The organism is Streptomyces sp. NPDC004435, from assembly GCF_042873895.1.
Lineage (GTDB): Bacteria > Actinomycetota > Actinomycetes > Streptomycetales > Streptomycetaceae > Streptomyces.
Genome location: NZ_JBIAMB010000014.1, coordinates 1 through 115,343, shown reverse-complemented (window position 1 = coordinate 115,343; position 115,343 = coordinate 1). Strand labels below are relative to the sequence as shown.

At 72.9% G+C, this 115,343-nt stretch carries 80 protein-coding genes and 2 pseudogenes (1 of these 82 running past the window's edge); 42 read left to right on the top strand and 40 right to left on the bottom strand.

Features of this window, described 5'->3' with window-relative positions; translation table 11 throughout:
- Nucleotides 1-550: the 3' portion of an NAD(P)-dependent oxidoreductase gene (locus tag ACFYT9_RS24945; RefSeq protein WP_389167362.1), read on the top strand. Its footprint begins 395 nt before the window's first position; only the last 550 of its 945 coding nucleotides appear in the window; its start codon lies off the left edge, out of view; its stop codon occupies nt 548-550.
- Here the strand turns inward: ACFYT9_RS24945 and ACFYT9_RS24940 are convergent.
- The 3 genes from ACFYT9_RS24940 to ACFYT9_RS24930 all read right to left on the bottom strand — a co-directional run bounded on the left by ACFYT9_RS24940 (nt 541) and on the right by ACFYT9_RS24930 (nt 3,904).
- Nucleotides 541-2,037, bottom strand: coding sequence for a fatty acyl-CoA synthetase (locus tag ACFYT9_RS24940; protein ID WP_389167359.1), 1,497 nt, complete (start codon nt 2,035-2,037; stop codon nt 541-543). The two genes, ACFYT9_RS24945 and ACFYT9_RS24940, sit on opposite strands and share 10 nt — an antisense overlap.
- A 300-nt stretch (nt 2,038-2,337) precedes the next feature.
- Nucleotides 2,338-3,438: a calcium:proton antiporter gene (locus ACFYT9_RS24935; RefSeq protein ID WP_387271288.1), complete on the bottom strand. Its 1,101-nt coding sequence runs from the start codon at nt 3,436-3,438 to the stop codon at nt 2,338-2,340.
- 61 nt (nt 3,439-3,499) lie between these two features.
- On the bottom strand, nt 3,500-3,904 hold the full coding sequence (locus ACFYT9_RS24930; protein ID WP_389167573.1) for a MarR family winged helix-turn-helix transcriptional regulator: 405 nt from the start codon (nt 3,902-3,904) through the stop codon (nt 3,500-3,502).
- A 150-nt stretch (nt 3,905-4,054) separates the two neighbouring features.
- Here ACFYT9_RS24930 and ACFYT9_RS24925 point away from each other — a divergent pair, with 150 nt between their 5' ends.
- Nucleotides 4,055-4,912 carry a nitroreductase/quinone reductase family protein gene (locus ACFYT9_RS24925; RefSeq protein ID WP_389167356.1) on the top strand — a complete coding sequence of 286 codons (858 nt, stop codon included), beginning with the start codon at nt 4,055-4,057 and terminating at the stop codon, nt 4,910-4,912.
- A 216-nt stretch (nt 4,913-5,128) separates the two neighbouring features.
- Here ACFYT9_RS24925 and ACFYT9_RS24920 read toward each other — a convergent pair whose 3' ends face one another.
- Both ACFYT9_RS24920 and ACFYT9_RS24915 read right to left on the bottom strand, forming a co-directional pair.
- Nucleotides 5,129-6,682, bottom strand: a complete 1,554-nt coding sequence (locus tag ACFYT9_RS24920; RefSeq protein ID WP_389167355.1) for an acyl-CoA synthetase — start codon at nt 6,680-6,682, stop codon at nt 5,129-5,131.
- Nucleotides 6,679-7,788: an NAD(P)H-dependent flavin oxidoreductase gene (locus ACFYT9_RS24915; RefSeq protein WP_389167352.1), complete on the bottom strand. Its 1,110-nt coding sequence runs from the start codon at nt 7,786-7,788 to the stop codon at nt 6,679-6,681. The genes ACFYT9_RS24920 and ACFYT9_RS24915 overlap by 4 nt, the downstream gene beginning before the upstream one ends.
- Before the next feature lie 238 nt (nt 7,789-8,026).
- On the opposite strand from ACFYT9_RS24915, the gene ACFYT9_RS24910 reads away from it, so the two are divergent.
- A complete protein-coding gene (locus tag ACFYT9_RS24910) occupies nt 8,027-9,817 on the top strand; it encodes a serine hydrolase (RefSeq protein WP_389167350.1) in 1,791 nt (596 codons plus the stop codon).
- Between the two features lie 28 nt (nt 9,818-9,845).
- On the opposite strand, the gene ACFYT9_RS24905 is transcribed toward ACFYT9_RS24910, so the two are convergent.
- From ACFYT9_RS24905 to ACFYT9_RS24865, 9 genes are all read right to left on the bottom strand, one after another.
- Nucleotides 9,846-10,775: a LysR substrate-binding domain-containing protein gene (locus ACFYT9_RS24905; protein WP_389167348.1), complete on the bottom strand. Its 930-nt coding sequence runs from the start codon at nt 10,773-10,775 to the stop codon at nt 9,846-9,848.
- Between the two features lie 183 nt (nt 10,776-10,958).
- Entirely contained in the window at nt 10,959-12,158 is a 1,200-nt protein-coding gene (locus tag ACFYT9_RS24900) for a glycine C-acetyltransferase (RefSeq protein WP_389167345.1), read from the bottom strand.
- A 3-nt stretch (nt 12,159-12,161) separates the two neighbouring features.
- Complete coding sequence (gene tdh, locus ACFYT9_RS24895; protein ID WP_387271274.1) at nt 12,162-13,196, bottom strand: L-threonine 3-dehydrogenase; 1,035 nt, start codon at nt 13,194-13,196, stop codon at nt 12,162-12,164.
- Between the two features lie 162 nt (nt 13,197-13,358).
- Nucleotides 13,359-14,141: a 4'-phosphopantetheinyl transferase family protein gene (locus ACFYT9_RS24890; protein ID WP_389167343.1), complete on the bottom strand. Its 783-nt coding sequence runs from the start codon at nt 14,139-14,141 to the stop codon at nt 13,359-13,361.
- A gap of 23 nt (nt 14,142-14,164) precedes the next feature.
- Nucleotides 14,165-16,447 (bottom strand): tetratricopeptide repeat protein, encoded by a 2,283-nt coding sequence (locus tag ACFYT9_RS24885; protein WP_387271270.1) that lies wholly within the window; start codon nt 16,445-16,447, stop codon nt 14,165-14,167.
- The gene (locus ACFYT9_RS24880; protein ID WP_389167340.1) at nt 16,429-17,325 is read right to left on the bottom strand and encodes an oxygenase MpaB family protein; all 897 of its coding nucleotides are present in this window, start codon (nt 17,323-17,325) and stop codon (nt 16,429-16,431) included. The genes ACFYT9_RS24885 and ACFYT9_RS24880 overlap by 19 nt, the downstream gene beginning before the upstream one ends.
- A gap of 221 nt (nt 17,326-17,546) precedes the next feature.
- The gene (locus ACFYT9_RS24875) at nt 17,547-18,803 is read right to left on the bottom strand and encodes a VWA-like domain-containing protein (protein WP_389167337.1); all 1,257 of its coding nucleotides are present in this window, start codon (nt 18,801-18,803) and stop codon (nt 17,547-17,549) included.
- Entirely contained in the window at nt 18,800-20,077 is a 1,278-nt protein-coding gene (locus tag ACFYT9_RS24870) for an AAA family ATPase (RefSeq protein WP_389167335.1), read from the bottom strand. The genes ACFYT9_RS24875 and ACFYT9_RS24870 overlap by 4 nt, the downstream gene beginning before the upstream one ends.
- Before the next feature lie 157 nt (nt 20,078-20,234).
- Complete coding sequence (locus ACFYT9_RS24865; RefSeq protein ID WP_389167332.1) at nt 20,235-21,737, bottom strand: hypothetical protein; 1,503 nt, start codon at nt 21,735-21,737, stop codon at nt 20,235-20,237.
- Nucleotides 21,738-21,950: 213 nt separating this feature from the next.
- On the opposite strand from ACFYT9_RS24865, the gene ACFYT9_RS24860 reads away from it, so the two are divergent.
- Together ACFYT9_RS24860 and ACFYT9_RS24855 are read left to right on the top strand one after the other, a co-directional pair.
- On the top strand, nt 21,951-22,427 hold the full coding sequence (locus ACFYT9_RS24860) for a GreA/GreB family elongation factor (protein ID WP_389167330.1): 477 nt from the start codon (nt 21,951-21,953) through the stop codon (nt 22,425-22,427).
- Nucleotides 22,424-23,257, top strand: coding sequence for a hypothetical protein (locus tag ACFYT9_RS24855; protein ID WP_389167570.1), 834 nt, complete (start codon nt 22,424-22,426; stop codon nt 23,255-23,257). The genes ACFYT9_RS24860 and ACFYT9_RS24855 overlap by 4 nt, the downstream gene beginning before the upstream one ends.
- Nucleotides 23,258-23,331: 74 nt before the next feature.
- Here the strand turns inward: ACFYT9_RS24855 and ACFYT9_RS24850 are convergent, their stop codons facing one another.
- Nucleotides 23,332-23,697 carry a YybH family protein gene (locus ACFYT9_RS24850; protein ID WP_389167327.1) on the bottom strand — a complete coding sequence of 122 codons (366 nt, stop codon included), beginning with the start codon at nt 23,695-23,697 and terminating at the stop codon, nt 23,332-23,334.
- Between the two features lie 95 nt (nt 23,698-23,792).
- Between ACFYT9_RS24850 and ACFYT9_RS24845 the strand changes: the two genes are divergently transcribed.
- On the top strand, nt 23,793-24,683 hold the full coding sequence (locus tag ACFYT9_RS24845; RefSeq protein ID WP_389167324.1) for a LysR family transcriptional regulator: 891 nt from the start codon (nt 23,793-23,795) through the stop codon (nt 24,681-24,683).
- 80 nt (nt 24,684-24,763) lie between these two features.
- Here the strand turns inward: ACFYT9_RS24845 and ACFYT9_RS24840 are convergent, their stop codons facing one another.
- From ACFYT9_RS24840 to ACFYT9_RS24825, 4 genes are all read right to left on the bottom strand, one after another.
- Nucleotides 24,764-26,236, bottom strand: coding sequence for a phytoene desaturase family protein (locus ACFYT9_RS24840; RefSeq protein WP_389167321.1), 1,473 nt, complete (start codon nt 26,234-26,236; stop codon nt 24,764-24,766).
- Nucleotides 26,237-26,378: 142 nt separating this feature from the next.
- A complete protein-coding gene (locus tag ACFYT9_RS24835; protein ID WP_387271252.1) occupies nt 26,379-27,011 on the bottom strand; it encodes a DUF1345 domain-containing protein in 633 nt (210 codons plus the stop codon).
- Between the two features lie 4 nt (nt 27,012-27,015).
- Complete coding sequence (locus ACFYT9_RS24830) at nt 27,016-27,843, bottom strand: family 1 encapsulin nanocompartment shell protein (RefSeq protein ID WP_376595527.1); 828 nt, start codon at nt 27,841-27,843, stop codon at nt 27,016-27,018.
- Nucleotides 27,840-28,931, bottom strand: coding sequence for a Dyp-type peroxidase (locus ACFYT9_RS24825; protein WP_389167317.1), 1,092 nt, complete (start codon nt 28,929-28,931; stop codon nt 27,840-27,842). Before ACFYT9_RS24825 ends, ACFYT9_RS24830 begins: the two co-directional genes overlap by 4 nt.
- 257 nt (nt 28,932-29,188) lie before the next feature.
- Between ACFYT9_RS24825 and ACFYT9_RS24820 the strand changes: the two genes are divergently transcribed.
- The gene (locus ACFYT9_RS24820; RefSeq protein WP_389167315.1) at nt 29,189-31,507 is read left to right on the top strand and encodes an FdhF/YdeP family oxidoreductase; all 2,319 of its coding nucleotides are present in this window, start codon (nt 29,189-29,191) and stop codon (nt 31,505-31,507) included.
- Here the strand turns inward: ACFYT9_RS24820 and ACFYT9_RS24815 are convergent.
- The 4 genes from ACFYT9_RS24815 to ACFYT9_RS24800 form a co-directional block, all read right to left on the bottom strand.
- Nucleotides 31,479-33,275, bottom strand: a complete 1,797-nt coding sequence (locus tag ACFYT9_RS24815) for an FUSC family protein (protein ID WP_389167312.1) — start codon at nt 33,273-33,275, stop codon at nt 31,479-31,481. The two genes, ACFYT9_RS24820 and ACFYT9_RS24815, sit on opposite strands and share 29 nt — an antisense overlap.
- A 225-nt stretch (nt 33,276-33,500) precedes the next feature.
- Nucleotides 33,501-36,026 carry an ATP-dependent Clp protease ATP-binding subunit gene (locus ACFYT9_RS24810; RefSeq protein WP_389167309.1) on the bottom strand — a complete coding sequence of 842 codons (2,526 nt, stop codon included), beginning with the start codon at nt 36,024-36,026 and terminating at the stop codon, nt 33,501-33,503.
- A gap of 92 nt (nt 36,027-36,118) precedes the next feature.
- Entirely contained in the window at nt 36,119-36,256 is a 138-nt protein-coding gene (locus tag ACFYT9_RS24805; protein ID WP_389167306.1) for a hypothetical protein, read from the bottom strand.
- A gap of 21 nt (nt 36,257-36,277) precedes the next feature.
- Nucleotides 36,278-36,865 (bottom strand): thioredoxin domain-containing protein, encoded by a 588-nt coding sequence (locus ACFYT9_RS24800; RefSeq protein WP_389167303.1) that lies wholly within the window; start codon nt 36,863-36,865, stop codon nt 36,278-36,280.
- A gap of 160 nt (nt 36,866-37,025) precedes the next feature.
- On the opposite strand from ACFYT9_RS24800, the gene ACFYT9_RS24795 reads away from it, so the two are divergent.
- Nucleotides 37,026-37,568, top strand: a complete 543-nt coding sequence (locus ACFYT9_RS24795; RefSeq protein WP_389167300.1) for a GNAT family N-acetyltransferase — start codon at nt 37,026-37,028, stop codon at nt 37,566-37,568.
- A 104-nt stretch (nt 37,569-37,672) separates the two neighbouring features.
- The gene (locus ACFYT9_RS24790) at nt 37,673-37,954 is read left to right on the top strand and encodes a pyrimidine/purine nucleoside phosphorylase (RefSeq protein ID WP_376595520.1); all 282 of its coding nucleotides are present in this window, start codon (nt 37,673-37,675) and stop codon (nt 37,952-37,954) included.
- 26 nt (nt 37,955-37,980) lie between these two features.
- Here ACFYT9_RS24790 and ACFYT9_RS24785 read toward each other — a convergent pair whose 3' ends face one another.
- Together ACFYT9_RS24785 and ACFYT9_RS24780 are read right to left on the bottom strand one after the other, a co-directional pair.
- Nucleotides 37,981-39,159, bottom strand: coding sequence for an acyl-CoA dehydrogenase family protein (locus ACFYT9_RS24785; protein WP_389167297.1), 1,179 nt, complete (start codon nt 39,157-39,159; stop codon nt 37,981-37,983).
- Between the two features lie 165 nt (nt 39,160-39,324).
- Nucleotides 39,325-39,525: a hypothetical protein gene (locus tag ACFYT9_RS24780; protein ID WP_376595518.1), complete on the bottom strand. Its 201-nt coding sequence runs from the start codon at nt 39,523-39,525 to the stop codon at nt 39,325-39,327.
- A gap of 170 nt (nt 39,526-39,695) precedes the next feature.
- On the opposite strand from ACFYT9_RS24780, the gene ACFYT9_RS24775 reads away from it, so the two are divergent.
- Both ACFYT9_RS24775 and ACFYT9_RS24770 read left to right on the top strand, forming a co-directional pair.
- Nucleotides 39,696-41,789, top strand: coding sequence for a SpoIIE family protein phosphatase (locus ACFYT9_RS24775; protein ID WP_389167294.1), 2,094 nt, complete (start codon nt 39,696-39,698; stop codon nt 41,787-41,789).
- A gap of 106 nt (nt 41,790-41,895) precedes the next feature.
- The gene (locus ACFYT9_RS24770) at nt 41,896-42,924 is read left to right on the top strand and encodes a PHP domain-containing protein (protein ID WP_389167291.1); all 1,029 of its coding nucleotides are present in this window, start codon (nt 41,896-41,898) and stop codon (nt 42,922-42,924) included.
- Between the two features lie 105 nt (nt 42,925-43,029).
- Here ACFYT9_RS24770 and ACFYT9_RS24765 read toward each other — a convergent pair whose 3' ends face one another.
- The gene (locus ACFYT9_RS24765; RefSeq protein ID WP_387271230.1) at nt 43,030-44,427 is read right to left on the bottom strand and encodes an NADP-dependent succinic semialdehyde dehydrogenase; all 1,398 of its coding nucleotides are present in this window, start codon (nt 44,425-44,427) and stop codon (nt 43,030-43,032) included.
- 100 nt (nt 44,428-44,527) lie between these two features.
- Nucleotides 44,528-45,187 carry a ThuA domain-containing protein gene (locus tag ACFYT9_RS24760; protein ID WP_389167288.1) on the bottom strand — a complete coding sequence of 220 codons (660 nt, stop codon included), beginning with the start codon at nt 45,185-45,187 and terminating at the stop codon, nt 44,528-44,530.
- A gap of 303 nt (nt 45,188-45,490) precedes the next feature.
- On the opposite strand from ACFYT9_RS24760, the gene ACFYT9_RS24755 reads away from it, so the two are divergent.
- The gene (locus ACFYT9_RS24755) at nt 45,491-46,297 is read left to right on the top strand and encodes a class II aldolase/adducin family protein (RefSeq protein ID WP_387271226.1); all 807 of its coding nucleotides are present in this window, start codon (nt 45,491-45,493) and stop codon (nt 46,295-46,297) included.
- On the opposite strand, the gene ACFYT9_RS24750 is transcribed toward ACFYT9_RS24755, so the two are convergent.
- Complete coding sequence (locus ACFYT9_RS24750) at nt 46,261-46,911, bottom strand: TetR/AcrR family transcriptional regulator (RefSeq protein WP_376595512.1); 651 nt, start codon at nt 46,909-46,911, stop codon at nt 46,261-46,263. The genes ACFYT9_RS24755 and ACFYT9_RS24750 overlap by 37 nt on opposite strands.
- Before the next feature lie 127 nt (nt 46,912-47,038).
- On the opposite strand from ACFYT9_RS24750, the gene ACFYT9_RS24745 reads away from it, so the two are divergent.
- The 3 genes from ACFYT9_RS24745 to ACFYT9_RS24735 all read left to right on the top strand — a co-directional run bounded on the left by ACFYT9_RS24745 (nt 47,039) and on the right by ACFYT9_RS24735 (nt 51,735).
- The gene (locus ACFYT9_RS24745) at nt 47,039-49,723 is read left to right on the top strand and encodes an FHA domain-containing protein (protein ID WP_389167284.1); all 2,685 of its coding nucleotides are present in this window, start codon (nt 47,039-47,041) and stop codon (nt 49,721-49,723) included.
- A gap of 213 nt (nt 49,724-49,936) precedes the next feature.
- Nucleotides 49,937-50,731 (top strand): hypothetical protein, encoded by a 795-nt coding sequence (locus ACFYT9_RS24740; RefSeq protein WP_389167281.1) that lies wholly within the window; start codon nt 49,937-49,939, stop codon nt 50,729-50,731.
- Nucleotides 50,731-51,735 carry a serine/threonine-protein kinase gene (locus ACFYT9_RS24735; protein ID WP_376602321.1) on the top strand — a complete coding sequence of 335 codons (1,005 nt, stop codon included), beginning with the start codon at nt 50,731-50,733 and terminating at the stop codon, nt 51,733-51,735. The genes ACFYT9_RS24740 and ACFYT9_RS24735 overlap by 1 nt, the downstream gene beginning before the upstream one ends.
- Before the next feature lie 150 nt (nt 51,736-51,885).
- Here the strand turns inward: ACFYT9_RS24735 and ACFYT9_RS24730 are convergent, their stop codons facing one another.
- Nucleotides 51,886-53,253 (bottom strand): streptophobe family protein, encoded by a 1,368-nt coding sequence (locus ACFYT9_RS24730; RefSeq protein ID WP_389167280.1) that lies wholly within the window; start codon nt 53,251-53,253, stop codon nt 51,886-51,888.
- A 384-nt stretch (nt 53,254-53,637) separates the two neighbouring features.
- Here ACFYT9_RS24730 and ectA point away from each other — a divergent pair, with 384 nt between their 5' ends.
- The 8 genes from ectA (at nt 53,638) to ehuA (ending at nt 60,024) form a co-directional block, all read left to right on the top strand.
- Nucleotides 53,638-54,186, top strand: a complete 549-nt coding sequence (gene ectA, locus ACFYT9_RS24725; protein WP_387271214.1) for a diaminobutyrate acetyltransferase — start codon at nt 53,638-53,640, stop codon at nt 54,184-54,186.
- Nucleotides 54,187-54,260: 74 nt separating this feature from the next.
- Nucleotides 54,261-55,517, top strand: coding sequence for a diaminobutyrate--2-oxoglutarate transaminase (ectB, locus tag ACFYT9_RS24720; protein WP_387271212.1), 1,257 nt, complete (start codon nt 54,261-54,263; stop codon nt 55,515-55,517).
- A 50-nt stretch (nt 55,518-55,567) separates the two neighbouring features.
- Nucleotides 55,568-55,972, top strand: a complete 405-nt coding sequence (locus tag ACFYT9_RS24715) for an ectoine synthase (protein ID WP_376602325.1) — start codon at nt 55,568-55,570, stop codon at nt 55,970-55,972.
- A 49-nt stretch (nt 55,973-56,021) separates the two neighbouring features.
- Entirely contained in the window at nt 56,022-56,921 is a 900-nt protein-coding gene (gene thpD / locus ACFYT9_RS24710) for an ectoine hydroxylase (RefSeq protein WP_387271210.1), read from the top strand.
- A 62-nt stretch (nt 56,922-56,983) separates the two neighbouring features.
- Nucleotides 56,984-57,901: an ectoine/hydroxyectoine ABC transporter substrate-binding protein EhuB gene (gene ehuB, locus ACFYT9_RS24705; protein ID WP_387271208.1), complete on the top strand. Its 918-nt coding sequence runs from the start codon at nt 56,984-56,986 to the stop codon at nt 57,899-57,901.
- Nucleotides 57,898-58,590 carry an ectoine/hydroxyectoine ABC transporter permease subunit EhuC gene (ehuC, locus tag ACFYT9_RS24700; RefSeq protein WP_376602328.1) on the top strand — a complete coding sequence of 231 codons (693 nt, stop codon included), beginning with the start codon at nt 57,898-57,900 and terminating at the stop codon, nt 58,588-58,590. Before ehuB ends, ehuC begins: the two co-directional genes overlap by 4 nt.
- Nucleotides 58,590-59,225, top strand: a complete 636-nt coding sequence (gene ehuD / locus ACFYT9_RS24695; RefSeq protein ID WP_376602329.1) for an ectoine/hydroxyectoine ABC transporter permease subunit EhuD — start codon at nt 58,590-58,592, stop codon at nt 59,223-59,225. Before ehuC ends, ehuD begins: the two co-directional genes overlap by 1 nt.
- On the top strand, nt 59,215-60,024 hold the full coding sequence (gene ehuA, locus ACFYT9_RS24690; RefSeq protein ID WP_376602330.1) for an ectoine/hydroxyectoine ABC transporter ATP-binding protein EhuA: 810 nt from the start codon (nt 59,215-59,217) through the stop codon (nt 60,022-60,024). The genes ehuD and ehuA overlap by 11 nt, the downstream gene beginning before the upstream one ends.
- Here ehuA and ACFYT9_RS24685 read toward each other — a convergent pair.
- The 6 genes from ACFYT9_RS24685 to ACFYT9_RS24660 form a co-directional block, all read right to left on the bottom strand.
- Entirely contained in the window at nt 60,017-61,069 is a 1,053-nt protein-coding gene (locus ACFYT9_RS24685; RefSeq protein ID WP_389167274.1) for a LacI family DNA-binding transcriptional regulator, read from the bottom strand. The genes ehuA and ACFYT9_RS24685 overlap by 8 nt on opposite strands.
- Before the next feature lie 65 nt (nt 61,070-61,134).
- Nucleotides 61,135-63,036 carry a glycoside hydrolase family 36 protein gene (locus ACFYT9_RS24680; RefSeq protein ID WP_389167271.1) on the bottom strand — a complete coding sequence of 634 codons (1,902 nt, stop codon included), beginning with the start codon at nt 63,034-63,036 and terminating at the stop codon, nt 61,135-61,137.
- A 5-nt stretch (nt 63,037-63,041) separates the two neighbouring features.
- Nucleotides 63,042-63,776 (bottom strand): carbohydrate ABC transporter permease, encoded by a 735-nt coding sequence (locus tag ACFYT9_RS24675; RefSeq protein ID WP_389167269.1) that lies wholly within the window; start codon nt 63,774-63,776, stop codon nt 63,042-63,044.
- A gap of 269 nt (nt 63,777-64,045) precedes the next feature.
- Complete coding sequence (locus ACFYT9_RS24670) at nt 64,046-64,936, bottom strand: carbohydrate ABC transporter permease (RefSeq protein WP_389167266.1); 891 nt, start codon at nt 64,934-64,936, stop codon at nt 64,046-64,048.
- A 2-nt stretch (nt 64,937-64,938) separates the two neighbouring features.
- A complete protein-coding gene (locus ACFYT9_RS24665; RefSeq protein ID WP_389167264.1) occupies nt 64,939-66,276 on the bottom strand; it encodes an ABC transporter substrate-binding protein in 1,338 nt (445 codons plus the stop codon).
- Entirely contained in the window at nt 66,261-67,682 is a 1,422-nt protein-coding gene (locus ACFYT9_RS24660; protein WP_389167261.1) for an aminotransferase class V-fold PLP-dependent enzyme, read from the bottom strand. The genes ACFYT9_RS24665 and ACFYT9_RS24660 overlap by 16 nt, the downstream gene beginning before the upstream one ends.
- 163 nt (nt 67,683-67,845) lie before the next feature.
- Here ACFYT9_RS24660 and ACFYT9_RS24655 point away from each other — a divergent pair, with 163 nt between their 5' ends.
- Entirely contained in the window at nt 67,846-69,279 is a 1,434-nt protein-coding gene (locus ACFYT9_RS24655) for a DUF6777 domain-containing protein (protein ID WP_389167259.1), read from the top strand.
- Here ACFYT9_RS24655 and ACFYT9_RS24650 read toward each other — a convergent pair.
- On the bottom strand, nt 69,264-69,467 hold the full coding sequence (locus tag ACFYT9_RS24650; protein ID WP_376602248.1) for a hypothetical protein: 204 nt from the start codon (nt 69,465-69,467) through the stop codon (nt 69,264-69,266). The genes ACFYT9_RS24655 and ACFYT9_RS24650 overlap by 16 nt on opposite strands.
- Before the next feature lie 131 nt (nt 69,468-69,598).
- On the opposite strand from ACFYT9_RS24650, the gene ACFYT9_RS24645 reads away from it, so the two are divergent.
- Together ACFYT9_RS24645 and ACFYT9_RS24640 are read left to right on the top strand one after the other, a co-directional pair.
- Entirely contained in the window at nt 69,599-71,065 is a 1,467-nt protein-coding gene (locus tag ACFYT9_RS24645) for a PLP-dependent aminotransferase family protein (protein WP_387271189.1), read from the top strand.
- 70 nt (nt 71,066-71,135) lie between these two features.
- Nucleotides 71,136-71,639 carry an FBP domain-containing protein gene (locus tag ACFYT9_RS24640; RefSeq protein ID WP_389167256.1) on the top strand — a complete coding sequence of 168 codons (504 nt, stop codon included), beginning with the start codon at nt 71,136-71,138 and terminating at the stop codon, nt 71,637-71,639.
- 47 nt (nt 71,640-71,686) lie between these two features.
- On the opposite strand, the gene ACFYT9_RS24635 is transcribed toward ACFYT9_RS24640, so the two are convergent.
- Nucleotides 71,687-72,838, bottom strand: coding sequence for an acyl-CoA dehydrogenase family protein (locus ACFYT9_RS24635; RefSeq protein WP_387271290.1), 1,152 nt, complete (start codon nt 72,836-72,838; stop codon nt 71,687-71,689).
- 424 nt (nt 72,839-73,262) lie between these two features.
- Between ACFYT9_RS24635 and ACFYT9_RS24630 the strand changes: the two genes are divergently transcribed.
- From ACFYT9_RS24630 to ACFYT9_RS24615, 4 genes are all read left to right on the top strand, one after another.
- On the top strand, nt 73,263-74,453 hold the full coding sequence (locus ACFYT9_RS24630) for a CaiB/BaiF CoA transferase family protein (protein WP_389167253.1): 1,191 nt from the start codon (nt 73,263-73,265) through the stop codon (nt 74,451-74,453).
- A 68-nt stretch (nt 74,454-74,521) separates the two neighbouring features.
- Entirely contained in the window at nt 74,522-75,205 is a 684-nt protein-coding gene (locus tag ACFYT9_RS24625; RefSeq protein ID WP_389167250.1) for a GntR family transcriptional regulator, read from the top strand.
- A 57-nt stretch (nt 75,206-75,262) separates the two neighbouring features.
- Nucleotides 75,263-75,826, top strand: coding sequence for an exonuclease domain-containing protein (locus ACFYT9_RS24620; RefSeq protein ID WP_389167247.1), 564 nt, complete (start codon nt 75,263-75,265; stop codon nt 75,824-75,826).
- Nucleotides 75,827-75,940: 114 nt separating this feature from the next.
- Complete coding sequence (locus ACFYT9_RS24615; RefSeq protein ID WP_389167244.1) at nt 75,941-78,112, top strand: UvrD-helicase domain-containing protein; 2,172 nt, start codon at nt 75,941-75,943, stop codon at nt 78,110-78,112.
- A gap of 47 nt (nt 78,113-78,159) precedes the next feature.
- Here the strand turns inward: ACFYT9_RS24615 and ACFYT9_RS24610 are convergent, their stop codons facing one another.
- A complete protein-coding gene (locus tag ACFYT9_RS24610; protein WP_389167241.1) occupies nt 78,160-83,364 on the bottom strand; it encodes an AAA domain-containing protein in 5,205 nt (1,734 codons plus the stop codon).
- Nucleotides 83,365-83,637: 273 nt separating this feature from the next.
- Here ACFYT9_RS24610 and ACFYT9_RS24605 point away from each other — a divergent pair, with 273 nt between their 5' ends.
- From ACFYT9_RS24605 to ACFYT9_RS24565, 9 genes are all read left to right on the top strand, one after another.
- Complete coding sequence (locus ACFYT9_RS24605; RefSeq protein ID WP_389167238.1) at nt 83,638-86,187, top strand: DUF262 domain-containing protein; 2,550 nt, start codon at nt 83,638-83,640, stop codon at nt 86,185-86,187.
- A 10-nt stretch (nt 86,188-86,197) separates the two neighbouring features.
- Nucleotides 86,198-88,237 (top strand): N-6 DNA methylase, encoded by a 2,040-nt coding sequence (locus ACFYT9_RS24600; protein WP_389167235.1) that lies wholly within the window; start codon nt 86,198-86,200, stop codon nt 88,235-88,237.
- Nucleotides 88,238-88,297: 60 nt separating this feature from the next.
- Nucleotides 88,298-88,891, top strand: coding sequence for a TetR/AcrR family transcriptional regulator (locus ACFYT9_RS24595; RefSeq protein ID WP_387271175.1), 594 nt, complete (start codon nt 88,298-88,300; stop codon nt 88,889-88,891).
- A 133-nt stretch (nt 88,892-89,024) separates the two neighbouring features.
- Nucleotides 89,025-91,100: a discoidin domain-containing protein gene (locus ACFYT9_RS24590; RefSeq protein WP_389167232.1), complete on the top strand. Its 2,076-nt coding sequence runs from the start codon at nt 89,025-89,027 to the stop codon at nt 91,098-91,100.
- 270 nt (nt 91,101-91,370) lie between these two features.
- Nucleotides 91,371-91,967, top strand: coding sequence for a CBS domain-containing protein (locus ACFYT9_RS24585; protein WP_387271171.1), 597 nt, complete (start codon nt 91,371-91,373; stop codon nt 91,965-91,967).
- 505 nt (nt 91,968-92,472) lie between these two features.
- Nucleotides 92,473-93,237: a DJ-1/PfpI family protein gene (locus ACFYT9_RS24580; protein WP_389167228.1), complete on the top strand. Its 765-nt coding sequence runs from the start codon at nt 92,473-92,475 to the stop codon at nt 93,235-93,237.
- A gap of 689 nt (nt 93,238-93,926) precedes the next feature.
- The gene (locus ACFYT9_RS24575; RefSeq protein ID WP_389167225.1) at nt 93,927-101,318 is read left to right on the top strand and encodes an amino acid adenylation domain-containing protein; all 7,392 of its coding nucleotides are present in this window, start codon (nt 93,927-93,929) and stop codon (nt 101,316-101,318) included.
- Between the two features lies 1 nt (nt 101,319).
- Nucleotides 101,320-102,522 carry an FAD-dependent monooxygenase gene (locus ACFYT9_RS24570; RefSeq protein ID WP_389167223.1) on the top strand — a complete coding sequence of 401 codons (1,203 nt, stop codon included), beginning with the start codon at nt 101,320-101,322 and terminating at the stop codon, nt 102,520-102,522.
- Nucleotides 102,512-103,426, top strand: a complete 915-nt coding sequence (locus ACFYT9_RS24565; protein ID WP_389167220.1) for an SDR family oxidoreductase — start codon at nt 102,512-102,514, stop codon at nt 103,424-103,426. The genes ACFYT9_RS24570 and ACFYT9_RS24565 overlap by 11 nt, the downstream gene beginning before the upstream one ends.
- A gap of 202 nt (nt 103,427-103,628) precedes the next feature.
- Here the strand turns inward: ACFYT9_RS24565 and ACFYT9_RS24560 are convergent, their stop codons facing one another.
- Nucleotides 103,629-106,697, bottom strand: a complete 3,069-nt coding sequence (locus tag ACFYT9_RS24560; RefSeq protein ID WP_389167218.1) for an FG-GAP repeat domain-containing protein — start codon at nt 106,695-106,697, stop codon at nt 103,629-103,631.
- Between the two features lie 761 nt (nt 106,698-107,458).
- On the opposite strand from ACFYT9_RS24560, the gene ACFYT9_RS24555 reads away from it, so the two are divergent.
- The gene (locus tag ACFYT9_RS24555; protein ID WP_389167215.1) at nt 107,459-113,173 is read left to right on the top strand and encodes an RHS repeat domain-containing protein; all 5,715 of its coding nucleotides are present in this window, start codon (nt 107,459-107,461) and stop codon (nt 113,171-113,173) included.
- Between the two features lie 649 nt (nt 113,174-113,822).
- Here the strand turns inward: ACFYT9_RS24555 and ACFYT9_RS24550 are convergent.
- Nucleotides 113,823-113,969, bottom strand: a pseudogene (locus ACFYT9_RS24550) (IS5/IS1182 family transposase); the annotation flags it as partial.
- Between the two features lie 158 nt (nt 113,970-114,127).
- On the opposite strand from ACFYT9_RS24550, the pseudogene ACFYT9_RS24545 reads away from it, so the two are divergent.
- Together ACFYT9_RS24545 and ACFYT9_RS24540 are read left to right on the top strand one after the other, a co-directional pair.
- Nucleotides 114,128-114,330, top strand: a pseudogene (locus ACFYT9_RS24545) (penicillin-binding protein); the annotation flags it as partial.
- Nucleotides 114,331-114,969: 639 nt separating this feature from the next.
- The coding region (locus tag ACFYT9_RS24540; RefSeq protein ID WP_389167212.1) for a transposase family protein at nt 114,970-115,343 on the top strand (374 nt) is incomplete at its 3' end.

The window sequence follows — 115,343 nt, the reverse complement described above, 5'->3', positions numbered from 1 at the left end:
CGTCGACGGCGCCATCATGACGCCGGCCGACACGATCGGGTCACCGCACGGCGTCTTCCTCTTCAGCGGCCCCGCCGCGCCGTACGAGGAGCACCGGGCGGTGCTCGACACGCTCGGCGGCACGCACACCCATCTCGGTGAGGAGATCTCCCGGGCCGCCGCCTACGACATCGCGCTGCTCGACCTCTTCTGGACGTCGTCGGCGGGGTACTGGCACGCGCTGGCGCTGGCGCGGGCGGAGGGCATCGAGCCGCTCGAACTGGCGCCGTTCGCGGCGGGGATCGCGCAGATCCTGCCGTCGCTCTTCGAGGAGCTCGCCCACGACGTGCAGAACGGCGGCGACCGCTCCGGCGACATCAACCCGCTGAGCTCGGCGGTGTCGACGATGGCGCACGTCGTGCACGCCGCCGAGGCGCACGGCATCGACTCCGGCGTGATGCGTGCGGTCGAGGGGCTGGCCCGCCGCACCGTGGCGCTCGGCGACGGCGCGGCGGGGCCCGCCCAGATCCTGGACGTCCTGCGCGGACGCCGGCCCGGGGCTCAGGCGTAGCGGTCGCGCAGGTCCCGCTTGAGGATCTTCCCGCTGGCGTTGCGGGGCAGGGCCTCGGTGAAGACGATCCGCTTGGGGGCCTTGAAGGAGGAGAGGCGGTCGCGGGCGTGGGCGAGGAGTTCCGCCTCGGTGACCTCGCCGCGCGGGACGACCACGGCCGTGACCGCCTCGATCCAGCGCTCGTCGGGCAGGCCGATGACGGCCGTCTCGGCGACCGCCGGGTGGGTGTAGAGGGCGTCCTCGACCTGGCGGGAGGCGACGAGCACACCGCCGGAGTTGATGACGTCCTTCACCCGGTCGACGATCGTCAGATAGCCGTCGGCGTCGCGGACGGCGAGGTCCCCGGAGCGGAACCAGCCGTCGCGGAAGGCGGCGGAGGTCTCCTCGGGCTTGGCCCAGTACCCCTCGCAGAGCTGCGGGGACCGGTACACGATCTCGCCGGGGGTGCCGTCGGGGACGTCCTTGCCGTCCTCGTCGACGACCCTCGCCTCGACGTGCCGGACGGTCCGGCCGCAGGAATCCATGCGGCCGTCGTGCTCGTGGGGGCCGAGGACGGTCGCGAGCGGGCCGATCTCGGACTGGCCGAAGCAGTTGTAGAACGCGAGGCCGGGCAGGTGACCGCGCAGCCGCTCCAGGACGGGCACGGGCATGATCGAGGCGCCGTAGTACGCCTTGCGCAGCGCGGACAGGTCCCTCCCGTCGAAGCCGGGGTGGTTGGCCAGCGCGATCCACACGGTCGGCGGGGCGAAGAGGCTGTCCGCGCGTCCCGCCTCCACGAGCCCGAACAGGGTCTCGGGGTCGGGTCCTTCGAGGAGCGTGCTCTCCGCGCCCACAGCCAGGTACGGCAGCAGGAAGACGTGCGTCTGGGCGGAGTGGTAGAGCGGCAGCGCGTGCACCGGCCGGTCGTCCTCGGCCAGGTCGAGCGCCTCGATGGCACTGGCGTACTCGTGCACGAGCGCGTGGTGGGTCATCATGGCACCCTTGGGCAGCGCGGTGGTGCCCGAGGTGTAGAGCAGCTGCACGAGATCGCGGGGATCGCTGTCGGAGTCGTACGGCTCCGGCTCCGCGAGCGCGTCGAGGAGCGAGCCCGGCGCGTCCCGCAGGGCCCGGACACGTACGCCCGCGGGGATCCGGTCGGCGAGCCCGGGATCGGCGAGGACCAGCGAACTCCCCGACTGGTCCAGGAGATAGCCGAGGTCGTCACCGGTGAGGTGGTGGTTGACCGGCACGTGGACGAGACCGGCGCGGGCGCAGGCCAGGAAGGCGATCAGGTAGGCGTCGGAGTTGTGGCCGTAGGTGGCGACCCGGGCGCCCGGTACGAGTCCCGGCTCGCGGCGCAGCACGGCCGCGGCGGTGGAGACGGCGGTGTCGAGGTCGGCGTAGGTCCAGGCGCGGTCCGCGTACCGCAGGGCGGTCCGGCCGGGGACGCGCTCGGCGCTCGCGCGCAGCACGCCGTCGACGGTCCGGTGGAGGAGTCCTCGTTCCATGGCTGGATCCTCGGCGTGCCGGTGCGGCGGGTCAAGTACCCGGCCGCGTCCGCGCACTTCGCCGCCTGGGATACCGAACGGGATGTCGACACGTCGGGCACGGGCCGACCGCGTCGACCGGGCAGGCTCGGTCTGCGCGTCGCCGCACCACAGCGGCCGGACGAAGCGGTGCGCGGGCGGGCGCCGGGTCGCCTCCCGTATCCGCGGGAGGGAGATCCGGCGCCCGCCCGCGCCGCGGGTCGTGCTCGTCAGGGAGTGAGGGGGTTTGGGGGTGAGGGGGTGAGGGGGTGAGGGACCGGGTCAGGGGCTGAAGGAGAGGAAGACGAAGGCGGCGAAGATCGCGAGATGGACGCCGCCCTGGAGGAGGGTGGCCCGTCCGGGCACGACGGTCAGGGCGCTCACCACGCCGGTGAGGGCGAGCAGGACCATGTGGAGCGGGCCCAGGCCGAGGACCAGCGGGCCCGACAGCCAGATGGAGGCGAGCGCGATCGCCGGGATGGTGAGTCCGATGCTGGCGATGGCGGAGCCGTAGGCGAGGTTGAGGCTGGTCTGGACGCGGTTGCGGCGCGCGGCGCGCACGGCGGCGAGGGTCTCGGGCAGCAGGACCATCAGGGCGATGACGACACCGACGACGGCCTTGGGCAGGCCGGCGGACTGGACGCCGTCCTCGATGGTCGGGGAGATCAGCTTGGCGTTGCCGACCACGGCGATGAGGGCGACGAGGAGCAGACCGAGGCTGAACCAGGTGGCGGCCTTGGTCGGCGGGTCGGCGTGGTCGTCCTCGGCGCAGTCCTTGCCCTCGGGGGTGACGGGAAGGAAGTAGTCGCGGTGGCGGACGGTCTGGACGGCGACGAAGACGGCGTAGAGGGCGAGGGAGGCGATGGCCGCGAAGATGAGCTGGGCGCCGGAGAACTCGGGGCCGGGGTGGCTCGTGGTGAAGGTCGGCAGGACGAGGGTCATCGTCGCGAGGGTGCAGACGGTGGCGAGCGCGCCGCCGGAGCCCTCGGCGTTGAAGACGGCGACCCGGTTCCTCAGGGCGCCGACCAGGAGGGCGAGGCCGACGATGCCGTTGCAGGTGATCATGACGGCGGCGAAAACGGTGTCGCGGGCGTAGGTCGCGGTCTTCTCGCCGCCGCCGGCCATGAGGCTGACGATGAGTCCGACCTCGATGACGGTGACGGCGACGGCGAGGACGAGCGAGCCGAAGGGTTCGCCGACCCGGTGGGCGATGACCTCGGCGTGGTGGACGGCGGCGAGGACCGCGGCGAAGAGGCAGAGCGCGATGAGCCCCACGGCGAGACCCGGTAGCTCCCGCCCCCAGGCGAAGACCAGCGCAAGCAGGGCCACCACCGGCCCCCACGTGGTCCACTCCCGGGTCAACGCCTTGGTGCTCGAACTCATCATCTTCTTCCTGCCCTAGGAGGCCGCGGCTCCCGCGTGAGGTCCCCGCGGCCTGTTTCCGTCATTCTTCTGCGTCGGCCAGATGGTGCTCGTACGCCGCGAGGGTGTCGATGAACATCCGCCGTTCGGCCGGACCCAGCGGGGCGAGGGCCGCCCGCCAGGCACCGGCGCTGCGGCCGAGCCAGCCGTCGATGGCCGCTCTTCGCTCCTCCGCGATCGAGACGATCTTGCGTCTGCGGTCGGCGGGGTCCTCGTGGCGCTCCAGGACCCCCTTCTTCGCGAGGTCCCCCACCATCAGGCTGACGGTGGTGGGCGCGACGCCGAGCCGTGCGGCCAGTTCGTTCACGCTCTGGGGACCGTCGAAGAGGAGGTAGGCGAGCAGGGAGAGGTGACGGGGGGCCAGCGTCAGCGACGCCAGCTCCTCCGGCACCCTGATGCGCTTGACGCGCCCCACCATCCGGGGCATGAGCAGCAGCAGCGTACGGACGGCGTCGTCGACGTCCGGTCCGGCGGCCCCGCTCCCCTCGCGCTCGGTTGACACCCTGCATCCTCCGATTTAGCTTTGCTTTCAAAGCAAATAGATCTGTCGTGATCGATGCTACCGGAGGGCACAGCCATGTCCGCTTTCAATGAGCAGGTCATCGAGGAGTTCCGGGGCAACGGCGGCCGCGTGGGCGGCATGTTCGCGGGGGCGGACCTCCTCCTGCTCACCACCCGGGGCGCCCGCAGCGGCCGCGAGCACACCACACCGGTCGTGTACGTACGCCAGGGGACACGGCTGCTGGTCTTCGCGTCGAACGGCGGCGCACCCCGCCATCCCGCCTGGTACCACAACGTGCGCGCCGAGCCGCGCGTGACCGTCGAGATCTGCACCCCGGAGGGGACGGTCGACCGCTTCGCGGCGGAGGCGGTGGCGGCCGAGGGCGCCGAGCGCGACCGGCTCTACGCCGAGCAGGCCGGCCGCGACCCGGCGTTCGGCGCGTACCAGGCGGGCACCGAGCGGGTGATCCCGGTCGTCGTTCTGCGCCGGGACGCGGGGCTCTCGGACCCGTCGCGGCGCGCCGCGATCGCCGCGCACCTGATGGAGGTGCACGACGGCCTGCGCGCCGAGCTTGCGGCGCTCCGCGAGGGCCTGGCTGCGCCCGGGCTCCGGCTCGGACCCGGACTGGCTCGCCACTGCCTGGCGTTCTGCACGGCGCTGCACACCCATCACACGGCCGAGGACGGCGTCTTCGACCAGCTGCGGGAGCGGTTCCCGCACCTGGCCGAGGATCTGGACCGGATGCGGGAGGAGCACCGTGTGGTGGCCCGCGCGGTCACCGAACTGGAGGCGCTGCTCGCCTCGGGCGCGGCCCCGGAGCTGTTGCGGCCCGACGTCGAGCCCCTGGCGGCGGAGCTGGAGGCGCACTTCGCCCACGAGGAGGCACGACTGCTGCCCGTCCTGACGGACGGGGAGGCGACGGGGGCTTCGTGACCTTCCCGGTACGGGTCACACCGGGAAGGTCGTACCCCTCACACCGGACGCTCGCGCCCCGCTCCGGCTGCGGCTCACACCGGACGCTCGCCCCTCCCCCGGTACGACTCGCACCGGACCATCGCCCCCTTCCCCGGTACGACTCGCACCGGACCATCGCCCCCTCCCCCGGTACCAGTCGCTCCGGACCATCGCCCCCTCCTCCCCCGCTGCGGCTCACACCGGACGCTCGTGGCCCTCCCAGTACGGGTCGCGCAGGCGGCGCTTGTAGAGCTTGCCGTTGGGGTCGCGGGGCATGGCGGGGATGAAGTCGAGGGACTTCGGGCGCTTGAAGCCGGCCAGGTGGTCGGCGCAGTGCGCCAGGATCTCCTCGGCGAGCGCCGGCCCCTCCTCGTACCCCTCGGCGGTCTCCACGACCGCCTTCACCTCCTCACCCCAGTCGGCGTGCGGGACGCCGAAGGCGGCGGCGTCGGCGACGGCCGGGTGGGCGAGGAGCGCGGCCTCGATCTCGGCGGGGTAGATGTTGACCCCGCCGGAGATGATCATGTCGATCTTGCGGTCGCGGAGGTAGAGGTAGCCGTCCTCGTCGAGGTAGCCGAGGTCGCCGACGGTGAAGAAGTCGCCGACGCGGGCGGCGGCCGTCTTGGCCTCGTCCTTGTGGTAGCGGAAACCGCCGGTGTTCATCTTCAGGTAGACCGTGCCGAGTTCCCCCGGCGGCAGCCGGTTCCCGTCGTCGTCCAGGACCGCGAGCTCGCTGATCGGCCACGCGCGGCCGACGGTTCCGGGCTTCTTCAGCCACTCCTCCGCCGTCGCGAACGCCCCGCCGCCCTCGCTGGCCGCGTAGTACTCCTCCACGCACCCGCCCCACCAGGCGATCATCGCCCGCTTGACGTGCTCGGGGCAGGGCGCGGCGCCGTGGATGGCGTGCCGCATCGAGCTGACGTCGTACCGCTCGCGGACCTCCTCGGGGAGGGCGAGCAGCCGGTGGAACTGGGTAGGGACCATGTGGGTGTGGGTGCAGGCGTACGCGTCGACGAGCCGCAGCATCTCCTCCGGCGCCCACCTGTCCATGAGGACCAGCGGGTGCCCGATGTGCAGCGCCGCGGCCGCGAACTGGAGGACCGCCGTGTGGTAGAGCGGCGAGCAGACCAGATGCACGTTGGCGTCGAAGGGGCGGATGCCGAAGATCCCGAGGAAGCCGCCGAGGTGGGACTCCTCCGGGAGTCGGCCGGACAGCGGCCGGCGGATGCCCCGGGGGCGGCCGGTGGTGCCCGAGGTGTAGTTCATGACCCAGCCGAGGGTCCGCTCGTCCGGAGCCGACTCCGGCTGCCCGTCGAGGAGTTCGGTGTACGGGCGGAAGCCGGGCACCGTCCCGACCGCGTACCGGTGACTGCCCGCGAGCCCCGCCCCGTCGGCGGCGGCCTCCGCCGCCTCGGCGAAGCGCTCGTGCGCGATCAGCACCTTGGCGCCGGAGTCGGCGACGATCCAGGCGATCTCCGCGCCCACGAAGTGGTGGTTGACCGGGACCAGGTAGAAACCGGCCTGGGTGGCGGCGAGATGGGCGGTGAAGAACTCGACGCCGTTCGGCAGGACGACGGCGAAGGCGTCACCGCGCTCCATGCCGGCCGCGCGCAGCCCGTGCACCATCCGGTTCGCGGCGGCGAGCAGCCGGCCGGCCGACCACTCCTCGCCGTCCGGCGCCACGAGCACCGTACGCTCCGGCTCCACGGCCGCCTGGGCCCAGAATCCGTTGGGTGCGCCCTCGCTCATGACTGGCTCCTTCCCGCGATCCGGTTGATCCGGTCGACGGCCTTCTCGAAGCCCCGGGTCAGCTCGTCGACCACCTGCTGGACGCTGCGCTCGGAGTTCATCCGGCCGACGATCTGCCCGACCGGGGTGCCGAGCAGCGGGTCGATCTCGTACTTCTGGATGCGCGACACGGCCTCGGCGACCAGCAGCCCCTGGAGCGGCATGGGCAGCGGGCCGGGGCCTGCCGGGTCCTCCCACGCGTCCGTCCACTCGGTCCGGAGCTGGCGGGCCGGTTTACCGGTCAGCGCGCGGGACCGGACGGTGTCGCCGGAGCCGGCCGCGAGCAGCTTCTCGGTGAGGGCGCGCGAGTGGAGCTCCGCCTCGGTGGTGGTGAGCCAGAGCGAGCCGAGCCACACGCCCTGGGCGCCGAGGGCGAGCCCGGCGGCGATCTGCTCTCCGCTGCCGATGCCGCCGGCGGCGAGCACGGGGAGCGGCGAGACGGCGTCGACAACCTCGGGGGTGAGCACCATGGAGGCGATCTCACCGGTGTGGCCGCCGGCCTCGTACCCCTGAGCCACGACGATGTCGATGCCCGCCTCGGCGTGGCGGCGGGCGTGCCGGGCGCTGCCGGCGAGCGCGGCCACGAGCACGCCGTGCTCGTGCGCCCGGGCGACGACGTCCGGCGGCGGCGACCCGAGGGCGTTGGCGAGGAGTTTGATGGGGTAGTCGAAGGCCACGTCGAGCTGGCCCCGGGCGACCTCCTCCATCCAGCCGGTGATCCGCCAGCCCGACGCCTCGCCCTCGGCGAGCTCGGGCACGCCGTGCTTGGCGAGGACCGACCGGACGTACTCCCGGTGCCCGGCGGGGATCATGGCCTCGACATCGGCCTCGGTGACGCCCTCGACCTTCTTGGCGGGCATCACGACGTCGAGCCCGTACGGGCGCCCGTCGGTGTGCTCCTGCATCCAGTCGAGGTCGCGGGCGAGGTCGTCCGGGGCGGTGTAGCGGACCGCGCCCAGGACGCCGAAGCAGCCGGCCCGGCTGAGGGCGGCGGCGACCGCGGGGAAGGGCGTGAAGCCGAAGATGGCGTGCTCGATCCCCAGTGTGCGACTCAGCTCCGTCTCCATGGGCGGCAGGATGCCGCAGCGGGGCGGTGGAGGGAAGAGGTTTTCTGATGCATCGTCAGATTCCTTGGGGCGGGCGGAGGGGGGTTGGCGGGGAGGGTGGGGGTGGGGTTCTGGGTGCCGGTGGGGTTCTGGGTGCGGGTGGGGTTCTGGGTGCGGGTGGGTGTGGGTGTGGGCCTGCGGCGGGGGCGAGCCGCCGGGATCCTGGAGGGGCAGGCGCGCGAGGTAAGGAGACGGACGGATGGGCGAGGCGGGGTTCGGGGAGCGCGAAGGGTTCGGGGAGCGCGGGGGGATCGGCGGGCTTGGTGGGCTCGGGGGGCGGGGGGCGGAGCGGGAGCGGGGTGGAGGGGTGCCGCGCGGCGGGGCGCTGCCGCGGGGTACGACGCTGCGGTGGGGCACGGCGGCGGAGGCCGGGCTGCTCGGGCGGGAGCTGGAGGGGATGGTCGAGGACCTGCGGGGCTTCCTCGGGCCTTCCCCGGTGCGGCCGTGGTGCGCGGGGGCCGTGCTGCTCGCCGGACGGGGCGGGACGGTGGCGCTGCACCGGGCGGTCGGCTGGGCGGCACGCTGGGCCGCGTACGACGAGGTGAACGACACGGCGGTCGAGCTCGCGCCGGAGCTGCGGGTCCCGATGACCCCGGACACGGTCTTCGACCTCGCCTCGCTCACCAAGCTCTTCACCTCCCTCCTGGCCGTGCGACAGGTCGAGCGGGGCACGCTGGAGCTCGGGGAGCGGGTCGCTTCGTACCTGCCCGAGTTCGGGCGGGCGGGGAAGGCCGGCATCACCGTCCGGCAGCTGCTCGGCCACACCTCGGGGCTGCGGGCGGAGCTGCCGCTGTACGAGGCGCCGGACCGGGAGGGGCGGCTGCGGATGCTGTGGGAGGAGGCGCCGCAGGACCCGCCGGGCACGGCCTACCGCTACTCGGACCTCAACCTGATCGCACTGCACCTGCTCCTGGAGCGGATCACCGGTCTCGCACTGGAGAGACTGCTCCACGACGAGATCACCGCTCCGCTCGCGATGCACCGCACTCGATTCGTCCCCCCGCTCTCGTGGCGGCCCGGGATCGCCGCCACCGAGGATGCCCGGCGCCCGTGGGCGCGGCTCGACCGGGGCATGGTGCGGGGTGAGGTGCACGACGAGAACGGGTACGCGATGGGCGGCGTCGCCGGCCACGCCGGCGTCTTCTCCGACGCCCGCGACCTCGCGGTCCTCGCCCGTACGCTGCTCAACGGCGGCGCCTACGGCTCCGCCCGTGTCCTGTCCCCCGCCTCCGTGGACCTCCTCCTCACCGACGTCAACCAGGACTTCCCCGGCAATGCCCACGGTCTCGGCTTCGAACTGGACCAGCGCTGGTACATGGGCGCCCTCACGGGCCCCCGTACCGCCGGGCACACCGGCTTCACCGGGACCAGCCTGGTCCTCGACCCGGACTCCGACGCGTTCCTGATCCTCCTCGCCAACGCGGTCCACCCCGTCCGCACCTGGCGCGCCGGCTCCGCCCCGCGCGTGGCGGTCGCGAACCGGCTCGCCCGCGCGGTCCCGGTCCGGCCGCCGGCGGGCAGCGGCGACACGACCTGGTTCTCGGGGATGACCGCACCCGACGGCGTCACCCTGACCCTCCCGGCGACGGACCCGGGCACGGTCCGGCTCACCGCCCTCCTCTGGTGGGACACCGCACCGGACGCGGACCGGCTCACCCTGGAGGCGACGACCGGCACCACCACGCGCTGGCACCCCGTCCCGTTCGAGACCACCCCCACGGACAGGTCCGCGGAAGCCCACGCGCACCCGGACGGCACGGCCGACGGCTGGTCCGGCCGCCGCTGGCACCGTCTCACCGCGGCCCTCACGGCAGCTCCCGGGACCCGTCTCCGCTTCCGTTACGTCACCTCCTCCCCCGCCGTCGGGCGCGGGGTGTACGTGACCGGGCTCCGCCTCCTGGACCGCTCGGGCACGCCGCTCTTCGACGATTCCCGCCCGGCGGACGAGGCCCGCGTCGAGGCGGCCGGCTGGCACCGCTCGGCGGACTGAGGGGATGTCGCCCGCCCCCGGAGGACTCTCAGAGTTCTCCGGGGCCGGGGCCGGGGCCGGGGACGGCGGCCGCTCGGAGGGCGGTGAGCACGCGGGCGATGAGGGGGTGGTCCTCGGCGCCCCGTCGGACCGCCGCGAAGACGCGGCGGGTGGGCGCGACGCCGTCGACGGGACGGACCACGACGTCCGTGAGGTCCATGCCGCGCAGGGCCGAACGGGGCACGAGCGCCGCACCGGCACCGGCGCCGGCCAGCGCGACGACGGCCCGGAAGTCGTCCGAGACGTGGTCGAAACGGGGTGCGAACCCGGCGTACTCGCAGGCCAGCACGGTCACGTCATGGCACGGGTTGCCCGCGGACTGGCCGATCCAGGCGTCCTTGGCCAGGGCGCCGAGCGCGACGCGGTCGACGGAACCGAGGGAGTGGCCGGGCGGGAGCACCACGTCGAACGGCTCGGCGTAGAGCGGAACCCTGGTGAGCCGGTCGTCGTCCTCACCGGGTGCGCCCCGGTACTCGACGGCCACCGCCACGTCCACCTGCCGGTCCAGCACCATCAGGAGGCTCTCGTCGCCCTCGGCGTCGCGCACCCTGACCCGGATGCCCGGTGCCACGGCGGCGAGATCCGCGATCGCGGGGGCCACCACCAGGCCGATGCCCGTCGCGAACGCGGCAACCGTCACGGTCCCCGCCTCGCCGGAACCGTACGCGGCAAGCTCCGCCTCCGCCCGTTCCAGTTGGGCGAGGACAGCGTTGGCGTGGCTCAGCAGAATCTCCCCCGCGGGCGTCAGCCTCGCCCCGCGAGCGCTGCGGTCGACCAGCCGGTGACCCGTCTCCTGCTCCAGCGCCGCGAGCTGCTGGGACACGGCGGAGGGGGTGAGGTAGAGCGCGGCGGCCGCCGCCGTGACCGTGCGGTGGTCGGCCACCGCACGGAGGATGTGCAACCGCCGTGCTTCGATCATGCGCCTAGTCTCCCAGGCCGTGGGGCGGGCTCGCGCCCACGGCCTGGGAGATTGGATCCAACATCCGGGATCATGGATCCAAGATGTTGGATCCATGATCCGGGAGGGTGGCTCTCAGATATTGGATCCGGGATCCAGGATGGTGGCTCTCGGATACTGGATCCGGGATCCAATATCCCGGATTCAGCCGCGCAGCTCGGCGCGGGCCGCCACGAAGGCGTCCACCGCGCGGTTCACGTCCTCCGTGGAGTGGGCGGCCGAGAGCTGGACGCGGATGCGGGCCTGGCCCTGCGGGACGACCGGGTACGAGAAGCCGATCACGTACACGCCGCGCTCCAGGAGCAGTTCGGCCATCTTCCCCGCCTCGGCGGCGTCGCCGATCATGACGGGGGCGATGGCGTGGTCGCCGGGGAGGATGTCGAAGCCCTCGTCGGTCATGCGGCTGCGGAAGAGCGCGGTGTTGGCGTTGAGCTTGTCGCGCAGGTCGCCGGCGGACTCCAGCAGGTCGAGGACCTTCAGGGAGGCGGCGGCGATGACCGGGGCGAGGGTGTTGGAGAAGAGGTACGGGCGGGAGCGCTGGCGCAGCAGGGCGACGATCTCGGCGCGGGCGGCGACGTAGCCGCCGGAGGCACCGCCGAGGGCCTTGCCGAGGGTGCCGGTGATGATGTCGACGCGGTCCATGACGCCGTGCAGCTCCGGGGTGCCCCGGCCGCCGGCGCCGACGAAGCCGACGGCGTGCGAGTCGTCGACCATGACCATGGCGTCGTAGCGCTCGGCCAGGTCGCAGATGTCGGCGAGCGGGGCGACGTACCCGTCCATGGAGAAGACGCCGTCGGTGACGATCAGCTTGCGCCGGGCGCCGCCCTCGGTGGCCTCCTTGAGCTGCTGCTCCAGGTCGGCCATGTCGCGGTTGGCGTACCGGAAGCGGCGGGCCTTGGAGAGGCGGATGCCGTCGATGATGGAGGCGTGGTTGAGGGCGTCCGAGATGACCGCGTCCTCGGCGCCGAGGAGGGTCTCGAAGACGCCGCCGTTGGCGTCGAAGCAGGAGGAGTAGAGGATCGTGTCCTCCTGGCCGAGGAAGGCCGAGAGGCGGGCCTCCAGCTCCTTGTGCACCTCCTGCGTACCGCAGATGAAGCGGACCGAGGCCATGCCGTAGCCCCAGCGGTCGAGGGCCGCGTGGGCGGCGGTGACGACCTCCGGGTGGTCGGCGAGGCCGAGGTAGTTGTTGGCGCAGAAGTTCAGCACCTCGCCGGGGCGGCCGCCGGCCGTGACCTCGACGATGGCGGACTGGGGGGTGCCGATGACGCGCTCGGGCTTGTGGAGGCCGGCCGCCCGGATCTCGTCGAGGGTGGCACGGACGTCGTCGCGTACGGAATCGAACATGGGTCAGGCTCCCGCAGTCCAGTCGAGGATGATCTTGCCGCTCTTGCCGGAGGCCGCGTCGTCGAAGGCGGCCTCGTAGTCGGTGAAGTCGTACCGGCCGGTGATGACCGGGGAGAGGTCGAGTCCGCCCTCCAGGAGGACGGACATCGCGTACCAGGTCTCGAACATCTCACGGCCGTAGATGCCCTTGACGGTGATCATCGAGGTGACGATCTTCGCCCAGTCGACGGCGAAGTCCTCGCTCGGCAGGCCCAGCATGGCGATCTTTCCGCCGTGGGTCATGTTGGCGATCATGTCGCGCATGGCGTGGGGGTTGCCGGACATCTCCAGGCCGACGTCGAAGCCCTCCTTCAGCCCGAGGGTGCGCTGGCCGTCGGCGATGGTCTTCTCGGCGACGTTGAGCGCGAGCGAGACGCCGGTCTTGCGGGCCAGGTCGAGGCGCTCCTCGCTGACGTCGGTGATGACGACGTTGCGGGCGCCCGCGTGCTTGGCGACGGCGGCGGCCATGATGCCGATCGGGCCGGCGCCGGTGACGAGGACGTCCTCGCCGACGAGCGGGAAGGAGAGGGCGGTGTGGACCGCGTTGCCGAAGGGGTCGAAGATCGCGGCGACGTCGAGGTCGACGGGGTGGCGGTGCACCCACACGTTGGAGGCGGGCAGCGCCACGAACTCGGCGAAGGCGCCGTCGCGGCCGACGCCGAGGCCGACGGTGGCCCGGCAGAGGTGGCGTCGGCCGGCGAGGCAGTTGCGGCACTTGCCGCAGACGAGGTGGCCCTCGCCGCTGACCAGGTCTCCGACGGCGATGTCGGAGACGTCACGCCCGACCGAGACGACCTCGCCGACGAACTCGTGACCGATGGTCATCGGCGTCGAGATGGTCTTCTGGGCCCAGCCGTCCCAGGAGCGGATGTGCAGGTCGGTGCCGCAGATCCCGGTCCGCTTGACCTTGATCAGTACGTCCCCCGGACCGGTCTCCGGCTCGGGCACGTCCGTGAGCCAGAGTCCCGGCTCCGCCTTCAGCTTGACCAACGCCTTCAATGCCACGGCTCCCGACGTGCGTGTCCTGTGATGTACGGGTCAGGGCACGCGCGCGTGCCCAAGATCCTCGGGGTCGAATCTTCCGTACCGACGGCTCGCGGTCCATCGAGGATTTCTTAAGCGCGCCCGCAGTTCAGCTTCACGCCAAGGCGTCGTCGCTGTTCAGGCGGGTCCGCCGGCGTTCGCGGCGGTGACGAAGGAGGACGGAAGCCAACTCGTACGGACGCGTCCCATGGTGCCCTCGACGGCGACGGCCGCCGCGTGTCCGTCGGCGGTGGGCACACCCTGGACCCCCCAGCCGGCCGGGAGGGCGGAGGGGTCGCGCTCGCCGAGGTAGTCCTTGTCGAGCGAGCGGGCCACGCCGATGCCGATGCCCTTGAGGTAGGCCTCCTTGCGGCACCAGATGCGGGCGAACGCCTCGGGCGCGTCCGCGGCGTCGGCGATCTCGGCCCGTTCCAGCGGGTGGAGGGCGGAGCTCACGTCACGGACGGTGGCGGCCTTGGGGAGGCTCTCGACGTCCACGCCGACCGGGCGGGCGGCGATGCCGATGAGGACGACGTCCCCGCTGTGCGAGAGGGAGAAGTGCGGGACGCCGGGCGGCCCGTCGACGGCCGGGCGGCCGTGGAGGGCGCCGCAGCCGGGGCAGGGCTCCCTGCGGAACGTGACCTCGGCGGGCGCGATGCCCAGGCGGGGGGCCAGGAGCCGGCGCAGGGCGACGTGCCCGACGCCATACCGGAGCCGGTCCTCCACCCGGAGGGGCGCGGCGAGCTTGACCCGCTCCTCGGCGTCGAGCTCGGAGGGGTCGAGCTCCTCCTCGGCGAGGTGGTCCACCCGGAGCTGCCACAGGTCGACGTCGGTCCGGGCGGGGCCGGCGTCCACGTCGTCGGAGGGCGTGCGGGGCTCGGGGGCGGGGTCGCCGTGGCGGTCGATGATCACACTGGTCATTAAATCAGCGCGGTCGGGTCGGCTCAGGGTGCGCCGGGGGCGGTCGGTCCCGGCGGCCTGTGGCCGTCGGGCTCCGCAGCGGTGCCGCGGCGGACCGCGTCCGCCTCGGTGTGGCGGCCGAGCCGGTCGAGGCAGTGGGTGAGGTCGGCGAGGGCGGAGAGGGTGTCCGGGTGCAGCGGGCCGAGCGTCCGGCCCCGGGCCTCGGCGAGGGACCGGAGCGGGGGCAGCGCCTCGTCCCAGCGCCCGAGGCGGCCGAGGAACACGGCGGCCTCCCGGCGGCTGCGCAGGGTGTCGGGGTGGTCCGCGCCGAGGACCCGGCGACGGGCGGCGTGCACCGCCTGGGCGGTGTCGAGCGCTTCCTGCCAGCGGCCGAGTCGGGCGAGGTGGACGGAGAGGGCGTGCCGGACGCGCAGGGTCTCCGGGGCGTCCGCGCCCTGCGTCCGGGTCCGGACGGCGACGAGGTCCCGGCAGACGGCGAGGGCGTCGGCGTCCCGGCCGAGCCGGCCCAGACAGGCGCTGGTCTCGTAGCGGGCGGTGAGCGTGTCCGGGTGGTCGGGGCCGAGCGACGCGGCGCGGCCCTCGGCGACCGCCCGGTACTGGTCGAGGGCCTCCTCGGCGCGGCCCAGGCGGCCCAGGGTGTGGGCGAGTTCGTGGCGGGTGACCAGGGTGTCGGGGTGGTCCGCGCCGAGGAGCCGGGTGCGGGTGTCGGCGACCGCCAGGCCCGTGCGGTACGACTCCTCCAGGCGCCCGAGCCGGGCGAGGGTGTACGCGAGGTTGTGGCGGCAGCGGAGGGTGTCGGGGTGGTCGGCGCCCGCGGTGCGCTCCCGGACGGCGAGGACGTCCGCGTACAGCGCGTGCGCCTCCGCGTGCCGGCCGAGCCGGCCGAGGGTGTAGGCGCGCTCCTGGCGGGCGGCCAGCGTGTCGGGGTGGTCGGGGCCCAGGACGCGGGCGCGTGCGTCGCCGACGCGCTCGAAGGTCTCCAGGGCGTCGGCCGTGCGGCCGAGCCGGCCCAGCGCGAAGGCGAGCTCGTAGGCACTGGTCAGGGTGTCGGGGTGCTCGGGGCCGAGCACCCGCGTCCGGTCCCCGGCGACGGAGCGGTGCAGCTGCTCCGCCTCCGACCAGCGGCCGAGCCGGCCGAGGCCGAGGCCCGCGCGGTGGCGGGCGGCCAGCACGGCGAGCAGTTCGGGCGTGGCGTCGGTGGTGGGGCGGACGGGCTCGCCGGCACCGTCCGTGCCCGGCCGGGCGGTGGTCCACTCGGTGGTGAGGACGGCGGCGGCCGGGTCGTGGCCGGTGAGCCGGGGCGCGCCGGGCGCGGCCGGGCGCGGCCCGCCGGTGACGGACCGGGCCCACGCGGGCGTGGCACCGGGTTCCACCACCTGGACGGCGTCGCCTGTCCCGTCGGTGGCGTGGGGCGGGTCGTCGGGGAACCGCGGCAGACGGTGGCCCTCCCCGCCGATCGTGCGGCCGGTCACGATCCGGCGGCGCAGGTCGGAGGCGTCACGCGGGCGCTGGTCGGGCACCTTGGCGAGCAGGTCGACGACGAGCCGGTCGAAGTAGTCGGGCAGTTCCGAACGGTGCGTGCGCGGCGGGCGCGGCACGGTGTCCCGGTGGCCGACGAGCACGGCCCAGGAGTCGTCCAGGTCGAACGGCGGCGCCCCGGTGGCGAGTTCGTACAGCACGCAGCCGAGCGAGTAGAGGTCGCTGCGGTGGTCGATGTCGCCGCCGCCGATCTGCTCCGGCGACATGTAGTGAGGGGTGCCCATGGCGATCCCGGTGCCGGTGAGCCGCGAGGTGAACCCCATGTCGGCGCCGAGGCGCGCTATCCCGAAGTCGCAGATCTTCACCGTGCCGTCGTGCAGCCGCATGATGTTGGCGGGCTTGAGGTCGCGGTGCACGATCCCCATGCGGTGGGTGTAGTCCAGGGCGTCGGCGACCTGGTCGGCGATGTCGACGACCTCGTCGACCGGGAGGGGGTCGCGGGCGTTGGCGGTGAGGAGTTGGCTGAGGTTCTGGCCCTCCAGCAGCTCCATGACGAGGAAGAGCACGCCCTCGTACTCTCCGAAGTCGTGCACGACGGTGATGCCCCGGTGCTGGAGCGCCGCGGCGACGCGTGCCTCACGGCGGAACCGCTCGCGGACCACGGTCTGCACGCCCGCGTCCTGGTGCGGTCCCAGCGGTTTGAGGCACTTGACCGCGACCCCGCGCCCCAGTGCCTCGTCCGTGGAGCGCCACACTTCGCCCATGCCGCCGCGGCCGATGACCTCGTGCAGGCGGTAGCGCCCCTGGATCAGTCGGATGTCCCCCATCGTGTGCCGCCGCCCCCGTCGTTTCCGTGCACGCTGTCCGGCCCGTCCAGTATGGCCGCAGCCTCGGACAGTGTGTACGGGTCGGGTCGGGTGTCGGGCCCGAGCCGGTCCATGGCGCGCAGGATGTGGCGGGGCGGGAGACGCCACCGCAGCTTCGCCGGGACGCTGCGCAGGAGGCGGGCGGTGGACGTGAGGCGGCGTGTGACGGTGGCGGCGGGCGGTACGGGGCGGCCGTAGAGCTCATGGGCCCAGTCCGGGAGGGTGTCGTACGCCAGCGAGCTGATCCGCCCCCACACCAGGGCCCGCCCCGGGACCAGCGCGGGCGGTACGGGCGGCTTGCGCAGGAAGTCGAGCACGGCGAGCGCGTCCTCGCCGGCGGTGAGTTCGCTCCGTACGGCGGCGAAGTAGTCGGCCAGCCCCGCTTGCGTGGCCGGTACGGTCGCCGGGTCGAGCCCGATGAGCCGCGCGGAGGTGCGCTGCTCGTCCACGTAGCGGTCGGCCGGCTCTCCGCTCAGCGGCAGCCCGGAGCGGCGGGCCACCGAGACGTACGAGTCGATCTCCGCACAGTGCACCCAGAGGAGCAGGTCAGGGTCGTCCACCCCGAGCAGCCGGTGGATCCGCCTCACGCGCGCGCCCGCCGCCTCCGCGGCCTCCCGGGTCCCGTAGCTGAGCGTCCCGACGAAGCTCGCCGTCCGCATGAGCCGCCCCCAGGGATCCTCCCGGAAGCTGCTGTTGATCATGACTCCCCGGACGGCCACGGGGTGCAGGGCCTGGAGGTACAGGGCCCGCACCCCGGCGATCCACATCACCGGGTCGCCGTGCAGCTGCCAGGTCACGGAGCGGGGCCCGAAGAGTCCGGGGTCGGCGTCGTGCCTCATGGGTTCAGGCTACGCGGGGTGGGGCTGAACAGACCCTGTGCGTCGTGGAGATCGGATCCAGAAGGCTGGATCCCGGATCGAGAGAACTGCGTCTTGGATACGGAAGGCTGGAGGTTGGATTCTGGATCTTGGATGTTGGATGTTGGATCCAGAAGATCGGATCTTGGGTCCAGGAGATCGGATCTTGGGTCCAGGAGATCGGATCTTGGGTCCAGGATCATTCACCCGATCTCCACCACCCTCGCCCACTCCGGCGGCCTGCGCAGGTGCTCGTCCTCCTCCTCTCCCGACCGCGCGGCGATCGGCCGGGGGAACAGGCCCACGATGGTGCGGCACGGCGGGGCAGAGGAGGGCCAGGGGGTCTGGCCGTCGGTGAAGACGACGAGGACGTCGGGTCGGGGGGTGAGGCGGAGGGCTCGGGTGAAGCCGGCGCGGAGGTCGGTGCCGCCGCCTCCGACGAGCGGGATCTCGGCATCGGCGCAGAGGCGGCGGGCGGTGTGGGCGGCGGCGTCGCAGGCGACGACGGTGACGAGGTCGCGGCGGCCGCCGACGGCGCGGGTGAGGGCGGCGACTTCCAGAAGGGCGCTGCCGAGTTCGGTGTCGGAGACGGAGCCGGAGGTGTCGATGACGACCGCGACGCGGGGCGGGACGCGACGGAGGCTCGGGAGCACGATGCCGGGGAGCGAGGCGGCGCGGCGGGCCGGGCGGCGGTAGGTGTAGTCGTCGCCGGCGCCGGCCGAGGAGACGGCGGCGCGGAGGGCGGCGCCGAGGAGCTCGCGCCAGGGCTGGGGCGGGTGGCAGACCTGTTCGGCCCAGCGTCGCCAGCCCTCGGGGGTGCTGCCGGGGCGGCCGTTGATGCCCTGGGCGACGCGGTACACGACGGCTTCGCGTTCTTGCGGGGTGAGGCCGTCGGCGCCGTCGGGGCCGAGTTCCCAGGCGCGGTCGTGGCCGTCGGCGCCGCTGCCGCAGTCGAGCCAGGCCATCCCGGGGGTCCGTGGCGTGAGCCGTACGGCGCGGAGGTAGTCCTCCATCAGCAGGCCCGGAGGCAGGTCGAGCAGCTCGGGGCGGAGGGCGCCGGCGGGTCTGGGGAGGCCGTCGCCGTAGATGTCGTCGTTGATCTCGAAGTCGCCGGCGATGTTCGTCCGGAGCCGTTCGGCCTCGCCGTCGAGGCCGAGGTCGCGCGCGAGGCGGTCGCCCCGGCCGTGGTGGTCGCGGAGCAGGTGGGCGACCTCGTGGACCCAGACACCCGCGAGTTCACGCATCGGGGTGCGGTCGACGAAGGCCGGAGAGACGTACATGCGCCAGTACCGGTCGACACCCATGGTGGGGACCCGGCGGGTGGGCACGACGCGGAGCGCGAAGAGAGCGGTGGCGAGGTAGGGGCGGACGCGTACGGCGTACAGGCGGGCGGTGTAGAGCTTCTCGTGATCGAGGGCCTCTTCGGCCGGGACCGGGGCGGTGGCGGGGGTGCTGTTCATCGGCGGCCCTGCGCCGGCGCCGGCCGGACCGCGCGCCGGGAGAGGCCGACCGCTCCGGCGAGGCGGTCGATGGTGGCGGGGACGTCCCACTCGTCGCGGCGGAGGGCGGCGAGTGTGGTGGCGGGCACGACGACGAGGTCCGGCGGTCCGCTCTCGGCGGCGCGGGCGAGCAGGACCCAGGCGGCGTCCCAGCGGTCGCGGGCGGGGCGTTCCCGGACGGCGGTGACGACGGCTTCGAGGGCGGCCTGGCGGCGGTCGCCGCGTTCGGGGAGTTCGGCGCCGGTCGGGTCGGCGAGCAGGACCTCGGGGTCGGGGAGGTCCATCCGGTCGAGCCAGGCGAGGAGTTCGAAGCCCGGGCCGTCCCCGACGGCGCCCCGGATCAGGAAGGAGAGGACGTCGCGGGAGGAGTCGGCGACGGTCGCGAACGCGAGCAGACGGAGCGTCATGTCCCAGCTGCGGGGTGAGGGCCAGGCCCCGCCCCTGCGGGTCTCCTCCGTCGGCAGCCGGTGGACGAGGGTCGGCCGCGCGCCGAGCAGTCCGCAGACCGCCCGCCGGGCGCGGTCGACCGCCTCGGGGAGCCGCAGCGGGTCGAGGCGGGGCAGGGTGGCGCGGGGCCAGGTGCCGCCGAGGCCCCGGACGACGACGTCGTGCTCGTGGGTCCAGCGCAGGTGGACGAAGCGGTTGGCGAGCGGGGCGCTCAGCTCCCAGCCGTCGGCGGCGGAGGCGCGGGGGTTGGCCGCGGCCACAATCCGCACGCCGGGCGGGAGCGTGAGGGTGCCGACCCGGCGCTCCAGGACGAGCCGGAGGAGGGCCGCCTGGACGGCGGGCGGCGCGGTGGACAGCTCGTCGAGGAAGAGCAGGCCGCGCCCTTCCCGGACGAGGCGCACGGCCCAGTCGGGCGGTGCCATCGTCACTCCGCGGGCGGCCGGGTCGTCGCCGAGGACGGGGAGCCCGGAGAAGTCGGTCGGCTCGTGGACGCTGGCGATGACGGTGGTGAGGGGGAGGCCGAGTTCCTCGGCGAGGCGGCTGAGGGCCGCGGTCTTGCCGATGCCGGGCTCGCCCCAGAGGAGGACGGGCAGGTCGGCGGCGACCGCGAGGGTCAGTGCCTCCAGTTGGTCGTCGGCGCGGGGCTCGGTGCGGGTGTCGCCGAGGAGGGCGAGGAGGTCGGCGGCGACGGTGAGCGGGGAGGAGTCGGCCGTCGTAACGGTCGCTGTGGTCGTCGCGGTCGCGGCGGGCGAGGCGGTAGCGGTGGTCGCGCGTGTGTGGGTACGCATGGGTGGCATCACCTGGGGTGGGTGCGGCGTGCCGGAGCACGGAAACGGGTGGGAAGGGCGGGCGTCGGGTGCCGGCGCGGACGCGCCGGAGGGACGCACGCGCGTGGGGTGCGGCGCGGCGGAGGGGTGTCGGCCCGCACGCGCGCGTGCGGTGGTGTCAGCGGGCTGTGGCGTGTCGGGGACGGTCGCGGTGGACGGGGCGGCTCGCCGCGCGGGCGGCGGGGCGGGGGCTGCGCGAGCGGCGGAGACGGCCGCGGTCCGGTTCGGGTACGGGTGCGGGCGGGGGTTCGGCGACGTCCGCGGGGCCTGTGGCGCGCAGGCCGGCCCGGTAGAGCCCGTGCAGGACCTTCCGTTCGGCGGCGCGCGTGAGGGCCTCGCTCAGGGGGCCGTCCCGCAGGACGGCCTCGGGGCCGAGCAGGGACTCGACGACCGCGAGCGCACCCGCCGTGTCGCCATGGGCGAGGCGTTCGCGGACGCCGGTGAGGCACTCGGGCGCTCGGTGGGCCTCGTCGATCGCCCGCAGACAGGGCAGCGGCGTTCCGGAGAGGGCGACGAGCAGTTCCTCACGGAGCAGTTCGGCCGGGTCGTGGTCGAGCGGGACGAGGACGCCGTCGACGAGCCCGATGCGGTGCCACCTCCCCCGGCACTCCACGAACCGCGGCCCGTCCTCGGCCTCGGTCGGACCGCTGCCGGGGGTGGGCCGGTGGCCGGGGACCAGCGCCGCGGCCACGAGCGGGTGCAGGTCGTCGGGGGTGACGAGGCCGGCGCGGAGCAGCGCCAGGTCGGGCGGGGTCCAGGTCGACGCGTCGGGGAGCACGGCCGGCCGGCCCGCCCGTGCGCCGTCGGCGGGTCTGAACCGTCCCCCGCCCGGCGGTACGGGCTCGGTCCGCACTCGCCCGTCGGGTTCGGGCGTGAGGAGCAGCCGGTGCCGTGCTCCGAGGCGTACGAGGACGGCGCCGGCGGACGGTCCGTCGGCGGCGAGCAGCAGGCGGGCCTCGGCGGCCCAGCGGTCCACGGCCCAGCCGGGCCCCGGCGGGTCGTGGGGCGCGGACGGCAGGGCCGGCCGCCGGTCGGCGCCGGACCGGGCGCGGAGTTCTCCGGCGCGGGTGGCATCCCACAGGTGCCGGTGGAGGTCGAGCCGGAAGCGGGGGCTGGGGTGCGGGTGGGGGTGGGGGTGGGCGGCAACGGGGTCGTACGCGCTCCGCCGGCGGAGGTCCGGTCCGCCGGGCGGGCCGTCCCAGAGGGCGAGGGAGATCCGCTGTCCGGCGTCGGCCCAGGCGGGCGCGGTGCGGGCCACCAGGTGGATCGGGCGCGCGGGCGGTCCTCCGGGGCCGTCATGACCCTCGTAGACGGCCAGGGTGACGGTGGTTCCGGGGCGGAGCAGGCCGTCGGGGGCGGTCCTCGGCAGGTGCCAGCGGAGGAGGTCGGGGGCGAGGCGGCGGAGGTCGGCACGCACGTGTGCGGCCAGTTCGGTGCCGTGGGTCCGGGCGAGTGCCCGGGGGGTCAGGTCGAGGTCCACTCCCGCGGCGGCGCAGGCGCCGGCCCAGTCGCCGGCGAGGCGACGGGCGGTGGCGGTCTCGATCATGGTGGGCGGGACGGCGTAGGCACGCACGCGCCGCCAGAGGGAAAGGCGGGTGTCCTCCCGCACGGGCGTCCCCATCAGGACGCGCCGTGTGCGGTGAGGACCCCCCATCGGCGTGAGGAGTCGTTGATCATCACCGTCACGCTAACGTCCCCGCTCCCGGAGGCGCCAGGGGTTTTCCGTGAGCCTCGCCGACCTGGTGGAGCGATTCGTGCGATTTGACGGACATTCACGGAGATGCCGGAATGGAGGCGTCGTCTTCGTCCCCGCCACCGCACGACGGGAGCAGTCATGACCTCTGGACCCGAGCCCCTCAGCGAGGCCGCCCGCGCGGCGCTGAACCGCGAGCTGTCCGAGCTGCGCACCGAGCGGGCGAACGTCGCCTCCACGCTCGGCGACGCCGACGAGCCGGGCGACCGGGCCGATCAGGCCGACGAGTTGCAGCGGGCCACGGAGGCGGACCGGCTGGACGCGCGGATCGAGGAGATCGAGGGCCGGCTGCGCGAGGGGTCGGTCGCCGGGCCGCCGTCGAGCGGCGAGGTCGGCGTGGGCAGCACGGTGAGCGTGCGGTTCGGCGACGGCACGGAATCGACCGTGCACATCGGCGAGCTGGCGGACGCCGACGACCCGGCCCTGGTCACGGCGGCGAGCCCGCTCGGCCGGGCGCTGCTCGGGCACGCGGCCGGGGACAGCGTGACCTACGCGACGCCGTTGGGCCGGACGACCGCCGTCGTCCTCTCGGTGGGCGCGCGCGGCGGCGGCTCCTGACCGGCTCCGCCGACACGGGCGTCGAACGGGATCCGGAGCAGGAGCGCCGGGCCGACCGGAAGGGCGGCCCGGGTCACGGTGTACTGCTGGCGCTGGCGCTGGCCGTGCCCGTGGCCAAGGTCGCGTACACGGTGGGCGGCGGGGACGCCGTGCGGGACGTGTTCACCGGAATGGAGCCCGCGAACTGGCCGGACGTGCTGCTCGGCATGGTGATCACCGATCCGCTGCTCGGTTCGGTGCTCGCCGTGGTGATCTCCCGGGTCGTCTTCGCCGTCCTCGCGGCACGCGGAGCCGTGCCCGCGGACCGGGGACGGGCGGCCCGGCTGCGCAGGCTCGGGATCACCCTCCTGAACCCGCTCGCGTTCGGCGTCATCGTCACCTGCCTCTTCGGCCCTTGGTGGGGCCTCGGCACCGCGCTCTGCGCGTTCGCGCTCCGCGAGGGGGTGGTCGTGGAGTACCGGACCGGGCGACGGCGTCCGCACCGCTCGCACGGCGACCGTGCGCACGGCGCCTCGCACGATCCGCGCTACGACCCTCCGGCGTGGCTGCGCCGGGCGGCGGCCGGGGAACAGCTCGTGGCCCTGCTCCTCACCGTCGCCGTGCTGCCGGTGCTGTTCTTCGCCTCGGCGCTCGACGGGCAGGCCTGGACCTCGGTCGTGGCGTGCCGGGTGACCGACGGGACGCGTACCGCCGACGCGCGGCTGATCGAACTGAGCCGCAAGGGGAACGGGGTGGTCGGCTGGAACCTGGACGCGGAGGAGATCTCCGACGGCTCGGGGTGCACCAGCACGAAGAGCCGTTACGTACGGGAGCCCTGGTGGCGTTCGTAGCCACGCGCGCGTGCGTCCCGCGTACCGTCCGGTGGACTCGTGTCAGTAGGTCAGTAGGTCAGTGGGGCAGCGGGTCAGCGGGTCGGCGGGACGAACTCGGGCTGGTCCAGCACCCGGAGCCAGCTGCCGTCGGCCTGGCGCATGACGACCTGCGCGCGGGCACCGGCACCGTCCTTGGGCGGGGTCGAGGTGAGGGCGATGTCGCCGTTCACCAGCGTGGGCAGCGGCTGCTCCTGCTCGAAGCGGGGGCGGTGGGCCAGCACCTTCGCCCAGAGGGCGCGGATCGCCTCCCGGCCCACGGTCAGCTCGCCCGGCGGGTAGGCGAGCACGGCGTCCTCGGCGTAGAGCGCGGCGACGCCGGCCGCGTCGCCCGCGTTGGACCGCTCGACGAAGAGTCGGGTGATGTCCTCGGGACGCATGGCCTTCTCGTACTCCGGCATCGGGTTCCTCCCTCGTGGTTTCCGTGTCTCCAGCCTCGCGGCGCACCTACCAGAAGTCCAACAGATGGTTCTGCTGGCTACTAGAATCACCAGTCATGGACTTGAGGCAGCTGGAGTACTTCGTCGCGGTCGCCGAGGAGCGGAACTTCACCCGGGCCGCCGAGCGGGTGCACATCAGCCAGTCGGGCGTCAGCGCGCAGATCCGACGGCTCGAACACGAGCTGGGGGCCGAGCTGTTCGACCGGCCGGCCCGGACGGTCACGCTCACCGCCGCCGGCGAGGCCGCGCTCCCCCACGCCCGCGCGGCGCTCGCCTCGGCCGAGGCGGTCGGTCGTGCGGCGGACGAGGTGACGGGGCTGGTACGCGGCCGGCTGACCGTCGGCATGGTCGTCGGCTGCACCGTCACACCGCTCTTCGACGCGCTGGCCGCCTTCCACGCGGCCCACCCCGGGGTGGAGATCCTGCTCCGGGAGGACAACTCCGACCGGCTCGTCGACGGCGTGCGCGGCGGCGCCCTCGATCTGGCCCTCATCGGCACCGCCGCCGCGACTCCGGACGGGCTCGACGCCCTGACGGTCATCAGCGAGGGGCTCGTCGCTGCCGTCCCGCCCGGCCACCCCCTGGCGGGCCGGAAGGAGCTCGCCCTCGACGAGCTGACGGCCCACCCGCTCGTCTGCATGCCGCCCGGCACGGGGCTGCGCGCGGTCCTCGACCAGGCGTGCGCCGCACGGGACCTGCGCCCCGCGATCGCCCTGGAGGCCGGCGCCTCCGACGCCCTCGCGGACCTCGCCGCGCGGGGCCTCGGCATCGCCGTCCTCAGCGCGTCGATGGCCGAGGCGTACGCCGGGCGCCTCACCGCCCTCCCCCTCACCGACGCCGACGTCCCGGCCCTGCTCGCCCTGGTCTGGAAGCCCGCCCACCAACCGTCCGTCCGCGCCTTCCTGACCCACGCGCGCGATGCCTTCGGGGCGACGGCGGGTCCGTGACGGGAGACCCCGGTCCCTTGGCCCCGGCGTCCGGGGCGGGACCGGCCGACCGCCTCCTCGGCACCCGGCGGAACGCCTCCTCACCGCCAGGAGGGGCGGATCCCCAGGTGGCGGAGGGCCGCCGCGGCCGCGCCCGCGCCGGACATGCCGTGGGCGCCGGGGCCGGGCGGGGTGGCGGCGGAGCAGAGGTAGACGCCGGGGAGGCCGGTGGCGTAGGGGTCGAGGGCGGGGCGGGCGCCGAGGACGAGCTGGGGGACGGTCTTGGCGCCGGTGAGGATGTCGCCGCCGGCGAAGTTCGGGTTGGCGGCGGCGAAGTCGGCGGGGCGGGTCACGCGCATGCCGACGATCCGCTCGCGGACGCCGGGGGCGTACTGGTCGAGCCGGGCCAGGATCGCTTCGGTCGCGTCGCCCCCGTAACCGTGGGGCACGTGCGCGTACGTCCAGACGGGGTGGACGTCGCCGACGGAGCGGGAGGGATCGGCGAGGTACTGCTGGCCGACCAGGACGAACGGCCGCTCCGGCATCCGTCCGTCCGTCACCTCCCGTTCGGCGCGGACGACCTCGGCGAGCGGGCCGCCCAGGTGGACGGTACCGGCGCGGCGGGCAGGCTCCGCGCGCCAGGGCACGCCGCCCTCGACGGCGAGGTCGACCTTGAAGGCGCCGGGGCCGCGCCGGAAGCGGCGGTACGCGGCGGCCGTCCTCGCGGGCAGCGCGTCGCCGTACACCCCGGCGACCTGCGCGGGGTCGAGGTCGAGGAGCGTGAGGTCGGCGGGCGGCAGCTGCTTGCGGTCGGTGATCCGCACGCCCGTCTCGATCCGGCCGCCGTGGGCGCGGAGCGCGGCGGCCAAGGCGTCGGTGATGGCCCGCGAGCCGCCTTCCGCGACGGCCCAGCCGGCGGCGTGCCCCGCGGTCAGGATGCCGAGCCCGATGGCCGAGCTGAACGGTTCGGTCAGCGGGCGGTAGGCGTGGGCCGCGACGCCCGCCCACAGCGCACGGGCGCCCGGGGTGCGGAAGAGGCGGGCGAGGGCGGCGGCGGGCAGGACCGTGGGCAGGCCGAAGCGGGCGAGCAGCAGCGGGTGGTCGGGCAGGCGCAGCAGCGGGCCCATCACGTCCCCGGAGAGCGTCTCCCAGCGGCGTACCGACGGGCCGAGGAGCGCCCGGTAGCGGGCGGCGTCGGCGCCGAGCCCGGCGGCGGTCTCGGTGACCGAGCGGTGGAGGACGGCGGCCGTGCCGTCGTCGAGGGGGTGGGCGCAGTCGATCTCGGGGAGCCGCCAGCGCAGCCCGTACCGGTCGAGCCGGAGGTGGCGGAGAGCGGGCGAGGCGACGGCGAGGGGGTGGACGGCCGAGCAGTGGTCGTGGAGCAGCCCGGGGAGGATCGCCTCCTCGGTGCGGGTGCCGCCGCCGATCTCGTCGGCGGCCTCCAGGACGGTGACCTCGACGCCCGCCTCGGCGAGCAGGGCGCCGGCGGCGAGGCCGTTGGGGCCCGCGCCGACGACGACGGCGGTCGGGGTGGTCCCGGCGGGGCGGGTGGGGCGCGGGCGCGTGCTGCTCATGGGGGCGAGTCTGCCGGGAGCGGGGCCACGCACGCACACCGGGTCTCTGCGGGGGTCGGCCCGGCGCCACGCACACCGGGGAGCCCCGCGCCGGTCGGCCAAGGCGCCACGCGCGCGTGCACCGGTCTCCCCCGCGCCGCCGTCAGCCGGTGACGATTCCGGCCACCAGGTTGATCGCGGTGGCGAGGATGCTGGCGCCGAAGACGTACGACAGCAGGCAGTGGCGGAGGACGACCGCGCGGAACTCCGTGTCGGAGACGTTGGTGTCCGAGACCTGGTAGGTCATGCCGAGGTTGTAGGAGAAGTAGAGGAAGTCGACGTAGCGGGGGCGGGTGTCTGAGTTGAAGTCGATGCCGCCCTCGGGCGGCCGGTAGTACAGGTAGGCGTACCGGGTGGCGTACATGAGGTGGAGCGCCGCCCAGGCCATGAAGACGCCCCACAGGGCGGTCCCGGCGGCGGCGCGGCTGTAGCCGGAGTCGACGAGGAGCAGGGCGACGATGGCGACGAGTCCGCACAGGGCGGCGCCGACCACCGCCAGTTCCTCCACGACCGGCCGGAACTCCTCGCGCCGCAGGTTGCGGTGGGTGGTGGTGGCGTCCATCGGCCAGAGCACGATCCAGCCGGTGACGACGAAGACGGTCTCGGCGACGGCGATGCCGGAGAGGATGCCGAGGGCCGTGTCGGCGAGCGCGCCGATGACGGCGCCCGCGGCGGCGCCGAGCACGGCGGCGCCGCCGAGGCGGGGGGTCGCGTAGCGCCAGGACCAGGCCGTCATCGCGTCATGGCTCCAGGACGACCACGGCTTCGTCCGTGTACGTGAAGCAGGTCAGGGTCTCGTGCAGGTAGAGCTCGACGGTGTCGGCGTCGTGCCGGGTGTAGCCGATGGACACGTCCTGGCCGAGGCGCAGTTCGAAGTCGCCGCCGCGGGTGGAGAGCACGAGGCCGCCCTTGAGCGCGGGCGCCCAGATCGGGGGGCCGTCGAGCATGCGGCCGAGGTGGGCGGCGATCGGGTAGCCGTGGTCGGAGGTCTCGCTGACGGCCCGGTACTCGTCGGCGCCGAGGAGGAGCGCGTACGGGCCGTCCACGCCGGCCAGGCGCAGGGCGGTGAGGGCGCGGCTGACGGCGTCGGGGTACTCGCCGGCCTCGACGGGGAGCGCGACGGCCGGGTTGGAGGAGGCGGGGCGCATGCCGCGGACGCCGGCGGCCGCGTAGCCGTCGAAGACGGTGCGGTCCTCGGCGAGGGCGAGGGTGCGTGCGGCGTCCTTGACGGGTTGCCAGTCGGAGTCCTTCGCGCCGCGCTCGACGTCGTCGACGGCGGAGCGGGCGACGGTGAAGGGGACCCGCAGCTCGACCAGCGGGCGGGCCTCGCGCAGCCGGGCGAGGACGCCGGGGGCGGGCGGGGCGAGGTCGGTGAGGTGGCCGGTGCCGACGGCCGCGAGTCCGGCTCCGGCGGGGTCGGGCATGTCGACGACGCGGCGGCCGGCGACGTTGCGGCGGAAGGTGCGGCGGGCCTCCTCCTCGATCTCGGCCCAGGCGGCGGGGGTGATGGGGGCCAGTTCGCGGTGGAGGTTGCCGGTGGCGGGGGGCGTGCCGGGGGCGGTGGTCATGATGCCGGTGCTCCTTTCAGGCTGCCGATGCCTAGGGAGGCCCCGGGGCGTACGGCGTCGGCGGGCACGGTCTCCGGGACGAGGTCGCCCGAGGGGCCGGCCGTCGCGTGGTCCGCGTCGGCGGGGCCGGCTTCGGTGAGCTCCGGGGCTCCCGGGGCGGGCAGGTCGTCGAGGAGGGTGGCGCTCGGGACGAAGAAGAGACCGCCGGTGACGGCCGTGGAGAAGTCGAGGATGCGGTCGGTATTGCCCGGCGGGTCGCCCAGGAACATGTTGCGGAGCATCCGTTCGGTGACGGAGGGGGTGCGGGCGTACCCGATGAAGTAGGTGCCGAACTCGCCGGCGCCGAGCCGCCCGAAGGGCATGTTCTGGCGGACGATCCGGCGCTCCTCGCCGTCCTCGTCCTCGACCGTGTTGAGGGCGACGTGCGAGTCCGCCGGTTTGACGTCGTCGGGCAGTTCGACGTTGTCGGCCTTGGCGCGGCCGATGACGCGCTCCTGCTCCTCGGTGCTCAGCGCGTTCCACGCGGTGAGGTCGTGGAGGTACTTCTGCACGACGACGTAGCTGCCGCCGCGGAAGGCGGGATCGTCGTCGGCGACGAGGACGACGTCGGCGGCGGCCGGTCCGGTGGGGTTCTCGCTGCCGTCGACGAAGCCGAGGAGGTCACGTTCGTCGAAGTAGGTGAAGCCGTGGACCTCGTCGACGACGGTGACGGCGTCCCCGAACCGGTCCAGGACGATCCGGGCCAGCTCGAAGCAGAGGTCGGCGCGTCGGGCCCGCAGGTGGAGCAGCAGGTCGCCGGGGGTGGCGGGGGCCAGGTGCCGGGGTCCCTGGAGGGGCGTGAAGGGGTGCAGTTCGCGGGGGCGGGGGCCGCCGACGAGCCGGTCCCAGGCGTCGGAGGCGAGCCCGGCGACGCAGGCGAGGGCGTCGTCGCGGGCGCGGAAGGCGACGGAGCGGCTCAGTCCGGACAGTTCCCGGAGCCCTTCGCGTACGTCGGTCTCCTTGCCGGGCACGACGGTGAGGGTGAGGAAGACGGCGGCCTTGGTGGGTGGTCCGAGGACGAGCTGGGGAACGGGCTGGGGGACGGCCATGCGACTCCCGTCGACGGAGCGGTACCGGTATGGATAGGGCCACTATCTGTATGAAAGCGCCATGCTTCTGCATGAAAGTGCCATCTTTACGGGCAAATCGGCGCCAGCGTATCCGCGGGAAGGCCGCCCCGCAGCCTCCCGCCGGCCCCCTCCGCACCGAATGGCGACGGCCCCGGGCCGGGCATAGCCTGCCGGGAGGGGGCCGATGCACGTTGCGCCGCGCATCGCGCGCGGTGCGCCGGAAGGGTGGCGGGCTCATGACCCTCGACCGAGCCAGGCAGCAGGACGACGTGGAGCCGCGGGTCGGTCCCGTCCCCGACGGCGAGCCCGAGGTCCGCCCGTACCACCACCCCGCCGCCGGCTGGGGCGCCGCGAAGAGCGTGACGCGGTTCATGGCCCGGGAGGGCGCGCTGCCCGTGGACGGCCCCCGGGCGATCATGAAGATGAACCACGAGCGGACCGGCTTCGACTGTCCCGGCTGCGCGTGGCCCGACGACACCAAGGGCCTCCATCTCGACATCTGCGAGAACGGCATCAAGCACGTCACCTGGGAGATGACCCGCAAGCGGGTGGGCCGGGACTTTTTCGCCTCGCACTCGGTGACCGAGCTGGCCGGATGGACGGACTACGCGCTGGAGGACGAGGGCCGCCTGACCGAGCCCATGGTGTACGACCCCGGCACCGACCACTACGTGCCGATCAGCTGGAAGGACGCCTTCGCGCTCGTCGGCCGCGTCCTGAGCGAGCTGGACGACCCGAACCAGGCGTCCTTCTACACCTCGGGCCGGCTCGGCAACGAAGCCACGTTCCTCTATCAGCTGCTCGCCCGCGAACTCGGCACCAACAACCTCCCCGACTGCTCCAACATGTGCCACAAGGCGAGCGGCCGGGCCCTCCAGGCGTCGCTCGGCACCGGCAAGGGGACGGTCGACCTCGCCGACTGGGAGACCGCCGACGCCCTCTTCATCCTCGGGGTGAACGCGGCGTCCAACGCGCCGCGCATGCTCACCGCGCTCGCCGAGGCGTACCACCGGGGAGCCCGGATCGTGCACGTCAACCCGCTGATCGAGGCCGCCGCGACCCGGGCGATCATCCCCCACGACTTCAAGGACATGGCGACCTTCCACGCCACCAAAACGTCGACGCTCAACCTCCAGCCGCGGATCGGCGGCGACATGGCGTTCCTGCGCGGGATGGCCAAGGCCGTCCTCGAACAGGCCGCGTCCGACCCGAAGGCGCTCGACCGGGAGTTCATCGAACGGCACACGGACGGCTTCGACGCCTACCGGGAGGTCTGCGAGAACACGCCGTGGGAGGAGATCGAGCTCCAGTCCGGGCTCGCCCGCGACGACATCCTGAAGGCCGCCCGGGTGTACCGGGAGGCGGACCGCTCGATCGTCAGCTGGTGCCTCGGCGTCACCCAGCACGAGCACGGCGTCGACACGGTACGGGAGATCGTCAACGTCCTGCTGCTGCGCGGGAATCTCGGCCGGGAGGGCGCCGGTCCGTCCCCCGTGCGCGGCCACAGCAACGTCCAGGGCAACCGTACCTGCGGCATCGACCACCGACCCGCCGAGGCGTTCCTCGACCGGCTGGCCGAGGTCTGCGAGATCGACCCGCCGCGCGCCCACGGCCTCGACACCGTGCGCACCATCGAGGCGATGGGCCGCGGGGACGTGAAGGTGTTCGTCGGCATGGGCGGCAACTTCGCGCTGGCGGCGCCCGACACCCCGGTCACCTACGAGGCACTGCGGAACTGCGAGCTGACCGTCCAGGTGAGCACCAAGCTCAACCGCAGCCATGTGGTGCACGGCCGGGCGGCGCTGATCCTGCCGTGCCTGGGCCGCACCGAGAAGGACAACCAGCGCAAGGGCGACCAGGCGACATCGGTCGAGGACTCGATGAGCATGGTCCACCTGTCGCGCGGCATGAAGCGGCCGGCGTCGCCGCACCTGCTCTCCGAGCCGGCGATCGTCGCGGGCATCGCCCAGGCGGCGCTGCCGGAGAGCACGACGCCGTGGGCGTGGTACGTGGAGGACTACGACCGGATCCGGGACACCATGGCCCGCGTGCTCGACGGCTTCGAGGACTTCAACCGGCGGGTACGCCTTCCGCTCGGCTTCCGCATCAAGCAGCCCGCCCGCGAACTGGTCTTCCTCACCCCCTCCGGAAAGGCCGAGTTCTCCGCCGCGCCGCTGCCCGACGTGGTCCCGGAGCCGGGCACGCTCGCCCTCGGCACGATGCGTTCGCACGACCAGTGGAACACCACGATCTACTCGGACGACGACCGGTACCGGGGCGTCAAGAAGCTGCGCACGCTGGTCTTCATGAACCGCGCGGACATGCGCGAGCGGGGCATCACGGAGCTCGCCCCGGTCGACATCACGGCGACCGCCCGGGACGGCAGCCGGCGCTCCGTGCACGGCTATCTGGCGGTGCCGTACGACATCCCGCGCGGCTGCGCGGCGGGGTACATGCCGGAGCTGAACGTGCTGTGCGCCCTCGGCGACCACAGCACCCAGAGTGACCAACCGATCATGAAGCACCTCAAGGTCGTGATCGAGCCCTCGGGGTGACGGGCGGGCGTCCGGGAACGGACGGGAGGACCGGAGCGGGCGGGGGTACGGGAACGGGCGCGGCCGGCCTCCGGTCCTCGGGGGCCATGGCCGCGAGGAGGCCCAGGAGGCGGTGGGCGCGGCGTTCGGCGCGGGCGAGTTCGGCCGGGTCGGTGCCGGCGGGCCACAGTTCGCCCGAGGCGGCCTCCTCGGCCTCGCGGAGCTCGACCACGGCCGCCGCGAGGCGGGCGTGGACGACGGGGAGTGCGGCGGCCCGGCCCGTCGCGAGCGCGTCCGCGGCCCGCGCCGAGGCGGTCAGGCAGCCGGCGAGGGCACTGCGGGCGCGGACCGCCGCCCGGTCGTGCACCACGGCGAGGGCGCACAGAAGCGCGAGGAGAATACCCAGGGCGCTGCCCAGGGCCCGGTCGGCGACGAGCGTGCCGGCCTCCTCGGCGGGCGCGGCGAGTTCGGTGAGGAGCAGCGCCAGCGGAGTGAGGAAGGCGACGCCGAGGCCGTAGTTGCGGGCCACGGTGTACTCCAGCAGGAACTCCAGGGCGACCACGGTCCCGACGAGGAGGAGCGGTGCCGGGCGGAGCCCGAGGACGGCCAGGGCGAGGACGAGGCCGGCGGCGGTGCCCAGCGTGCGCTGCACGGCCCGGCGCGCGGCGGTGCGGACGTCGACGGAGTGGAGCACGGCCGCCGCGGAGACCGCGGCCCAGTAGCCGTGGCCGAGCCCGAGGGCGAGCGCGGCGCCTCCGGCGAGACCCGTCCCGAGGACCGTCCGCAGCGCGGGGACGAGGACACCGGTGTTCGGCGGGTGCGGTGCGTGCGGGCGGCGGGCGGCGGCCGGGGAGGGCGGGTACGTGTGCGGGCGGCGGACGGGGGAGGGGACGGGCAGACCGGGCGCGTCCGCCGGGCGGCGGCGGGTGAGGGCGTCGGCGTGGGCGCGCAGGCCCCGGGCGAGGCGGGCCGGGTCCTCGCGCGGGGGACGGCGGGCGGTGCCGACGAGGAGCGCCCAGCAGAGGTCGGTGAGGTGCGCCGCGTCCTCCCGGCGCTCGGGCCGCGCCGGGCTGCCGAGGGTCCGGTACGCCTCCAGGACGGCGGCCGTGGCCCGGTGGCGTACGAGGGGGCGCCCTCCGCCCGCCGCGCTCGCGTCCAGCAGGTCGGCGACCTCGCGCAGGGCGGTGGCGACGGCGTACCGCTCGGGGCGGTCGGGGTGGGTGAGCCGCCCGGCGAGGGCCGCGAGCCAGGCGACGGCCGCGCCGCCGGCGGCGAGCAGGGTGCGGGGCAGCACTTCGGCGGGCGTGGGCGCCCCGTGGGCGGCGACGGCGAAGGCGAGGAGCAGCAGCACCGCGCCGAGACCGTCCAGGCGGGCCCTGTCGCAGGCGAGCTTGGCGGTCCCGGCGACGAGGGCGGTGGCCACGACCACGAGGAGGGCGCCCCCTCCCCCGTCCTGCGGGCGCGCCGCGGCGCCCAGCGCGGAGCCGGCGGCGACGCAGAGGGTCATGGCGAGGGCGACGGAGGCGAGGACCCGGGTGCGCCGGGCGTACGGCATCCGGCGGCCGAAGGTCGTGGTGAAGGAGCCGAGCATCGCGAAGACGGCGTCGGCGGGCCGTCCGGTGAGGACGGGCGGCAGGGTGGCCAGCGCCGTGACGAGGGCGGCGCGCACCGCGAACGGCAGGGCGCCGTCCACCCGCTGGAGGGCGAGTGCGCCGCGCGGGTGCAGAGCGGCACGCAGGGCGAGCGGGCCACGCGGGGAGTCCGCGCGTGCCGCGCGGCGGAGGGGCACGCGCCGCACGGCACTCGACCTCCGCATCCGTCTCCCGGCGGGCCGCTCCTGGGACGGCCCTGCCCACCCGACTCTCCGGGAACGTGCGGAATCGGTCAAACAGGTGTTTCCGATGGCCCGATCGGACACGCCTATCGGGCCGTCGGTACGGGAGGCTGGCCGGCCACGGGTACGGGACCTGGTCGGCTGCCAGTACGGGGGCCTAGGCGGCCGCCGGTACGGGGCCTACGCGGCCGCCTCGGTGTCCGTCCCCGCGGCGGCGGGTTCGCCCTTGCGGACGGTGCAGTGGAGGGAGTCGTCGATGACGTCGGCGACGATCGTGTCGCCGGGGCCCGCCTCGCCGCCGAGGAGGAGGGAGGCCACGCGGTTGTCGAGTTCGGTCTGGATGGTGCGGCGCAGCGGACGGGCGCCGAACTCCGGCTGGTAGCCGTGGGCGACGAGGAGCTTGGTCGCCGCCTCGGTGACCTCCAGGGTCATGCCCTGGGCGTGGACGCGGTGCTTGCTGCGGTCGAGGAGGTGCTCGACGATCTCGGTGAGGTCCCGCTCGGTGAGGCTGTGGAAGACGATGATGTCGTCGATGCGGTTGAGGAACTCGGGCAGGAACCGGCCCCGAAGGTCCTCCATCAGCTCGTCCTTCAGCTCGGCCGCGTCGCCCTCGTGGGCGATGATCCGGTGGGCGCCGATGTTGGACGTCATGATGACGACGCAGTGGCGGAAGTCGACCGTGCGCCCCTGCCCGTCGGTGAGGCGCCCGTCGTCGAGGACCTGGAGCAGGGTGCTGAACACGTCCTGGTGCGCCTTCTCGACCTCGTCGAAGAGGACCACGCTGTACGGCTGGCGGCGGACCTTCTCGGTGAGCTGGCCCGCCTCCTCGTAGCCGACGTACCCGGGAGGGGCGCCGACGAGCCGGGCGACGGTGTGCTTCTCCTGGAACTCGCTCATGTCGAAGCGGATCATCCGGTCCTCGTCGCCGAAGAGGAGCTCGGCGAGGGTCTTGGCGAGTTCCGTCTTGCCGACGCCGGTCGGGCCGAGGAAGAGGAAGGAGCCGACGGGCCGGTCGGGGTCGCCCATGCCGGCGCGGTTGCGGCGGACGGCCTCGGAGACGGCGGTGACGGCCTCGTCCTGGCCGACGATCCTGGCGTGCATCTCCTCCTCCAGTTTGAGCAGGCGCTCCTTCTCGCTGGTGGTGAGCTGGGCGACGGGGATGCCGGTGCGGCGGGAGACGATGTCGGCGATGTCGGACGCGGTGACGGAGACGACGCCCTCGCGGCGCTCCTCGATGCCGGCGAGCTCGCCCTCGACCTCGGCGATCTCCTCCTTGAGCTCCTTCGCCTTCTCGAACTCCTCGGCGGCGACGGCCTGGTCCTTCTCCCGGCGCAGCTTCGCGAGGCGGTCCTCGCGGCCGACCACCTCGGTGGAGCGGCCCGCGCTGCGGAGCCGTACCCGGGCGCCCGCCTGGTCCATGAGGTCGATGGCCTTGTCCGGGAGGAAGCGGTCGCTGATGTACCGGTCGGAGAGTTCGGCGGCGGCGGCGAGCGCGCCGTCGGCGAACCGGACCTGGTGGTGGGCCTCGTACGCGTCCCGGAGCCCTTCGAGGATCTGGACGGTCTCCTCGACGGTGGGCTCGGGGATGAGGACGGGCTGGAAGCGGCGTTCGAGGGCGGCGTCCTTCTCGATGTACTTGCGGTACTCGTCGATGGTGGTCGCGCCGACCACGTGCAGCTCGCCGCGGGCGAGCGCGGGCTTCAGCATGTTGCCCGCGTCCATGGCGCTCTCGCCCCCCGCGCCGGCGCCGACGACGGTGTGCAGTTCGTCGATGAAGAGGATGATCGCGCCCTCGGACTTCTGGACGTCCTCGATGACCTTCTTGAGGCGTTCCTCGAACTGCCCGCGGTACTGGGCCCCGGCGACCATGCCGGAGAGGTCGAGGGAGACGACCCGCTTGTCCTTGAGGGTGTCGGGGACCTCTCCGGCGACGATCCGCTGGGCCAGTCCCTCGACGATGGCGGTCTTGCCGACGCCGGGTTCGCCGATGAGGACGGGGTTGTTCTTCGAGCGGCGGGAGAGGATCTCGATGGTCTGCTCGATCTCCTCGGCCCGGCCGACGACCGGGTCGAGCTTGCCGGCCTTCGCCTCCTCGGTGAGGTCCCGGCCGAACTCGTCGAGGGTGGTGGCGGGCTGCTTGGGGGCGGCCGGGGCCGTGGTGTCGCCGCCGCGCGCGGCCTGGTCGGTCACGCCGCGCAGCTTGGACACGTCGAGGTCCTCGGCGCGCAGGAAGCGGGACGCGCCGGAGTCGGCGTCGCCGAGGAGCGCGCCGAGGATGTGCTCCGGGCCGATGTACGAGACGCCGGCGGCCTGCGAGGTGGCGTGGGCGAGCGCGAGGGTCCGCTTGGCGGCGGGGGTGAGGCCGGGCTCCGCGGAGGGCTCCTCGGCCTCGTGGGGCAGCACCTTGGCGATCTGGCCGGCGAGCGCGTCGGGGTCGACGCCAGCCCGGGCGAGCAGTCTGCGGGTCGGTTCGACCTGGGTGGCGGCCCACAGCAGGTGCTCGGTGTCGAGGTCGGTGGTGCCGTCCTCGACGGCCTTGCGGGTGGCCGTGTTGAGGAGTTCGTGGGAGGACTCGGTGAGGAGACGGCCGATGGGGACCCGCTGGACGGCCGGCGGCGACGAGGCCGGCGACATGCCGAAGAAGCGGTTCAGCAGGTCGCCGAACGGGTCGGAAGGGCCGAAGGAGGAACCAAACGCCATCGACATGTCAGTGCTCCTGGAGGGCGTGGGGGGTCACCCACACTCAAACCCGGTCACCGCGCCTCCGCAAACGGAGCCGGTGCCGGTGCCGGTGCCGGTCACGGTGGGTGAGGAGCGGCGTCGGCGAAGGTGCCGGTGGCGGCGCCCGTACGGGAGTCCGGATCGGTGCCCGTACGAGAGTCCGGTACGGTGACCGTACGGGAGTCCGGATCGACGCCTGCCCCGGTCTCCGGCACGGCGCGTGGATCGGCGCCCGCTCAGGCGGCGATGCGGCGCAGGAAGTCGCTCGGGGCGATGACCGGGGTGTCGTCGGGACCGCCGACGGCGAGGTCCTCCTCGTCGTAGCGGACGACGGGCGTGCCGAGGATGCCGAACTCGGTGAAGTTGGCGACGACCTGGCCGGCCCACGACAGGTACGTCCCCCCGGTGACCTTCCGGTCGAAGTCCGGGGAGCGAAGCCCTGGCACACCCCCCGCGATGTCGAGCAGCGCGGCCGGGTCGGCGAACCGGTCGTCCGCGCCGGGCGGGAACGGCTGGGCGGCGAAGAGCGCGGCGAGGTACGCGGCGAAGGGGCCCTGTCCGGCGTCGCTGGCGGCGCCCAGGGCGGCCACCGCACGCCGGGAGCCGCTGCCGCCGGCGGTGTCGTCGAGGGAGGCCGCGAAGTGGAAGCGGACGACGAAGCGCCCTTCGTCCGCGCCTGCGCGGAAGGTGGTGAGGAGGCTTTCGGCCATCCGGCGGCTGCCCCGGTCGCGCATCTCCAGGAAGACCCGGAGGACGTGCGGGGCGTCGGGGTCTCCGTAGTACACGGCGGCGCCGTGGGCCCCGGTCGTATGCGCGGGATTCATGCGTCGAGCTTCGCACGGGAGGCCGAACGGCACGACCGCTGACGAGTCCCGCGGGCCGAGGGGCCCCTGGAGCCACGGACACCCGATCCCGCCCGTGCCCTCCCACCACAGAGCTGACGCGCCCGCCGGACCGTGCCGGCGCGCGCCTACCATCTGCCGGATGACCTCTCAGGACACCGCCGCCCCGCTGATCCGCCCCGCGACCGAGAACGACCTCGCCGCGGTCGCCGCGATCTACGCCCACTACGTCGACCACACCGTGGTCACCTTCGACGAGACGGCGCCGCCGCTCTCCTTCTGGAGGTCCAGGCTGGCGGGCCTGACGGAGCGCGGCCTGCCCTTCCTGGTGGCGGAGCGGGCGGGCCGGGTCGCCGGGTACGCCTACGCCTCCCCCTGGCGTACGAAACCGGCCTACCGCCACTCCGTGGAGAACTCCGTCTACCTCGCCCCGGAGCACACGGGCCGGGGCGTGGGCGCGGCGCTCATGGAGGCGCTCGTGGCCGGATGTTCCCGGGCGGGTGTCCAGCAGATGATCGCCGTCGTCGCGGACTCCGGCACGGCCGGCGCGTCCGTCGCCCTCCACCGGCGCCTCGGCTTCACCGAGGCCGGGCGTCTGAGGTCCGTGGGGCACAAGCACGGGCGCCGGCTGGACACCGTCCTCCTCCAGCTGACCCTCGCGGCGGGCGGGGAGTCCGCCCACTGAGAGGGCCGTCCGCCGGCCGGTCGGCGCGGCTAGGGTGACCCCCGCCCGCCGCCGGTACCCGAGCGGCCGGCCCGCCATTCGTTCCGATCCCCGCGAGGATGCGCATGTTCACGGTCAACGAGTACTTCGACGGCACCGTCAAGTCGATCGCCTTCACCCAGGAGGAGGGCCGGGCGACCATCGGCGTCATGGCTCCGGGCTCGTACGAGTTCGGCACCGCCGCCCCCGAGACGATGCACGTGGTCAGCGGCGCCCTGACGGTCCTGCTGCCCGGCTCCGACGACTGGCGCACCTTCGCCGCCGGGGAGCGCTTCGAGGTCCCCGGCGACAGCGCGTTCCAGCTGAAGGTCGCGGTGGAGACGGCGTACCTCTGCGAGTACCGCTGACCCCTCCCGTACCGACGCCGTCGCCCTCAGCGGCGGACGCGGGGCATGCCCAGGCCGATCCAGGAGATGATCTCGCGCTGGATCTCGTTGTTGCCGCCGCCGAAGGTGAAGATGACGGCGGAGCGGTAGCCGCGTTCGAGTTCGCCGTGGAGGACGGCGCCGGGAGAGCCCTCCTTGAGGGCGCCGGCGGCGCCGACGACCTCCATGAGGGCGGCGTAGGCGTCGCGGCGGGCCTCGGAGCCGTAGACCTTGACGGCGGAGGCGTCCTGGGGGGTGAGGGTCCCGTGGTGGACGGCGTTCACCATCTGCCAGTTGAGGAGCTTCATCGCGTCGAGCCGGGTGTGGGTGCGTGCCAGGCTGCGGCGTACCCAGGGCAGGTCGATGACCCGGCGGCCGTCCGAGAGCCGGGTGTCGGCGGCCCAGCGGCGGACGTCGTGGAGGGCGCGGATCGCCATGGTGCCGTGGGCGGCGAGGGTGACGCGCTCGTGGTTGAGCTGGTTGGTGATGAGCCGCCAGCCCTTGTTCTCCTCGCCGACGCGGTGCGAGACGGGGACGCGGACGTCGTCGTAGTAGCTGGCCGTGGTGTCGTGCGAGGCGAGGGTGTTGATCACCGTGCACGAGTAGCCGGGGTCGGTGGTCGGCACCAGGAGCATGGTGATGCCCTTGTGCGGGGCCGCGTCGGGGTCGGTCCGGACGGCCAGCCAGACCCAGTCGGCGGTGTCGCCGTTGGTCGTCCAGATCTTCTGCCCGTTGACGACGTACGTGTCCCCGTCGCGCACGGCGCGGGTCTTCAGCGCGGCGAGGTCGGTGCCGGCGTCGGGTTCGCTGTAGCCGATGGCGAAGTCGATCTCGCCGGAGAGGATGCGGGGCAGGAAGTACGCCTTCTGCTCGTCGGTGCCGAACCGCATGATCGTCGGGCCGACGGTGTTCAGCGCCATGAGCGGCAGCGGTACGCCCGCCTGGGCGGCCTCGTCGAAGAAGATGAACTGCTCCATCGGCGTGAGCCCGCCCCCGCCGTACTCGGCGGGCCAGCCGACGCCGAGCCGGCCGTCCGCGCCGAGGCGGCGGATCGTCTCGCGGTAGAAGCGCTTCTGGGCGGCCGGGTCCCCGTACCGGCTGTGCACGTCCTCGGGGACGAGTTCGGCGAAGTAGGCCCGCAGTTCGTGGCGCAGGCGGTTCTGTTCCGGCGTGTACTGCAGGTGCATCCCGGCCTCCCGTGGCGGCGTCGTCGTCCCTCGGCACGACGGCCGTCACGGTAGAACGTGTTCCACAAATGTGGAAGGCCCGGGACGGCGCCGCCTACCGCGCCGCTCCCCGGGCTTCCGCTCCCTGCGGGGTGCCGGAGGTGTCGGACCGGGTGGCCCGTCCGGCTACGGAAGGAGTTCGTCGAGGGAGGCGCGGCCCTTCTCCGCCATGCGGCGCTCGGCCCAGGCCAGGGTCTCCGGCGTCACGTCGCGGCCGGAGGCGAGCACCACGTCCTCCGCCGTGAACTCGCCCTCCGAACCGGAGTGCAGCAGCCGGTCGGGCGTCGGTACGTCCCCCCGGGACATCTCGTCGGACTCAGCGTTCATGCCGTCTCCTCCATGCTCTGCGTGTGGGTCCCGGCACTCGCCATTCTCGTGTCCGCTCCCCCGCCCCGCATCCGGGCGCCCGCCCCCGCTCGCGCCGGACGGCGGGAAGGCCGCGCCACGCCGTGTCGCAGCCATGGCGTCGGCGGGGTGCGGGTTCGACAATGAGGAGGATGACCGATGACGATGCGCGCGCGCACCGTGGCGGGATCGGGCCCGCCGAGTGGCTCGCCATGAACCGGACCGGCAGCTTCGACTGGGATCTCGACACGGGCACCATCGATGTCGACACGTCCGGGCTGCTGGTCTTCGGCGTGTCCCCGGACGGCTTCGACGGCCGCCCGACGACGCTGGTGGGGCGGCTCGAACCGGCGGAGCGGATGCGCCTGGACCAGGTGGTACGGGCCGCGGTGACCGGCGGCGACTCCTCGTACAGCACCCACTTCCCGATCCCGCAGGACGACGGCACACCCCATTGGACGCACGTGCTGGCACGGATCCTGCGGGACGGGGACGGGCGGGCGCACCGGATCGTGGGGGCGGTGCGGGACACGACCGCGGAGGTCTCGCACGCGGCCTTCGTGCAGCAGCTGGAGAAGCGCCGCGAGATGCAGACGAGCATCGTCGAGCGCACCACGCACGCGCTGTCGCGGGCGGTGACCGTGGATGACGTGACGGCCGCGCTGACCGGACCGGGCGGGCTCGCCCGGCTCGGCGCCGACGGACTCGCGCTCGGGCTCGTCGAGAACGGCTCGCTCAACGTGATCGCGCTCAGCGGGGACTCCCTCGACGTGCTCGACGGGCTGCGGATGCGGCGGCTCGACCGGGGGCTGCCGCTGGCGGAGGCGGTGCTGAGCGGCCGGCCGCGGTTCGTCTCCTCGTTCGCCTCGCTGGGGCGGGACTTCCCGGAGCTGGCTCCGTACCTGGACCGGCTGCAGTTCCGGGCGGCCTGCTACCTGCCGCTGATCGCGCAGGCGCGCTCCCTGGGCGGGATGGCGCTGTTCTACCGGGGACGGACCGCCTTCACGGCCGACGAGCGGAACCTGGCCCTCGGTCTCGCGGCGATCGTGGCCCAGTCGCTCCAGCGCGCGATCCTCTTCGACGAGGAGCGGGAGCTCGCCACCGGGCTCCAGGAGACGATGCTGCCGCGCCGGATCCCGGAGATCACCGGCGGGGAGATCGCGGTCCGCTACCACGCGGCCTGGAGCGGCCGGCAGGTCGGCGGCGACTGGTACGACGTGATCGCGCTGCCGCGCGGCCGGGTCGGGATCGTCGTCGGCGACGTCCAGGGGCACGACACCCACGCGGCCGCCATCATGGGCCAGCTGCGGATCGCGCTGCGCGCGTACGCCGGTGAGGGCCACGCCCCGTCCACGGTGCTGGCGCGGGCCTCCCGCTTCCTCGCGGAGCTGGACACCCACCGCTTCGCGACCTGCACCTACGCGCAGGTGGACCTGGCGAGCGGCACGGTCAGGGCGGTCAGGGCCGGGCACCTGGGGCCGCTGATCCGGCACACCGACGGACGGGTCGGGCAGCCGAAGCTGCGCGGCGGGCTGCCGCTCGGGCTGGCCACGGTGTTCGGCGAGGAGGAGTTCCCCGAGACCCGGCTCGACCTGGTGCCGGGCGAGACGCTGGTGCTGTGCACGGACGGTCTCGTGGAACAGCCCGGCACCGACATCGAGGCGGGGCTCGCGGCCCTGTCGGAGGCGGTGAGCAGCGGACCGCCACAGGCGGAGGCGCTGGCCGACCACCTGTCGGAGACGCTGTGGGAGCGGTGGGGCTCCGGCGACGACGTGGCACTGCTGGTGCTGCGGCGGAGCCCGGACCCCGGTACGCAGCGGGCGCCGCGCATCCACCAGTACATCCACCAGGCCGATCCGCAGGGCCTCTCCGACGCACGGGCGGCCGTGGGGCAGGCGCTGCGCGACTGGGGGATGTCGGAACTCGCCGACGACGCCGAGCTGTTGACCGGGGAGCTGCTGGTGAACGTGCTGCTGCACACCGAGGGCGGCGCGGTGCTCACCCTGGAGGTGCTGCCGGAGCCGGTGCGGCGGGTACGGCTCTCGGTGCAGGACCGGTCGAGCGCCTGGCCCCGGCGGCGCACCCCCGGCGAGGCGGCGACCTCGGGCCGCGGGCTGCTGCTGCTGGACGCGCTGGCCTCGCGCTGGGGCGTGGAGCCGCGGGGCGAGGGCAAGGCGGTGTGGTGCGAGATCGGGCCGGCGACCGCGGCGCCGGTGGGCGCGCGGGTCGCGGGCCCCGGCGGCTGAGGAGGGCCGGTCGTGGACCCTGTAGCTGTCGTGGACCCTGTAGCTGTCGTGGACCCCGTAGCTGAGAAGAGCCGGTCGTGGACCCCGTAACCGAGGAGGGCCGGTCGTGGACCCTGTGGCGGCGTTGAACCGGATCGCGTTCCTGCTGGAGCGCGGCGGCGCCCCGGCGTACCGGGCGCGGGCCTTCCGCACGGCCGCGGCGGCGGTGGACGCGCTGCCGGAGGGCGAGGCGGAGCGACGGGCCGCCGCGGGGACGCTGGAGTCCCTGAAGGGGGTCGGGCCGAAGACGGCGGCGGTGGTGCGGGAGGCCCTGGACGGCCGGGTCCCAGAGTATCTTCGTGACCTGGAAGGGGAGTTGGAGGACTCGCTGGAGGTGGAGCCGGCGGATCCCGAAGGCGGGCGGGAGCTGCGGGCGGCGCTGCGCGGCGACTGCCACCTCCACTCGGACTGGTCGGACGGCGGCGCGTCGATCGAGGCCATGGGGCGGGCGGCGATCGAACTCGGCCACGCATGGGCGGTGCTGACGGACCATTCGCCCCGGCTGACGGTCGCGCGCGGACTGTCGCCGGAGCGGCTGCGGGAGCAGCTGGACGTGGTGGCGGAGCTGAACGAGGGGTGGGCGCCCTTCCGGCTCCTCACCGGCATCGAGTGCGACATCCTCGACGACGGCTCCCTCGACCAGGATCCCGAACTCCTCGACCGGCTCGATCTGGTGGTGGGTTCGGTCCACTCGAAGCTGCGGATGGACGCGCGGGCGATGACCCGCCGGATGGAGCGCGCGGTGCGCGATCCGCTGATGGACGTGCTCGGCCACTGCACGGGCCGGCTGGTCGCCGGCGGACGACTGCGGCCCGAGTCGGACTTCGACGCGGAGCGGGTGTTCGCGGCGTGCGCGGAGGCGGGGACGGCGGTGGAGGTCAACAGCCGCCCGGAGCGGCTCGACCCGCCGCGCCGGCTGCTGCGGCTCGCGGTGGAGGCGGGGGCGTACCTGGCGATCGACACGGACGCGCACGCGCCGGGCCAGCTGGCCTGGCAGATCCTCGGCTGCGCACGGGCGGAGGAGTGCGGCGTACCGGCCGAGCGGGTGATCAACACGTGGGAGGCGGACCGGCTGCTGGCCTGGACCCGGGCCTGATTCCGGGGGCGGGGGGCGCCGAGGTCCGGGGCTCCGGCGCCCGGGGGCTCGGGGTCGGGGTCGAGGTCGGTGGGAGTCGGGGTCGGCTCGGGGTCGGCGTCGGGGTCAGGCGCGCTGCCAGACCGTCGTCACGTTGCAGAACTCCTTGATGCCGTGGCCGGACAGCTCCCGGCCGTAGCCGGAGCGCTTGACGCCGCCGAAGGGGAGCGCCGGGTGGGAGGCGGTCATGCCGTTGACGAAGACGCCGCCGGCCTGGAGGTCCCGGACGAACAGGTCGACGTCCTCGTCCCTGCGGGTCCACACGTTGGAACTCAGCCCGAACGGCGAGTCGTTGGCGATCGCCACCGCCTCCTCCGCGTCCCCGACCGGGTAGACGGTGGCGACGGGTCCGAAGGTCTCCTCCTGGTGGATCCGCATGGCGGGGGTGATGCCCGTGAGGACGGTGGGGCGGTAGTACCAGCCGCGGGCCAGCTCCGGCTCCTCGGGGCGGTGGCCGCCGCAGAGCGCGGTGGCGCCGAGGCGTACGGCGTCGTCGACGAGTTCCTCCAGGTCGGCGCGGCCCTTCTCGGTGGCGAGCGGGCCGACGTCGGTGGACTCGTGGAGCGGGTCGCCGACGGTGAGGGCGTTCATGGCGGCGGTGAAGCGCTCGGTGAAGTCCTCGTAGACGTCCTCGTGGACGATGAACCGCTTGGCGGCGATGCAGGACTGGCCGTTGTTCTGCACGCGCGCGGTAACGGCGGTCTTGACCGCGCGGACGATGTCGGCGGAGGGCATCACGATGAAGGGATCGCTGCCGCCCAGCTCCAGGACGGTCTTCTTGACGACGTCGCCGGCGACGGAGGCGACGGCCCGGCCCGCCGGCTCACTGCCCGTGAGGGTGGCGGCGGCCACCCGGGGGTCGCGGAGGACGGCCTCGACCTCGCCGGAGCCGATGAGGAGCGTCTGGAAGCAGCCGTCGGGGTAGCCGGCGCGGCGGAAGAGGTCGCCGAGGTAGAGCGCGGTCCTGGGCACGTTGGAGGCGTGCTTGAGGAGGCCGGTGTTGCCGGCCATGAGGGCGGGCGCGGCGAAGCGGATCACCTGCCAGAGGGGGAAGTTCCACGGCATGACGGCGAGGACCGGGCCGAGCGGCCGGTAGTGGACCCGGGCCCGGTCGGCCCCGGAGTCCTGGACGTCGCTCTCGGCCGGGTGCTCGTCGGCGAGGAGTTCCTCGGCGTGCCGGGCGTACCAGCGCATGGTCTTGGCGCACTTGCCGGCCTCGGCCCGGGAGGCGGTGAGCGGCTTCCCCATCTCCAGGGTCATGGTGCGGGCGATGTCCTCGGTGTCCTCGTCGAGGAGGGTGGCAGCGGCCCGGAGCAGGCGGGCCCGCTCGGCGAAGGGCGTGGTGCGCCAGTGGCGGAACGCGTCGTGGGCGGCGGCGATCCGCCGCTCCACCTCGTCCGCCGGGTGCGCGTCGTAGACGCGCAGCGTCTCGCCGGTGGCGGGGTTCACGGTGGCGATGGCCATGGCCTTCTCCTCCTGCGTCGGCCCCCACCGGAAACCTCCCGCTTCCGGCACCGGCGCGCAAGGGGGGCGGGTGCGGTGGGGTGACGCACGCGCGCGTGCGTCAGCCGAGGAGCCAGGTCAGGGCGCCGTCGAGGTGGGCGAGGAAGTACGGGTCGCGGTACGCCTCCGGGGCGTGGCCGAGCGCGGTGAAGAGGAAGCGGCCCCGGTCGACGGTCCGGCACCAGGCGATCGGGTGGTCGGCGCCCAGCGTGCCGCCCTCGTACGCGGTCTCGTCGGCGCACAGCAGGACGTGGACGTCCGGGGTGCGGGGGTGGGAGGTGTACTCGTACCACTCGTCCGTCCACTCCCAGCGGCGGGGCAGCGGGGCGGCGGCGGGGTGCCGGGGGTCCTCGACGAGGACGGCGCCGGGCTGGAGCGGCGGGTGGCCGGCGAAGCGGGTGCCGAGGAGGTCGCCGTAGAAGGGCCAGTCGGGTTCGGCGTTGGCGGCGGCGTGGACGGCGAGCAGGGCTCCGCCGCCTCGGAGGTACGCCTCCAGGGCGGTGCGGCCCTCGGGGGCCAGGACCGTGCCGGTGGTGGAGACCAGGACGACGAGGGCGCGGCCGGAGAGCCCGTCGGCGGTGAAGGCGGCGGGGTCCTCGCCGGCCTCGGCAGTGAGTCCCCGCCGGGCGGCGAGACCGGTGAGGGCGGCGACGGCGTCGGGGATGGAGGCGTGCCGGTACCCGGCGGTGCGGGTGTAGACGAGGACGTCGGGGGTGGGCACGCGGGGCTCCTGGGTGGGTCGGGGGACGAGAAACAGCGGTGAACAGTGGAGAGAAGTGGAGGACACACGGACAGAAAGCGCTTTCTCCCGCCTCTCGTCGAGACGGTAGCCAGGGAAAACCCGCCGCCGCAAGCCCCGCACGTTCGCCGCACGGCGGTTCGGGCGCCGATGGACCGGGAGGCCCCTGCGGCGGGGAATCGCCGAAGCCGCCCGGGGCGCGCGGGATGCGTTGATGGATCGGATACGCCGCTGTATCTTTTCGGCTCGCCGCGCACCTCTTCCTCCGCGTCCTCTGGAGTCGCCATGAGTACCGTGCCGCCCGCCCTCGCCGCCGCCGTCGGGCCGTTGCCCGAGGGGGTGGAGCTGCCGCTGCCGCCTTCGTTCGGGAGCGTGGAGGAGGAGCGGCGGTACCGGAAGGAACAGCTGGCCGCCGGGTTCCGGATCTTCGGGCGGTTCGGGTTCTCGGAGGGGGTCGCCGGGCACATCACGGTGCGGGATCCCGGAGATCCGGACGCGTTCTGGGTCAATCCGTTCGGCATGAGCTTCAGCCAGATCAAGGCGTCCGACCTGATCCTCGTCGACCAGGAGGGACGGGTCCTGGAGGGGCGCCGGCCGGTCAACAGGGCCGCTTTCGTGATCCACTCGCGCGTGCACGCGGCCCGGCCCGACGCGGTCGCGGCGGCGCACTCGCACTCGCTGCACGGGAAGGCGTTCTCCAGCCTGGGCGTCCCGCTGGACCCGATCACCCAGGACGCCTGCGCGTTCTTCGAGGACCACGGTGTCTACGACGACTACCGGGGCGTGGTCAACGAGACCGAGGAGGGCGAACGCGTCGCCAAGGCCCTCGGCGCGTACAAGGCGGTGATCCTGAAGAACCACGGGCTGCTGACGGTGGGCCACTCCGTCGCCGAGGCGGTGTGGTGGTTCGTCACCATGGAGCGCTCCTGCCAGGCCCAGCTCCTCGCCATGGCCGCCGGGACGCCGCAGCTGATCGACCGGGAGACGGCGCTGCTCACCCGGGGGCAGATCGGCGGCCACCTGGCCGGCTGGTTCCAGGCCCGGCCGCTGTGGGATCAGATCGAGGCGTCCGACCCCGACCTGTTCGGCTGAGGTCCGTCCACCGGGCGGGTCGAGACCTCCAGGAGCGCGGGCAGGAACAGCCGCTCCAGATCGCCCGGCGGCAGCGCCTCCGGCTCCACGTAGCTCTGCGCGAGGCCGCCCTCGCGCAGGGCGATCAGCAGCCGGGCGAACCGGTCGGCGTCCACGGTCAGTTCACGGCCCGCCCGGCGCAGGACGAGGGTCAGGCCGCGGGCGATCTCCGCCCGCAGCCGCTCGTCGTGCCGGGCGAGCACCCAGGCCGCCTGCGGGTCGCGGATGGCGTGCAGCGTGAACTCGGTGGTGACCAGGTACCAGTCGCGCTCGTCCGGCTCGATGGTGGCGGCCAGCTCGGCGAGCCGCGTCAGGGTGTACTCCTCCGCGGTGAGCGCGTCGATGGACGCGGCGAGCCGCCGCACGGTCCGCTCGCTGTGCTCGTCGAAGAGGGCGAGGAAGAGCTCTTCCTTGCTGGCGAAGTTGGAGTAGTACGCGCCCCGCGTGAATCCGGCCCGCTCGCAGATCTGCTCGATCGTGGTGGCGTGGAACCCGTGCTCGGCGAAGGTCTCCAGCGCGGCCTTCAGGAGCGCCGCCCGCGTCCGCGGCCGCCGTCTCGTGACGCCCTTCGGCACTCCGCGTCCTCCCGTCCGTCCGGCGCCGCTCCCCGCGGCGCCCGGCACCCAGCCTACCCGCGCCTCGCACCCCCGCCCCGGGCCCCGGCGCCGGGCGGGCGGAGGCCCCGGCGGATAGGATTCACGCATGGGAGAGCGGCCGGTCGCGCCCGCCGCACCCGGCCTGGTCCTGCTCGTCGACGGGGTCACGACGCGCATGGACCCGGGCCGTGTCTACCGTGTCGGGCGTGACCCCACCAGCGACATCGTGCTCTCGGACGCCCGGGCGTCCTGGCACCACGCGGTGCTCCGCGCCGCCGGCGGCCAGTGGACGCTCGCCGACGAGGAAAGCACCAACGGCACCTACGCCGACGGCGTCCGGGTCCTGATCCCCCGGGTCGTCGGCCCCGGCACGGTGGTCCGCTTCGGACACCCGGTGGACGGGCCCCGCGCGGTCCTCACCACCACCCCCGGCACCGCTCCCCCGGTTCCCGAACCTCCCGCTCCCGCGCCCCCGGCCCCGGTCTCCGAGGCCCCGGAGTCCCCCGTGGCCCCCGTGGCCCCCGTGGCCCCCGTGGCCCCCGTGGCCGAGGCTCCCAGGGCACCCGCGCCGGAGGCCCCCGCCCCCGAGCCCTCCGTCGGTCCCGCGGCCGAACCGCACCCGCCGTCCCCACCGGCCTCGTCCACGGCGCCTCCGTCCGCGGAGCCCGTACACCGGGAACAGGCGCGGAACGGTGGGGGTGTGGAGGTGCCCCGGCCGGCGGGGGTGTCGCGGCCCGGGGCGACCGGGACGTTCCGGCGGCCCACGGCGGTGCGCCCGCTGCCCGAGCACACCGTGCGGATCGGACGGGCGCCGGACAACGACGTCGTCGTCGCCGAACTGGTGGTCTCCCGGCACCACGCGGAACTCCTCGCCCGGCCCGACGGCACCTACTGGATCCACGACCTCGGCAGCCACAACGGCACCTTTCTCAACGGGCGCCCCGTGGTCGAGCCGGTACGGGTCACGGCGGACGACATCGTCGGCATCGGCCGCAGCGCGTTCTGCCTCGCGGGCGGGCAGCTCGTCGAGTTCACCGACACCGGCGAGATCTCGCTCGACGTGCAGGAGCTCGCCGTCACGGTCGACCGCGGCCGCAAGACCCTCCTCGACGGCGTGTCCTTCCCGGTCGGCGAGAAGTCGCTGCTCGCCGTCGTCGGCCCGTCCGGAGCCGGCAAGTCCACCCTGCTCGGGGCGCTCACCGGGCAGCGCCCCGCGAACCGCGGCACGGTCCTCTACGACGGCCGCGACCTCTACCGGGACTACGCCGAGCTGCGGCAGCGCATCGGCCTCGTCCCCCAGGACGACATCCTGCACCTCCAGCTGACCGTCCGGCGCGCCCTCGCGTACGCCGCCGAGCTGCGGTTCCCCGGTGACACCGCGCCCGCCGAGCGGCACGCGCGCGTGGCGGAGGTGATCGGCGAACTGGGGCTCTCCGAACGCGCCGACCAGCCGATCCACAGCCTCTCCGGCGGGCAGCGCAAACGCGTCAGCGTCGCCCTGGAACTGCTCACGAAGCCGTCCCTGCTCTTCCTCGACGAGCCGACCTCCGGACTCGACCCGGGCATGGACCGCTCGGTGATGCACATGCTGCGCGGGCTCGCCGACGACGGCCGCACGGTCGTCGTGGTCACCCACAGCGTGCTCAGCCTGGACGTCTGCGACCGGCTCCTGGTGCTCGCCCCCGGCGGCCGGGTCGCCTACTACGGGCCGCCCGACGACACCCTGTCCTTCTTCGGCTTCTCCCAGTGGCCGGAGGCCTTCGAGGCGTTCGAGAACGAACGGGACCGGGACTGGGCGGGGCAGTACCGGGACTCGCGCTTCCACCGGCGGTACATCGAGGACGCGACGGTCCGGCCGTACGCGCCCGTGCCCGGCGGCCAGGGAGCCTCGGACGCCCCCGGGGGCCCTGAGCCCGGCCCGGCCGGGGCAGGTGCCAGGGCAGGGGCAGGGGCCGGGTCCGCTCCGCCGCCGAAGCCGCAGAGCTGGGGTGCGCAGCTGCGCACCCTCGTGCGGCGCTACGCCGCCGCGCTCGCTGCCGACCGCACCTTCCTCGCCATCATGGTCGCCCTGCCGTTCGTCATGGGCGCCATGGCGCGGGCCCTCTCCGAGGGCAGCCTCAACCCCGAGTCCACACTGAACGTGCTGCTGATCCTCTGTGTCGGCGGCGTCCTCACCGGCGCGGCCAACGCGGTCCGCGAGCTGGTGAAGGAACGGTCGATCTACCGCCGGGAGAGAGCCGTCGGCCTGTCCCGGTCCGCCTACCTCGCCTCCAAGGTCGTCGTCCTCGGCACGATCACCGTCGTGCAGGCCGTGGTGCTGACCCTGGTCGCCCTGATCGGCGTGCCGCTGAACGTGCCCGACGGCAAGGGCGTGCTGATGCCCCCGCTGATCGAGATCACCCTCGCCGTCGCCCTGCTCGCCTTCACCGCGATGATGCTCGGCCTGCTCGTGTCGGCGCTGGTCCGCAAGGAGGAGGTGACGATGCCCCTGCTCGTCCTCCTCGCCATCGTCCAGGTGGTGTTCTGCGGGGCGCTACTGAACGTGAGCGGCACTCCGGTCCTGGAGCAGCTGGCCTGGCTGGTGCCGTCGCGGTGGGCGTTCGCCGCGATGGGGGCGACCATCGACATCGGGGCGGTGGCGCCGAGCGAGAAGACGGCCGATCCGCTCATGGACCATACGGCGGGCGCCTGGCTCTTCGACATGGGCATGCTGATCGTGCTCTGTCTGGCGCTCGGGTTCGCCGTGGCCCGGCTGCTGCGCCGTCACGAACCCGTCGTCATGCGCCGCTGAGCGCGATCAGGAGGTGGGGCCGTGAGTGTTCCCGACCCCGTATCGGATATCGGATCCAGGGCACAGGATGTTGGATCCGGGGCAAGGGATGTTGGATCCGAGGGACAGTATTTTGGATCCAATGGGAGCAACAGTGGCTCCCCTGCGCGAGGCGCAGTTGATCCTGGATCCGACGATTCCGTCTACGCGTCCGACTTCCGGCCCACCCACGTCGTGCCGCGCGGCGGCCTGTCCGCCTGGCAGGCGCCCGATCCCGGCCGCCCGACGGTCCCGCTGGACGCCTTCCTCCCGGTGCGGCTCGTGGAGCGGACCGGCGACTGGGGACGGGTGCTGTGTTCCAACGGCTGGCAGGCGTGGGTCGACGCCCGGCTCCTCGTCACGGTGCCGGACGACCCTCCGGCGGCGGGCTCGGCGCTCACCCGCACGGCCGATCCTCGGCCCCTCATCACCCGTGCGGAGGACGCCCTGGGCCGGTACCGGCGGGCGGCGGAGGAACTGGCGGCCGGCCGGGTCGACGGCGAGACCTTCCGGAGGCGCACGCGCGGGCTGCGGGTGGGGATGGTCGTCGACGGCGAGTCGGTGTGGCTGTACGACGCGGAGCACGAGCGGTGGGTGTACTGCGACGGGCTGGGCCTGACGACGTACGCGGCCGCGTCGGGGCCGTCCCTGAGAGCCGAGGCGGGCGGGTCGGCGAGTGCGGCGGCGCCGCAGGCCGCGCCGGCGGAGCCCGTACAGCAGGCCGAGGCGAAGGCGGGTCCGGAGGCGGAGGCAGCGGCAGGGCCCGCGCCTGACCCCGAATCCGAGACCGAGCCCGAGCCCGAATCCGAGACGGAGCCCGCTCCCGGACCCGACCCCACTCCCGAACCCGGACCCGGGTCCGGCGCGCGACCGGCGCCGGTCGCGTACGAGCCGACGCAGGTGGTGCGGCAGGTCGATCCGGCGGCGGTCGCCGGGCCGCCGCCCACGCAGGTCGTGAGACGGCCGCCCGAGGCGGAGGACGAGCCCTAATGGCGGGCGCGGGCGGGGCGGGGGACACCGGGCTCCCGGCGGGGCGGCCGTCCGGGCTGGCCGGCAAGGAGATCGCCGGCTACCGGGTGGAGGCCGAGATCGGGCGCGGCGGTATGGCGGTCGTGTACCGGGCGCGGGACCTGCGGCTGGACCGGACCGTGGCGCTGAAGCTGCTGGCGCCGGAACTGGCCCGCAACGACACCTTCCGGAAGCGGTTCGCGCACGAGTCGCGGGTGGCGGCGTCGATCGACCACCCGCACATCGTGCCGATCTTCGAGGCGGGCGAGACGGAGGGGGTCCTGTACATCGCGATGCGGTACGTGGCGGGCCAGGATCTGGTGGCGCTGTTGGCCCGTGAGGGGCCGCTGCCGCCCACCACGGCGGGCCGGATCGCGGCGCAGGTGGCGTCGGCGCTGGACGCGGCGCACGCGCACGACCTGGTGCACCGGGACGTGAAGCCGGGGAACATCCTGGTCGCGGAGGGCACCGACCGGGAGCATCCGGAGCACGTGTACCTCACGGACTTCGGGCTGACGAAGAAGTCCTTGTCGCTGACCGGGTTCACGACGGTGGGCGAGTTCGTGGGCACGCTGGACTACGTGGCGCCCGAGCAGATCTCGGGGAAGCCGGTGGACGGCCGCTGCGACGTGTACAGCCTGGCGTGCGTGGTCTTCGAGACGTTGTGCGGTGCGCCGCCGTTCCGCCGGGACACCGACTGGGCGGTGCTGTGGGCGCAGCAGTACGACCCTCCGCCGCCGCTGGCCGAGCACCGGCCGGGGCTGCCGGAGGAGGCGGACGCGGTGTTCGCGCGGGCGCTGGCGAAGACGCCGGAGGAGCGGTACGGGACGTGCCTGGAGTTCGTGGCGGAGTTGCGGGCGGCCCTCGCGCGCGTGCCGGGCGGGCCGGCGGGGGCGACCGGTGCGGGCCGCCGGGCCCCGGGACCGCCGCCGGATCCCCCGGGGTGGGCCCGCCCGGTGTTCCGACGACTCGGCGGGGATCTCTAGCCCGGTGCGTGGCGCACTAGCCCTGCGACATGGACCTCTGGCCTCGCAGGTGGATGTCTGGCCCTGCGCGTGGGTCTCTGGCCCGGCCCGGGTATCCGGCCGGGGGCCGGAAGGGCCGGTAGGGCCGAAGGCGGCGCGAGGGCGATCCGGTCAGCCCTTGGGGGCCGGGGGGTCTCCCGGGCCCCAAGGCAGCTGCCCGGGGTGGCGGACGCGGGTGGCGAGGAGGCCACCGAGGAAGCCGGCGACGAGGCCCCAGAGGAGGGCGAGTCCCGCCGTGCGCCACACGTGGGGGCGGAGCACGACCTCGCCGCCGAGGGCCGAGAGGTCGCCGATGCCGAGGATCGAGAGGCCGAAGCGCGCCTCGACGAGGGTGAGCGGGGTGACGGCGAGCATCGTGAGGGCGAAGGCGACGCCGACGTGCAGGGCGTTCTGCCAGGGCCGTACCCGTGCCGGGGAGCGTACGGCGGCGACGAAGGCGGCGGCGAGGACGAGGACGGCGGCGATGGGCAGCAGCCACCACGCGCGCGCGTCCTGGGCGGCGAGCGAGGACAGGTCCACCGTGGACAGGTCGGTCTCGCCGCCGCCGCGCAGGACGGCGTCGAGGATCTGGGGCATGGGGAGGCCGAAGGGGCCGTCGACCCTGCCCTCCCAGGAGCCTCCGATGCCGACGCCGAGGGCGAGCCAGCTGACGTTGGGCAGGCCGAGGAGGACGACGGCGAGGGTCTCGGCGGCGTGCCCCTTGGTGGCGGCGACGACCAGGCCGATGACGAGGCCGACGGCCGCGTACGCGAGGAGCAGCAGGAGCATCGCCGAGGCGGCGGGGCGGACGGCCTCCTGGTAGCGCAGCACGCGCGCCGGGAGGGCGCTGCGGCGGGAGACGAGGAGGGCGACCAGGAGGACGCCGAGGATCCACAGGAGGCCGTACCCGAGCGTGGCACCGACGACCGTGCGGAAGCCGACGGTGGGCTCCGTCGCGTCGAGGAGTTCGCCGAAGAGGTCGGCGAGGGGTTCCTGCGGGTCGCCGACGCCGAGGGTGAGGGGGAAGTCGTGGCGGGCCAGGGCGGAGAGTCCGGCGAGCCCGGCCAGCCAGAGCACGACGACGGCCGCGGCCCGGGCGGCGAGTTCTCCGGCCCTGGCCACGGCGTGGTGGCGGAGCGGGAGGAGGAAGACGGCGCCCGTGACGAGGGCGCCGACCAGCGTGACGGTGAGGGGCATCGCGGTGAGTTCGCCCTGTGTGCCGGCGAAGGAGCCTGCCGAGCCGGCGATCTCGACCTGGCCGCCGGCGGCCATCACCACGACGGCGGCGAGGACGGCGGCGAAGCCTCCGGGGAGGTCGGCCGCTCCGGCGGCCCAGAGGCCGAGGCCGGCGGTCACTCCCATGGCGACGTAACCGGCGACGACCGCGGCGAGGGCCTGGGCGACGATGCGGAGCCCCGCCCGGGCGGGCGCTCCGGCAGAAGTGCCGGGGGCGCCGGGGCCGGTGGCGGGGGGCGGGGTGCTGGGGAGCCGACTGCTCACCCTGCCCACGCTAGTCCGGCACCGGCGGCTCCGCCTGCGGATGCGGTCCGTCCGGACCGTCGGGCGTCGACCTCCGCGCCATCGGTGACCCTCCGTGATGATGAGCTGGTACGAGGGACACCTAACCGCTTCTGGCGCCGCCAAACGGGCTCCGGATCAGCTTTCTGGTAACGCTCCGATCACGCTCTGGTGAGAGGTGAAGTCGTTACATCGTCGTTATAAACAGAAGATTTGTCCGCGTTTCTGCCGCTACACACCCCCGCAATCCGTCGGAGGATCGTCCAAGCGCTCACGCATCAGCACTGCTCCATACCATGCACGCGATCCGCACGGAACCCCTCAGGAGCAAGAAGTTCACGGCTGCTCTGGGTAACTTCGGCGCCCATGACCACAGCTCACACAACACCGGAACACGTCCGGGACGAAGCGCCGGTCTCTGCCCAGGGGTGGACCATCGGCCGGCCGCGGGTCGGCGACGGCGCCCAACTCTGGAGGCTCGCGCAGGAGTCCGGGGAACTGGACGTCAACTCGTCCTACAGCTACCTCCTGTGGTGCCGCGACTTCGCCGACACCTCCGCCGTCGCCCGCGACGCGGCCGGGCGGCCCTTCGCCTTCGTCACCGGCTACCTCCGCCCCGACGCCCCCAGGACGCTCCTGGTCTGGCAGGTCGCCGTCGACGCCTCGTACCGGGGGCTCGGCATCGCCGGGGCGCTCCTCGACCACCTCTCGGAGCGGGTCGCCCACGTCCACCCGCTGGACGCCGTCGAGACGACCATCACCCCGGACAACCAGGCTTCCGAGCGCCTTTTCAGCTCCTACGCGCGCAGGCACGGTGCCCGCGTCCGCCGGACGGTCCTCTTCCCGTCCGGCGCCTTCCCGGGACCCGGCCACGAGGCCGAGGTGCTGCACCGCATCGCGCCCCTGGCCTTCTGAGACCCGCCCCGGCGCCCCACCGCGCCGGCAGGTCCTCCCGTCCTCTCCGCCACTCCCCACGTACAGGAGTCCGCATGACGCTCATCGCAGGAACCGCCCCCACCGTCTTCGAGACCGTCGAGTCGGAGGTGCGCAGCTACTGCCGCGCCTGGCCCACCGTCTTCGAACGCGCCTCGGGCAGCCGCCTGTTCGACGAGCACGGGCGCCCCTTCCTCGACTTCTTCGCCGGCGCCGGCTCGCTCAACTACGGCCACAACAACCCCGCGCTCAAGCGCCCCCTCCTCGACTACCTGGGCAGCGACGGCATCACCCACGGCCTCGACATGTCGACGACGGCCAAACGGGACTTCCTGGAGACCTTCCGCGAGACCGTCCTCGCCCCCCGCGCCCTCCCCTACAAGGTGATGTTCCCGGGACCGACGGGCACCAACGCGGTCGAGGCCGCCCTGAAGCTGGCCCGCAAGGTCACCGGCCGGACGACCGTCGTCTCCTTCACCAACGCCTTCCACGGCATGTCCCTGGGGTCCCTCGCCCTCACCGGCAACGCCGGCAAGCGCGCGGGGGCGGGCGTGCCGCTGAACCACACCGCGCAGATGCCGTTCGACAACTACCTCGGCGGCCAGGTACCGGACTTCCTCTGGTTCGAGCGGCTCCTGGAGGACTCCGGGTCCGGTCTCGACCACCCGGCGGCCGTGATCGTCGAGACGATCCAGGGCGAGGGCGGCATCAACGCCGCCCGCGCCGAGTGGCTGCGCGGCCTCGCCGACCTGTGCCGCCGCCGGGACATGCTGCTGATCGTCGACGACATCCAGATGGGCTGCGGCCGCACCGGCGACTTCTTCTCCTTCGAGGAGGCCGGCATCACCCCCGACATCGTCACCCTGTCCAAGTCCATCAGCGGCTACGGACTGCCCATGTCGCTCTGCCTGTTCCGCGACGAGCTCGACGTGTGGGAGCCCGGCGAGCACAACGGCACCTTCCGCGGCAACAACCCCGCCTTCGTGACGGCGACCGCCGCCCTCGACACGTACTGGCGCGACAACACGCTGCGCGACCGCACCCTGCGGCGGGCCGCCACCGTCGAGGCCGCCCTGAGCGAACTCGGCGCCGGGACCGCGCCGCGGGGGCGCGGACTGGTGTGGGGGCTGGAGTTCCCGGACGGGGAGCGGGCCCGGGCCGTCTGCCGGCGCGCCTTCGAACTCGGCCTCCTCGTCGAGACGTCCGGCCCCGGCGACGAGGTGGTGAAGCTGCTGCCCCCGCTGACCGTCACCGACGACGAGCTGGACGAGGGACTCGGCATCCTCGCCCGCGCCGTCCGCCACACCGCCTGAGGCACGCCCCGAACCCCTCGGCACCCTTCCCCCTGCAGAAAGGCCACCACATGATCGTCCGCACCTTCGGCGAACTGGAGAACACCGAGCGGCACGTCAAGGCCGCCTCCGGCACCTGGGAGAGCAAGCGCATCGTCCTCGCCCGCGAGCGGGTCGGCTTCTCCCTCCACGAGACCGTCCTGTACGCCGGGACCGAGACCTCCATGTGGTACGCGAACCACGTCGAGGCCGTCGTCTGCACCGCCGGCGAGGCCGAACTCACCGACCACGAGACCGGGGCGACGTACACGATCGTCCCCGGGACCATGTACCTCCTCGACGGCCACGAGCGGCACACCCTCCGGGTCAAGGAGGACTTCCGCTGCCTGTGCGTCTTCAACCCGCCGGTGACCGGCCGCGAGGACCACGACGCGAACGGCGTCTACCCGCTGCTCACCGAGCCGGACGCCGCCTGAGCACCCGACGACCGACACCCCCGTACCCACGCGAAAGGACGGCATCACGATGACCACCGCTCCCGCCCGCCCCGTCGACCCGTACCCCACCCGCGGCGCCGAGGAGGCCCTCGTCTTCCGGAAGGAGCCCGTCGTCTGGTCCGAGCCCGGCACGCCCGGCCCCTTCTGGCCGCGCGAGCTGGAGGAGTACGAGCGCAACGGCTTCTTCGCGGACAAGGCCCTGGTCACCCCCGACGAGGTCGCCGAGCTCCAGGCGGAGCTCGACCGGCTGGTCGCCGACCCCCGGATCCGGGAGGACGAGCGGTCGATCGTCGAACCCCGCTCCCAGGAGATCCGCTCCGTCTTCGAGGTGCACCGGATCAGCGAGGTGTTCGCCCGGCTCGCCGCCGACCCGCGGCTCGTCGACCGCGCCCGGCAGATCCTCGGCTCCGACGTCTACGTCCACCAGTCGCGGATCAACGTCAAGCCCGGTTTCGGCGCCAGCGGCTTCTACTGGCACTCCGACTTCGAGACCTGGCACGCCGAGGACGGACTGCCCCTGATGCGGGCCGTGTCGGTGTCGATCGCGCTGACCCCGAACTTCACCACCAACGGCAGCCTCATGATCATGCCGGGCTCGCACCGCACCTTCCTCGGCTGCGCCGGCGAGACCCCGAAGGACAACTACAAGCAGTCGCTGCGGATGCAGGACGCCGGCACCCCCTCGCACAAGGCGCTCACCACCTTCGCCGAGGCGTGCGGGATCGAGCACTTCACCGGCGAGGCCGGGTCCGCCGTCTGGTTCGACTGCAACGCGCTGCACGGCTCCGGCGACAACATCACCCCCTTCCCGCGCAGCAACGTCTTCCTCGTCTTCAACAGCGTGGAGAACGCCCCCGAGCTGCCCTTCGCCGCACCGGTCCGCCGCCCCTCCTTCGTCGCCTCCCGGGACACCACCCCGATCGGCTGACCGCCCCGGCCGGCCGACCGCCCCTCCCACCCGAGACCTCCCCGCAAGGAGGAAAGGACGCCATGAACCGACCCCTGTCCCTGGACCGCCGCCGCTTCCTGACCCGCTCACTGGGCATCGGCACCCTGATCGCAGCTCCGGGATTCCTCGGCGCGTGCAGCCGGACGGAGGTGGGCAGCGGAGCCCCCGCCGGTGACGCCGACCTGCTGGAGAAGCTGCGGAAGCAGGGCCACGTCCGGGTGGGCTTCGCCGGCGAGGCCCCGTACGGCTTCCAGGACGGGGACGAGCTCGCCGGCGAGGCGCCCACCCTGCACCGCGAGATCTTCACCGCCCTCGGCATCCCCGAACTCAAGCCCACGCTGACCGAGTTCGGCGCGCTCATCCCCGGGCTGCTCGCCGGGCGGTTCGACGTGGTGAGCGCCGGCATGGCCATCACGCCCGAGCGCTGCGCCAAAGTCTCCTTCTCCGAACCGGAGTTCGTCTCCCCCACCGCGCTCATGGTGCGCAAGGGGAACCCGAAGGGCCTGAGCGACCTCGCCTCGTGCGCGGGGAAGCGGGTGCGCGTCGGCGTCCTGACGGCCGCCGTGGAAGCCTCGTACGCGAAGGAGGCGGGCGTCCCGGACGGCTCCGTGCTCCAGGTGGGCAAGCAGCAGGACGGCCTCGACGCCCTGCTCGCCGGCCGGATCGACGCCTTCGCCCTCACCGGCATCTCGCTGCGCTGGCTCGCCCGCACCAACGGGGACGCGGCCGTGCAGGTGCTGGACCCGTTCGTGCCGGTGATCGACGGCGTCAGCCAGTACAGCCCCGGCGGCGCCGTCTTCCGCAAGGGCGCCGACTCCCTGCGGAAGGCCTTCGACGACGAGCTCGCGCGGATCACCGGCGACCCGGCCCGGTACGTACGCCTGATCGGGAAGTACGGCTTCACCGAGCGCGAGGTGCCGCCGCGCACCCTGCGCACCGCGAGTCTGTGCGCGGCATGACGGAGGACGGTACGGCCATGTTCCTCTCCGAGCTGGGCCGGGCCCTGCCGTCGATCGGCGAAGGGCTCCTGGTGACGCTGGAGGCCACGCTGCTCGGCGCGGCCCTCGCGCTGCTCGTCGCCTTCGCCCTCGGCCTGGCCTCCCGCTCGCGCGCCGTCGTGGTGCGCGGCGGGGCCCGGGTCGTCGTGGAGTTCCTGCGCGGCACCTCGCTGTACGTGCAGCTGTTCTGGCTGTTCTTCGCGCTGCCGATGCTCGGCTTCCGGCTGGAGCCGATGGCCTGCGGGGTGCTCGCCTTCGGCCTCAACTACGGGGCGTACGGGGCGGAGGTGGTCCGGGGCTCGCTCGCCGCCGTGCCCGCCGCGCAGACGGAGGCCGCGATCGCCCTGGGCATGGGGCCGGGGCTGCGCCTGCGGCGGATCCTGCTGCCGCAGGCGTACGCCCTGATGATCCCGCCGTTCAAGAACCTGCTGATCCAGCTGCTGAAGGCGACGCCGCTGCTGTCGCTGGTCACGGTCGCCGATCTCACCTTCAGGATCGACCAGTTGCGCTCGGCGACCGGCGGCACGGCCGCCGCCTACCTGCTGCTGCTCCTGCTGTACTTCTGCGTCGCCGCGCTCCTGGGCGCCGGGATGAACGCGCTGGAGCGCCGGGCCAAGGCGCGCCTCGGCGTGGCGGGAGGGGGTGCCTGATGTGGGACATGGACGCGGCGCGTGCCGCGCTGCCCGTCGTGCTGTCCGGCTTCGGCGTGACCCTGCTCGCCACCGTGCTCGGGTTCGCAGTCGCGGCGGTCGCCGGCCTCGGCATCGCCCTGCTCCAGCGCTCGGGGGTGCGGTGGATCGCCCTGCCGGTCGGCGCGGCGGCCTCGTTCGTCCGCTCGACGCCGGTCATGGTGCAGCTCTTCGCCGCCTGGGTGCTCGTACCGAGCCTGAACGCGCTCACCCTCGGCGTGCTCGTGCTCGGGCTGCACTACGCCACGTACCTGTCCGAGGTGTACCGCGCCGGCATCGACGCCGTGCCGAAGGGGCAGTGGGAGGCGTGCACGGCGCTGTCCCTGCCCAGGCGGCGGGTGTGGCGGGCGGTGGTCCTGCCGCAGGCCGTACGGAAGGTGCTGCCGTCCCTCGGCAACTACGCGATCTCCATGTTCAAGGAGACGCCGTTCCTCTCGGTGATCACCGTGGACGAGATGGTCCGCGAGGCGAGCACCTTCGGTTCCACCCACTTCGCCTATCTGGAGAGCTTCACCCTGGCCGCCGCCGTCTTCCTGCTCGCGAGCTGGCCGACGTCCCTGCTCGTCCGCCGACTGGAGGCCCGACTTGCCCACTGAGACCATCCCCGACGCCGGGCAGGCGCGGGCACCGGAGAAGGTACGGTTCGCCGGTGTGACGAAACGGTTCGGGGACCACACCGTCCTCGACGGCCTCGACCTCACGGTCGCGCCCGGCGAACGCGTCACGCTGATCGGTCCGAGCGGTTCCGGCAAGACCACCATCCTGCGGCTCCTGATGACCCTGGAGCGGGTCACGGACGGCGTCGTCCACCTGGACGGGGAGCCGTTCTCGCACATGCCGTCCGGGCCGAAGGGAGCGCTCGTCCCGGCGGACGAACGCTATCTGGCCCCGCGCCGCCGGCGCATCGGGATGGTGTTCCAGCAGTTCAACCTTTTCCCGCACATGAGCGTCCTCGCCAACGTCACGGAGGCCCCCCGGCACGTCCTGGGCGTCGACGCGGACGAGGCCGCCGCCCGCGCCCGGGACCTGCTCGGCATGGTCGGCCTCGACGGGATGGAGGACGCCCACCCCACGCGGCTCTCCGGCGGCCAGCAGCAGCGCGTCGCCATCGCGCGGGCCCTGGCCATGCGGCCGGACCTGCTCCTCCTCGACGAGGTGACCTCGGCGCTCGACCCCGAACTGGTCGCGGAGGTCCTGGACGTCCTCCGGGACGTCGCCGCCGGCACCGACATCACCATGCTCTGCGTCACCCACGAGATGGGCTTCGCCCGGGACGTCTCCGACCGGATCCTGATGTTCGACGAGGGCCGCGTCCTGGAGACCGGCCCGCCGGCGGAACTCCTCGACGCCCCGGAGCACGAGCGGACGCGGACGTTCCTCCGGTCGATCAGGTGACGGTGCCGCTCCCGCCCCGGCGGTCCGGTGTGCTGTCCCGTACGACCGGCATCGCCGGAAGGAGCAGGCCGGAGGCCGGCCCGGTGGTGCCGCCCTCGACCACGGCGATCAGCCGGTCGACGAGCGCGTGGGCGATGCGGGCCAGCGGCAGGCGGACGCTGGTGAGGGAGGGCTGGAGGAGCGTGCCGACCGGCATGTCGTTGAAGCCGGTGACGGCGACGTCGGTGCCGACGCCCAGCCCGGCCGCCCTGACCGCCTGGTAGGCGGTCAGGGCCAGCCAGTCGCTGGCGCAGACGAGGGCCGTGGGGCGGTCGGGTCCGCTCAGCAGGCGCTGGAGCGCCTGCGAGAGCGCCGCCGGGTCGTCGTCGGGGACGCCGACCTCGAAGGCGCCGCCGGGCGCGTCCGCCGCAGCCCTGAGCAGGCCCGCCCTGCGGTCGGCGAGCCAGGGCAGGGACGCGGCGGAGTTGACGTAGCAGATCCGGCGGTGGCCCTGGGCGAGGAGGAGCCGGACCAGTTCGGCGGTGGCCTCCGCTGAGTCGATGTCCACCCAGTTCTGCGGGCGGCCCGGAGCCGTACGGCCGAAGGCGGCGAAGGGGAAACCGGCCTCGGTGAGGACGTCGACGCGGGAGTCGTCGTGGACGACGTCGGAGAGGACGAACCCGTCGACCTGGCGGGCGGCGATCAGCCCGTGGAAGGACTTGGCGACCGCTGCCGCGCCCTGGTCGGGGTCGCAGCGGAAGAGCAGCACGCGGTGGCCCACGGCGTCGGCCGCGCTGACGAGCGCCTGGAGGAAGCCGCCCATCAGGGGGTTGGGGTCGACGGGGTTGTCGGCGGGTGCGGGATAGCCGATGACCTTGCGGGTGCCCGTGCGCAGGCTGCGCGCCGACTGGTCGGGCTGGTAGCCGAGCTCCTCGATGGCGGCGGTGACCCGGGCGAGCGTGGTCGCGCGCAGCCGGTGGGGGGCGTTGAGGGCGTTCGAGACGGTCTGGCGGGACACCCCCGCCGTCCGTGCGACGTCCTCGATGGTCACCTGTCGAGCGGTCATCGTTCCTCTGTGGGCGGTGGTCGGCGGGCTGCGGGGGCGGACGGGCCCCCGCGGCCCGCCGTCGTTCATGCCTCGCGGGTGAGGGTGAGCAGTCCGCCGGTCGGTACGGTCACCGGGTTCACCCCGGCGACGAGGTCGAGCACGGTCTCGGACAGGATCTCACCACGGCAGTCCTGGACGAGCGCGAGGGCCCGCTCCGGCCGGACGGCCACGAGGAGGACCACCGGGTCCTCGTCCGCGTTGGCGACGAGCACGGTCGCCGGCCCGTCCCGCTCGGGGAGGGCGACGGGCAGGGGCGCGTAGCGGGCGATCACCTCGGTGTGCTCGTCCCCGGCGCGGACCAGGGGGTAGCCGAGGTCGGGTCGGGCGGGTTCCAGCGTGCCCGTCTGGAGGACGTCGGCGTGACGGCGGAAGATCCCCAGCCAGAAGCGCAGGGTGGCGAGCTGTTCCGGGGTCTGGGCGTCGAGGTCGACGGAGATCTGCGGGACGGAGAAGAGGGCGTTGACGAGGTGGACGGCGACCGCCTCGGGCGTCTCGGTGGCATGCCACATGATCATGTCGGCGTGGACGGCGAGCGGGCCTGCCGTGAGCCGGCAGTCGACCGTGCGCTGGCGGTTCTCGGCGGGGCTGAGCGGGCAGTCGGTGGCCCGGACCATGGTGGCGTACGGCCACAGGCCGGGACCGACGTACGGCTGCCGGTGCTCGACGATCACGTCGGGCCGGGTACGGCGCAGCCGGGCGTCCAGGTCGGCGAGCAGCCTGCGTACGCCCTCGTGGACCGTGGCGTGGTCGGCGCCGGGCGGGGCGGGCGGGGGGTCCGCGACGGCGAAACGGTCGAGGAAGTCGAGCTTCACCCCGTCCGTGCCCCACTCCTCGACGGCGCGGGCGACCTTGTCGGTGAGGTAGGCGCGCACCTCGGGGTGGCGCGGGTCGAGCACCGCCGCGTCCAGGCGGGGTTCCTCGCGCAGGACGAGGCCCTTGAAGCGGTCCCAGGCGTCGTTGTGGCGGCCGATGAACGGCAGCGCGTACCAGAGGAGGTGGGCGAGGCCGAGGCGGTGGACCTCGGCGACGTGGGCGGCGGGATCGGGGAAGGCCGTGGGGTTGGGCTCCCAGTCGCCGCAGTGCCCGTAGCCGCGGGTGCGGTCCGAGGTCTGCCAGCCGTCGTCGACGATGACGCTCTCGCAGCCGAGCGCCGCGGCCAGGGCCGCCTGGCGTTCGACGGCGACGGCGTCGACGTTCTGGTGGAGGCTGTACCAGGTGGAGTAGGCGGGCATCCGGGCGGCCGGGGCGACGCCGGGGTGCCGCGTGCCCTCGGCCCACCAGTCGGTGACGTCCCGCAGGGTGGCCGCGAAGTGCCGGCCGCTCAGGTCGATGCGTACGGTGAACGGCGGCCCGTCCGGGGTCAGTTCCCGCTCGACGGTGAACGCGAACTCGCCGGTCTCCTCGACCACTCCGGCTCCCACACGCACGGGCTCCGCCGCCTCGCCGGCCGCGGCGGTGCACAGGGCCCGGTCGCCGGTGCCGACGAGACTGGCGACCGGGGCGCCGGAGGCGAGCGACACGGTCCGGGGTGCGGCCCAGGAGGGCGGGAGCCAGCGGGAGGCGTCCGTGTCCGGGGTCCAGTAGGCGGTGGCCCCGGCACAGGGGACGCGCCATTCGGCGCGCACGGTGACGGGTTCCGCCGCCGTGACCTCGACCAGGGCAACGCCGTCGGCGACCCTGGTGACGCCCGGCTCCCACCGCTCGCCACCGTGTCCGGTGAGGTGGACGACGAGCGGGGCGCCGGTGGGGAGGCGCAGACCGGTGGGGAGCGGGCGGTCCATGGTGGGGACGTCGGCTCGCGCGGAGGCGGGGGTGGAGGCGGTGATGAGGGTGGGGGTGTTGGGGCGCCAGACGGAGACGGGCTGGGGGGTGGTTGCTTCCGGGGTGGGGGTGTCCGGGGTGGGGGTGTCCGGGGTGGGGGTCACGGCGGTCACTCCTTGGTCGCTCCGGCCAGGAGGCCGGAGATGAACTGGCGTTGCAGGACGAGGAAGAGGGCCATCACCGGGACGGCCGCGATGGCGCTCGCGAGGAGCACCTGGGCGTAGTTCGTGGTCGACAGGCCCTGGAGGGTGGCCGTGGCCACGGGGAGCGTGTACATCTCCGGGCTGCGCAACGCGATCAGCGGCCAGACGAACTGGTTCCAGCCCCCGAGGAAGACGAACAGCGCGAGGGCGGCGATGATCGGCCGGTTGACGGGGATGACGATCCGCCACAGCACCCGCAGTTCGCCGGCACCGTCGACACGGGCCGCGTCCAGGAGTTCGTCGGGCATGGACCGCAGGGCCTGCCGCATCAGGAAGATCCCGAACGGGGTGACGAGACCGGGCAGCACGACGGACTGGTACGTGTCGATGAGCCCGAACTCCATCATCATCTGGAAGATCGGGATCAGCATCACGGTGTCGGGGATGACCAGGGTGCTGAGCAGCAGCACGAAGAACAGGTTCCGTCCCCGGAAGTCGAACTTGGCGAAGGCGTACCCCGCCAGGACCGAGACGACGACGGCTCCGGCGGTCTGGACGCCCGCCACCACGACGGTGTTGACGAGGACCCGGGTCAGGCCGATGGACTCCTGGAGCCCCTGGAGGTTCTCCATCAGGTGTCCGCCGGGCAGCAGTTTCGGCGGCCAGGAGAACACGTCCCTGTCCTTCTGCGTGGCGGCCATCGCGAGCCAGTAGAAGGGGCCCACGCAGAGGCCGAAGGCTCCCGCGAGCGCGAGGGTGAGCAGAAGGCCGCGGGGGCTCTTGGTGGGTTTCCTGGCGGGAGTCCTGGTGGGAGTCCTGGTCCTGGATCCCGTCCTCCGGGTACCAGGCAGGGTTCCCGTCGGAGATCCGGTCCGGGATCCGGTCGGAGTTCCGGTCGGGGTTCCGGTCGGGGTTCCGGTCGGGCTTCCGGTCGGGCTTCCGGTCGGGCTTCCGGTCGGGCTTCCGGTCGTCATCGGCGCTCTCCCATCAGGCGCACCTGGAGGATGCCGAGCACGGAGACGATCAGCGCGAGTGCGTAGGCGAGGGCGGAGGCGTATCCGAAGTCGAAGTACTTGAAGCCGTTGTTGTAGAGGTACATGGTGACCGTGAGGGTGGAGTTGTCGGGGCCGCCGCCGGTGAGGACGTACGGCTCGTCGAAGAGCTGGAGCGTGCCGATGGTGGAGAGCACCACCGTGAGCAGGAGGATCGGCCGCAGCTGCGGCAGGGTGACGGCGAAGAAGCGGCGCACCGGGCCCGCGCCGTCGACCATGGCGGCCTCGTACAGCTCCTTCGGGATCCCCTGGAGTCCGGCGAGGTACATCACCGCGTTGTAGCCGGTGTAGTGCCAGGTGATGACGAGGACGACGCCGACCCGGGCCCAGAAGGGGCTGCCGAGCCAGTTCACCGGATCGACGCCGAAGAGGGAGAGGATCCAGTTCAGCAGTCCCGCGTCACGGTTGAGGATGACGGAGAACATGACGCCGGCGGCGACCAGGCCGGTCAGCGAGGGCATGAAGACGCCGAGCCGCCAGAGCGGCCGCAGCAGGACCTTGGACGAGTTGAGGCCGAGGGCGACGAGCAGCGCGAGCCCCAGCATCAAGGGCACCTGGACGACCAGGATGAGGGCGGTGTTCCTGAGCGCGGTCCAGAACAGCGGATCGGCGAGCAGCCGTTCGTAGTTGGCGAGTCCGGAGAACCGTGCGGCGTCGCCGCTACCCGTGGTGAGGCTGATCCAGAACGACGCGGCGATCGGGTACGCCTTGGAGACGGCGAAGCCGAGGACGGCGGGCATGATCAGCAGGTACGGGAACGAGCCTCGCGTCAGCAGCCCGCGCCTGCGGTCGGATGGGGCGAGGGACATCGTCAGGCCGCCTGCTGCCGGCCGGTCTGCTGGGCGAGCTGCTTCGCCGCCGCCTTCAGCGCCTCGGCAGGGTCGGCGCCCTTGACCAGGACCTGGCTCTGGGCGTCGCTCGCGAGCTTCAGGGCCCGGCTGTAGTCGCCGGTGAAGTTGGTCGCGTCCGCGCCGGCACCGAGGGAGTCCACGAAGGTGCGCAGCACCCGCTGGCCGCCGTAGAAGGGGTGCGGCGCGCTGAACTTCGGGTCCGTGTAGGCCGACTTGAGGGCGGGGAAGACACCGCCGGACGCGAACATGCGGTTGATCTCGGCCGGCTTGGTGAGCGCGTACTCGACGAAGCGCCAGGCGGCCTTGCGGCGCTTGCTGGTGGCGGAGACGGTGAGGTAGGTCGAGTTGACAATGGCGCTGCGGCCTCCGCCCGGGACGGCGGCGGGCGGCGGCATGACACGCCACTTGCCGCTCTGGGCGGGGAACTTGGTCGCCAGGTACTCGACGGCCCACGCCGGGTACGGGGCGGTGGCGAGCTTCCCCTGGCCGACCAGGCGCTTCCAGGTGCCCTGACCCGCCGTGTCGGCGAGGAGCCCGGCGTCGTCGAGCCGCTTGATGACCGTCAGGGCCTGGACGGCCTCGTCGGAGGCGAGCGTGACCCTGCCCTCTCGGTCGAAGTAGAAGGCTCCCTGGAGCTGCATCAGGTTCTGGAAGAAGTCCATGTCCTGGGTGGTGCCCGGCTTGTCGAGGCCGAGCAGCTGCGCGCCGGTCGCGGCGCGCACCTGCGGCCCGGCCGCGATCAGGTCGTCCCAGCTGGTGAGGGAGGCGGGGTCGACGCCCGCCTTCTCGAAGTAGTCGTGCCGGTAGAACAGCCCCAGGGGATTGACCTCCCAGGGGAGAGCGCGCACGGTTCCGTCCTTGCCGAGGACGGTCGGCCACAGGCCGTCGGCGAAGGCGTCCTTGTGCCGGTCCGCGCCCAGCACGGACAGATCGGCGAGACCCTGGGGGAACTTCTCCAGGTAGCCGGGCAGGTAGTCGACGCCGATGTGGAGGACGTCGGCGAGACCCTTGCCGCCGGAGGCGAGACCGACGGTGATCTTGTCCCAGATGGCGGGGTTGCCGAGGTCCTGGACGTCGACCTTGATGCCTGGGTTGTCTCTCTCGAACGAGGGGACGACTCCGCGCAGTGCCTCGGCGGCGGTGGTCCAGCTCCATACGGTGATCTGCCCGCTGTCGCCGTCGGCGCCCGAGGCACCGCCGTCCGCGTCCCCGCCGCCCCCGCAGGCGGACAGGCCGAACGCGGCGGCGGAGGCGGTCGCGATGTGGAGTATCTGGCGGCGGCTCAGGTGGTGGGACACGTCTGCTCCTGGGGTCGGGGGGTGTCGCTGTGGGCGGGGACGGGGGTGGAGGGGGTGTCCCTCTGGGTGCGGGTGTGGGTGTGCGTGGGGGCGGGGGTGTCCCTGTGGGGGCGGGTGTGCGTGGGGGCGGGGGTGTGCGCGGGGGTGTCGGTGGCGCGCTCGGCTATGCCGGTGGCGCCTTCCGTCGTACTGCCGCTTCGGGTGGCGCCTGCGGTGGTCGTACGGGGGGCGGCCGCGCGGGCGGCGGGCGGCTCGGGCGTGCCGGCGGGACGGGGGCGGCGGAGGAACGAGTCGAGCGCCTCCGCGAAGAGATCCGTCGCCTCGGCCGGGGTCGAGGCGTGGGGTGAGAGCCGGATCCACTCGCCGCGGCGTGTGGTGATCACCCCGGCCGCCTCCAGGGCCCGGTGGAGGGCGGCGGGGTCGTGGCCGGGCAGACGGAAGGTGCCGATACCGGCCCGTTCCCGCTCCCCCAGCCCGTCCAGCAGCACCTCGGCACCTGCCCGTCGCGCCCGGTCGAGCAGCGCGGCGAGGGTGGCCCGGACGCGGGCTCCGACGGCGGCCGGGCCTCCCCGGTCGGCCAGGACGTCGAGGACCGCGCCGAGCGCGGCGGCGGCCGAGAGGTCCGGATTGGTGATGCCGTACGCGGCGGCACCCGGCAACGGCGGCGACGGATGCCGCGCGGCGAAGGGGTCCGCCGCTCCGGCCCAGCCGCCGATCCCCGGGCCCAGCCGCCCGGCGCAGCGGTCGCGGATCAGCAGCAGCGCGGCGCCCCACCCGGCCCGCAGCCACTTCTGGCCCCCGCTGACGAGAATGTCGGCGGCGTCGGACTCCAGCGGGACGGCGCCGACCCCCTGGATGGCGTCGACGATCAGCAGCCGGTCCGGCCCGAGGATCTCCTTGAGCGCGGCGAGCGGAGCCATGTGCCCGGTGAACGAGTCGACGGCGCTGACGGTGAGTGCGACGACGTCGGGCGTGAGGTGGCGGCGGAGGAGGTCGGGAGTGATGTGGCGCCGTCCGTCCGGTTCCAGCAGGCGTACGCCGGGACCGCCCCGGCCGACGAAGCGGAGCCAGGGGTAGACGTTGGCGGGGAACTCCTCCCGGGGCACCAGCACGGTGCCGGGTCCGCGCAGGGCCGCGGCGGCCGAGAACAGGCCGTGGCTGGTCGAGGGGGCCAGCGCGATCTCGTGGGGCTCCGCTCCGAGGAGCCGGGCCGCCGAGCCGCGGGCGGCGTCACCGAGGGCGAAGAGGCCGTCGAGGTCGGCGGGGTCGAGCCGGCCGGCCAGGAGCGCCGCGTCGCCGAGCGCCGCCGCGGCCTCGGGAGCGAGCGGGCCGACCCTGGCGTGGTCGAGGTAGCCCACCGAGGGGCCGGTGGCCGGACCAGCACGCCACTGAATTTGATCGTTCAAAATACGACCCTCACAAAGCCAAGAGCATGGCATCCCTGGGAATTTGAAGGTTCACATTAGAGAGGTCGAGGCTCCCCGGCAAGAGTTCACGCAGGGGGAAGGACGAGGTGCGGGGTCCTCGTCCCGCGCTCAGAATGACGCCGAACGGAAGAAAGGGAAAAACGTGACGTCCCCACCGCCGCCGTCCGGCCCTCCGTCAGTCCCTCCCTCCGGCCCGCCGACAGGCCCGCCCTCGGGTCCGCTGTCCGGCGCGGCCACGCGCCCCGGCGTCTCAGGGCCCCCTCCCGCGCCACCGCACGACGGCTCCGGAGGAGGCGGCGAAGGCGGCGGGGGCGGTCCGGGCGGCGGTGCGGGTGGCGGAGACGGCGGCGGCCCCGGCGGCAGGACCCCGTGGTGGCGCTCGGTACCGAAGGTGGCCGCGCTGGCCGCCGCCGTCGTGGCGGCGGTCGCGCTCACCGTGGTGCTCGTCAGCCGTTCGGACGACAAGGGCGACACCGCCGGGACGGGCGGCACCGGGGAGGTCTTCCTGCAGAACACCTCCGCCTCCGGCCCCGACCCCTTCACCGCCTCCACCGCCCGCACCGACAGCGCCTCCGGCACGGCCTCGCTGCCGCCGCGGACCGGCGCGGCGGAGACGGCGACGCCGCAGGTCTCCGGCTCCACGCCGGGCCTGTACGGCGGCACGCGCGCGACGGCGAGCTGCGACGTCGAACAGCAGGTCCGCTACCTGTCCGCCGAGCCCGCCAAGAACGCCGCCTTCGCCGAGGTGCTCGGCCTGGAGCCGAACGCCGTCCCCGGCTACCTCCGCTCCCTCACACCGCTCCAGCTCCGGGTGGACACCCGGGTGACCAATCACGGCTACAAGGACGGGGCCGCCACCTCGTACCAGGCGGTGCTCCAGGCGGGGACCGCGGTCCTCGTCGACGGCCGGGGCGTGCCTCGGGTGCGGTGCGCCTGCGGCAACCCGCTGACCGAGCCGGTGGCCCAGCAGCAGCCGCGCACGACCGGCACGCCGTGGCCGGGCTACGACGCCTCCCAGGTCGTCGTCGTGGCCCCGTCCGTGACGGTGGTGAACGTGTTCGTCGTGTACGACCCCGAGGACGACGCCTGGTTCGCGCGGAAGCACGGCGACACGGGGCGGCAGGACAAGCCGACCCCGCCGCCGCCCCGGCCGACGCCGACCACGACGTCCGCGTCGCCGTCGACCTCGCCGTCCGTCACCCCGAGCACGACCTCGCCGACGCCGTGCGTGACGGTGACCGGCGACGAGACCCCGGCTCCGCGCGACGGCGTGACGCCGTCGCCGTGCCCGTCCACGCTCTCGCCGACGGCGACGACGTCCACGCCGACTCCCTCGACCCCGTCGAGCCCGCCGACGGACACCTCCTCGCCCTCCACCGACGCCCCGCCGGACTCGCCGTCCGACTCGCCCGCGGACCCGCCGTCCGACTCACCGCCGGACAGCCCCGGGAGCACCACCGACGGCGCCACGGACACGACGACCGGCGGCACGACCGACGGCACGACCGACGGCTCGGCCGAGACGACAGGCGCGACGGACATGGGTCCTGGACCCGGCCGTCAGCCCGTGGCCTGACTCCCCCGCCGGGCGCGGAGGAGCCGGCCGGCGTCCTCCGTCGTCCGGGCGGCGGGCCGGTGGGTCCGGAGCGTAGCCCGCAGCGTGCGCAGCCAGGTCCCCACGGGCAGCGGCCTGGCGCCCCCCTCCTCGGCGTGCCGCTGCCACTGCCGCTCGTCGCGGTCGGTGAAGTGCGTGTGGCTGCTCATCCTCGTAACCCTCTCGGTCCTTGGTCGGGAAGGTGGCCGCGCTGCGCACTCGCGAGAAGCGCACCAGGCCACTGACGAGGAGTCTGTAGCCTTATTGGCCTGGACAGCAGAGCCAATAAGGAGTGATTGGCATGGCAGAAGGCCGTGTGGTCCACACCGCGGACCGGACCCTGTCGGGCCGCCAGCTCGCCTCGCTGCTCACCCCGCCGCCGGAGGGGCGGTTCGGCTACCGCGAGCTGGCGCGCGCGGTGCGCGAGGCACTGCTCGACGGGCGGGTGGCGCTCCGGCTGCGTCTGCCCGCCGAGCGGGAGCTCGCGCAGGTCCTGGAGGTGAGCCGGACGACGGTGACGGGCGCGTACGACCTGCTGCGGGAGAGCGGATACGCGCACAGCCGGCGCGGCGCGGGTACGTGGACGGCGCTTCCCGACGGGCAGACGCCGACCGCGCTGGGCCTCTACCCGGAGGCGACGGACGAGGTGATCGACCTGGCGCTGGCCTCGCCACAGGCGCCGCGGGAGCTTACGGAGGCGCTGGCCGAGGCCGCGGCGGAGCTGCCGCGGTTCGCGGGCGCTCCGGGCTACCACCCGTACGGCCTGCCGGAGCTGCGGGCCGCGGTGGCGGAACGGTACACCGCTCGGGGGCTGCCGACCCGGCCGGAGCAGATCCTGGTGACGACCGGGGCCCAGCAGGCGCTGTCGCTGGTGCTCGCGCAGTTCGGGCGGCCGGGCGACCGGGTGCTGGCCGAGAACCCCTCGTACACCAACGCCCTCGACGCCATGCGGGGCCGGGGGATGCGGGTGACGCCGGTGCCGGTCACCGAGAGCGGGTGGGACACCGGGCTCGTGGACGCCGCGCTGCGGCAGACCGCGCCTCGGCTCGCGTACCTCATCCCGGACTTCCACAACCCGACGGGGCGGCTGATGCCGCGCGAGCAGGGCCGGGAGCTGGCACGGGCGGCACGGGCGACGGGGACCTGGCTGGTGGTGGACGAGACGCTCACCGACATGGCGCTCGACGTGCCGGCGCCCGCGCCGTTCGCGGCGGCGGCCGGGGCCGGCGCCGGGGAGCAGATCGTGTCGGTGGGTTCGCTGAGCAAGAGCTGCTGGGGAGGGATGCGGGTCGGCTGGGTGCGGGCGTCGGCGCGGGTGATCACGGAGCTGACGCGGACGCGGGTCACCGCCGACCTGTCGGGTTCGGTGCTCGACCAGCTGGTGGCGGTGGCGCTGATGCGGCGGCTGGAGCCGATCGTCCACGCGCGCGTGGCGGAGCTGAGGCGGCGGCGTGAGGCGCTGGGCCTGGCGCTGGCCCGGCACCTTCCGGAGTGGCGGTGGTCGGAGCCGCCGGGCGGGATGTGCCTGTGGATCGACCTGGGCCGGCCGGTGGCGACGCAGCTGGCGGCGCGGGCGCTGCGGCACGGGGTGCGGGTGGAGGGCGGTGCGCGGTTCGGGGTGGATCCCGGCACGCACGAGCACCGGCTGCGGATCCCTTACACGCTGCCGGAGGAGGTGTACGAGACGGCGGCGGAGCGGCTGGCGGCGGCCCTGGAGGGAGCCCCGGGGCGCTTCTCGGATCCGGCGCTGCCGGAGTGGGTGGCCTGACGGGCGCCGCGCGCGTGGCACCGGAATATCCGGATGCCGCGGCGGCGGACATACCTGTACGGTCCAACGAGTGGAACCGTTGACTGAGAAAGAGATCCGTTCGTCGTTCGTGAACGCGACGAAGGGCGACGCCGCACGGCTGAAGCTCCCGCTGGACTTCGCCGAGACGCCGTGGGAGGACCTGGACTTCCTGGGGTGGGTGGATCCGGGGGCGCCGCTGCGGGCCCATCTGGTGGTGCCCCGGGAGGACGGCCCGCTGGGTGTGTCCCTGCGCGTGCCTGCGGCGGGCCGGACCAGCGCCCTCAAGACGAGCATGTGCCAGATCTGCCTGACCCCGCACGCCTCGTCGGGTGTGACGCTGCTGGCGGCCCCGCTGGCGGGACCGCGCGGCCGGGAGGGGAACACGGTCGGCGTGTACATCTGCGCCGATCTGGCGTGCTCCCTCTACCTGCGCGGCAAGCGCGTCCCCAAGCTGCGCGGGCTGCGCCACGAGGAGACGCTCTCGGTGCAGGAACGGGTGACACGTGCCATCGAGAACCTGGACGGGTTCCTCGCGCGCGTGACCGCGGGCTGAAGCCCGGGGCGGCCCGGCCGGGCCGCCCCTCGCGGCCCCTCAGGCGGTCAGCGGAACGCCTGCTCGCCGGTGAGCGCCTTGCCGATGACGAGGGAGTGCACCTCGCTGGTGCCCTCGTAGGTGAGGACGGACTCCAGGTTGTTGGCGTGCCGCAGCACCGGGTACTCGAGGGTGATGCCGTTGGCTCCGAGGATGGTCCGGCACTCGCGGGCGATGGCGATGGCCTCGCGCACGTTGTTGAGCTTGCCGACGCTGATCTGCTCGGGCGTGATCTCGCCCGCGTCCTTGAGGCGGCCGAGGTGGAGGGCGAGCAGCATGCCCTTGCCGAGCTCCACGGCCATGTCCGCGAGCTTCTGCTGGGTGAGCTGGTACGAGGCGAGGGAGCGATCGAAGACGGTGCGGTCCTTCGCGTAGGAGATCGCGGTCTCCAGGCAATCGCGGGCGGCGCCGAGTGCGCCGAAGACGATGCCGAAGCGGGCCTCGTTGAGACAGCCGAGCGGTCCCGAGAGCCCCCGCGCACCGGGCAGCATCGCGTCGGCGGGGAGCCGGACGTCGTCCAGGACCAGTTCGGCGGTCACGCTGGCCCGCAGCGACAGCTTCATCTTGATCTCGGGGGCACTGAAGCCGGGGGTGCCGGCCGGGACGAGGAAGCCGCGGACGCCTTCCTCGGTGCGGGCCCACACCACGGCGACGTCGGCGACGGAACCGTTGGTGATCCACATCTTGGTGCCGTTGAGGATCCAGTCCGACCCGTCCCGCTTGGCGTTCGTCCGCATCGCGCCCGGGTCGGAGCCGGCGTCGGGCTCCGTCAGGCCGAAGCAGCCGATGTACTCACCCGCCGCCATCTTCGGCAGCCACCGCTGCTTCTGCTCCTCGGAGCCGTACTTCCAGATCGCGTACATCGCGAGCGAGCCCTGCACCGAGACGAGGGAGCGCAGGCCCGAGTCGACCGCCTCCAGCTCCATGCAGGCCAGGCCGTACGCCACCGCACTGGTCCCCGCGCAGCCGTACCCGTCCAGGTGCATGCCCAGCACCCCCAGATCGCCGAGCGTGCGGGCGAGTTCGCGCGCCGGGACCTCCCCCTTCTCGAACCATCCGGCGACGTGCGGGCGCAGTTCGCGGTCCGCGACGGCCCGGACGGTGGCCCGGATCTCCCGCTCCTCGTCGCTGAGCAGACCGTCGACGGCGAGGAGGGCCAGGGGGTGGGTGGCGGCGGACGAGGGGGTGGACGGCGAGGACTTCACGGGCGGCCTCCTGGGCGGCTGTGACGAGGGTGCGTGCTCGGCGTGGCGTGCCGAGCGTAGCCGCAGATTGGATTTTGGATCCAGTATTGAAAATCCTCTCCGCGCCCCCTACGGTCCGATTGGATCCAATCTCCAATTTTCTGGATCCAAGATCCAAGATCCAAGATCCAAGATCCGGGATCCGGGATCCGGGATCCAAGATCCGGGATCCGGGATCCGGGATCCGGGATCCGGGATCCGGGATCCGGGATCCGGGATCCGGGATCCGGGATCCGGGATGTTGGATCCGATGTGCTGGATCCACGATCCGGCGTATCGGATCCACCATCCGACGCACGCGATCCATCATCCGACGGCCCGCCCACCCAGGGAGCGCGGAATGCACACGGACCACCCCCACGAGGCCGCCCCCGGCGCCCTGTCCGGCATCGTCGTCGCCGACTTCGGCCGCGTCCTCGCCGGCCCGTACATGACCATGCTCCTGGCCGACCTCGGCGCCGATGTGATCAAGATCGAGCGGCCGGACGGCGGGGACGACACCCGCGCCTGGGGCCCGCCGTTCGCGGACGGGCAGGCGACGTACTTTCTCGGGGTCAACCGGAACAAGCGGTCCGTCGCCCTCGACCTCACCGATCCCGAGGGTCTGGCCGCGGCGCGGGCGATCGTCGAACGGGCCGACGTCCTGGTGGAGAACTTCCGCCCCGGGACGATGGAGAAGCTGGGACTCGGGTTCGAGGAGGTCCGTCGCACCAACCCAGGGCTCGTCTACTGCTCGGTGACGGGTTTCGGCACGGACGGCGGCGCCGCGCTGCCCGGCTACGACCTGCTCGTCCAGGCCATGGGCGGGCTGATGAGCGTCACCGGTGAGCCGGACGGGCAGGGGACGAAGGCGGGGGTGGCACTCGTCGACGTCATCACCGGACTCCACGCCGGCCTCGGGGTCCTCGCCGCTCTCCGGCACCGTGAGCGGACCGGCGAGGGCCAGCGCGTCGAGGTCTCGCTCCTGGGCTCGCTGCTCTCCGCCCTCACCAACCAGGCCGCCGCCCACCTCGGCGCCGGGGTCGTCCCGCGCGCCATGGGCAACCGTCACCCCAGCATCACCCCGTACGAGGTCTTCGAGGCCCGGGACCGTCCCCTGGTCCTCGCGGTCGGCAACGACCGCCAGTTCAGGACCCTGTGCGAGCGGATCGGCCGGCCCGCGCTGGCCGAGGACGAACGGTTCGCCACCAACACGGCCCGCGTCGCCCACCGCGAGGAGCTGACGGCGGCGCTCGCCGGACCGCTGGCCTCGCGCACGGCCGACGCCTGGTTCGAGGAGCTGACGGCCGCCGGCGTGCCGTGCGGTCCGATCAACGACCTCGCGGGCGCCTTCGCGCTGGCCGACAGGCTGGGGCTCGGCACCCGGCTTCCGGACGGGGCCGCCGGGCCCGGCCAGGTCGCGCACCCGGTCCGCTTCGGCACGACCCCTCCCGTGTACCGCTCCGCTCCCCCGCGGCTCGGTGAGCACACCGACGAGGTGCTGGCCGAATCCCACCTGTGGACAACTCGATCGCGGACCTCAGAACCGTAGGAAGATGACGGTCACCGACGGCAACGAGGACCGCCGGTGCGCAGGCGACACGGAGGGAAGACCGGATCATGAGCGGCACGGTGGAGAGGCGACGGCCCCAGACGGCCCAGCAGTTCGTCCTGGGGGAGCTGCGGAGCGCCATCACCGGCGGCGAGCTCCGGCCGGGCGCGCCGATCCGGCAGGACGCGCTCGCCGCCCGCCTGGAGGTGAGCCGCGTCCCGCTCCGGGAGGCCCTCAAGGCGCTGGAGGCCGAGGGCCTGGTCGTCCACCACGTGCACCGCGGCTACTTCGTCGCCGAGCTGTCCCTCGCCGACCTGGAGGAGATCTACCGCATCCGCGCCCTGTTGGAGACCGAGGCCGTCCTGCGCGCCATGGACGTCGGCCCGGAGGGCCTGACGGACACCCTGGCGGCCATCCACCACGAGGTCGAGCGCGCCGCCCGGGCCGGCGACGTGAAGGCCATGGCCGAGGCCAACCGCCGCTTCCACTTCACCCTGATCGACGCCTGTGGCATGCCCCGCCTCGTCCGCATGATCACCACCCTGTGGGACTCCACGGACGCCTACCGCTCCCTCTACTACACCGACCCCGCCCACCGCGCCCAAGCCGTCCATGAGCACCGCGCGGTCCTCTCCGCCCTCCGCGAGTGCGACAAGGACTCCGCCGTCCGCTGGCTCGACGACCACCGCGCCCACGCGGTCGCGGCCCTGCGCAAGGTGCTGGCTCCGGAGACGGCTCCGGAGGAGGACTGAGGAATCCCTCCCGAAATTTAGGTGCCACGCCCCCGCCCCGCCTCCTACGCTCCCCGCATGGAATCCCGCGACCCCCGCCATCTCCTCAACGTCGTCGACGTCGAGGCCACCTGCTGGGACACGGCCCCGCCGCCCGGACAGGTCAACGAGATCATCGAGATCGGGCTGACCGTCGTGGATCTGGCCGCGGGTGAACGGGTGGGCCGCCACCGGATCCTGGTCCGCCCCGCCCGCTCCCGCGTCAGCGCCTTCTGCACCGAGCTGACGGGCCTCACCCAGGCGGAGGTGGACACCGGAGTCGACTTCGCGACCGCCTGCCGCGTCCTCGCCCGGGACCACGCCGCCGGCGTACGCCCCTGGGCCAGCTGGGGCGACTACGACCGCAAGCAGTTCACCCGCCAGTGCGAGGCGACCCGCACCCCCTACCCCTTCGGCCGCCGGCACACCAACGCGAAGGCGGTCTTCACCGAGGCCCACGCCCTCCCCCGCCGCCCCGGCATGGCCCAGGCCCTCACCCACGCCGGCCTCCCCCTGGAAGGCCGCCACCACAGCGGCGAGGACGACGCCTGGAACATCGGCGCCCTGGTCCTGGACCTCGCGCGGCGCAACGCCTGGCCGTGAGCCGGCGCGGGTCCTGAGGCGGGCCCGTCCATGGCCCGAAGGAACCTCGTCCGCTCCAGGCCCGCTGTCTAGGCTGTCCCCGATCACCGCCCGTCGCGCGCTCCAAGGACTGCCATGCCACGACTCGCCCTCTCCGAGGACTTCGTCGCCGACCTCATCACCCTGCAGAGGCCCGTGCAGAAGGAGGTCAACGAAGCCATCCAGATGTTCCGGAGCATGACGGTCCACCAACTCCACGCCAGCAAGGGCCTCCACCTGGAGAAGCTGGAGCGGGCCCGCGACCGCCGGATCCGGACGATCCGCATCACGCGGTTCCACCGGGGCGTCCTGCTGGCGCCGGACGACGGCAGCGACCTCTACACCCTGCTGCGCGTGGCCGCGCACGACGACGCCATCAACTGGGCGGTGAAGCGTGCCTACTCGGTGAACGGCGCCACGGGCGCCCTGGAGGTCCGCAATGTGGAAGCCCTCGAACAGATGGAGACCTACTTCGAGTCGAAGGCGGAAGCCACCCCGGTCCGCCTCTTCGAGAGGCACTCCGACACCGTGCTCCACAACCTCGGCGTCGACGACCAGGTCCTGCGCCTGGCCCGCGTCTGCGTCACGGTGGACGACCTGACCGTGATGGCTCCGCCGATGATGCCGGCCGACCAGTACGAGGTGCTGGAGTACCTCGCGGCGGGCTACTCGGCGGACGAGGTCTGGGAACAGGTCATCGCGCCGCGCGGACAGACCGTGCGCGCCGCCGGCGAACGGCCCGTCGTGTCCCTCTCCGAGGCGGTCCTCAACACGTCCGACCGGATCGTGGAGGTCACCGGCCCCGGGGAGCTGGAACGCATCCTCTCCGAAGACCTGGCGCGCTGGCGCGTCTTCCTCCACCCCGCCCAGCGGCGCTTCGCCCACCATCCCGGCTTCAACGGGCCCGCCCAGCTCACCGGCGGCCCCGGCACGGGAAAGACCGTGGTCGCCCTGCACCGCGTCCGCCACCTGCTGCGCACCGGCGCCGAGGGCGAGCGCGTCCTGCTCACCACCTTCACCAACGCCATGGCCGCGGCGCTCCGGGACAGCCTGGCGCTGCTGCTCGGCCAGGCCGACGCCCACCTCCTCGACCGGGTGGACGTCACCACGGTCGACTCGCTGGCGGCGCGGGTGGTCCGGGAGACGCAGGGTCGGTCGCCGAAGCCGCTGTCGGCCGCCGCGGAGCGAACCGCCTGGACACGCGCGATGGCTCGCGAGGAACTGCCCTGGACGGAACAGTTCCTGTCCCAGGAGTACCGCAACGTCGTCCTCGCGCAGGGGCTGAGGTCCCCGGAGGAGTATCTGAGCTGTGTCCGGCGCGGCCGCGGCACCCAGGTGGGGCGGGTGCAGCGGGCCCGGCTGTGGCGGGTGATGGAGCGCTTCGACGCGGACCTCGCGTCACGCGACTCGGCGACGTACACCCAGCTCTGCGACCGGGCCGCGCGACTGCTCGGCGAGCGGGGGCCGCGGTACCGGCACGTGGTCGTCGACGAGGCCCAGGACCTGCATCCCGCCCAGTGGCGGGTACTGCGGGCCTGTGTGGCACCGCAGTCGGACGACATCTTCCTCGTGGGCGACCCGCACCAGCGCATCTACGACTCCCGGGTGTCGCTGCGCTCGCTCGGTGTCCACGTGCGGGGTCGCGCCCAGCGCCTCCGCGTCAACTACCGCAGCACGGAGGAGATCCTGCGCTGGTCGGCGTCGCTGCTCGACAGCCACCGGATCGGACGGCTCGGCGAGGACGACGACGAGGACGCCGGTGCGGACTCCCTGCGCGGCTACCGGTCGGAGCTGCGCGGCCGGATCCCCTCGGCGCGCGGTCACTCCGGTCAGGAGGAGGAACTGCGCGCGCTGGTGGAGCAGATCCGGGTGTGGATCGACCAGGACGGGATCAAACCGTCCGAGATCGCGGTGTGCGCCCGGTTCAACACGCTCGTCGACGCGGTGATCGCGCGGCTGCGCAGGGAGGGTGTGCCGGCGGTGTCGGTCAAGGACGACCCCGGCCCGGGGGTGTCCGGGGTGCGCGTGGCGACGATGCACGCGATGAAGGGGCTGGAGTTCCGGTGTGTGGCCGTCGTGGGAGTGACGTCCGCGGTGTTGCCGTTCGCCCCGCAGGTGACCCCGGCCGAGGTGGATCCCCTCCAGCACCAGCGGGACCTTCTCGCCGAGCACTGTCTGCTGTTCGTCGCGTGCACGCGCGCGAGGGACGCGCTGGCCGTCTCCTGGAGCGGGCGGCGCAGCCCCCTCCTCGATCCGGTGGCGGACTGACGGTCGCCGGGGCCCCCACGGAGAGGCTCCGGCGACGAGCCGCGCGTTCAGGCGCGGATCTCCCGGACGACGACCGTGTGCCGCTGCTTCCTGACGTCGGTGTACTCCACGTGTCGGCCCGGCTCCGCCCACAGCAGGGCCTGGCCGAGCGGGGTGGCGGGCGAGATGATCTCGGCTCCGTCGGAGGGGAGTTCCGCGACGGTGTAGACCGTCCCCGCGTCGGTCCGTCCGTCGAACTCGAGCACGAGCAGCGCGCCGGGCACGACCGACGTCGGGGCGGTCGCCGCTCCGTCGACCGAGACCGCGTCGAGGAACCGCCGCAGGAACGCGATGCGCCGGGTCCGCCGGTCGCGCTGGTCGGCCAGCGTCTTGCGGAGGAAGACCAGGTTCGCCGCGTCGGTGCCGGCCGGGGGCGCCTCCTCCGGCGCGTCGACGGCCAGCTGGAGCTGCTGCATCTCCCCCAGCAGGCGGCGGAAGACGGTTGCCGGGACGGTGCGTACGGGGAACTCCCCGGGAGCACGGGGTGCCGTCGCGCCCTTGGACTCGACGGGCCCGGCCGCCGGTGCGGCTGGTTCGTCCACCGGATCCCGACGGTTCGCCGGATCCGGTTCGTCCGCCGGATCCGGTTCGTCCGCCGGATCCGGGGCGGCCACCGCGATCGGCTCGGGCGACGCGTGCTCCGGACGAGAGGCGGCCGGGACCGGAGGGACGGCCTGGGCGGGCCGGTCCTGTTCGACGGCGGCCACCACCGGGTCCAGGAGCGCCTCGGATCCCTCGGATGCCTCGGGTGCCTCGGCCGCGGGCTCGATCCCCAGCCGGTCCAGCTCCGCCCAGAGCGGGGCCAGGGCCTGCTCGCGGTCCAGGTGGAAGCGGCTGCCCCGGATGCGCACGAAGGTCCAGTCGACCCTTTCGAGGTCCCGCTGGCGCGCGGCGGCGGTCGACGCGTCCTCGCCCTCGGCGAAGGCGTCCCCGTCACAGGCGACGGCGAGGCGCCGCGTACCGCCCTCGACGACCAGGTCGATCGCGTGGCGCCCCACGCGGTAGCCGGGCCGCACCCGGTAGTCGCGCCCGGCCAGCTCCAGGTAGACCTGCTGCTGGAAGAGGCTGTCGAAGGCGGGGTGGCGGACGTCCGGCAGGACCACGCCCGCGACCGCCTCCGTCTCCTCCTCGGCGGGTCGGGTGAGGTCGTCCAGCCAGCGCCGCCTGAGGTCGTTCTCGTGGAACTGCTCCGGCCGGGCGCTGTGGAACACCCACAGCTGGTCCTGGGCACGCGACGCGGCGACGTTCAGGCGCTGTTCGTAGGTCTTCCCGTTGAAGCCGCCCGGAACATTTCCGGCCGCGGTGGTGGGCGAGTTGACGCAGGAGACGAACATGACGTGCCGTTCGTCGCCCTGGAAGTCCTCGGCGTCGCCCACGCGGATCCGGCGTTCCTCGCGCTGCTCGTAGTCGATGCGCTCGGCGATCAGGTTCTCCAGCTCGGCGAGGTGCGCCTTGCTGGCTCTCAGGCTGATCACACCCATGGTCCGCCCGGCGTAGGCGGGGTCGGCGCAGCACCGGGCCATCGCGGCCACCAGCGCCTCGGCCTCGGCGGTGTTCGCCAGGCGGCCGCTCGTGCCGTGGGCCGCGCCCCGCTCGACGTGCACGGTGCGCACCGGCGGCAGGCGGTCCGCTCCGTACTGGCGCAGTGGCTGGAGATCGCCGTTGTAGCAGAGGCCGTTGGAGAAGGAGATGATCTCCGGCATGCACCGGAAGTGTTCCTTCAGCATGAGGGTGCCCCGGCCGGCGGACAGGGCCTCGGTGAGATCGAAGAAGCTGGACTCCGGCCCGAAGAGGCTGCGGATGTCGTCGTCGAGCGAGGTCAGCAGCCTGTCGCGCAGATGGAAGTACTCGTCCTGCCTGAGGCCGACGTTGGAGGGGCTGACCTGCTTGCTGTCGCCGACGACGACCATGCGGTCGGCGAGCCAGCTGAGCAGCATGGCCTCCAGCCCGGACTGGCTCGCCTCGTCGACGATGACGACGTCGAAGATTCCGGGCCGGTCCATCGGCACGGTTTCCGCCACCTGGTGCAGCGGCATGATCCAGGCCGGTACGGCGGTCTGGGCCTTGCGGAGCGCGGCCTGGGCGTCGCGGCGGTAGCGGTGCTGGTACTTGCCCTTGATCCGGCGGGCGGCCTGCTGGTAGGCGCTGAGCGCACGCGACTGGTCGCCGGTGAGCAGCCCGAGGCAGCGGTGCCAGGCGCGCGCGGACGCGAGCCGGCCCAGCATGATCCTCGCCTCGTCGTCGGCCTCGGTCAGCTGCTGCCTCAGGGACCGCTCGGCGTCCGGATCGGTGAGCCTTTCCATCCGGTCGCGCCAGGCGGACCAGGCCCAGGAGGCGGCGAGGGAGGGCAGGCGTTCGTCCCAGGCGAGATCGTCGGGTGTCCGCGTGATCCGTTCGGCGAGCGAGGGGAACGCCTCCGTCACGCGGCCGAGCGCCTCGTGACGGGCGGCGCGCAGCCGGGACGCCTCCCTGATCTCGGCCATCTCCTCGCTGAACCCCCGGTATCCGTCGGGGTTCTGGGAGCGTACGGCGTCGAGGGCCCGGGCCACGGCCGGTGAGACGCCGGGGCGCTCGCTCCAGTCACGAAGCAGTTCCTCGGCGCGGGCGATGAGCCGGCGCGAGCGCTCGGCGGCGCGCAGGGTGGTGGCCGCGCGGAGCAGCGCCCGTACGGCGTGTTCGACGTCCTCCTCGTGCCAGGCGGCCACGGTGAGCTCGGGGGAGGTGGCGGCCGCGGTGAGGACGTCGGTGCGCCGGGCGGCGACGTCGAGGACGGCGGTGAGCGCCTCGGCCTCCTGGCGGAGGCGGGCGACCCGTGGACCGTGCCCCTGCCAGGGCGCTCCGGTGGTGGTCCAGGCCGACTCGTACTGGGCGAGTCGCACTTCGAGCTGGGCGCGGGCGAGGACGACGCCGGCGGTGTCGGCGTCCTCGGGGGGCCGTCCGTCGACCCGGACGTCTTCCACGAACGAGCCCACCGCCTTGGCCAGCTTGGTGCGCGTCCCGAAGGGGCCGCGCAGTTTCTGCCCCTGCCGGAGGCCGTCGTGGAGGGTGGTCGCGTGGGCGAGCGCGGTGGCCGGGGCGTGCTGTTCCAGGCCGCTGACCAGCGCGCCGCCCAGGGTGAGCAGGGCGGTGTCGGCGGACGTCAGGGTCTCGACGACGGCGGTGTGCCGGGCGCGGGTCTGCCAGTCCTGTCCGGCGACGGCCTCGGCGAGGAGGGGAGCCGCCCAGGGGCCTGCGGCCGCCGTGAGGCTCCGGGCGCGGACCCGGCTCGTCGCGAAGGCGTCGAGGGCGTCGGAGAGCCGCTGCCGCTCCTCCTCGGTGAGTCCGCGGACCGCCGCGTCGTGGCGGTCGCTCAGCGGGTCCTGGCGGACCGCGGCGTGTGCCTCCTCGGCGGACCGCACCTCGCCGACGGCCTCCTCGAAATCCAGCGGGCCGGGGAGTTCGGAGGCTTCGGGGACCTCGGCGGCCAGGCTCCGGTGGTGCGGGGTGAAGGCTCGGGTGGCGTGGAGGAGGCGGAGGGCCTCGTCCGCGGCGAGGGCGGGCCGCTCCGCGGGGACGGTACCGATCCACGCGTGGGCGTCCGCCTCCGCGGCGAGGCGTCCGGCGATCTCCTGGAGGCTGCCGCGGTAGTCGCCGATCTCGGCCTCGAAGCGGTGGGTCTCCTGGTTCCGGAGGGCGGCCAGGTCGCGCAGCACGGTCCGCTGGGCCGTCCGGGCGGCCGCGAGCCGGCTCTGGAGGGTCCTGATCTGCTGCTCGGACGCCTTCTGGTCGTACCCGGCGTACGAGCTCAGGATCTTCTGGACCGATGCCTCCAGCTCGCGCTGCGCGGCGGCGCCGTCCTCGGTACGGCTGACGCACAGGTCGCGCACCGACTCGGGCAGCTTGTCGCGGAGCACTCGGAGGGCGCGGGGGGTGTGGCTGGTGATGAGGACGCGCTTGCCCTGGGCGAGGAGGTCGGTGACCAGATTGGCGATGGTGTGGGTCTTGCCGGTGCCGGGCGGGCCCTGGACGACGACGAGACGGTTGGCGCGGAGGCGCTCGGCGATCGTGCGCTGCTCCTCGTTGGCCGGGAGGGCGAAGTACATCTCGCCGCTGCCGGTCCCGGTGCCGTCGGCCTCGGTGGCAGCGAGGTCGGCGGCGGTCAGGGCGCCGTCGCGCCCGGCTATGTGCGCGAGGAGCGCGGTGGGCGGTGTCCCCCCGTCTATCTGGCGGGCTATGCCCTTGAGGGCGTCCAGGGTGGAACGGCGGTTGCGCTCGCGCAGGACCAGCGCGGGGGTGAGGCCGACCTGGGGGACGTCCAGGTCGCGTGCCTTCGCCCGCTCGATGCCCGGCAGGTAGCCGCCCGCGCTGTGGGCGGCGTTCACCCAGCTGCGCAGGGCCGTGTGGACCGCGTGGAGCTGGTCCGGGTCCGTGGCGTCGGACGCCTCTTCGAGGACGCCGACGATGCTCTCCCTGACCGCTCCGGGCACGTGCTGGGAGCCGTCGAGCATGCCCTCCTCCAGCTCCATCCCGACGGCCGTCGGGTCGGGCGCGGCGGTGAGGGTGCCGGTCGCCGGGTCGAGGCTGAGGGAGGCGCGGTGGGTCAGGAGGTGGCGCTCGACGCGCTGGCCGCCGGTGGTCTGCCAGGTCAGCCGGCCGAGGCCGAGGACCAGTTCGTACGCCTCCCCCAGGGCCGCGGCGTCCTCGTGCATCTTGTGCAGCCGGTCGTAGAGGCGGACGAGGGGGTCCACGGCACGGCGGCGTTCGGCCCAGCCGAGCCAGTCCTGCTCCCAGGTCGCGTACAGCTTCTCGATCCGTTCCCGGCGCGGGTGTTGGTCGAGTTCGCGGTAGGACTTCTCCAGCGGGATGCCGGAGGACCAGTCGGGGAGGTCGGGTTCGATCCTGCGGCGCAGGTGCGGGGCGCGGGGCTGCCGGAAGTCCCGGACGCGGGTCTCGTCGACCCAGGGGGCGAGGAGAGCCGCGAGCGACGGGGCTTCCTCGCGGTCGGGGCGCTCCACGGTGAGCCAGGCGGGGTCGTCGACGGCGAGGGCTCCGTCGATCATGACCGCGACTCCGGGTCCGGTGGGGAGTTCGTCGAACCAAACCGTGCCGGCCGCCCCGTCGAGGGTGCGGACCGGGCGGGTCCTGGACTCCTCCGCCTCGGCGAGGAAGCGGAAGATCTGCCGGACGCGCAGGGCGTCGCTCTCGTCGGCCTGCCGGTCGGCGGTCGAGGGCATGGGGGCTCTCCTTCGTTGTCCGGACCCGGACCGGGTGCTCGGGCGGCCGGCCCGGTGCACGCGTGCGGCGCGCGACACCCTCGGCACGCCCGGAATCTGGCGTGTACTCAGCACACGCGGGGAGCGTAGCAGCAGGGCGATGTCACGTACCGGAAACCGGAGATCACCGTGAGCACCTGGCTGTTCGTCCCGCCCGGCGGTCCGGGACGGCTGTGTTCACGGTAGATTCCCCGGGCGGACGGATCGGCCGGGCCGGAACGGGAAAGGACGCGCATGCGTGCTCAGGAGATCACCTTCCTCAAGCTCGTCCAGGGGGACAAGCAGTTCCAGGTCCCGCTCTACCAACGGACGTACAGTTGGGGGGCGGAGCAGCTGCGCCGTCTCTGGGAGGATCTCGGCGAGCTCGTCGACCAACACCTCGCCGGCGAGTCGGCTGCCCCTCACTTCCTCGGCTCCGTCGTCCTGGCGCCGGGTCAGATCCAGGCCGGTGGTGTCCAGCGCTGGCTCGTGGTGGACGGGCAGCAGCGGCTCACCACGCTGATGCTCGCGTTCACCGCGCTGCGCGACCACCTGAACGACCAGGGTGAGACCCGGGCCGCGGACCGGGTGCACCGCCAGGTCCTGGTGAACGAGTTCCACGAGGGGCTCGACCACTACCGGCTGCTGCCGACGCAGGCCGACCGCGACGCGTACACCGCCTGCGTGGCGTCCAGCCCCCAGGCCAGCGGGAGCGGCAACATCGGTGCGGCGTACCGGTTCTTCCGGGGTGCGCTCGCCGAGGGGCAGGAGGCCACCGACGACGCCCGCTGGATCGGTACGGTGGAGAACGCCCTCAAGGACCTGCTGTCGATCGTGGAGATCACCGCGGAGTCCGGGGACAACGTGTACCGGATCTTCGAGTCCATCAACAACACAGGCGTCGGTCTGAGCCAGAGCGACCTGCTGCGCAACTACGTCTTCATGCTGCTGCCCAAGCGGGGTGAACGGGTCTACCAGGAGCTGTGGCTGCCCATGCAGCAGAGCCTCGGACCGAAGAACCTCGAACTGCTCGTCTGGCTCGATCTGGTGGTCCGCGGGCACCACAAGACGAAGCAGAGCGAGATCTACCGCGAGCAGCAGAAGCGGCTCCAGCCCCTCGCGGGCGACGAGGACGCCCTGCGACGCGAGATCGCCGAACTGGCCTCCCGGGGCGCCCGGTTCCGCAGGATCGTCGACCCGTCGCTGGAACCCTCCGCCCCGCTGCGTGCGGCACTGGAGCGGCTGACCGCCTGGGGCGGCTCGACGCACTACCCCCTCGCGCTCCATCTGCTCGACCTCGTCGACGCGGGCGTCACGACGCCGGAGGACGCGGCGGCGGCGCTGCGCTACGTGGAGTCGTACCTCGTGCGACGGCTGATCTGCCAGACCCCGACGACCGGCGTGAACCGCATCTTCATGGACGCGCCGAAGGAGCTGGAGACGGACCGACCGGCCGCGGAGGCGGTCCGGCGCTTCCTCTCCGCCCGCCGCCGACGCTGGCCCAGCGACGAGGAGCTGCGCTCCGCGATCCTCGGCAAGCCCTTCTACTGGAGCGGGCGCCCCCCGCAGCGGGGCTTCATCCTCCGCCGCCTGGAGGAGAGCTACCGGCCGAGCGAGCCGGTCGACTTCGACAAGGCGTCGCTCAGCGTGGAGCACGTGCTGCCGCAGCGGCCCGCTCCGGCCTGGTTCGACCTCCTCGCCGAGGAGACGGAGGCCGGCCAGTCCCCGCAGGAGCTCCACGACCTGCTGGTGCACACCCTCGGCAACCTGACCCTGACCGGCGACAACGCCAAGCTGTCGAACCATCCCTTCCAGCGCAAGCAGCAGATCCTCGAAGGCAGCGCGCTGCGCATGAACCTGGAGATCGCCGCCTCGGAGCGCTGGGGCAAGGCCGAGATCACGGCCCGCGCGGAACGCCTCTCGGACCGGGCCGTGGAGCTGTGGCCCGGTCCGATCGGCGGCGTGCGGCCCACGGGGGACGAGTGGTCCGGCTGGTCGGAGCTGCGGGCCGCCCTCGTCGCCATGCCGAGCGGCAGCTGGACCACGTACGGCGACGTCGCCGAACTGATCGGCAGCCATCCGGTGCCCGTCGGCACCTATCTCGGCACCCATGCCTCGGCGATGGGCGCACATCGAGTCCTGACGGCCGAGGGCAAGGTCTCGGCCTCCTTCCACTGGCCGGAGGGGAGCGACCGCCGCCCGCCGCAGGAGCTGCTCCAGGAGGAGGGCGTACGCTTCGACCCCTCGGGGCGCGCCCACCGCGCGCAGCGCCTGACCGCCGCCGAACTGGCCACGCTGCTCGGCAAGGACGTCGCGGGGGCCTCGGCGGCCGATCCGCTGCCGGAGGGCCAGAACGCGGAGGCCGCCGAGCGCTTCCGGAGCCGGCTGCGCGAGCACTGGCCGGAGGCGGCGGACGGGCTGCTGGAGACGCTGGACTTCTGGCGCACCCAGGGTGGCCATCTCGACTACGGCCGGCATGACGAGACGAGCTGCTTCCCCACCCTGGACGCCGGCACGAGCCTCCGGCCGCACCTGCTCTGGCCGTTCGCCATCTACCCGGTGACCGGCACGGTCGAGGTCGTGTTCCAGTACCTGAAGGACCGGGCTCCGTTCGACGACTCGGAGCAGCGTCGCGAGCTGCTCCGACGGCTCAACCGGATCGAAGGCGTCGATCTGCCGGAGGCGAAGCTGGAGCTGCGCCCTTCGTTCCCCGTGCAGGTCTTCGCCGAGCACGGGCACGAGGTCTCCGAGGTGCTCGACTGGTTCGTGCACACGGCGGCCCTGGACCTCGCCCGAAGGGTCTGAGTACCTTCCGGTGAGCGCGTCCGACGGCGTCCTGGTCACCCTCGCGGAGGTTTCCCGCATCGCGGGGGTGGGGCGGGCCGCGGTGAGCAACTGGCGGCGCCGGCACGGCTCCTTCCCCACCCGGGCCGGCGGATCCGACGCGGCCCCGCTGTTCTCGCTCGCCGAGGTGGAGCGCTGGCTGCGCGACCACGGGAAGCTTCGGGAGGCCGGGGCCCGCGAGCTGCTGTGGCCCCGGTTCGAGGCGCTCGGGAGCAGGGAGGAGTCGGGGCGGGCGATCGCCGAGGCGGCCCGCCGGATGCAGGAGGCACCGTCCGGTCCGGCCCCCGCGGGTCTCGCCCCGGCCGCGTCGGAGCTGGCCCGGGAGGCGGCCCGGATCGGGCGCGACGAGGGCGCCCGCGAGACCTTCGAGTTCCTGTTGGGGCGCTGGCTGGACGCCCATGTGCGCCAGCTGAGCACGACTCCGCCCCAGCTCGCCTCCCTCATGGCGCGGGTCGCCCTCGACGCGCGGGCGGATCGCCGGGAGGTCCCGCTGGTGGTCCTCGACCCGGCCTGTGGTTCCGGACTCCTCCTGGCGGCGGCCGCCCACGCGTACACCGGCCCCGGTCTGGAGCTGCTGGGCTGCGACCGGGACCCTTCGCTGTCCTCGCTGGCGACGGCCCGGCTGGGGTTCGAGAGCCACGCCCGGGGCACCCGGGTGGACGTCGTGACGGCGGACGCCCTGCGTGCCGATCCCCATCAGGGGGCGCGTGCCGACATCGCCCTGTGCCGTCCGCCGTTCAACGACCCCGACTGGGGGCACGAGGAACTGGCGGCCGACGCCCGCTGGACACACGGGCTGCCCCCGCGTACCGAATCCGAACTCGCGTGGGTCCAGCATCTGGTGGGCCGGCTGCGGCCGGGCGGCGCGGCGGTCGTCCTCGTCCCGGCGGCGGTCGCCTCCCGCCGGGCGGGACGACGGATCCGGGCCTCGCTGGTGCGCGACGGCGTGCTGCGCGCGGTGGTCTCGCTCCCGCCCGGCTGCGCCCCGCCGTACGGGAGCACGCTGCTGCTGTGGGTGCTGCGGGCGGTACCGGAGGGCAGGGCCGTGTGGGCGGGCAGGCCGCCGACCGCACCGGAGGGGGGCGGCCGGCCGGACGCGGGGGTGCTGTTCGTCGACGCGGCCCGCTTCGCGGCTCCGGACGGTCACCGGCCGGGGGCCGACTGGGCGGCGCTGGCGGCGGCGGTCCACACGGCCGTCGACGTCCTCGACGCGCCGCAGGCACCGCTGCCCGTGGGCGCGGCGCGGCTCTCGCCGCTCGACCTCCTGGACGAGGACGTCGATCTCGCTCCGGCGCACCGTGTGGGTCCCGGCGCCGGCGCCGGGCCGGACGGCACGGAGCTCCCCGCCTCGTGGGAGGAGCTCGCCCTGCTGCTCCACGAGGGGGCCGAGCTGAGCCGGACCCTGGCGGAGTTCGCGTGCGAGAAGGTCCGCTCTCCGGGCACGTTCACGCTGGGCGAGCTCGTCAAGGCCGGGGTCCTGACCCTGCGCGCGGGCCGGCAGCCCTCGGACCGGACCGGACCGGCGACGGACGACGGGCTCGTCCCCCTCCTGACGGTGCGTGACGTGGTGCGGGGCGGCGCTCCGGTGGAGCGCGTTCCCCCGGCTTCGGGGCTCGCGGTGGCGGAGGAGGGCGACGTCGTGGTGGTGGGCACCGCCCGGGCCTTCCGCGCGTGGGTGCACTCCGGGCCCCCACTCGCACTCGGCCCGCAGCTGTACGCACTGCGGGCCGCCCCGGGACGGCTCGACGCCCACTTCCTCGCCGGGTGTCTGAGGGCTCCGGCCAACGGCAGGCGGGCGGGCACCCATGTCTCCGGCGCGGCGCGGATCGACGTCCGACGGCTCCGGGTACCCCGGCTGCCCCTGGACGAGCAGGAGCTGTACGCGGAGGTCTTCCGGCGGCTCTCGGCGCTCGACGGGATGCTCACCCGGGCCGGACGGCTCGGCGGAGGACTGCGGGACGAGCTCACCGACCTCCTCGCTGCCGGCGGCCGCGTCGGTTCAGCGGGCTGAGACGCCCGGCACCGCGCGGACGGCGGCGGTTACCCTGACGCCCGGACACGAGGAGGCAGCATGGGGCGGATGTCGTCGGCGGAGCGGCGTCGGCAGCTGGTGGAGGCGGCGATCAGGGCGATGACCAGGGACGGGGTGGCCAGGACCACCACGCGGTCGATCGCCGCGGAGGCCGGTGTCTCGCTGAGCGTCTTCCACTACTGCTTCGACTCCAAGCAGGCCCTCCTCGAAGCCGCCATCGAGACGATCATCGGCGACTACGTGGCGCGGGTGATGAAGGCGGTGGAGCCGCGGGCGACGCTGAGCGAGACGGTGCGGGCGGCGCTGCTCACGTACTGGGAGGACGTGACCGCGCATCCGGGCCAGCACATGCTGACGTACGACCTCACCCAGTACGCGCTGCGGGAGCCCGGGTTCGAGCATCTGGCCCGGGCGCAGTACGAGCAGTACGTGCGGTCGGCGACCGTGCTGGTGGAGCAGGTGGGGGCGGTGCGCGGGGCCGAGCCGAAGGTGCCGGTGGCGACGCTGGCCCGGCATCTGGCGGCCGCGGTGGACGGGATGACGCTCCAGTACCTGGTGCTGCGGGACGAGGAAGCCGCCGCGGAGCAACTGGAGTTGACGGCTGATCAGCTGGTTCGGCTGATCGAGGGGTGACGGTCGGAGGAAGGGGCGGGCGGGCCTCCACGATCACCAGTAGGTCATTTGACCCGGACTCTTGACTCAGACCTCTGTCACCGCGATCCTCGGGGCGCCCGGTACACCCCCACCGACCGGAGGCCTTCCGACCATGAGCCCACGCACCACACGGAGTTCCTCTCCCTTCAGCGGGACACGCCGCCTCGGTCTCGTGTCCCTCCTCCTCGCCCTCGCGGCCCTGCTCTTCGGCGCCGCCCCGGTCCCCGCGGCCGGCTCCCCGTGGTGGGAACCGACCGCCCGTCCGGCGGCCGATTCGCAGGTCAACGCCGTGGGCGCGCCGTTCACCGGCACCGATGCGCAGGGGCGGGTGCGCGGCTTCGTCGACGCGCACAACCACGTGATGTCCAACGAGGGCTTCGGCGGCCGGCTGATCTGCGGCAAGCCGTTCTCCACGGCAGGTGCGGCCGACGCCCTGAAGGACTGTCCGGAGCACTATCCGGACGGCTCCGGCGCCCTCTTCGAGAACCTGACCGGCGGCGCGAACGGGAAGCACGACCCGGACGGCTGGCCGACCTTCGCGGACTGGCCGGCGCACAACTCGCTGACGCACCAGCAGAACTACTACGCCTGGCTGGAGCGTGCCTGGCGCGGCGGCCAGCGCGTGCTCGTCAACGACCTCGTCTCCAACGGCCTGTTGTGCTCGATCATGCCCCGGGACCGCGGGTGTGACGAGATGGACGCCATCCGTCTGGAGGCCAGGAAGACGTACGAGATGCAGGACTACGTCGACTCGCTGTTCGGCGGCCCGGGCAAGGGCTGGTTCCGCATCGTGACCAGTGCCGACCAGGCGCGTTCGGTGATCGAGCAGGGCAAGCTCGCCGTCGTCCTCGGCGTGGAGACCTCGGAGCCGTTCGGCTGCAAGCAGATCCTCGACGTGGCCCAGTGCGACAAGGCGGACATCGACCGCGGCCTGGACGAGCTGCACCAGCTCGGCGTGCGCAGCATGTTCCTGTGCCACAAGTTCGACAACGCGCTGTGCGGCGTCCGTTTCGACAGCGGGACGACGGGCGTGGCGGTGAACATCGGCCAGTTCCTGTCGACCGGCACGTTCTGGGCGACGGAGAAGTGCACCGGCCCGCAGAAGGACAACCCGATCGGGCTGAACGCCCCCGCCGCCATGGCGGCGAAGCTGCCGGCCGGGGTGAGCGTGCCCGGCTACGCCTCCGACGCGCGCTGCAACACGCGCGGACTGACCCGGCTCGGCGAGTACGCGCTCCGCGGCATGATGGACCGGGGCATGATGCTGGAGCTCGACCACATGAGCGTGAAGGCGGCCGGCCGGGCCCTGGACATGCTGGAGGCCGAGGAGTACCCGGGCGTGCTCTCCACGCACAGCTGGATGGACCTCGACTGGACCGAACGGCTCTACAAGCTGGGCGGGTTCACAGCCCCGTACATGCACGACGCCGGCGGCTTCATCGGCGAGGCGAACGGCAAGGCCGAGCTGCGCGAGAAGTACGGCGTCGGCCTCGGGTACGGCACCGACATGAACGGCGTCGGCGGCTGGCCCGGCCCGGTCGGCGAGGGCGCCCCGAACGCGGTGACGTACCCGTACCGCAGCTTCGACGGCGGCACCGTCCTCGACCGGCAGGTGACCGGCGAGCGGACCTGGGACCTCAACAAGAACGGGGCCGCGCACGCGGGTCTGGTGCCGGACTGGATCGAGCAGATCCGGCTCACCCCGGGCGGCTCCGAGGTCATCGGGGATCTGGCGCTCGGCGCCGAGTCGTACCTGCGGACCTGGCGGGCGACCGAGCGGCACGAGCCCGGTGTGAACCTGGCGGCCGGCAGGCCCGCCTCGGCCAGCTCCACGGAGTGGCACCCGTTCACGAGCTACGCCTCCGGGCGGGCGTTCGACGGTGACACCGGGACCCGCTGGGCGAGCCACTGGTCGGACGACCAGTGGCTCCGGGTGGACCTGGGCGAGGTCCGGCGCGTCGGCCGGGTGACCCTGGACTGGGAGCGGGCCTACGCGCGCCAGTACCGGATCGAGGTCTCCGAGGACGGCGAGACCTGGCGGACGGTCTGGTCGACGGACGCGGGGGACGGCGGTTACGACACGGCCGAGTTCGACTCCACGACGGCCCGGTACGTCCGCGTCCACGCGGACCGGCGGGCCACGCAATGGGGCTACTCGCTCCACGAGGTGACGGTCACCCGCTCCTGAGCGGGCGCGTCCGCACGGGGACGTGCTCCCGCCCGGACGCGGGTGACGAGGAGGGGCCGGCCGGATCGACGAGGATCCGGCCGGCCCCTCCGGCACGCGGGTGCCGTCGGGCGGGACGTCCGCGCGGACGGAGCGGCAGCCGGTCACGAGGACTTGACGGAGCGGGCGGCGCCCCGGGTCCCGGCCACCCGCGTCCCGCACCCCCTGCTCCCGGGCCCCCTCCGGATGGGGGATCATGGAACCGTCACCTCGGAAGGGACGGAACGGACCATGAGGAACCGCAGTGTCGCGGACCTGATGACCCCGACGGCGGTCGCGGTCCAGCGCGGTACCCCGTTCAAGGAGATCGCACGGCTCCTCGACGAGTACGGCATCACGGCGGTACCGGTCGTCGACGAGGAGAACCGGCCGGTGGGCGTGGTCTCCGAGGCGGACCTGCTGCGCCGGCACACCGCCAAGGACGGCCCCAGCACCGCCGAGGCGATGATGTCCAGCCCCGTGCGCACCGCCCGGCCCTCCTGGACGGCCGTCGAGGCGGCCCGGCTCATGGAGCGGCACCGGGTGAAGCGGCTGCCGGTCGTGGACGCGGACGGGCGCCTCATCGGTGTCCTCAGCCGCAGCGACCTGCTCCAGCTCTTCCTGCGGCGCGACCGCTCGATCCAGGAGGAGATCCGCGAGGACGTGGTCGTCCGCATCCTCGGCCTCTCCCCCGCCGCCGTCCACATCGACGTCGACGAGGGCCGGGTCACCCTGAGCGGCACCGTCGTCCGCGAGGACCTCGTCCCGCTCCTACGGCGCCTGTGCGAGTCCGTCGACGGCGTGGTGGAGGTCGTCGACCACCTGGTCGTGGAACCGCCCCAGGCGTGAGCAGCGCGGCCGGTCCGGGGTGGCGACGGGCTCCCGCGGAGGCCGTCACCGGCCCCCGGGAACCTCTGAGTCCTTCGCCGACCTGTGCCGGTCATGCGGCGGCTGCCCCGGGGACGCGTGAGGGGGAGACCACCCGCAGGTCGTCCGGTCGATAGGGGACGACAGTCATGACGGGCCCGGAGGCCGGCGGCGCTCTCGCAGGACCGCGAAGAGGACGGCGTCGGCCGGGGGCTTGAGCCGGGCGAGAACCGGGGTGGAGAGCCGGCGGTCGGCGGGCCCCCCAGCGCCTCCGGCACGCCGGGTACGCCGGGTACGCCGGGTACGCCGGGTACGCGCGAAGCTACGGGACCTCCGTGATCCCGAGACCTCCGTGATCCCCGGACCTGGTGGTTCCCGGAACCTCGGTGGTTCCCGGAACCTCCGGGGACCACGGGCCGACCCTCTCAACGTCCTCCGCTGTACAGCCACCGATCCGCTCGGTGACGACGTGAACCCAGGAGTGCCCATGCACCGCCGCCAGTTACTCCGCGCCACCACCGCACTCGGCGTGACCGGGACCCTCGCGGGTGCCGCCGCGACAAGTGCCTCCGCAGCCACCTCGGCCGTCCCCTCTCCCGCACGGTCGGCTGCTGTCCCAGCCGATCCCGGCGGGCCGCTGCGCGTTCATGTCGTGATGTTCGACGGCGTGGAGGAACTCGACTTCGCGGCGCCCTACGAGGTCTTCTCCGCCGCCGGCTTCTTCTCGCAGCGCCCCGTCGAGGTCCGGTACGTCTCGGCCTCCGGTGCCCGCACGGTCACCGCCGCGTACGGCACGGTCGTGCGGGGCATCCGGCGCTGGGACCCCGCGGAGGCGGATGTGCTCGTCGTCCCCGGCGGCGGCTACGCCCGCCGGGACAGTCTGGGGGTGTGGGCGGAGCTGGCCGCCGGCACCCTGCCGCGCGCCCTCGCGGCGGCCGTACGTCCCGGGCTCACCCTCGCCGCCGTCTGCACGGGCGTCATGCTGCTGTCCGGGGCCGGACTGACCGCAGGCCGCCCCTGCACCACGCACCACAGGGCGAAGGCCGACCTGAGGGAGCAGGGCGGCCTCGTGAAGGACGCACGGGTCGTGGACGACGGCGACCTCGTGACCGCCGGCGGCATCACTTCCGGTCTCGAACTCGCCCTCTGGACGGTTCGCCGCGAACTCGGTCCGGACGCGGCACTCGGACTGGAGGCGATGATGGAGTACGAGGCACGCGGCACGGTCTGGACGGCGGACCGCACCGCCTGACACCGGCCCCGGGGCCCGGGCGGCCCGACCGCCCGGCCGCCCAGCCGGCCGACGGCCCGACAGATCCGTTCGCCCGAGGGCCCGATCGCCCGATGGCCCGATGGCCCGAGAACTGTCACGCTCTCCCCCGGCCCGGCTCCTCCCTCCCGCGCCGGCGGGCCCTCTTCGCCGCCGCGCCTCCCCGGCTCACGGTCCCGCCCGTCGGTCCCGCCCGTCGGCCCCGCCAGCCCGTCGGCCGCCACCGTCGGTACCGATGCCAGTCACCCTTCGGTGCCGGGGATCGGGTGAGGCCGGTGAATTCCTCCGCCATTTCTCCCCACCGGCATGCCCGATGTCGCCACGGTGGGAATTCACCCGGCCGAAGCGGTCCACATCCCGGACGGTCCTCTCTCACTCCCGGTGACCGGAAGGCGGTCGGCGACGCCTTTCCGTGACCGTGTGACGATCCACACAATCGCCTCCGTGCCGCCCCCCTTTCCTTCCCGGTGAGACTTCGGCAACTTCGGAAACCCATTGTTGGTGTTGGCGCAACACTCTGCCCACATACCACTGTTACCTGGGAGTTCGTTTAAACGAGTGCTACTCGAACGAGTAGTCACGGCTACTTGAGAGGGTAGTGGCTCGGGCTGATCACGTGTGCCTAAGGTGCGTCACGGAAATCGACCGACGGAACACCGAAGGGAATTGTCGTGACCGCTCTTCGTCGCACCGTTCAGCTCTCCTCCTATCAGCGCGACATCTGGGCAGCGGAATCCCGTCACCCGGGTGACCCGCAATTCAACGTGGTTCTCGACGAACGCCTCGACGGAAAAGTGGACGTGCCGGCGCTGCGGACCGCCCTCGCGCGCACACTGCGCCGTCACGACGCCTTTCGGCTGCGCTTCGGCGAACAGGACGGGGTGCCGTTCCAGTGGGTGGCCGACGACCCGGACGACGGCGAGGCCGCCTGGGCCGCGCGGGTGGAGCTGGTCGACCTGACCGGCGAGACCGATCCCGGCGGCGGCGTACGGCGCTGGAAGGAACGTTCCTTCGTCCGTCCGTTCCCCCTTCGTGACAGCCCGCTCTTCACCGCCGCCCTGTTACGCGAGAGCCAGGACACCGTCCATCTGCACCTCAACGCCCATCACCTGATCGTGGACGCCTGGACGCTCAACCAGGTCAGCCGCGGCCTGTGGGCCGAGTACGACGGACTCACCAGCGCCTCCCTCCCCGAAGACGCCCCCACCCCCGCCCCCGCCGGAGCGGCTGAGACCTCCTCGTACCTCACGTTCGCCGAGGCCGACGCCGCCTACCAGGGATCGGCCGAGCAGGAGCGCGACCGCGCCTTCCACCGGGAGGCTCTGGCCGGCGTCGCCCCCGTCCTGTTCCCGCGCTCCGGGGAGCGGGCGACGGACCCGGCCGAGCGGCGCGGTCACCACACCGTCACCGTCGACGGGGAGCTCGTCGCCCGTATCCGCGCGGGCGGCAGCTCGCCCTTCGCCTACGTCGCCGCCGCGTTCGCCACGTACTTCGCTCGGGTCCACCACGCGGAGGAGGTCGTGCTCGGCGTCCCCTTCCTCAACCGGCGCACCGACGCCGAGCGGGACACCGCCGGCCAGTTCGCCAACAACCTGCCGTTGCGGGTCGCCGTTCCCGACGACGCTCCCCTGGCCGCCCTCGCCGCCGCCGTGCGCGAGCGGACCGGCCTGCTGCGCACTCATGAGCGGCTCGCGCTCGGCGACGTCCTGCGCGACCTGCCCGCGGGCTTCCCCGGCGAGCGCCGCCTCTTCGACGTCACCGTGTCCTACATGCGCTACCCCCGGCCCGAGGCCCTGCGTGACGCCGACCGCGACACCGTCATCACCGCGCCCGTGCACGCCCAGGACGCGCTGTCCGTCATGATCCGCGCCTTCGACGACGACGCGCCGCTGCGTATCGAACTCGACTACGCGCGGGACGTCTTCACCGAGGACCTGCCCATCGAGGAGCTCGGCCGCCACCTGCTGCACCTGCTGCACGCGGGGGTCGAGGAGCCGGAGCTGCCCGCCCGGGCCCTGCCGCTGCTCGACGACGCCGGACGCGAGCGGCTGCTGGCGTTCCAGCACGGGCCCCAGGTGCCGTACCGCGACGACACCACCCTGCACGGGCTCGTCGCGGAGCAGGCCGCCCGGACCCCCGACCGGATCGCCGTCACCGCCGCCGACGGGGGCACCCCTCTCACGTACGCGGAACTCGACGCCCGGGCCAACCGCGTCGCCCGCGCCCTGCGGGCCGAGGGGGTCGGCCCCGGCGACCGGGTCGCGGTGCTCCTCGAACGCGGGACGCACACCGTGCCCGCCCTGCTCGGCGTGCTGAAGTCGGGCGCCGCGTACGTGCCCGTCGACCCGGGCTACCCGGCCGACCGGATCCGCTTCCTCCTCGCCGACAGCCGCGCCAAGGCGGTCCTCACCGGCCCGGGCTCGCCCCCCGAGGACACCCCCGCACCCGCCGCCGCACCCGAGACCCCCGACCCGGCCCTCGAAGCGTCCGCCGAGCCCACGTCGGCTCCGGTCCCCGCCGAGTCCCCCTCGGCTCCGGTCCCCGCCGTCCCCCGGCTGCGCGTCGACCGGCTCGTGACGCGCGGTTCCGGCGATCCCGTCGAGCCGCTCGGCGGCCCCCACGACCTCGCGTACGTCATCTACACATCGGGCTCCACCGGCCGCCCCAAGGGCGTGATGGTCGAGCACCACTCCGTCGTCAACCGGCTCGCCTGGATGCAGGCCCGCTACCCGGTGGGCGCCGGGGACGTCCTGCTCCAGAAGACCCCGATCTCCTTCGACGTCTCCGTGTGGGAGCTGTTCTGGTGGGCCGTCGAGGGCGCGGAGCTGGCACTGCTGCCGGTCGGCGGCGAGCGCGACCCGCGGACCCTGCTGCGGACCGTCGCCGAACGCGGTGTCACCACCGTCCACTTCGTCCCCTCCATGCTCGGCCCGTTCCTCGACCTCCTGGAGGACGAGCCGGCGCTGCGGGGCGGAGCGGGCAGCCTGCGCCAGGTCTTCTGCAGCGGCGAGGCCCTTCCCGCGGCCCGCGTCGAGCAGTTCCACCGGGTCTTCGGCACCGGCGAGGACGCGCCCCTGCTGGTCAACCTGTACGGCCCGACCGAGGCAGCCGTCGACGTCTCGTACCACGACTGCCTGCCGTCCGGCGCCCCCGTCCGCAGGGTGCCCATCGGACGACCGGTCGCCAACACCTCGCTGTACGTCCTCGATCCGCACGGCAGCCCCCAGCCCGTGGGCATCCCCGGCGAACTCCACATCGGCGGCGTCCAGGTCGCCCGCGGCTATCTGGAGCGGCCCGGACTCACGGCCGAGCGCTTCACCGACGACCCGCTCCGCCCCGGCGGACGCAGGTACGCGACGGGTGACCTCGCCCGGCTGCTCGCCGACGGCACGGTCGAGTACCTCGGCCGGATCGACGGCCAGGTCAAGATCCGTGGCAACCGGGTGGAGACCGGCGAGGTCCAGAACGCCCTCGCCGCCGTCCCCGGAGTCCGCGACGCGCTCGTCGTCGACCACACCGACGCCGCCCGGGGCACCGTCCTCGTGGCGCACTACGTCGCCGCGGACGAACTCGACCCGGTCGCCCTGCGCACCGCGCTCGAACGGCGGCTGCCCGCCTTCATGATCCCCGCGTACTTCCTCCGCATCGACCGCATACCCCTCACGCCCAACGGCAAGGCCGACCGCCGCGCCCTGCCCGTGCCCGCCGACCGTCCCGCCCCCGAGGGGCCACGCCCGTACGCCCCACCGCGCGACCCGGCCGAACGCACCCTCGCCGCGGTCCTGTCGGAAGTCCTCGGTGCCGAACGGATCGGCGTCCACGACGACTACTTCGCCCTGGGCGGCGATTCCATCCTCATGCTCCGGGTCCGCGCCCTCGCCGAGAAGCGGGGACTCGCTTTCGACCTCAGCGACCTCGTCCAGCACCCCACCATCGCCGAACTCGCCCCGCTGACCCGGCCCGTGGGCGCCGGCGCCGAACCGGCCGCCGAACTTGCCCCGTTCGCCCTCGTCTCCGGGGTGGACCGGGCCAGGCTGGAGGGCCGCGAGGACGCCTACCCGCTCACCCGGATGCAGCTGGGGCTGATCTACCACAGCGTCGCCCAGCAGAACTCGGCCGTCTACCGGGACGTCTTCCAGTACAGCTTCGCCTTCGCCTGGGACGAGGACCGCTTCACCGCGGCCTTCGACCGGCTGGTGGCCCGCCACCCCGTCCTGCGCTCCTCCTTCGAGCTGGGCGGTTTCTCCGAACCGCTCCAGATCGTCGACGGCACCGTCGACCGCGCCCTCGACGTCGTCGACCTGCGCGCGGCCACGCCCGCCGAGGCGGACGACACGATCCGCGCGCACATCGACGAACGGCGCCACCACCCGTACGTCTTCGAGCGCGCACCCCTCTACCACCTGCGCGCCCACCTGCTGCCCGACAGCGTCGAGCTGGTGCTCAGCTTCCACCACGCCCTGCTCGACGGCGGCAGCGTCGCCACCCTCGTCCGCGAACTCCTCCAGGACTACGCGCACGGCATCGGCGAGGACATCCCGCCCGTTCCCGAGACCCCGCTGCCGTCCCCCGCCCACCACGTGCTCGCCGAACGCCGGGCGCTCGCCTCCGAGGAGACCCGGGCCCACTGGCGCCGCTACCTCGACGGGGCGCCGCTGCTCCAGCTCGACGCCTTCGCCCCGCACGAGGCCCCGAGGGAGCCGGAGCTCATCACCCGCCGGATCGACCTCAGTGCACAACTCGCCTCCGGGGTACGGGACTTCTCGCGCGCCCACACGCTGCCGGTCAAGTCGGTGCTGTTCGCCGCCCACCTGCTGACGCTGCGCCTCTTCTCCGGAACCGGCGATCTCACCACCGGTCTCGTCACCCACGGACGCCCCGACCGGGACGGCGCCGAACGGATCGCCGGCCTCTTCCTCAACACCATGCCGGTCCGCCTCGACACCGGCGCCGACAGCCTGCTCGCCGTCGTCCGCGAGGCCTTCCGCCAGGAGCAGCTCAACCACCCGTACCGCCGCTACCCGCTCAGCGCCATCCAGGAGGACCTCGGAGTCACCGTCCTCGACACGGCCTTCAACTACATCCACTTCCGGCAGCTCGCCGAGGTGTACGCGCTTCCCGGCATCCGCTCGCTGGACTTCCGCACCTGGGAGGAGACCAACTTCTCCCTCCTCGTGAACGCCGTCACCGACCCCGACGACGGGCACATCTGGCTCCGGCTCGACCACCAGGGACGGACCTTCACCCCAGGCCAGGCCGACCTGTACGCCCGGAGCTTCACCGCGATCCTCGACCGGATCGTCCACCACCCCGAGGAGGCACCCGACTTCGCCTTCCTCGCGGCCGAGACCCCGCGCACCGCCGACGGGTCCCCCGGAACCGCGCCCGGCACGACGCCGGCCGCCCCGGCATCCGCCCCCGACGTCGTCCACGCCTTCGCCGCGGCCGCGGCCCGCACTCCCGAGGCCACCGCGCTCGTCCACCGCGAGCGGCGCTGGACCTACGCCGAACTCGACACGGCCTCCGACCGCGTGGCCCACCGGCTGCTCGACCTCGGCGCCGTACCCGGCGACCGCGTCGGCGTCGCCATGGAACGCTCACCAGAGACCGTCGCCGTCCTCCTCGGCATCCTCAAGGCGGGCGGCGCGACCGTGCCGCTCGACACCGGCTACCCGCAGGAACGCATCGCGGCCATGCTGGAGCAGGCCCGCCCGTTCACGGTCGTCGCCCACAGCGCGTACGTGCCGCTGGTCACCGACGCCGAGCACCCGCAGCACATCGTCACCGCCGAGGCTCTGCTCGACGGCCCGGCCGGACGCGGTACGGCCGGGCGGCCCCGGCTGCCCGTCGCCGACCCGGAGAGCATCGCCTATCTGCTCTTCACCTCCGGATCCACCGGCCGGCCCAAGGGCGTGGAGATGCCGCACCGCTCCCTGGCCAACCTGGTCGCCTGGCAGAACGGCGTCCCCAGCGGCGCCACCGGCGGCATCACCGTCCAGTACGCGCCGATAAGCTTCGACGTCTCCTTCCAGGAGATCTTCTCCACCCTCGCCGGCGGCGGCACCCTGCTGCTCGTCGACGAGAGCGTCCGCCGCGACATGCCGGCCCTGCTGCGGCTGCTCGACCGCGAGGGCGTCCAGCGCCTCTACCTCCCGTACGTCGCCCTGCAACAGCTCGCGGAGACGGCGCACGCCCTCGGCACCGTGCCCCGCGCCCTCAGGGTGATCGCCTCCTCCGGCGAACAGCTGCGGGTCACCGAGGAGATCCGCGCCCTGTGCGCGGCGCTGCCCGGCGTCATCCTGGAGAACCAGTACGGCCCCACCGAGTCCCACGTCGTCACCCGCCACACCATGACGGGCGACCCGGCGCTCTTCCCCGCGCTGCCGCCCATCGGCACCCCCATCGACGGAGCCGAGGTCCTCGTCCTCGACGAGCGCCTGAGGCCCGTCCCGGCAGGGGCCAAGGGGGAGATCCACCTGGGCGGTGTCTGCCTCGCCCGGGGCTACGCGGGACGCCCCGAACTCACCGAGGAACGTTTCGTCCCCCGCCCGGGCGGCGCCCCCGGCGAACGGCTCTACCGCACCGGCGACATCGGCTTCACCCTGCCCGACGGCTCGGTCGTGTGCGCCGGCCGCTCCGACAGCCAGGTCAAGGTGCGCGGCTTCCGGGTCGAACCCGCCGAGGTCGAGCTGGCCATCACCGCGCTCGGCGCCGACCACCCCGGCCTCACCGAGGCCGCGGTCGTCGCCCGCAGGCGCGAGGGCAACGACTCCTTCCTCGCCGCCTTCCTCGTCGGCGACCCCGCCCACGCGGACCTGGAGCAGCTCGTGAAGCAGCTCCGCGCGACCCTGCCCGACTACATGGTGCCGTCCCACTTCGAGTGGCTGGAGGCCCTGCCGCTCACCCCCAGCGGCAAGCGCGACGACAAGACTCTGCGGGAACGCCCGCTGACCGTCGCCGCCTCCGCCGACGCCACCGCGCCCCGCGACGCCTACGAGCGGGCGCTCGCCGAACTCGTCGCCGAACTGCTGCGGCTCCCCGAGATCGGCGTCCACGACGACATCTTCGACCTCGGCGGCACCTCGCTCACCGCGATGCGGCTCGTCGTGCTGATCGAGCAGCGGTACGGCATCGCCGTCCCGCTCTCCGAGTTCGTCACCGCGCCCACCGTCGCCGAACTCGCCAACCGGCTGCGCCGCGGCGGCGCCGTCGCCGCCTTCGACCCGCTGGTGCCGATCCGCCCGCAGGGCTCCAGGCGCCCCGTGTTCTTCGTCCACCCCATGGGCGGCAACGTCCTGTGCTACATCCGCTTCGCCCGCCACCTCCACGCCGACCAGCCGTTCTACGCACTCCAGGCCGCCGGGGTCGACCCGGGCACCGATCCGCTGCGCAGCGTCGAGGAGATCGCCGCGAGCTACGTGGACCGCATGCGGGCCGTGCAGCCGGAAGGCCCGTACGTCATCGGCGGCTGGTCCTTCGGCGGCTTCGTCGCCTTCGAGATGGCCCGTCAGCTGCGCGCGGCCGGACAGGAGGTCGAGCGGCTCGTCCTCCTCGACACGACCGCCCTCAACCCCGGCCGCCGGCTGCGCACCGGAGACGACGCCCTGTTGGGCTGGTTCTTCTGGGAGCTGCTGTGGCTGCGCCGCGGCGGCGACTCGCCGCTGGAGCTCATCCCGGCCGAACTGAGCACGCTGGAAGAGAAGTTCGACTTCATCGCGGCGCTGGCCGTCGACGAGGGCGTGCTGCCCGCCGGAAGCACCGGCGCCGTGGTGCGCAGGCTGTTCCACGTGTACGAGGCGAACTGGCGGGCCGCCTTCGCCTACCGGCCCGAGGTCGTCGACCAGGACATGGTCCTCGTCCACGCCTCCGAGCCGCTGCCCGAGGTCCTGGACTCCATGCACACCGCCATCGAGTCCCTCCACCGCGACCCGACCAACGGCTGGCGGGAGCGCACCAGCGGCGAGCTCACCGTCGTCGACGTACCGGGCGACCACCTGACGATCATGGAGGATCCGCACATCGCGCACGTCGTCCACGTCGTCACCGAACTCATCGGGAGCTGACATGACCCAGCACAAGGCGCTCGTCATCGGGGCGGGCATCGGCGGACTGACCGCGGCGGCGGCCCTGCGCCGCGCCGGACTCGACGTCGAGATCTACGAACGGGCGAGTGAACTGAAGGCCGCCGGCTCCGGCCTCTCCGTGATGAGCAACGCGATCACCGCCCTCGCCGAAGCCGGACTCGACCTCGGCCTGGAACACCGCGGCACCCCCCTGACCTCGTACCACGTGCGCACCACGCGCGGGCGGCTCATCCGCGAGTTCCCCTTCCCCGACATCATCCGCAAGGTCGGCGCGCCGAGCGTCCTCATCACCCGCTCCGCCCTCCAGCAGGCTTTGCGTGAAGCGGCGGACGGCATCCCGCTGACGCTCGGCGCGGCGGCGGAGGACTTCACCACGGACACCTCGACGGGACGGGTCCGGGTCCGCTTCGCCGACGGCCGTGAGGCCACGGGCGACGTCCTCGTCGGCGCGGACGGCTTCCACTCCGCCGTCCGGCGCCGACTCGTGGGCCCTGAGGAGTCCCAGGACAGCGGCTACGTCGTCTGGCTCGGCCTCACCCCCTTCAGCCACCCCCGCTTCACCCCCGGCTCCGTCACCCACTACTGGGGCAGCGGCCGGCGCTTCGGCCTGGTCGACATGGGCGGCGGACTCCTCTACTGGTGGGGCACCAAGAACATGCCCGCCGAGCGGTCCCACGACTGGCGCGGAGGCAAGGCCGAGGTGGCCGCCGCGTTCGCGGGCTGGGCGGGTGAGGTGCGGCAGGCCATCGAGGTCACCCCCGAGGACGCCATCCTCGCCGTGCCCTCGCGGGACAGGCCCTTCCTCGAACGCTGGGGCCGCGGTCCCGTCACCCTCCTCGGCGACGCCGCCCACCCCATGCTGACCAGCCTCGGCCAGGGCTGCGGCATGGCCATCGAGGACGCCGCCGTCCTCGCCCGGCACCTGCGCGGCGCCACCGACGTGCCGCGCGCCCTGCGGGCCTACGAGGACGAACGGCGCGAACGCACCCGGGGCATGGTCGCGGCCTCCCGAGCCATCAGCGACTTCGAGCAGTCCGAGAACCCGGTACGGCGGCCCGTGCGCGACGCCTACTTCCGCTTCCTGCCGCGCCGCCGGCTCGTCGGCACGCTCGAAGGCGGACTCACCTTCCCCCGGCCCGCCGCGCCCGCCACCCGCACCGAGGAGCAGTCCCATGCCGCGTGAGCCCCGTACCGGCGCCGCCGTCACCCCGCACGGACGGGCCGTCCTCGTCACGGGCGCCTCCACCGGCCTCGGCCGGGCCTGCGCCCTCCACCTCGAACGGTCCGGCTTCCGGGTCTTCGCCGGAATCCGGGCCGAGGCCGACGCCGGGTCCCTGCTCCGCGAGGCCGCGCACGGGCGGCTGAGCACGGTGAGGGTCGACGTCACCGACGAGAAGTCGGTCACCGAGGCGGCCGAGGAGATCGACGCCACCCTGGCGGCCGACGCCCACGACGGTGCGGACGGCCCCGGCGCCCTGTGGGGGCTGGTCAACAACGCCGGTGTGTGCGTCTCCGCCCCGCTGGAGTGCGTCACGCCCGAACGGCTGCGGTGGCAGCTGGAGACCAACGTGGTGGGACAGCTCGCCGTGACCCGGGCGTTCCTTCCGCAGCTGCGCCGCAGCCGCGGCCGGATCGTCAACGTCACTTCCGGCATCGGCACCCTCGCGGTCCCCTATCTGGGGGCCTACGCGGCCGCCCAGTTCGCCAAGGAGGCCATGAGCGACGTCCTGCGGCGCGAGCTGCGCGGCTTCGGCGTCGGTGTCAGCGTCGTCCAGCCGGGCGCGATCATGACACCGATCTGGACGAAGGTCTCCGATGTGGCCCGCTCGGCACTCGACGGCGCTCCCGGCGACATCGCCGAGCTCTACCGGGCCCGCTTCGAGCGCTTCCTCGCCCACAACGAGCAGCAGGCGAGGGAGAGCGGCACCACTCCGCAGGACATGGCCCGCGCCGTGACCCGCGCCCTCACCGAAGCGGCCCCGCGCACCCGCTATCGCGTGGGGGCGGACGTCCGCCGGGTGGCCCTGCTCGCCAGGCTCCTGCCGGACCGGGCACTCGACCGCTACCTGCGGCCGGTGACCGACTGACGGCGGCCCCCTCCCGAAAGCGACCGCCGGTGACCGGACCTCGCGGGTCCGGTCACCGGCGGTCGCGGGCGGACCGGACGACCAACGTGCCGGCAGGCGCTCGGCTGTTTCCAGCCGAGCGCCTGCCCGTTGCCTTCACCGCTTGGCCGTCCTGTCGCCGCCCGCGGCTCTCCCGCGAGCAGGACGGGTTGTGCTGCCGGTGTCAGGAGAGGCTTTGGAAGTCGCTCCAGCCGCCGTTGCCGACGACGGTGCTCACGCCGGCGGGGTTCGAGTAGAAGTGGAGCTTTCCGTCGCCACTGGTGGCCCAGAGGTCCGACTTGCCGTCACCGTTCGCGTCCGGCACGGCGGTGACCAGCGGACGGTTGGCGACGGTCCAGCCGACGCCGATGACGGTGGAGGCCGATCCGCTCGCGAGCCCCAGGCCGCTCTTGTCGGTGCCGCGGTAGAGCTTCAGCTCGCCGTTGCTCTTGTCCCGGGCGAGGAGGTCGACGTGTCCGTTCTTGTCGTAGTCGCCGGGAGCGACGAGGCTGAGGTTGGTCCAGCCACCGGTGCCGATACGGACGGGGTCCTTGTCCGCGTCGAGGTACTCGCTGGCGGTGCCGAAGACGAGCCAGAGTTCGCCGCCTCGCTTGACGAGAAGGTCAGGGCGGGCGGGCAGGTCGTGGCCCTCGGTGTATACGCCGTCGTTGTTCTTGTCGATCCAGCCGTCGACATCGCCCACGGCGAGAATCTCGCTGGCGTCGGCCCACAGCGGGCGTTCGCTGGAGGAACGCTTCAGGATGTCGAACTTCTTGACGTCGTACTGGCAGAGCTTGGCACCGTCGGCCTGCTCCTGCTTCACCGAGCAGGCATAGCCGAAGCCGTTGTTCGGGTAGAGCCTGAGCTCCTTCTTGCCGTCCGCTCCAGGCACCAGGGCGATGAGGTCTTCGTATCCGTCCTGGTTCCAGTCTCCGCGGCGGGTGATCGAGGCCCCGCTGAAGTCCTGGCCCGAGGCGACGGTGGCAACGGCGTGGCCGCCGTCGCCCTGGCCGCTGTAGAACCACAGTTCGCCGTCGGTGCGGATGCCGTAGAAGTCGGCTATGCCGTCTCCGTTCAGGTCTCCGGGCTTGTCCGGGGTGCCGGGGCCGTTGGCGTAGAACACGTACCGGGTGGTGTTGGAGATGTTTCCGCCGGCGTCGATGGACCGCACGCTGAGGATGTGCCGTCCGACAGCCGGCGGGGTGAGGGTGAGGTTCACCCACGCTCCCGTCTCCTTGCGGACGGTGGCGTCCCAGTCGGTCCAGTACTCGATCTTCGGCGACGCGCCGGAGTCGTGCGCGGTCACGCTGAAGGTTCCTGCCGTGCGAGCCATCCCGGTGGTGGCGGGCCAGCCGTCAGTTCCATCCGGAAACTTCGTAGAGGAGACGGCCGGAGGGGTATCGGGACGGCTGGAGTCGAAGGCGAACTGGCAGGACTTGGTCCATGGGCCGCTGAGCTCACCGTCCTCTGCTCGGGAGTACCAGAAGAAGGTTTCCGTGCCCGCGGCGAGTGCGAGTTCCTTCAGCTTTTCCTTGGTGACGACGAGCTTGGCGCCGTTGCCCGACGTCACATCGACGGTGGTGTTGATCTTCGGACCCGAGTCGTGGTGCCCCTCGGGCCAGAGGACGAAGCGGGCCTTGAGCGTGCCGCTGTCAGGGTCGGAGAAGGTGCCGCGGAGCGTGAGATCAGTGTTGCCCAGTGTCTTGGTGAACATGCCCTGATTGGCGACGCACTCCGTGGTACCCGTGTCGGGGGTGGTGTCGGGGTACCTCACCGCGTTGGGGTACGTGTTGTAGACCGTCCTCAGCTTGGCCGAGCCCGCGTCGAACTTCTTCCAGGCGAAGACGTCGCTTTCGTCGGAGGCACGGAGCCCCAACGTCATGTTGGGCCACTTCCCGTTCTGTGCCTTCACCGCCTCAGGGGTGACGTCGAAGGCCAGGTCGCCCCCGGGGCACGCGCTGCTCCAGCCGCGGGCGTCGTTGACGACGTAGCTCTTCGTCGCCCACATGTCACTGTTGTCCTGGTTGTCCCAGGTGGTCGCCGAAGAGATCCCGCCGGTGAGCCAGAGCTCGACCGGGCGATGCTCGCAGGACCAGGACCAGTTGTTCTCAATGAAGAATGTGGACCACTTGATGTCCTTCTTGGTGTTCCACAGGTTGTTGGTGTCCATGCGGAAGAAGGAGCGGGCGAGGCCGTTGGTGACGTTCTCATAGCCCGCACGAGCGGTGTTCGTGCCGACAGACCCGTCAGAGTTGTGCCAGCCCGCCCCGCCGAAGTAGGCCGTGTTCGGAGTGCGCTTGTACGCGATGGCCCAAGCCTCCCGGGCACCGGGAATCGCGTACTCGGGGTCGATGAACACCGGGTAGGTCGTCTTCTGGCCGGTGAGCAGGGACTGGTCCGGAGTCAGCGAGAGCGAGCCGGCACCGACAGAGACGCCCAGATCGGCCTGCTTGGCTGCCTGGCCAGGCTCGAAGGGATTGTCGGCTGAGGTCGCCCGAGCCCGCGCCATCGCCGTCCGAGCGAGGCCGGTGGGCGCAGAGCTGTCCCACATGCGGGGCGCCGGAGCGGTGAAGACTTCCTGACCGAGCGAGTTGGTCGCGGTCAGGTTGCCGTGACGGTCCGTCGCCACATCGACGCCGTCGGTGGACATGCCGAAGCGGATGGTCTTCAGCGCGGGATTCGCGGCAGCCTCGGGCGTCTTGACGACCAGGAGCTGGCTGAACCCTGAGTTACCCGCGCGCAGAAGCAGATCGACGCCCGGCAGCACCTCGGGATAGGTGGCGGTGTCACCGTCGAGCCTCGGCTCCGGAAGCGCCTTCGGCCAGCTGAGAGCGAACGACTGGTTGTTGTGGCCCAGCGTGACGGTCGTCCCCCTGCCACCGGCGGAGAACGAGATGTCGGCCTTGGTCGCGCGCGTGGTGACGCGACCGTCATCGGTCCTGGTGAGCGTCGTGTCGATGGGAACCAGAGCGTTGTCCTGCATCGTCCACCGGGGAAGCACATAGCGGTCTTCGGTGAACGTGCCCGACGCGTCGACGAACAGCTGAGAGTTCTCGGTACGACGAGCGACGACTTCGGCCTGCCCGCCGGTCTCCCTCGCCTGCCGGATGGCGAGTTCCTCGGGCGACGGCGGCGGTGAGGCCGTGAGCCCCGCTTCAGTGGCATCGGCGGCAGGAGCGGCCTGTGCCAGCGGCACGAGTGCCGTACCCAGCAGTGCCGCTGCCGTGGCGGTTACGACGGCGGCGGCCAGCACCGGTCTCTTTCTGTTGATTCGCTTCTTCACGCTTTCCCCTCCCTGGGTGGATCGAACCGAACACTAGATCGTGCGGAGGGCGGTTCTGACGTCAGGGGGCACGCCTCTGCGGCTTGTCAGCATTTCGTCCACCCGGTGCAAATTGGGGCTGACATGGGGGCTGACCTGCAACTTTGATCTCGACCTGATTTATTCGCATCCTATTTTTCGATTAGCTGTTCTCTTTCGATCTTGAACTTGCTAACTTCGGCCGGTTGACGATCTGCATGTATTGCGCATGCATCAAAGGGGTGGGGCAACCGCACATGAGAAGAACATCTAGATCCGGTCAAATGGCCGGGACGGTTTCAGTCCTGACGGCTGGGTTTCTGGCAGCGGGCCTGCTGGGCGGGCCCGTCGCAGCCGCTGCCGTCGCCTGGACGCCGGACGCACCGAAACAGGTCGACCCCATACAGGTCGAACCGGTGACGCCTCGCGCCACGAAGGCCGGCGGTCGGGCAGCTACCGACACCACCTGGAAGGCTCCCGACGTCACATGGCCCGCCGCTGCCGCGGGCGAGCAGAGCCTCAACCAGGCATCCGTACTCCGGCGATCCGCGAAGACCAGCGCCTCGCAACTTCCGCTGGCCGATTCGACCGTCTCCGGTGTCCGGGTCTTCCAGCCAGGCGCGAGGAGCGGAGAGAAGGCTCGGGTCCGCGTTCTGGATCGGAAGGCTGCGGATCGGCTCGGGGTCGAGGGCGTCGTGCTCGCCGTCCAACCCATGCAGACCTCGACGGGGGACGTCGAGGTCGAGGTCGACTATGACGCCTTCCGCAACGCCTACGGCGGCGACTGGGCCTCGCGGTTGCAGCTGAAGGCCCTGCCCGCGTGCGCGCTCACCACCCCCGAGGCTGAGGGGTGTGACAAGACGACCGACCTGCCCACGGTCAACAACACCGAGACCGGAAAGCTCAGCGCGCCGGTTTCCCTCTCGGCCATGGCCGGAGAAGCAACCGTGCTGGCGGCCACCGCCAGTGCCGCCGGTGCCTCCGGCAACTACTCGGCGACGCCCCTGTCCCCTTCCGGTTCATGGTCGGCGGGCGGCAGCAGCGGCGGCTTCAACTGGAGCTACGACCTCACCGTTCCCGACGTCCCCGGCGACGTCAGCCCCAAGCTGTCCATCGGCTACAGCTCCACCTCGCTCGACGGACGCACCGCCGCCACCAACAACCAGCCCGGCGGCATCGGCGACGGGTGGACGATGGAGCCCGGCTACGTCGAGCGACAGTACGTGTCCTGCATGGACGACAAGGCGGGGAGCAACTACGCGACCGCCAGGGTCGGCGACCTGTGCTGGAAGAAGGACAACGCCGTCCTCAACCTCAACGGCCGCACCAACCAGCTGATCAAGGACAGCGCCACCGGAAAGTGGCACCTGGAGTCCGACGACGGCACCACGATCGAGAAGGCGGTCAGCGTCGCCGGCAACAACTTCGGCGACAACAACGGTGACGACAACGGCGAGTACTGGAAGGTGACCACGCCCGACGGCACCCAGTACTACTTCGGCGCCAACCGTCTGGACGGCTGGGTCTCCGGCAAGTACGAGACCCGTTCCACCTGGACCGTCCCCGTCTTCGGCAACCACGATGGCGAGCCCTGCTACAACGCGTCCTTCAAGGACGCCTGGTGCCAGCAGGCCTGGCGGTGGAACCTCGACTACGTCGTCGACCCGCACGGCGACGCCATGACGTACTACTGGGGCGAGGAGACCAACCACTACGGCCGCAACGTCGACCCGAACACCGGATCCTCCACCGCCACCGAGTACGACCGCAGCGGCTACCTGAAGCGCATCGAGTACGGCCTGCGGACGGACACCGTCTACACCCAGGCACCCGTCCGGGTCGCGTTCAACTACTCCGAACGCTGCATCACAGGCTGCACCACCTTCGACGCCGCCAACGCCAAGAACTGGCCCGACGTACCCTTCGACCAGTACTGCGCCTCCGGGACCGAGTGCAAGAACCGCTACTCGCCGTCCTTCTGGACCCGCTACAAGCTCACCACGATCGTCTCCCAGGACTGGTCGGGGAGCGCCTGGACACCAGTCGACACCTGGGCGCTGGACTCGAACTTCCCCGGAACCGGCGACGGCACAGCGCCCCTGTGGCTGAAGTCCATCACCCGCACCGGCCACACCGGCACGGGAGACGTCACACTGCCCCCGGTCGGCTTCAACGGCACCTCGCTGCCCAACCGGGTGCTGGGAGCGACGACCGGCGGCAAGCCCGACCCAGTGCCCGCTCTGAGGCGGTACCGCGTCACCGCGATCCACACCGAGTCCGGCGGCACCATCGGCATCGGCTACACCCCTCAGGACTGCTCCGAGAGCAGTGTTCCCTCGCCCTCGTCGAACACCCGGCGCTGCTACCCCGTGAAGTGGTCCCCTCCCCAGGCACCCGGTGAGAACTACGAGCCCTATCTCGACTGGTTCCACGCCTACGCCGTGGAATTCGTCCTCGAAGAGGACAAGACCGGCGGCGCCCCGGCCAAGCGCACCGGATACAGCTACCCCGGCGGCATGAAGTGGACGCTGGCCCAGGATGACGAGTTCACCAAGGCCGAGCACCTCACCTACAGCGACCGCAAGGGCTTCGGCCTGGTGCAGGAGCGTGTCGGCGCGGACCCCTTCGCGAAGACACTGAAGGAGTACCGCTACTTCCGCGGCATCCCCGGTGACGAGGTCAAGGACAGCAATGGGACTCCTGTTGCGGTCACTGATCACGAGGCGTTCGCCGGCATGGTTCGCGAAGAGGCCACCTACAACGGCGACGGCGGCGAGCTGGTGAGCGCCACGAGCTACACCCCCTGGGTGTCCGCCGCGACCGCGACCGAGAACCGCGCCGGAGGACTGCCCGCCCGCCACGCCTACATCACCGGCGGAGCGAAGGAGAGAACCCGAACCGCCGTCGGCCAGGGCTGGCGCACCACTGAGACCCAGCGGACCTTCGACGGAAACGGCAACCTCCTCACCGAATCCCGGCTCGGCGACACCGCCAAGTCCGGCGACGAGGAGTGCACCACGACGACCTACGCGCCCGGTGACATCCTCGGCCTGCCTTCCGAGATCAAGACCGTGGCGAAGCCCTGTGGTTCGCCGACGATGCTGCCGGCCGACCTGATCTCCACCGAGCGCCGCTACTACGACAACGCGACCACGCTCACCGCTGTCCCGGTGAAGGGGGACGTCACCCGCCTCGACGAACAGGACGCCGCAGGCACCGGGCACCTCACCACCGCCAAGCACACCTACGACCAGCACGGTCGTGAACTCACCGACACCGACGCGCTCGGCAACACCACGACGACCGCGTACACCCCGGCCACGGGCATTCCCACGTCCGTAAAGGTCACCAACGCGCTCAACCACGCCACGACCACGACCTACGACCCGTTGCGCGGCGTCGCCACGGCGACCGTGGACGCCAACGGCAAGCGCACCGACGCCGTCCATGACGGCCTCGGCCGTGTCCTGAAGGTCTGGCAGCCCGGCTGGCCCAAGGCCGACCACGCCACCCAGCCGTCGGTCGCCTACGAGTACAAGATCTCCAAGACGCAGGCCAACGCCGTCACCACGAAGACGCTCAGGCAGAACGGCGAGTACCGCGTCACACACACGCTGTACGACGGCCTGTTCCGCGCGCGCCAGACTCAGGCCCCGGCCTACGGCACCACCCACACTGTCCTGACCGAGACCCGCTACGACACCCGCGGCTGGGCCTGGAAGAACTTCGCCGCCTACTACGGCGACGTCGCCCCCTCCACCAACCTCTACACCGCCAAGGAGGAGAACCAGGTCGACAACGTCACCAAGAACACCTACGACGGCCTGGGCCGGGTCACCAAGGCAGCCTCCTACTACCTCGGCGACTTCAAGTGGGAGACGAACACGGCCTACGACGGAGACCGAGTCACCGTCACACCGCCGAAGGGCGGCACGGCCACCACGAAGGTGACCGACGCGAGAGGCCGCACCACCCAGCTCACCCAGTACGCCGGCGCGGGACAGACCCAGCCGCAGACCACGACCTACACGTACGGCAAGTACGGCGAGCCGACGTCGGTCACCGACCCGGCCGGCAACACCTGGTCGTACACGTTCGACAGCCGCGGGCAGAAGACCGAGGTGGACGACCCCGACAAGGGCCTCAGCACCCTCACCTACGACGCCCTGGGCCGGATCGTCACCGCGAAGGACGCCCGCAACACCACCCTGACCACGGTCTACGACAAGCTCGGGCGCAAGACCGAGCTCAAGAACGGCACCACGACCCTCGCGAAGTGGACGTACGACACACTCGCCAAGGGCCAGCTCACCAGCAGCAGCCGATACGCCGACGGCGCCGAGTACAAGGAACAGGCCGGCGGCTACAACGACCGGTACCAGCCCACCTCGTCCAGCCTCACCGTCCCCACAGCCGCAGGCGGCCTCGCCGGCACCTACAACTGGGAGTACGGATACGACGAGAAGACCGGCGCCCTGCGCTGGACGGAGAACCCGGCGATCGGAAACATCGGCGCCGAGACAGTCATCACGAGCTACAACGCCGAAGACCTTCCGTACCGCACCACGCGGGGCGGCGACATCGTGCTCGTCGCCAACGTCACATACGACCACTTCAGCAGGCCCACTCGCACCGAGTTCGGCGACTCCCTCGACAAAAAGGTCTGGCGGGACCAGGCGTACGACCCCCACACCGGGCGGCTCGTCGAGCGCGTCACCGACCGCTACCTCGCACCCCAGCGCGTCGACCGGTCCCTCTACACCTACGACCCCGCAGGCAACGTCACCGGCATCACCAGCACCACCGGCCAGGACGCCACCGCGTCCACCGACCGCCAGTGCTTCACCAACGACCAGCTCGGCCGGCTGACCGAGGCTTGGACGGCGAAGACCGACTGTGCCACGGCACCGAACACCGCCGGCGTCGGCGGTCCGGACGCGTACTGGCTCACGTACGGGTACGACAAGCTGGGCAACCGCACCGAGCAGCAGGACAAGCTCACCGGCGCCACCACCGCCTACACACCCGGCGGATCCGCGCGACCGCACGCGGTGGACCAGGCAACCGTCACCGGCGGCCCGGACAACGGACGCGTCAGCACCTTCCAGTACGACGCCACCGGCAACACCACCCACCGCACCATCGGCACCCGGACCCAGAACCTCACCTGGGACGCCGAAGGCCACCTCGCCACCCTCACCGAGGCGGGCAAGACCACCAGCTACCTCTACGACGCCGACGGCAACCGCCTCCTCGCCAGGAACGCGGACGGCACCAAGGTGCTGACCCTGCCCAACGGCGACGAACTGAAGCTGGCCGCCAACGGCACGACGAAGACCGCCACCCGCTACTACACCCACGCCGGCGAGACCGTCGCCGTCCACACCGGATCGGCCATCTCCTACCTCGTCGGCGACCACCAGGGCACCGCCCTGACCGCCATCGACGTCAGCACCCTGGCCGTCACCCACCGCAAGCAACTCCCCTTCGGCGAGCTGCGCACCTCCCAGCCGACGGCCTTCGGCACCCGCGGTTTCGTCGGCGGTACCAACGACCCCACCGGCCTGACCCACCTCGGCGCCCGCGAGTACGACCCGGCCCTCGGACGCTTCCTCTCCGTGGACCCGATCATCGACTTCGCCGACCCCGCCCAGATGAACGCGTACTCCTACGGCCACAACAACCCGCTCACCAAGTCGGACCCGACGGGCCTGCGCCCCGACGGCCCGGTCGGCGGCAACGGAGCCCTGGACTACTACTGGGCCCAGGAACGAGGCCTGACCACCGGCGGCTACACCCAGAAGAACGGCAAGTACGTCTGGGTACAGGAGCCGCGCAAGGACCCCGAGTCCCAGCGCAAGTACAAGGCGTACCGGGCGGATCCGGCGAACTACAAGGTCTTCCACTACGACGCCGAGAAGAATGCTCAGGCCAAGAAGGAGGCTGACGACCGAAAAGCTGAGAGGGAGGCCGCAGCACAGCGAGAGAAGGACAAAATTTGGGGAAATATCAAGAAGGGGAACTTCAGTGCGGCATGGGATAACACCAAGCATGAAGTATGGGACGAACGTCTTGCCAATCCCGAGTGGCTCACAGAAACGGGCGTCCATGAGGCGATCGGGATAGGTGTAGGTTTCGCTGCCGGATTCGTCGCGGTAGCGGCTTGCGGTCCCGCTGCGATCGTTTGTATTACGGTCGCAGGCGCTGCTGCGGGAGCGCTCATCGGAACCCCCGCCCACCTCCTCGCTGACAAGGCAATGGGGAAGACGACGACGGCCTCAGATGCTGTTGGTTACATCGGGCAATCCGCCGCCAGTGGGGCGCTTCAAGGCCGAGTGCGAGACGCTACGGGTTCTGGACTGGCTGGATGGGCGACACGATCGCTCTGGTCACGGGCCACGAACACGTGGTCACGGGTGATGGGCTGAATGCCTAGCTGCCCAGTTCGAAGAGGAGAGCGATGACTGAACTCGTACTGAGGAGAGGCGTGCCTCTCAACCGTTGGCGAGCCCCTGCAGCAGTTGCTGCTGCGTATGCGAACGGTGCTAGTTCTCGTGGTGAATGCATACTCACCAGGGGGCCCGGTCCGAGGGACCTGCCGTCCGACATTGCTGATGGGGCGGAGCAATGGGGCATCTCTTTGAGGGGCGTCGACCGCCTCAAGGTCGACCGACTCGCTGCTCCTGGACGGCTGTCGAGGATGGCGGTCTTGCACGGCTGTGAGGGAATACTGGACGGGAAACCTTTCCAAGTGTCCGCCACTTCTTCCCTGTTGCCCTCGCACCGATCAGTAACGTTCAAGGGGGAAAATCTCGATGTGACACTTGTGCCACACAAGATCGGGCTCCGTCTGATAGAGGGCGGCGAGCCTGTAGGCAAGCGGATTGGCGGGCGATGGAATTTGGGCGACCCGTCGGATCTGGCCGTTCTGTCCGTCTGCCTCTTCGAATGGGCCGACTGGGACTTCTTTTTGCGAACCCCAGTGATGCGGCTTCTGTAGAGCCGATCACGTTACGGAATGGCGTCCAGCAAATTTGCTACTGGAGGCGAAGATCCCTCGTGAGTGGGCCTCTTCCATCCTGAATAGTTGCAGGTCAGCAACGTGTGAACGGCCTGGACGAGGGTGCTGAATCGTCGGGTGGAGCATCTGGCCCGGCGGAGCAGTCGCCAGGACTTCAGCTGGGCGAAGGCGCGTTCACCGGGAGCGCTCAGCCGGGCGTGGTCGCCAGCCCGCGGGTCTCTCGCCGTCCCAATGGCGAGAGACCCGCAAGGGCATCGCCCGTTTCTCGCATCATGAACCGCATGGCGGCGAGATCCGCCGGCGCAGCAGACAGCGCCAGGTACCTCGAGAGACGGTCGCGTCCGTCTCGTCGCGTACGAGCGGGACGGCCGCGGCAGCGATGGGCTCTGTCGATGGCGACAAAGGGGCGAGGACCGGGTCTGCCGAAGTCGACGGTCAGTCCGACCCCAACAACTGGTTCGCCGGCTTCTCCGATGACCTCGCGGCCGCCGCTGTTGTGCTGGCCGGCGCGGACACGGCGGCGACGCAGCCGGACCCAATGTGGCGCGGGTGCTGCGCGCGGGGGCGAGGCTCCGGATACCCTTCTTGCGCTTGTATCACCCCGTGCGCCGTCGGCCCCGAGGGGTTCGGTTCGGACGTATGGGCCGATGACCGGCAGCTGGCGGTTCATCTCCGACCATCGTGACCTGTACGAAGCACGTCGGCTGTGCCAGGTGCTGAACGTGCCGGCTTCCGGCTTCTACCGGTGGGTTGTCGCAGCAGTAGGGCCGCGCGGTGGGCTGCCGACGACGACCTAATGCCGCATCGAGCGACCTTCGCCCTGTCATGACGTGTCGTCCGGTTCCTGTGGTGGACAGCACGTGACCGTCAGAATGATCACGTGGCTGAACGCGTGCGGGTCCGTGAGATCGATGACGACGAAGGCAGGCGGCTGCTGCGGATCGTCCGCCGGGGCACCGGTTCGGTGGTGACCTGGCGGAGGGCCCAGTGAGCGTGATCAACAGGCCCTGCCTGGAAGCATCACGTCGAAACGGTGCGCGAGGAGGTCAACGCCGACGGCAGCATCACCTTTCACTGAGCTCTTTCAGAGTGGCCACTGATCGAGTGACCCAGACCGAGTCAGGATGAGGACCGCAACGCACAGGGCTCCCGTGCCGTTGAGGGAGGTGTTCGAAGTCTCAACCCATCGGCACAGGAGCCCTGTTGGTTCCCCATCCTGCCGCACTCGACCTGCCGCACGCCCTGGTCGAGTGGGTATCCATGCTCATCGTCACCCGTGAGGGTGACCGACGCTGCAAACTGCCGCCCCACCAGCGTGCCCTCGTGGGGCTGGTCTATCTTCGGCGGCACGACACGCTCGCGCAGATCGCGGCCGGCTTCGGCATATCCGTCGGCACCGCCCACGCCTACGTCAAAGCCGTCGTCCAACACCTGTCCGGTCGGGCACCCGGCCTGCTGCGGGCTATGCGCGAGGCCGATCCCGATCATGTCCTGCTCGACGGGACGCTCGCCGAGTGCGACCGGGTCGGCGACAGCCGGGCCGACTTCTCCCAGAAGCACCGCCGTCACGGCGTGAA

What these genes read in the sequence shown, in the direction of transcription:
- ACFYT9_RS24940 (WP_389167359.1), bottom strand. Translation starts at nt 2,037, where the DNA reads ATGGAACGAGGACTCCTCCACCGGACCGTCGACGGCGTGCTGCGCGCG.
- ACFYT9_RS24935 (WP_387271288.1), bottom strand. Translation starts at nt 3,438, where the DNA reads ATGAGTTCGAGCACCAAGGCGTTGACCCGGGAGTGGACCACGTGGGGG.
- ACFYT9_RS24930 (WP_389167573.1), bottom strand. Translation starts at nt 3,904, where the DNA reads ATGCCCCGGATGGTGGGGCGCGTCAAGCGCATCAGGGTGCCGGAGGAG.
- ACFYT9_RS24925 (WP_389167356.1), top strand. Translation starts at nt 4,055, where the DNA reads ATGTCCGCTTTCAATGAGCAGGTCATCGAGGAGTTCCGGGGCAACGGC.
- ACFYT9_RS24920 (WP_389167355.1), bottom strand. Translation starts at nt 6,682, where the DNA reads ATGAGCGAGGGCGCACCCAACGGATTCTGGGCCCAGGCGGCCGTGGAG.
- ACFYT9_RS24915 (WP_389167352.1), bottom strand. Translation starts at nt 7,788, where the DNA reads ATGGAGACGGAGCTGAGTCGCACACTGGGGATCGAGCACGCCATCTTC.
- ACFYT9_RS24910 (WP_389167350.1), top strand. Translation starts at nt 8,027, where the DNA reads ATGGGCGAGGCGGGGTTCGGGGAGCGCGAAGGGTTCGGGGAGCGCGGG.
- ACFYT9_RS24905 (WP_389167348.1), bottom strand. Translation starts at nt 10,775, where the DNA reads ATGATCGAAGCACGGCGGTTGCACATCCTCCGTGCGGTGGCCGACCAC.
- ACFYT9_RS24900 (WP_389167345.1), bottom strand. Translation starts at nt 12,158, where the DNA reads ATGTTCGATTCCGTACGCGACGACGTCCGTGCCACCCTCGACGAGATC.
- ACFYT9_RS24890 (WP_389167343.1), bottom strand. Translation starts at nt 14,141, where the DNA reads ATGACCAGTGTGATCATCGACCGCCACGGCGACCCCGCCCCCGAGCCC.
- ACFYT9_RS24885 (WP_387271270.1), bottom strand. Translation starts at nt 16,447, where the DNA reads ATGGGGGACATCCGACTGATCCAGGGGCGCTACCGCCTGCACGAGGTC.
- ACFYT9_RS24880 (WP_389167340.1), bottom strand. Translation starts at nt 17,325, where the DNA reads ATGAGGCACGACGCCGACCCCGGACTCTTCGGGCCCCGCTCCGTGACC.
- ACFYT9_RS24875 (WP_389167337.1), bottom strand. Translation starts at nt 18,803, where the DNA reads ATGAACAGCACCCCCGCCACCGCCCCGGTCCCGGCCGAAGAGGCCCTC.
- ACFYT9_RS24870 (WP_389167335.1), bottom strand. Translation starts at nt 20,077, where the DNA reads ATGCGTACCCACACACGCGCGACCACCGCTACCGCCTCGCCCGCCGCG.
- ACFYT9_RS24865 (WP_389167332.1), bottom strand. Translation starts at nt 21,737, where the DNA reads ATGGGGACGCCCGTGCGGGAGGACACCCGCCTTTCCCTCTGGCGGCGC.
- ACFYT9_RS24860 (WP_389167330.1), top strand. Translation starts at nt 21,951, where the DNA reads ATGACCTCTGGACCCGAGCCCCTCAGCGAGGCCGCCCGCGCGGCGCTG.
- ACFYT9_RS24850 (WP_389167327.1), bottom strand. Translation starts at nt 23,697, where the DNA reads ATGCCGGAGTACGAGAAGGCCATGCGTCCCGAGGACATCACCCGACTC.
- ACFYT9_RS24845 (WP_389167324.1), top strand. Translation starts at nt 23,793, where the DNA reads ATGGACTTGAGGCAGCTGGAGTACTTCGTCGCGGTCGCCGAGGAGCGG.
- ACFYT9_RS24840 (WP_389167321.1), bottom strand. Translation starts at nt 26,236, where the DNA reads ATGAGCAGCACGCGCCCGCGCCCCACCCGCCCCGCCGGGACCACCCCG.
- ACFYT9_RS24835 (WP_387271252.1), bottom strand. Translation starts at nt 27,011, where the DNA reads ATGACGGCCTGGTCCTGGCGCTACGCGACCCCCCGCCTCGGCGGCGCC.
- ACFYT9_RS24830 (WP_376595527.1), bottom strand. Translation starts at nt 27,843, where the DNA reads ATGACCACCGCCCCCGGCACGCCCCCCGCCACCGGCAACCTCCACCGC.
- ACFYT9_RS24825 (WP_389167317.1), bottom strand. Translation starts at nt 28,931, where the DNA reads ATGGCCGTCCCCCAGCCCGTTCCCCAGCTCGTCCTCGGACCACCCACC.
- ACFYT9_RS24820 (WP_389167315.1), top strand. Translation starts at nt 29,189, where the DNA reads ATGACCCTCGACCGAGCCAGGCAGCAGGACGACGTGGAGCCGCGGGTC.
- ACFYT9_RS24810 (WP_389167309.1), bottom strand. Translation starts at nt 36,026, where the DNA reads ATGTCGATGGCGTTTGGTTCCTCCTTCGGCCCTTCCGACCCGTTCGGC.
- ACFYT9_RS24800 (WP_389167303.1), bottom strand. Translation starts at nt 36,865, where the DNA reads ATGAATCCCGCGCATACGACCGGGGCCCACGGCGCCGCCGTGTACTAC.
- ACFYT9_RS24795 (WP_389167300.1), top strand. Translation starts at nt 37,026, where the DNA reads ATGACCTCTCAGGACACCGCCGCCCCGCTGATCCGCCCCGCGACCGAG.
- ACFYT9_RS24790 (WP_376595520.1), top strand. Translation starts at nt 37,673, where the DNA reads ATGTTCACGGTCAACGAGTACTTCGACGGCACCGTCAAGTCGATCGCC.
- ACFYT9_RS24785 (WP_389167297.1), bottom strand. Translation starts at nt 39,159, where the DNA reads ATGCACCTGCAGTACACGCCGGAACAGAACCGCCTGCGCCACGAACTG.
- ACFYT9_RS24780 (WP_376595518.1), bottom strand. Translation starts at nt 39,525, where the DNA reads ATGAACGCTGAGTCCGACGAGATGTCCCGGGGGGACGTACCGACGCCC.
- ACFYT9_RS24775 (WP_389167294.1), top strand. Translation starts at nt 39,696, where the DNA reads ATGACCGATGACGATGCGCGCGCGCACCGTGGCGGGATCGGGCCCGCC.
- ACFYT9_RS24765 (WP_387271230.1), bottom strand. Translation starts at nt 44,427, where the DNA reads ATGGCCATCGCCACCGTGAACCCCGCCACCGGCGAGACGCTGCGCGTC.
- ACFYT9_RS24755 (WP_387271226.1), top strand. Translation starts at nt 45,491, where the DNA reads ATGAGTACCGTGCCGCCCGCCCTCGCCGCCGCCGTCGGGCCGTTGCCC.
- ACFYT9_RS24745 (WP_389167284.1), top strand. Translation starts at nt 47,039, where the DNA reads ATGGGAGAGCGGCCGGTCGCGCCCGCCGCACCCGGCCTGGTCCTGCTC.
- ACFYT9_RS24735 (WP_376602321.1), top strand. Translation starts at nt 50,731, where the DNA reads ATGGCGGGCGCGGGCGGGGCGGGGGACACCGGGCTCCCGGCGGGGCGG.
- ectA (WP_387271214.1), top strand. Translation starts at nt 53,638, where the DNA reads ATGACCACAGCTCACACAACACCGGAACACGTCCGGGACGAAGCGCCG.
- ectB (WP_387271212.1), top strand. Translation starts at nt 54,261, where the DNA reads ATGACGCTCATCGCAGGAACCGCCCCCACCGTCTTCGAGACCGTCGAG.
- ACFYT9_RS24715 (WP_376602325.1), top strand. Translation starts at nt 55,568, where the DNA reads ATGATCGTCCGCACCTTCGGCGAACTGGAGAACACCGAGCGGCACGTC.
- thpD (WP_387271210.1), top strand. Translation starts at nt 56,022, where the DNA reads ATGACCACCGCTCCCGCCCGCCCCGTCGACCCGTACCCCACCCGCGGC.
- ehuB (WP_387271208.1), top strand. Translation starts at nt 56,984, where the DNA reads ATGAACCGACCCCTGTCCCTGGACCGCCGCCGCTTCCTGACCCGCTCA.
- ehuC (WP_376602328.1), top strand. Translation starts at nt 57,898, where the DNA reads ATGACGGAGGACGGTACGGCCATGTTCCTCTCCGAGCTGGGCCGGGCC.
- ehuD (WP_376602329.1), top strand. Translation starts at nt 58,590, where the DNA reads ATGTGGGACATGGACGCGGCGCGTGCCGCGCTGCCCGTCGTGCTGTCC.
- ACFYT9_RS24685 (WP_389167274.1), bottom strand. Translation starts at nt 61,069, where the DNA reads ATGACCGCTCGACAGGTGACCATCGAGGACGTCGCACGGACGGCGGGG.
- ACFYT9_RS24675 (WP_389167269.1), bottom strand. Translation starts at nt 63,776, where the DNA reads ATGGCCGCCACGCAGAAGGACAGGGACGTGTTCTCCTGGCCGCCGAAA.
- ACFYT9_RS24670 (WP_389167266.1), bottom strand. Translation starts at nt 64,936, where the DNA reads ATGTCCCTCGCCCCATCCGACCGCAGGCGCGGGCTGCTGACGCGAGGC.
- ACFYT9_RS24650 (WP_376602248.1), bottom strand. Translation starts at nt 69,467, where the DNA reads ATGAGCAGCCACACGCACTTCACCGACCGCGACGAGCGGCAGTGGCAG.
- ACFYT9_RS24645 (WP_387271189.1), top strand. Translation starts at nt 69,599, where the DNA reads ATGGCAGAAGGCCGTGTGGTCCACACCGCGGACCGGACCCTGTCGGGC.
- ACFYT9_RS24630 (WP_389167253.1), top strand. Translation starts at nt 73,263, where the DNA reads ATGCACACGGACCACCCCCACGAGGCCGCCCCCGGCGCCCTGTCCGGC.
- ACFYT9_RS24625 (WP_389167250.1), top strand. Translation starts at nt 74,522, where the DNA reads ATGAGCGGCACGGTGGAGAGGCGACGGCCCCAGACGGCCCAGCAGTTC.
- ACFYT9_RS24620 (WP_389167247.1), top strand. Translation starts at nt 75,263, where the DNA reads ATGGAATCCCGCGACCCCCGCCATCTCCTCAACGTCGTCGACGTCGAG.
- ACFYT9_RS24615 (WP_389167244.1), top strand. Translation starts at nt 75,941, where the DNA reads ATGCCACGACTCGCCCTCTCCGAGGACTTCGTCGCCGACCTCATCACC.
- ACFYT9_RS24610 (WP_389167241.1), bottom strand. Translation starts at nt 83,364, where the DNA reads ATGCCCTCGACCGCCGACCGGCAGGCCGACGAGAGCGACGCCCTGCGC.
- ACFYT9_RS24605 (WP_389167238.1), top strand. Translation starts at nt 83,638, where the DNA reads ATGCGTGCTCAGGAGATCACCTTCCTCAAGCTCGTCCAGGGGGACAAG.
- ACFYT9_RS24595 (WP_387271175.1), top strand. Translation starts at nt 88,298, where the DNA reads ATGGGGCGGATGTCGTCGGCGGAGCGGCGTCGGCAGCTGGTGGAGGCG.
- ACFYT9_RS24590 (WP_389167232.1), top strand. Translation starts at nt 89,025, where the DNA reads ATGAGCCCACGCACCACACGGAGTTCCTCTCCCTTCAGCGGGACACGC.
- ACFYT9_RS24585 (WP_387271171.1), top strand. Translation starts at nt 91,371, where the DNA reads ATGAGGAACCGCAGTGTCGCGGACCTGATGACCCCGACGGCGGTCGCG.
- ACFYT9_RS24580 (WP_389167228.1), top strand. Translation starts at nt 92,473, where the DNA reads ATGCACCGCCGCCAGTTACTCCGCGCCACCACCGCACTCGGCGTGACC.
- ACFYT9_RS24570 (WP_389167223.1), top strand. Translation starts at nt 101,320, where the DNA reads ATGACCCAGCACAAGGCGCTCGTCATCGGGGCGGGCATCGGCGGACTG.
- ACFYT9_RS24565 (WP_389167220.1), top strand. Translation starts at nt 102,512, where the DNA reads ATGCCGCGTGAGCCCCGTACCGGCGCCGCCGTCACCCCGCACGGACGG.
- ACFYT9_RS24555 (WP_389167215.1), top strand. Translation starts at nt 107,459, where the DNA reads ATGCAGACCTCGACGGGGGACGTCGAGGTCGAGGTCGACTATGACGCC.